At 71.7% G+C, this 108,514-nt stretch carries 113 protein-coding genes, 1 tRNA gene and 1 rRNA gene (1 of these 115 cut by a window edge); 59 read left to right on the top strand and 56 right to left on the bottom strand.

Features of this window, described 5'->3' with window-relative positions:
* A 16S ribosomal RNA gene (locus HNQ07_RS23800) occupies nt 1–89 on the top strand; the annotation flags it as partial.
* A 144-nt stretch (nt 90–233) separates the two neighbouring features.
* Here HNQ07_RS23800 and HNQ07_RS00005 read toward each other — a convergent pair.
* The 7 genes from HNQ07_RS00005 to HNQ07_RS00035 form a co-directional block, all read right to left on the bottom strand.
* On the bottom strand, nt 234–737 hold the full coding sequence (locus tag HNQ07_RS00005; protein ID WP_184108616.1) for a CarD family transcriptional regulator: 504 nt from the start codon (nt 735–737) through the stop codon (nt 234–236).
* Between the two features lie 207 nt (nt 738–944).
* Nucleotides 945–1,676, bottom strand: a complete 732-nt coding sequence (locus tag HNQ07_RS00010) for an ABC transporter permease (protein ID WP_184108618.1) — start codon at nt 1,674–1,676, stop codon at nt 945–947.
* A complete protein-coding gene (locus tag HNQ07_RS00015) occupies nt 1,673–2,614 on the bottom strand; it encodes an ABC transporter ATP-binding protein (RefSeq protein WP_184108620.1) in 942 nt (313 codons plus the stop codon). Before HNQ07_RS00015 ends, HNQ07_RS00010 begins: the two co-directional genes overlap by 4 nt.
* Before the next feature lie 16 nt (nt 2,615–2,630).
* A complete protein-coding gene (locus tag HNQ07_RS00020) occupies nt 2,631–3,821 on the bottom strand; it encodes an ABC transporter permease (RefSeq protein ID WP_308430866.1) in 1,191 nt (396 codons plus the stop codon).
* A 31-nt stretch (nt 3,822–3,852) separates the two neighbouring features.
* Nucleotides 3,853–4,755: a glycine betaine ABC transporter substrate-binding protein gene (locus HNQ07_RS00025; RefSeq protein ID WP_184108623.1), complete on the bottom strand. Its 903-nt coding sequence runs from the start codon at nt 4,753–4,755 to the stop codon at nt 3,853–3,855.
* Nucleotides 4,756–4,912: 157 nt separating this feature from the next.
* A complete protein-coding gene (locus HNQ07_RS00030) occupies nt 4,913–5,263 on the bottom strand; it encodes an HU family DNA-binding protein (protein WP_184108625.1) in 351 nt (116 codons plus the stop codon).
* A 205-nt stretch (nt 5,264–5,468) separates the two neighbouring features.
* A complete protein-coding gene (locus HNQ07_RS00035; RefSeq protein ID WP_184108628.1) occupies nt 5,469–6,230 on the bottom strand; it encodes a HesA/MoeB/ThiF family protein in 762 nt (253 codons plus the stop codon).
* Between the two features lie 39 nt (nt 6,231–6,269).
* On the opposite strand from HNQ07_RS00035, the gene HNQ07_RS00040 reads away from it, so the two are divergent.
* The 8 genes from HNQ07_RS00040 to HNQ07_RS00075 all read left to right on the top strand — a co-directional run bounded on the left by HNQ07_RS00040 (nt 6,270) and on the right by HNQ07_RS00075 (nt 14,702).
* A complete protein-coding gene (locus tag HNQ07_RS00040) occupies nt 6,270–6,860 on the top strand; it encodes a glycerol-3-phosphate acyltransferase (protein WP_184108630.1) in 591 nt (196 codons plus the stop codon).
* A complete protein-coding gene (locus HNQ07_RS00045) occupies nt 6,857–8,956 on the top strand; it encodes a hypothetical protein (RefSeq protein ID WP_184108632.1) in 2,100 nt (699 codons plus the stop codon). The genes HNQ07_RS00040 and HNQ07_RS00045 overlap by 4 nt, the downstream gene beginning before the upstream one ends.
* A gap of 34 nt (nt 8,957–8,990) precedes the next feature.
* Complete coding sequence (locus HNQ07_RS00050; protein WP_184108634.1) at nt 8,991–9,560, top strand: UbiX family flavin prenyltransferase; 570 nt, start codon at nt 8,991–8,993, stop codon at nt 9,558–9,560.
* Nucleotides 9,557–10,240 (top strand): 2-C-methyl-D-erythritol 4-phosphate cytidylyltransferase, encoded by a 684-nt coding sequence (gene ispD, locus HNQ07_RS00055; RefSeq protein ID WP_184108636.1) that lies wholly within the window; start codon nt 9,557–9,559, stop codon nt 10,238–10,240. Before HNQ07_RS00050 ends, ispD begins: the two co-directional genes overlap by 4 nt.
* Nucleotides 10,233–11,081: a 4-(cytidine 5'-diphospho)-2-C-methyl-D-erythritol kinase gene (locus tag HNQ07_RS00060; protein ID WP_184108638.1), complete on the top strand. Its 849-nt coding sequence runs from the start codon at nt 10,233–10,235 to the stop codon at nt 11,079–11,081. Before ispD ends, HNQ07_RS00060 begins: the two co-directional genes overlap by 8 nt.
* Before the next feature lie 182 nt (nt 11,082–11,263).
* Nucleotides 11,264–11,641 (top strand): hypothetical protein, encoded by a 378-nt coding sequence (locus HNQ07_RS00065; RefSeq protein ID WP_229831823.1) that lies wholly within the window; start codon nt 11,264–11,266, stop codon nt 11,639–11,641.
* Nucleotides 11,642–11,695: 54 nt separating this feature from the next.
* The gene (locus tag HNQ07_RS00070) at nt 11,696–14,086 is read left to right on the top strand and encodes a penicillin acylase family protein (protein ID WP_184108641.1); all 2,391 of its coding nucleotides are present in this window, start codon (nt 11,696–11,698) and stop codon (nt 14,084–14,086) included.
* Nucleotides 14,087–14,102: 16 nt separating this feature from the next.
* The gene (locus HNQ07_RS00075) at nt 14,103–14,702 is read left to right on the top strand and encodes a single-stranded DNA-binding protein (protein ID WP_184108643.1); all 600 of its coding nucleotides are present in this window, start codon (nt 14,103–14,105) and stop codon (nt 14,700–14,702) included.
* Between the two features lie 52 nt (nt 14,703–14,754).
* Here HNQ07_RS00075 and HNQ07_RS00080 read toward each other — a convergent pair whose 3' ends face one another.
* The 3 genes from HNQ07_RS00080 to HNQ07_RS00090 are packed head-to-tail and all read right to left on the bottom strand — an operon-like array spanning nt 14,755 to nt 16,567.
* The gene (locus HNQ07_RS00080) at nt 14,755–15,426 is read right to left on the bottom strand and encodes a ferric reductase-like transmembrane domain-containing protein (protein WP_184108650.1); all 672 of its coding nucleotides are present in this window, start codon (nt 15,424–15,426) and stop codon (nt 14,755–14,757) included.
* Nucleotides 15,423–16,271 carry an FAD:protein FMN transferase gene (locus HNQ07_RS00085; RefSeq protein WP_184108652.1) on the bottom strand — a complete coding sequence of 283 codons (849 nt, stop codon included), beginning with the start codon at nt 16,269–16,271 and terminating at the stop codon, nt 15,423–15,425. The genes HNQ07_RS00080 and HNQ07_RS00085 overlap by 4 nt, the downstream gene beginning before the upstream one ends.
* Before the next feature lie 11 nt (nt 16,272–16,282).
* Complete coding sequence (locus HNQ07_RS00090) at nt 16,283–16,567, bottom strand: hypothetical protein (RefSeq protein ID WP_184108654.1); 285 nt, start codon at nt 16,565–16,567, stop codon at nt 16,283–16,285.
* A 52-nt stretch (nt 16,568–16,619) separates the two neighbouring features.
* Here HNQ07_RS00090 and HNQ07_RS00095 point away from each other — a divergent pair, with 52 nt between their 5' ends.
* The 4 genes from HNQ07_RS00095 to folE all read left to right on the top strand — a co-directional run bounded on the left by HNQ07_RS00095 (nt 16,620) and on the right by folE (nt 19,499).
* Nucleotides 16,620–17,045 carry a secondary thiamine-phosphate synthase enzyme YjbQ gene (locus HNQ07_RS00095; protein WP_184108656.1) on the top strand — a complete coding sequence of 142 codons (426 nt, stop codon included), beginning with the start codon at nt 16,620–16,622 and terminating at the stop codon, nt 17,043–17,045.
* Complete coding sequence (locus tag HNQ07_RS24560; protein WP_446333881.1) at nt 17,045–17,326, top strand: DUF7710 domain-containing protein; 282 nt, start codon at nt 17,045–17,047, stop codon at nt 17,324–17,326. The genes HNQ07_RS00095 and HNQ07_RS24560 overlap by 1 nt, the downstream gene beginning before the upstream one ends.
* Nucleotides 17,327–17,442: 116 nt before the next feature.
* Nucleotides 17,443–18,660, top strand: coding sequence for an adenylosuccinate synthase (locus HNQ07_RS00100; protein WP_184108658.1), 1,218 nt, complete (start codon nt 17,443–17,445; stop codon nt 18,658–18,660).
* 242 nt (nt 18,661–18,902) lie between these two features.
* Nucleotides 18,903–19,499: a GTP cyclohydrolase I FolE gene (gene folE / locus HNQ07_RS00105; RefSeq protein WP_184109782.1), complete on the top strand. Its 597-nt coding sequence runs from the start codon at nt 18,903–18,905 to the stop codon at nt 19,497–19,499.
* Nucleotides 19,500–19,575: 76 nt separating this feature from the next.
* Here folE and glmU read toward each other — a convergent pair whose 3' ends face one another.
* From glmU to HNQ07_RS00125, 4 genes are all read right to left on the bottom strand, one after another.
* Entirely contained in the window at nt 19,576–21,027 is a 1,452-nt protein-coding gene (gene glmU, locus HNQ07_RS00110) for a bifunctional UDP-N-acetylglucosamine diphosphorylase/glucosamine-1-phosphate N-acetyltransferase GlmU (protein WP_184108660.1), read from the bottom strand.
* Nucleotides 21,028–21,064: 37 nt separating this feature from the next.
* Nucleotides 21,065–22,021, bottom strand: a complete 957-nt coding sequence (locus tag HNQ07_RS00115) for a prolipoprotein diacylglyceryl transferase (RefSeq protein WP_184108662.1) — start codon at nt 22,019–22,021, stop codon at nt 21,065–21,067.
* A gap of 150 nt (nt 22,022–22,171) precedes the next feature.
* Entirely contained in the window at nt 22,172–22,951 is a 780-nt protein-coding gene (gene tatC / locus HNQ07_RS00120; RefSeq protein ID WP_184108664.1) for a twin-arginine translocase subunit TatC, read from the bottom strand.
* A gap of 10 nt (nt 22,952–22,961) precedes the next feature.
* Nucleotides 22,962–23,192 (bottom strand): Sec-independent protein translocase subunit TatA/TatB, encoded by a 231-nt coding sequence (locus HNQ07_RS00125; protein ID WP_184108665.1) that lies wholly within the window; start codon nt 23,190–23,192, stop codon nt 22,962–22,964.
* A 403-nt stretch (nt 23,193–23,595) separates the two neighbouring features.
* Here HNQ07_RS00125 and HNQ07_RS00130 point away from each other — a divergent pair, with 403 nt between their 5' ends.
* From HNQ07_RS00130 to HNQ07_RS00145, 4 genes are all read left to right on the top strand, one after another.
* On the top strand, nt 23,596–23,838 hold the full coding sequence (locus HNQ07_RS00130) for a twin-arginine translocase TatA/TatE family subunit (RefSeq protein WP_184108667.1): 243 nt from the start codon (nt 23,596–23,598) through the stop codon (nt 23,836–23,838).
* 96 nt (nt 23,839–23,934) lie between these two features.
* Nucleotides 23,935–24,492 carry an RNA polymerase sigma factor gene (locus tag HNQ07_RS00135; RefSeq protein WP_229831822.1) on the top strand — a complete coding sequence of 186 codons (558 nt, stop codon included), beginning with the start codon at nt 23,935–23,937 and terminating at the stop codon, nt 24,490–24,492.
* Entirely contained in the window at nt 24,482–25,195 is a 714-nt protein-coding gene (locus HNQ07_RS00140) for an anti-sigma factor (protein WP_184108669.1), read from the top strand. The genes HNQ07_RS00135 and HNQ07_RS00140 overlap by 11 nt, the downstream gene beginning before the upstream one ends.
* 263 nt (nt 25,196–25,458) lie before the next feature.
* Complete coding sequence (locus tag HNQ07_RS00145; protein WP_184108671.1) at nt 25,459–26,409, top strand: ferritin-like domain-containing protein; 951 nt, start codon at nt 25,459–25,461, stop codon at nt 26,407–26,409.
* 63 nt (nt 26,410–26,472) lie between these two features.
* On the opposite strand, the gene HNQ07_RS00150 is transcribed toward HNQ07_RS00145, so the two are convergent.
* Genes HNQ07_RS00150 through HNQ07_RS00160 form a run of 3 tightly spaced genes read right to left on the bottom strand, consistent with a single transcriptional unit; the run spans nt 26,473 to nt 28,142 of the window.
* Nucleotides 26,473–27,201, bottom strand: coding sequence for an SDR family oxidoreductase (locus HNQ07_RS00150; protein WP_184108673.1), 729 nt, complete (start codon nt 27,199–27,201; stop codon nt 26,473–26,475).
* Nucleotides 27,202–27,246: 45 nt separating this feature from the next.
* Nucleotides 27,247–27,558, bottom strand: a complete 312-nt coding sequence (locus HNQ07_RS00155) for a hypothetical protein (RefSeq protein ID WP_184108675.1) — start codon at nt 27,556–27,558, stop codon at nt 27,247–27,249.
* Complete coding sequence (locus HNQ07_RS00160; RefSeq protein ID WP_184108677.1) at nt 27,555–28,142, bottom strand: TetR/AcrR family transcriptional regulator; 588 nt, start codon at nt 28,140–28,142, stop codon at nt 27,555–27,557. The genes HNQ07_RS00155 and HNQ07_RS00160 overlap by 4 nt, the downstream gene beginning before the upstream one ends.
* A gap of 117 nt (nt 28,143–28,259) precedes the next feature.
* On the opposite strand from HNQ07_RS00160, the gene HNQ07_RS00165 reads away from it, so the two are divergent.
* Nucleotides 28,260–29,354: a pyridoxal phosphate-dependent aminotransferase gene (locus tag HNQ07_RS00165; protein WP_184108679.1), complete on the top strand. Its 1,095-nt coding sequence runs from the start codon at nt 28,260–28,262 to the stop codon at nt 29,352–29,354.
* 30 nt (nt 29,355–29,384) lie between these two features.
* Entirely contained in the window at nt 29,385–29,657 is a 273-nt protein-coding gene (locus HNQ07_RS00170; protein ID WP_184109784.1) for a YkgJ family cysteine cluster protein, read from the top strand.
* Here the strand turns inward: HNQ07_RS00170 and chrA are convergent.
* Complete coding sequence (gene chrA / locus HNQ07_RS00175; RefSeq protein WP_184108681.1) at nt 29,634–30,794, bottom strand: chromate efflux transporter; 1,161 nt, start codon at nt 30,792–30,794, stop codon at nt 29,634–29,636. The two genes, HNQ07_RS00170 and chrA, sit on opposite strands and share 24 nt — an antisense overlap.
* 480 nt (nt 30,795–31,274) lie before the next feature.
* Nucleotides 31,275–32,390, bottom strand: coding sequence for an acyl-ACP desaturase (locus HNQ07_RS00180; RefSeq protein ID WP_184108683.1), 1,116 nt, complete (start codon nt 32,388–32,390; stop codon nt 31,275–31,277).
* Nucleotides 32,391–32,584: 194 nt separating this feature from the next.
* Between HNQ07_RS00180 and HNQ07_RS00185 the strand changes: the two genes are divergently transcribed.
* Both HNQ07_RS00185 and HNQ07_RS00190 read left to right on the top strand, forming a co-directional pair.
* Nucleotides 32,585–33,040 carry a redoxin domain-containing protein gene (locus HNQ07_RS00185; RefSeq protein ID WP_184108685.1) on the top strand — a complete coding sequence of 152 codons (456 nt, stop codon included), beginning with the start codon at nt 32,585–32,587 and terminating at the stop codon, nt 33,038–33,040.
* The gene (locus HNQ07_RS00190; RefSeq protein ID WP_229831821.1) at nt 33,037–33,981 is read left to right on the top strand and encodes a ParA family protein; all 945 of its coding nucleotides are present in this window, start codon (nt 33,037–33,039) and stop codon (nt 33,979–33,981) included. The genes HNQ07_RS00185 and HNQ07_RS00190 overlap by 4 nt, the downstream gene beginning before the upstream one ends.
* A gap of 3 nt (nt 33,982–33,984) precedes the next feature.
* On the opposite strand, the gene bshB1 is transcribed toward HNQ07_RS00190, so the two are convergent.
* Complete coding sequence (gene bshB1, locus HNQ07_RS00195) at nt 33,985–34,704, bottom strand: bacillithiol biosynthesis deacetylase BshB1 (protein WP_184108687.1); 720 nt, start codon at nt 34,702–34,704, stop codon at nt 33,985–33,987.
* Nucleotides 34,705–34,792: 88 nt separating this feature from the next.
* Between bshB1 and HNQ07_RS00200 the strand changes: the two genes are divergently transcribed.
* Nucleotides 34,793–34,867 (top strand) — tRNA-Thr (locus HNQ07_RS00200).
* A 33-nt stretch (nt 34,868–34,900) separates the two neighbouring features.
* Here HNQ07_RS00200 and HNQ07_RS00205 read toward each other — a convergent pair.
* A complete protein-coding gene (locus tag HNQ07_RS00205; RefSeq protein ID WP_373297943.1) occupies nt 34,901–35,551 on the bottom strand; it encodes a cyclase family protein in 651 nt (216 codons plus the stop codon).
* A 103-nt stretch (nt 35,552–35,654) separates the two neighbouring features.
* On the opposite strand from HNQ07_RS00205, the gene HNQ07_RS00210 reads away from it, so the two are divergent.
* Together HNQ07_RS00210 and HNQ07_RS00215 are read left to right on the top strand one after the other, a co-directional pair.
* Nucleotides 35,655–38,048, top strand: a complete 2,394-nt coding sequence (locus tag HNQ07_RS00210; protein WP_184108691.1) for an AfsR/SARP family transcriptional regulator — start codon at nt 35,655–35,657, stop codon at nt 38,046–38,048.
* Between the two features lie 69 nt (nt 38,049–38,117).
* Nucleotides 38,118–39,848, top strand: coding sequence for a S8 family serine peptidase (locus tag HNQ07_RS00215; RefSeq protein WP_184108693.1), 1,731 nt, complete (start codon nt 38,118–38,120; stop codon nt 39,846–39,848).
* Between the two features lie 175 nt (nt 39,849–40,023).
* On the opposite strand, the gene HNQ07_RS00220 is transcribed toward HNQ07_RS00215, so the two are convergent.
* Nucleotides 40,024–42,054, bottom strand: coding sequence for a DNA gyrase subunit B (locus HNQ07_RS00220; protein ID WP_184108695.1), 2,031 nt, complete (start codon nt 42,052–42,054; stop codon nt 40,024–40,026).
* A 266-nt stretch (nt 42,055–42,320) separates the two neighbouring features.
* Here HNQ07_RS00220 and HNQ07_RS00225 point away from each other — a divergent pair, with 266 nt between their 5' ends.
* The 3 genes from HNQ07_RS00225 to HNQ07_RS00235 all read left to right on the top strand — a co-directional run bounded on the left by HNQ07_RS00225 (nt 42,321) and on the right by HNQ07_RS00235 (nt 46,352).
* Nucleotides 42,321–44,333 (top strand): vWA domain-containing protein, encoded by a 2,013-nt coding sequence (locus tag HNQ07_RS00225; RefSeq protein ID WP_184108697.1) that lies wholly within the window; start codon nt 42,321–42,323, stop codon nt 44,331–44,333.
* A gap of 67 nt (nt 44,334–44,400) precedes the next feature.
* Nucleotides 44,401–44,883, top strand: a complete 483-nt coding sequence (locus HNQ07_RS00230; protein WP_184108699.1) for a hypothetical protein — start codon at nt 44,401–44,403, stop codon at nt 44,881–44,883.
* A 125-nt stretch (nt 44,884–45,008) separates the two neighbouring features.
* On the top strand, nt 45,009–46,352 hold the full coding sequence (locus HNQ07_RS00235; protein WP_184108701.1) for a LysM peptidoglycan-binding domain-containing protein: 1,344 nt from the start codon (nt 45,009–45,011) through the stop codon (nt 46,350–46,352).
* A 30-nt stretch (nt 46,353–46,382) separates the two neighbouring features.
* On the opposite strand, the gene HNQ07_RS00240 is transcribed toward HNQ07_RS00235, so the two are convergent.
* Nucleotides 46,383–46,763: a hypothetical protein gene (locus HNQ07_RS00240; protein WP_184108703.1), complete on the bottom strand. Its 381-nt coding sequence runs from the start codon at nt 46,761–46,763 to the stop codon at nt 46,383–46,385.
* Nucleotides 46,764–46,916: 153 nt separating this feature from the next.
* Here HNQ07_RS00240 and rbfA point away from each other — a divergent pair, with 153 nt between their 5' ends.
* The 10 genes from rbfA to HNQ07_RS00290 all read left to right on the top strand — a co-directional run bounded on the left by rbfA (nt 46,917) and on the right by HNQ07_RS00290 (nt 55,254).
* Complete coding sequence (gene rbfA / locus HNQ07_RS00245; protein ID WP_184108705.1) at nt 46,917–47,204, top strand: 30S ribosome-binding factor RbfA; 288 nt, start codon at nt 46,917–46,919, stop codon at nt 47,202–47,204.
* 56 nt (nt 47,205–47,260) lie between these two features.
* Nucleotides 47,261–47,614, top strand: a complete 354-nt coding sequence (locus HNQ07_RS00250) for an acyl-CoA thioesterase (RefSeq protein WP_373297952.1) — start codon at nt 47,261–47,263, stop codon at nt 47,612–47,614.
* A gap of 22 nt (nt 47,615–47,636) precedes the next feature.
* Complete coding sequence (locus HNQ07_RS00255; RefSeq protein ID WP_184108707.1) at nt 47,637–48,113, top strand: NUDIX domain-containing protein; 477 nt, start codon at nt 47,637–47,639, stop codon at nt 48,111–48,113.
* 1 nt (nt 48,114) lies between these two features.
* A complete protein-coding gene (locus tag HNQ07_RS00260) occupies nt 48,115–49,593 on the top strand; it encodes a M1 family metallopeptidase (RefSeq protein WP_229831820.1) in 1,479 nt (492 codons plus the stop codon).
* A 128-nt stretch (nt 49,594–49,721) separates the two neighbouring features.
* Nucleotides 49,722–50,525, top strand: a complete 804-nt coding sequence (locus HNQ07_RS00265) for a BON domain-containing protein (RefSeq protein ID WP_184108709.1) — start codon at nt 49,722–49,724, stop codon at nt 50,523–50,525.
* A 76-nt stretch (nt 50,526–50,601) separates the two neighbouring features.
* Nucleotides 50,602–52,344, top strand: coding sequence for a sensor histidine kinase (locus HNQ07_RS00270; protein ID WP_229831819.1), 1,743 nt, complete (start codon nt 50,602–50,604; stop codon nt 52,342–52,344).
* Nucleotides 52,341–53,462: a DUF4097 family beta strand repeat-containing protein gene (locus HNQ07_RS00275; RefSeq protein ID WP_229831818.1), complete on the top strand. Its 1,122-nt coding sequence runs from the start codon at nt 52,341–52,343 to the stop codon at nt 53,460–53,462. The genes HNQ07_RS00270 and HNQ07_RS00275 overlap by 4 nt, the downstream gene beginning before the upstream one ends.
* Entirely contained in the window at nt 53,459–54,124 is a 666-nt protein-coding gene (locus HNQ07_RS00280; RefSeq protein WP_184108711.1) for a response regulator, read from the top strand. Before HNQ07_RS00275 ends, HNQ07_RS00280 begins: the two co-directional genes overlap by 4 nt.
* 42 nt (nt 54,125–54,166) lie before the next feature.
* Entirely contained in the window at nt 54,167–54,724 is a 558-nt protein-coding gene (locus HNQ07_RS00285) for a helix-turn-helix domain-containing protein (protein ID WP_221274688.1), read from the top strand.
* A gap of 2 nt (nt 54,725–54,726) precedes the next feature.
* A complete protein-coding gene (locus HNQ07_RS00290; RefSeq protein WP_184108715.1) occupies nt 54,727–55,254 on the top strand; it encodes a GNAT family N-acetyltransferase in 528 nt (175 codons plus the stop codon).
* Nucleotides 55,255–55,301: 47 nt separating this feature from the next.
* Here HNQ07_RS00290 and HNQ07_RS00295 read toward each other — a convergent pair whose 3' ends face one another.
* Nucleotides 55,302–56,048 (bottom strand): chlorite dismutase family protein, encoded by a 747-nt coding sequence (locus HNQ07_RS00295; protein ID WP_184108717.1) that lies wholly within the window; start codon nt 56,046–56,048, stop codon nt 55,302–55,304.
* A 77-nt stretch (nt 56,049–56,125) separates the two neighbouring features.
* Complete coding sequence (locus tag HNQ07_RS00300) at nt 56,126–57,169, bottom strand: aldo/keto reductase (protein ID WP_184108719.1); 1,044 nt, start codon at nt 57,167–57,169, stop codon at nt 56,126–56,128.
* A gap of 189 nt (nt 57,170–57,358) precedes the next feature.
* On the opposite strand from HNQ07_RS00300, the gene HNQ07_RS00305 reads away from it, so the two are divergent.
* Entirely contained in the window at nt 57,359–59,668 is a 2,310-nt protein-coding gene (locus HNQ07_RS00305; protein WP_184108721.1) for an NPCBM/NEW2 domain-containing protein, read from the top strand.
* A gap of 74 nt (nt 59,669–59,742) precedes the next feature.
* Complete coding sequence (locus HNQ07_RS00310) at nt 59,743–60,105, top strand: VOC family protein (protein WP_184108723.1); 363 nt, start codon at nt 59,743–59,745, stop codon at nt 60,103–60,105.
* 4 nt (nt 60,106–60,109) lie between these two features.
* On the opposite strand, the gene HNQ07_RS00315 is transcribed toward HNQ07_RS00310, so the two are convergent.
* The 4 genes from HNQ07_RS00315 to HNQ07_RS00330 form a co-directional block, all read right to left on the bottom strand.
* Complete coding sequence (locus HNQ07_RS00315) at nt 60,110–61,258, bottom strand: AI-2E family transporter (RefSeq protein ID WP_229831817.1); 1,149 nt, start codon at nt 61,256–61,258, stop codon at nt 60,110–60,112.
* A 103-nt stretch (nt 61,259–61,361) separates the two neighbouring features.
* Entirely contained in the window at nt 61,362–62,387 is a 1,026-nt protein-coding gene (locus HNQ07_RS00320; RefSeq protein ID WP_184108725.1) for a RodZ domain-containing protein, read from the bottom strand.
* 54 nt (nt 62,388–62,441) lie between these two features.
* Nucleotides 62,442–63,356, bottom strand: coding sequence for an ABC transporter permease (locus HNQ07_RS00325; protein ID WP_184108727.1), 915 nt, complete (start codon nt 63,354–63,356; stop codon nt 62,442–62,444).
* On the bottom strand, nt 63,356–65,326 hold the full coding sequence (locus tag HNQ07_RS00330) for an ABC transporter permease (protein WP_229831816.1): 1,971 nt from the start codon (nt 65,324–65,326) through the stop codon (nt 63,356–63,358). The genes HNQ07_RS00325 and HNQ07_RS00330 overlap by 1 nt, the downstream gene beginning before the upstream one ends.
* Nucleotides 65,327–65,408: 82 nt before the next feature.
* Between HNQ07_RS00330 and ndk the strand changes: the two genes are divergently transcribed.
* Nucleotides 65,409–65,825, top strand: coding sequence for a nucleoside-diphosphate kinase (gene ndk / locus HNQ07_RS00335; protein WP_184108729.1), 417 nt, complete (start codon nt 65,409–65,411; stop codon nt 65,823–65,825).
* A 104-nt stretch (nt 65,826–65,929) separates the two neighbouring features.
* Nucleotides 65,930–66,970 carry a GGDEF domain-containing protein gene (locus HNQ07_RS00340; RefSeq protein ID WP_184108731.1) on the top strand — a complete coding sequence of 347 codons (1,041 nt, stop codon included), beginning with the start codon at nt 65,930–65,932 and terminating at the stop codon, nt 66,968–66,970.
* Between the two features lies 1 nt (nt 66,971).
* Here the strand turns inward: HNQ07_RS00340 and HNQ07_RS00345 are convergent, their stop codons facing one another.
* The gene (locus HNQ07_RS00345; protein WP_229831815.1) at nt 66,972–67,430 is read right to left on the bottom strand and encodes a hypothetical protein; all 459 of its coding nucleotides are present in this window, start codon (nt 67,428–67,430) and stop codon (nt 66,972–66,974) included.
* A gap of 34 nt (nt 67,431–67,464) precedes the next feature.
* Between HNQ07_RS00345 and HNQ07_RS00350 the strand changes: the two genes are divergently transcribed.
* The 5 genes from HNQ07_RS00350 to HNQ07_RS00370 all read left to right on the top strand — a co-directional run bounded on the left by HNQ07_RS00350 (nt 67,465) and on the right by HNQ07_RS00370 (nt 71,873).
* Nucleotides 67,465–67,800: a hypothetical protein gene (locus HNQ07_RS00350; protein ID WP_229831814.1), complete on the top strand. Its 336-nt coding sequence runs from the start codon at nt 67,465–67,467 to the stop codon at nt 67,798–67,800.
* A gap of 23 nt (nt 67,801–67,823) precedes the next feature.
* Entirely contained in the window at nt 67,824–68,615 is a 792-nt protein-coding gene (locus tag HNQ07_RS00355; protein WP_184108733.1) for a nitroreductase family protein, read from the top strand.
* Nucleotides 68,612–69,637, top strand: a complete 1,026-nt coding sequence (locus HNQ07_RS00360) for a Gfo/Idh/MocA family protein (RefSeq protein ID WP_184108735.1) — start codon at nt 68,612–68,614, stop codon at nt 69,635–69,637. The genes HNQ07_RS00355 and HNQ07_RS00360 overlap by 4 nt, the downstream gene beginning before the upstream one ends.
* A gap of 94 nt (nt 69,638–69,731) precedes the next feature.
* Nucleotides 69,732–70,634 carry an aldo/keto reductase gene (locus tag HNQ07_RS00365; protein WP_184108737.1) on the top strand — a complete coding sequence of 301 codons (903 nt, stop codon included), beginning with the start codon at nt 69,732–69,734 and terminating at the stop codon, nt 70,632–70,634.
* Between the two features lie 171 nt (nt 70,635–70,805).
* A complete protein-coding gene (locus HNQ07_RS00370) occupies nt 70,806–71,873 on the top strand; it encodes a type III polyketide synthase (protein ID WP_184108738.1) in 1,068 nt (355 codons plus the stop codon).
* A gap of 46 nt (nt 71,874–71,919) precedes the next feature.
* Here HNQ07_RS00370 and HNQ07_RS00375 read toward each other — a convergent pair whose 3' ends face one another.
* The 5 genes from HNQ07_RS00375 to HNQ07_RS00395 all read right to left on the bottom strand — a co-directional run bounded on the left by HNQ07_RS00375 (nt 71,920) and on the right by HNQ07_RS00395 (nt 76,093).
* Nucleotides 71,920–72,249 (bottom strand): hypothetical protein, encoded by a 330-nt coding sequence (locus HNQ07_RS00375; protein WP_184108740.1) that lies wholly within the window; start codon nt 72,247–72,249, stop codon nt 71,920–71,922.
* Nucleotides 72,250–72,385: 136 nt separating this feature from the next.
* The gene (locus HNQ07_RS00380; protein ID WP_184108742.1) at nt 72,386–72,577 is read right to left on the bottom strand and encodes a hypothetical protein; all 192 of its coding nucleotides are present in this window, start codon (nt 72,575–72,577) and stop codon (nt 72,386–72,388) included.
* A 94-nt stretch (nt 72,578–72,671) separates the two neighbouring features.
* On the bottom strand, nt 72,672–73,133 hold the full coding sequence (locus HNQ07_RS00385; protein ID WP_229831813.1) for a heme-binding domain-containing protein: 462 nt from the start codon (nt 73,131–73,133) through the stop codon (nt 72,672–72,674).
* Between the two features lie 43 nt (nt 73,134–73,176).
* A complete protein-coding gene (locus HNQ07_RS00390) occupies nt 73,177–75,105 on the bottom strand; it encodes a heavy metal translocating P-type ATPase (protein ID WP_184108744.1) in 1,929 nt (642 codons plus the stop codon).
* 205 nt (nt 75,106–75,310) lie between these two features.
* Nucleotides 75,311–76,093, bottom strand: coding sequence for a mycothiol transferase (locus HNQ07_RS00395; RefSeq protein WP_184108746.1), 783 nt, complete (start codon nt 76,091–76,093; stop codon nt 75,311–75,313).
* A 170-nt stretch (nt 76,094–76,263) separates the two neighbouring features.
* On the opposite strand from HNQ07_RS00395, the gene HNQ07_RS00400 reads away from it, so the two are divergent.
* Nucleotides 76,264–77,478, top strand: coding sequence for an erythromycin esterase family protein (locus HNQ07_RS00400; RefSeq protein ID WP_184108748.1), 1,215 nt, complete (start codon nt 76,264–76,266; stop codon nt 77,476–77,478).
* On the opposite strand, the gene HNQ07_RS00405 is transcribed toward HNQ07_RS00400, so the two are convergent.
* The gene (locus HNQ07_RS00405; protein WP_184108750.1) at nt 77,468–78,304 is read right to left on the bottom strand and encodes a hypothetical protein; all 837 of its coding nucleotides are present in this window, start codon (nt 78,302–78,304) and stop codon (nt 77,468–77,470) included. The genes HNQ07_RS00400 and HNQ07_RS00405 overlap by 11 nt on opposite strands.
* A 188-nt stretch (nt 78,305–78,492) precedes the next feature.
* On the opposite strand from HNQ07_RS00405, the gene acnA reads away from it, so the two are divergent.
* Both acnA and HNQ07_RS00415 read left to right on the top strand, forming a co-directional pair.
* Complete coding sequence (acnA, locus tag HNQ07_RS00410; protein ID WP_184108752.1) at nt 78,493–81,204, top strand: aconitate hydratase AcnA; 2,712 nt, start codon at nt 78,493–78,495, stop codon at nt 81,202–81,204.
* A 180-nt stretch (nt 81,205–81,384) separates the two neighbouring features.
* Complete coding sequence (locus HNQ07_RS00415; protein WP_184108754.1) at nt 81,385–81,711, top strand: HNH endonuclease; 327 nt, start codon at nt 81,385–81,387, stop codon at nt 81,709–81,711.
* Nucleotides 81,712–81,765: 54 nt separating this feature from the next.
* Here HNQ07_RS00415 and HNQ07_RS00420 read toward each other — a convergent pair whose 3' ends face one another.
* The 9 genes from HNQ07_RS00420 to HNQ07_RS00460 form a co-directional block, all read right to left on the bottom strand.
* Nucleotides 81,766–83,277, bottom strand: a complete 1,512-nt coding sequence (locus HNQ07_RS00420; protein ID WP_184108756.1) for a HAMP domain-containing protein — start codon at nt 83,275–83,277, stop codon at nt 81,766–81,768.
* Between the two features lie 64 nt (nt 83,278–83,341).
* Nucleotides 83,342–83,746, bottom strand: coding sequence for a DUF8082 domain-containing protein (locus tag HNQ07_RS00425; protein WP_229831812.1), 405 nt, complete (start codon nt 83,744–83,746; stop codon nt 83,342–83,344).
* Nucleotides 83,743–84,585, bottom strand: a complete 843-nt coding sequence (locus tag HNQ07_RS00430) for a hypothetical protein (protein ID WP_184108761.1) — start codon at nt 84,583–84,585, stop codon at nt 83,743–83,745. Before HNQ07_RS00430 ends, HNQ07_RS00425 begins: the two co-directional genes overlap by 4 nt.
* Nucleotides 84,586–84,757: 172 nt before the next feature.
* Complete coding sequence (gene abxC / locus HNQ07_RS00435; protein ID WP_184108763.1) at nt 84,758–85,420, bottom strand: monothiol bacilliredoxin AbxC; 663 nt, start codon at nt 85,418–85,420, stop codon at nt 84,758–84,760.
* Nucleotides 85,421–85,488: 68 nt separating this feature from the next.
* On the bottom strand, nt 85,489–86,439 hold the full coding sequence (locus HNQ07_RS00440) for a class I SAM-dependent methyltransferase (RefSeq protein ID WP_184108765.1): 951 nt from the start codon (nt 86,437–86,439) through the stop codon (nt 85,489–85,491).
* A 140-nt stretch (nt 86,440–86,579) separates the two neighbouring features.
* Nucleotides 86,580–87,500, bottom strand: coding sequence for a phospho-N-acetylmuramoyl-pentapeptide-transferase (locus HNQ07_RS00445; RefSeq protein WP_184108767.1), 921 nt, complete (start codon nt 87,498–87,500; stop codon nt 86,580–86,582).
* 169 nt (nt 87,501–87,669) lie between these two features.
* The gene (locus tag HNQ07_RS00450; RefSeq protein ID WP_184108768.1) at nt 87,670–88,131 is read right to left on the bottom strand and encodes a hypothetical protein; all 462 of its coding nucleotides are present in this window, start codon (nt 88,129–88,131) and stop codon (nt 87,670–87,672) included.
* A 154-nt stretch (nt 88,132–88,285) separates the two neighbouring features.
* Nucleotides 88,286–88,894, bottom strand: a complete 609-nt coding sequence (locus HNQ07_RS00455; protein WP_184108770.1) for a GNAT family N-acetyltransferase — start codon at nt 88,892–88,894, stop codon at nt 88,286–88,288.
* 36 nt (nt 88,895–88,930) lie between these two features.
* On the bottom strand, nt 88,931–89,371 hold the full coding sequence (locus tag HNQ07_RS00460) for a 23S rRNA (pseudouridine(1915)-N(3))-methyltransferase RlmH (RefSeq protein WP_184108772.1): 441 nt from the start codon (nt 89,369–89,371) through the stop codon (nt 88,931–88,933).
* 82 nt (nt 89,372–89,453) lie between these two features.
* On the opposite strand from HNQ07_RS00460, the gene HNQ07_RS00465 reads away from it, so the two are divergent.
* From HNQ07_RS00465 to HNQ07_RS00480, 4 genes are all read left to right on the top strand, one after another.
* On the top strand, nt 89,454–89,882 hold the full coding sequence (locus HNQ07_RS00465) for a hypothetical protein (protein ID WP_184108774.1): 429 nt from the start codon (nt 89,454–89,456) through the stop codon (nt 89,880–89,882).
* Nucleotides 89,879–90,091: a hypothetical protein gene (locus tag HNQ07_RS00470; protein WP_184108776.1), complete on the top strand. Its 213-nt coding sequence runs from the start codon at nt 89,879–89,881 to the stop codon at nt 90,089–90,091. Before HNQ07_RS00465 ends, HNQ07_RS00470 begins: the two co-directional genes overlap by 4 nt.
* On the top strand, nt 90,084–90,959 hold the full coding sequence (gene rsmI, locus HNQ07_RS00475) for a 16S rRNA (cytidine(1402)-2'-O)-methyltransferase (RefSeq protein WP_184108778.1): 876 nt from the start codon (nt 90,084–90,086) through the stop codon (nt 90,957–90,959). The genes HNQ07_RS00470 and rsmI overlap by 8 nt, the downstream gene beginning before the upstream one ends.
* A 63-nt stretch (nt 90,960–91,022) precedes the next feature.
* Nucleotides 91,023–92,030, top strand: a complete 1,008-nt coding sequence (locus HNQ07_RS00480) for an ATP-dependent 6-phosphofructokinase (RefSeq protein ID WP_184108780.1) — start codon at nt 91,023–91,025, stop codon at nt 92,028–92,030.
* Between the two features lie 61 nt (nt 92,031–92,091).
* On the opposite strand, the gene ftsZ is transcribed toward HNQ07_RS00480, so the two are convergent.
* The 7 genes from ftsZ to HNQ07_RS00515 form a co-directional block, all read right to left on the bottom strand.
* On the bottom strand, nt 92,092–93,165 hold the full coding sequence (gene ftsZ, locus HNQ07_RS00485) for a cell division protein FtsZ (RefSeq protein WP_184108782.1): 1,074 nt from the start codon (nt 93,163–93,165) through the stop codon (nt 92,092–92,094).
* A 180-nt stretch (nt 93,166–93,345) separates the two neighbouring features.
* Entirely contained in the window at nt 93,346–94,662 is a 1,317-nt protein-coding gene (gene ftsA / locus HNQ07_RS00490; protein ID WP_184108784.1) for a cell division protein FtsA, read from the bottom strand.
* On the bottom strand, nt 94,659–95,321 hold the full coding sequence (locus HNQ07_RS00495; protein ID WP_229831810.1) for a cell division protein FtsQ/DivIB: 663 nt from the start codon (nt 95,319–95,321) through the stop codon (nt 94,659–94,661). Before HNQ07_RS00495 ends, ftsA begins: the two co-directional genes overlap by 4 nt.
* Nucleotides 95,297–96,184: a UDP-N-acetylmuramate dehydrogenase gene (locus HNQ07_RS00500; protein ID WP_184108786.1), complete on the bottom strand. Its 888-nt coding sequence runs from the start codon at nt 96,182–96,184 to the stop codon at nt 95,297–95,299. The genes HNQ07_RS00495 and HNQ07_RS00500 overlap by 25 nt, the downstream gene beginning before the upstream one ends.
* Nucleotides 96,181–97,530, bottom strand: coding sequence for a UDP-N-acetylmuramate--L-alanine ligase (gene murC, locus HNQ07_RS00505; RefSeq protein ID WP_184109795.1), 1,350 nt, complete (start codon nt 97,528–97,530; stop codon nt 96,181–96,183). The genes HNQ07_RS00500 and murC overlap by 4 nt, the downstream gene beginning before the upstream one ends.
* Nucleotides 97,531–97,622: 92 nt before the next feature.
* Nucleotides 97,623–98,801: an undecaprenyldiphospho-muramoylpentapeptide beta-N-acetylglucosaminyltransferase gene (murG, locus tag HNQ07_RS00510; protein WP_184108788.1), complete on the bottom strand. Its 1,179-nt coding sequence runs from the start codon at nt 98,799–98,801 to the stop codon at nt 97,623–97,625.
* A 130-nt stretch (nt 98,802–98,931) separates the two neighbouring features.
* The gene (locus tag HNQ07_RS00515; protein ID WP_184108790.1) at nt 98,932–99,702 is read right to left on the bottom strand and encodes an AIM24 family protein; all 771 of its coding nucleotides are present in this window, start codon (nt 99,700–99,702) and stop codon (nt 98,932–98,934) included.
* A gap of 126 nt (nt 99,703–99,828) precedes the next feature.
* Between HNQ07_RS00515 and HNQ07_RS00520 the strand changes: the two genes are divergently transcribed.
* From HNQ07_RS00520 to HNQ07_RS00545, 6 genes are read left to right on the top strand one after another with little or no spacing between them, the layout of a single operon-like run.
* A complete protein-coding gene (locus HNQ07_RS00520) occupies nt 99,829–100,776 on the top strand; it encodes an iron-siderophore ABC transporter substrate-binding protein (RefSeq protein WP_184108792.1) in 948 nt (315 codons plus the stop codon).
* A gap of 9 nt (nt 100,777–100,785) precedes the next feature.
* Nucleotides 100,786–101,706, top strand: a complete 921-nt coding sequence (locus HNQ07_RS00525; RefSeq protein WP_184108794.1) for a sucrase ferredoxin — start codon at nt 100,786–100,788, stop codon at nt 101,704–101,706.
* Nucleotides 101,707–101,736: 30 nt separating this feature from the next.
* Nucleotides 101,737–102,735 carry a FecCD family ABC transporter permease gene (locus HNQ07_RS00530; RefSeq protein ID WP_184108796.1) on the top strand — a complete coding sequence of 333 codons (999 nt, stop codon included), beginning with the start codon at nt 101,737–101,739 and terminating at the stop codon, nt 102,733–102,735.
* Nucleotides 102,736–102,784: 49 nt separating this feature from the next.
* Nucleotides 102,785–103,711: an ABC transporter substrate-binding protein gene (locus tag HNQ07_RS00535; protein WP_184108798.1), complete on the top strand. Its 927-nt coding sequence runs from the start codon at nt 102,785–102,787 to the stop codon at nt 103,709–103,711.
* A 20-nt stretch (nt 103,712–103,731) separates the two neighbouring features.
* Nucleotides 103,732–104,757: a FecCD family ABC transporter permease gene (locus HNQ07_RS00540; RefSeq protein ID WP_184108800.1), complete on the top strand. Its 1,026-nt coding sequence runs from the start codon at nt 103,732–103,734 to the stop codon at nt 104,755–104,757.
* 22 nt (nt 104,758–104,779) lie between these two features.
* Nucleotides 104,780–105,589, top strand: a complete 810-nt coding sequence (locus HNQ07_RS00545) for an ABC transporter ATP-binding protein (RefSeq protein WP_184108802.1) — start codon at nt 104,780–104,782, stop codon at nt 105,587–105,589.
* A gap of 41 nt (nt 105,590–105,630) precedes the next feature.
* On the opposite strand, the gene HNQ07_RS00550 is transcribed toward HNQ07_RS00545, so the two are convergent.
* The 4 genes from HNQ07_RS00550 to HNQ07_RS00565 form a co-directional block, all read right to left on the bottom strand.
* Entirely contained in the window at nt 105,631–106,797 is a 1,167-nt protein-coding gene (locus HNQ07_RS00550; RefSeq protein WP_184108804.1) for a pyridoxal phosphate-dependent aminotransferase, read from the bottom strand.
* Nucleotides 106,798–106,842: 45 nt separating this feature from the next.
* The gene (locus HNQ07_RS00555; protein WP_184108806.1) at nt 106,843–107,322 is read right to left on the bottom strand and encodes a hypothetical protein; all 480 of its coding nucleotides are present in this window, start codon (nt 107,320–107,322) and stop codon (nt 106,843–106,845) included.
* 94 nt (nt 107,323–107,416) lie between these two features.
* Nucleotides 107,417–108,001 (bottom strand): response regulator transcription factor, encoded by a 585-nt coding sequence (locus HNQ07_RS00560; RefSeq protein ID WP_184108808.1) that lies wholly within the window; start codon nt 107,999–108,001, stop codon nt 107,417–107,419.
* Nucleotides 107,998–108,514, bottom strand: the 3' portion of a protein-coding gene (locus tag HNQ07_RS00565) for a sensor histidine kinase (RefSeq protein WP_184108810.1). It continues 566 nt past the right edge of the window; 517 of the gene's 1,083 nt are visible here — the last part of the coding sequence; its start codon lies off the right edge, out of view; the stop codon is at nt 107,998–108,000. The genes HNQ07_RS00560 and HNQ07_RS00565 overlap by 4 nt, the downstream gene beginning before the upstream one ends.

Consider the following 108,514-nt stretch of genomic DNA (forward strand, 5'->3'; position numbering starts at 1 on the left):
CGCGGCAGGCGTCTAGGCTGTGGCGCATGACTGGGGTGAAGTCGTAACAAGGTAACTGTACCGGAAGGTGCGGTTGGATCACCTCCTTTCTACAGCGCTCCGCACCCCGCTTCACCACCACTGCCATCATCCATTGACGCGCCCGGATCCTGTGAAGGATCCGGGCGCTCTTCTTGTGCTTGCCAAAGAGAGAGCGGCCAGGAGTTTGCCTCCTGGCCGCTCTCTGAATATGCCTATTCCTGCGGCGATTCGTTCCAGGCCGTGACCAGAAGCTGCTGCACGCGCTCGGCCTCGCCGTCCAGCAAGCCGCTGACTTCCTGCTCCAGCAGCCGGATCGCCCGCCGCAGCGCCTGACGGTCGAGGTCCGGCAGGCCGCGCTGCACGTTCCAGCGCCGCAGTTCGCACGTCAGGATAGCCAGTTCGAAGGGGTCGCCACTCGCCAGGATCTCGGCCACGCGGCGGTGGCGGGCTGCCCACTGGCGCGGCAGGTTCAGGGTGCTGGACTTCAGGGTATCCAGCAGGGCGGGCATGTCCCGCACCGTCAGCGCGGCGCGCAGACCCGCGCCAGTGGGCGCGGCGACTGGAACGTACGCGCGGCTGCTGGTGTTGGCGAAGTCCACCTGGTAGTACGCCTGTTCCTGGCCGCCCACCGGGCGCTGGCACGTGCCCTGCACCACCCCGATGCCATAGGGGGGAAGCACGACGCGGTCTCCGGGCTGAAACGCAGGCTGGGTCATGGGGCTCCTCTGGAGCGGAGGGAGAACACTGTCGGCACGGCGATGGATGCCGCTCAAAGAACCGGCCCAGCGGGAAGCGGGGCCGGTTCAGCGGAAGGGAAGGACAGGGGCGATCACGTCGACCGGAGCCTGCCTTGATGACTGCATGACCATGATGGTAGGCGAGAATGGTGAGAGAAGTCGCAGGCGGTCTACACCATTGTTGAGTCAGACGGGGGTACCGGTGCGGGCAGGCGGCGCGATCAGGCCCAGCAGGGCGTCCAGGCTGAGGGCCAGCAACCCGGCGAGCAGCGCGCCGACCAGCACCAGCGCGGTGTTCTGCTGCGACAGACCGTCGATGATCGGCCCACCCAGGCCGCCGGCGCCGAGCGCGGCGCCCACCGTGGCCGTACCGACGTTATAGACGGTGCTGGTGCGTACGCCCGCCAGGATGACCGGCAGCGCCAGGGGAAGCTCGACGCGGGACAGGCGCTGCGCCCCGGTCATGCCCATGCCGCGCGCCGCGTCCAGCGTGCCCGGATCGACCGCCTGCAATCCGGCCACCGCATTGCTCACGACCGGTACCAGGCCGTACACGATCAGGCCGAGCAGGGTGGGCTTCCAGCCGAAGCCCAGGGCGGGCACGGCCAGCGCCAGGATCGCAAACGTCGGGACCGTCTGGCCCAGGCCCACCAGCGTCTCGGCCAGGCCGCGCAGCGCCTCGCGGTGAGGGCGGGTCACCGCCACCGCAATCGGCAGACCCAGCGCGACCACGATCACCGTGGAGAGCAGCACCAGTCCCAGGTGCGTCAGGGTGAGCTGCCACAGCGGCGGCGAGAACGCGGCGGGCACGTCGCCCAGGTGCAGGGGCCGCAGCAGCGCGCCCAGCACCCCCGGCACCAGCGCCACGACCAGCAGGGCCGGCCACACCAGCGTGCCCCAGCGGCGCCCGGTCCTCACGCGCTGCCTGGGCCAGCGGTCCGCAGCGCCGACCACGCCACCGTGCCGACCGGCTCCCCGCCCCGGGTGACGCCCAGGGTGTCGGTGCCGTCGCGCAGCATCACGCTCAGGGCGCTGCGGGCGTTCAGGGTGGCGTCGATACAGGGCATGCCGGCTGGCACCGGGCCCGGCGTCATGAAGGCCGCGACCGGCTGGCCCGCGAGCTGCCGCAGCGTGGCGTCCTCACCCAGGAACTGCCGCACGAAGGCGCTGGCCGGCCGGTGGATCAGGTCGTCCGCGGTGCCCACCTGCTCGAGCCGCCCGGCGTTCATCAGCGCGATCCGGTCACTCAGGCGCAGCGCCTCGTCAATGTCGTGTGTGACCATCACGACCGTCTTCTTCAGCCGCCGCTGGATATCCCGGAAGGCGTCCTGAAGGGCGTCGCGGGCCAGGGGATCGAGGGCGCCGAAGGGTTCGTCCATCAGCAGCACCGGGGGATCGGCCGCCAGCGCCCGCGCCACGCCCACCCGCTGCGCCTGCCCACCCGACAGCTCCGCAGGCTTCTTGTGGCGGTAGACCGCCGGGTCGAGCCCGACCAGCGCCAGCAGGTCGTCCACCCGGCGGGCCGTGTCGCGCCGGTCGCGGCCGAGCAGGTCCGGCACGGTGGCGACGTTCTGCGCGACATTCAGGTGTGGGAACAGCCCGATCTGCTGGATCACGTAGCCGATGCCGCGGCGCAGCGCCTCGGGGTTCAGGTCGCGGGTGTCCCGGCCGTCCAGCAGCACGCGGCCTGCGGTCGGCTCGATCAGGCGGTTGATCATGCGCAGCGTGGTCGTCTTGCCGCAGCCCGACGGGCCGAGCAGCGCGGTGAGTTCTCCGTCCGGGAATACCAGGTTCAGGTCGCGGACGGCGTAGGACGCCTCCCCGTAGCGTTTTTCCAGGCCCTGTACCTCGATCATGTGTCCTCCATCGGTGTCACGCGGCGCTCCCCAGGCGGCGGCCGAGCAGCCACTCGACAGCGCGCAGCAGGGAGTCCACCGCGATGGCCAGCACGGCGGCCGGCACAGCGCCCAGCAGGATCAGGTCGGCGGCGGCGCTCTGCAGCCCCTTGAAGATGTACGTGCCCAGGCCGCCCGCGCCGATCAGGGCGGCCACGGCGGCCACACCGACCAGCAGCACCGCCGCCTGCCGCACCCCGGCCAGCCACACCGGCAGCGCCAGGGGCAACTGCACCCGCCAGAAGCGCTGCGCGGCTGTCATGCCCATGCCGCGCGCCGCGTCGACCGCGCCGGGCGGCACGCCGCGCAGCGCCACCACACCGTTGCGCACCACCGGCAGCAGCGCGTACAGCGTCATGGCGGTCAGGGCGGGCGCCACGCCGATCCCGCTGACGCCCCACTGCCGCAGCACCGGGAGGGCATGCGAGAGGGCTGACAGCGGCGCGATCAGCAGGCCCAGCAGCGCCAGACTGGGAATGGTCTGTACGGCGTTCGCCGTGCCCAGCACTGCGCCCGCCACGCGCTCGCGGCCGGCGGCCCACACGGCCAGCGGCGCGCCGATCAGTACGGCCAGGCCCAGCGCGCTGCCCACCAGCCGCAGGTGCTGCGCGAGTTCCTGCACCCAGCGCGGCCCCTCGTTCCTGCCCTCGACCAGCACGGACCAGCTCGACAGGTGGCCCAGCAGCGCCAGCGCGGCGACCGGCAGCACCCACGCCCATGCCAGCCACCCGCCCAGGCGGGTGTCGGCCGCGCGGCGCGCTCCATACACCGCGATGGCCGCGCCCAGCACGTACAGCCACACGCCGCTGGCGGCGCTGGCCCGCGCGAACGGCACCTGCCCCACCAGGGCCGCGTGCGTGCGGTCACCCAGCAGCCACACGCCCAGGACCAGCGCCGCGCCGGCCGGCAGCCACACGCTGCGGCGGAACCAGCGGGCACTCAGGGCGGGCAGCACGGCCAGGAGCACGGCCACAGCCAGCCACGCGGCGGGCAGCCGCGCGTACTCGCCGGGCGCGAGGCGGTTGGGGCGCAGCAGCACCCACGGCAGCACGCTCCCGGCCAGCATGGCGGCGGCGCCCAGCCACAGCACCGCCTGCACGTCCGCGCGGGCAGCAGCGGGGGCGGAAGCCGCGACGACTCCCGCCCCCGACCCGCGGGGTGCCCTCATGTTCAGGGCTGATCCCACAGCGGGAAGGCGCTCACTTGATCAGGCCCTTGCTCTTGAGGTACTCGGTGGCGACGTCCTGGGCGGTGCGGCCCTCCAGCGCGACCTTGGCGTTGAGCCCCTGCATGACGGGCGCCGTCAGTCCCGCGAAGGTCTTGTTCAGCAGCGCCGCGACCTGTGGGTTGGCCTTCAGGGTGTCCGTGCGGATGATCGGCGCCGGCTGGTACACCGCCTGCGCGCCCTTGGGGTCCGTCAGGGCCACCAGCTTGAGCGCGCTCAGCGTGCCGTCCGTGCCGTAGGCCATCGCTGCGTTCACACCGTTCGTGCCGTTCGCCGCCGCCTGCTGTGTCTGGGGGGGCGTCGCCCCGGCCAGCACCAGTTTCTGCGCGGCCGTGAGCTTGAAGCCGTACGCCGCCTCGAAGGCGGGCATGGTGTCGGGGCGGTTGAAGAACTCGGGGCTGCCCGCGATCTTGAAGGTGCCGCCGCCCTTGAGGTAGGTGGCGAGGTCGGCGACGCTGGTGAGCTTGGCGCTGGTGGCGAGCGTCTGGGGCACGGAGATGACCCAGGTGTTGTTGATGTTGGCGGGCCGCAGCCACGTGATGCCGTTCTTGGCGTCGAGCTGGCGGGCCAGGGCGGCGATGGTGGTGGGGTTGCCGGCCTGCTTGGGGGTGATCTTGGCGTCGGGGAAGAGGTACACGGCGTTGCCGGTGTACTCGGGATAGACGTCGATCTCGCCGGCGAGGATGGCCTTGCGGTTGACCCCGGTGTCGCCGAGGTTGGTCTTGTCGGTGACCTCCAGGCCGGCGTTTTTGAGGGTGAGGAGGATCATCTGGCCGAGGAGCTGCGCTTCGGGGTCCAGTTTGCTGCCCACCACGATGGGCTTGGCGGCCGCACTGCCCACCAGGACCGCCAGGGTCACGCTCAAGAGAGTCTTCATGAAGTCAACGTAGTCGCCCCGGGGGGGGCGGCCGGGTAGGGGAGGTCACAAAACCCGGCCGTGACGCCTGAGATGAAGGTTGAGTGAACGCGGTGGACCCCCATATGGCAACGGGCCCACCGTGAAAGGCAGGCCCGTGACGTGACGCGCGCTCGGGTTACAGGGTGCCCTTGAGGGTGCTGGCGACCTTGAAGCGCACCTTTTTGCCGGCCGGAATGGTGATCTTCTGGCTGGTGCCGGGGCGCACGCCGGTGCGCGCGGCGGTCTGCGCCACGCTCAGGGTGCCCAGACCCGGCAGGCCCACGCTCTGCCCGCTCTTCAGGGCGCCCACGATGGCGTCCAGCATCGTGGCGACCGCGTCTCCGGCCTGTTTCTTGTTCAGGCTGGTCTTGTCGGCCACCGTGTCGATGATCTGGGTCTTGGCGATCTTGGTGCTGGCGCTGCTGGCGCGCTGCGGAGCGGGCTTGGCGGCGGGCTTCTTGGGGGCGGGCTTGCTGGCTTTGGCCATGCATGTACCTCCAGGCGTGGATTTGAGCCGGCGCGCGGCCCAAATGAACGGTAACATACAATTGATCGTCGTCAAGCCGTTTTGCCCGCGCCAGGCGGGCACTTTTGCAGCAATTCTGCTGTCACCGTAAGGACAAAAACGCTGTGAAATCGGCGCAGCCCGCACCACAACGGCAAAAATATATGTGCGTAAGATGTGAAATTGGTTAAACCGGCGTGCTGGTCGCGGCCCGCAGGTTCAGCGTCCGCACCCGCCCGGTCAGGGCGTCCAGCGTCCACACGCGGCCCCGCAGCGCCTCGCCCACGCCGCCCAGCACCTTCAGGGTCTCCAGCGCCATCATGCTGCCCACCACGTTCGGCAGCGGCCCCAGCACGCCCGCCTCGGCGCACGACTCCGCGTCCTCCGGCACCGGGAACACGTCCCGCAGCCCCAGGCCCGGGCCGAACACGCTGAGCATGCCGCTGGTGCCCGCCGCCGCGCCCCACACCCACTCCCGGCCCGCCCGCGTGCACGCGTCCGCGACGGCGTAGCGGGCCTCGAAGTTGTCGGTCGCGTCCACCACCAAGTCCGCCGCCCGCACCAGCGCGTCGGCATTCCCGGCGTCCAGCGGCGGCGCCACCTTCACCCGGACGTGGGAGTTGATCGCCTGGGCGCGCGCGGCGGCCACGTCCGCCTTCAGACGGCCCACGTCGGCGGCCGCGTACAGCGTCTGGCGGTGCAGGTTGCTGAGTTCCACCCGGTCGCCCTCGCTGATCACCAGCGCGCCCACGCCCGCGCCGGCGAGCTGCGCGATCACCGGCGTGCCCAGGCCGCCCGCGCCCACCACCAGCACGGTGGCAGCCCGCACGCGCTCCTGCGCGCCGGCGTCCAGCCATTCCGGGACCAGCAGCGGCCGCGAGTAGCGCCGCAGCTCGGCTCTCGACAGTTCCGGCCTCGGCAGCTCGGCTTCGTGACCGCGTCCCGACATGCGGCCCAGTGTAGAGCGCGCCCGTAGAATGCGGCGCGTATGCCCGCCCTGCTGCTCGTTGCCGCCGCGTCCTACCTGCTCGGATCGCTCGTGGCGGGCGTCCTGTACTCCCGCCTGCGCGGCGAGGACATCCGGGGCCGGGACCTGCCCGGCGGCAGCGGCACGTACCGCCAGTACGGTGTTGGCGCCGCAGTGCTGGTGACAGCCCTGGACATCCTCAAGGGTGCGGCGGCCGCCGCGCTCGCGCTGCACGTCACGCCGCAGGCCACGTGGATCGCCATGCTGGGCGTGGTGCTGGGGCACTGCTATCCCGTGTACTTCCGCTTCCAGGGGGGTGGGGGCATCGCGCCGCTGCTGGGCGCGCTGCTGGTCGTGGCGCCGCTCACGCTGGCCGGCACCGTCGCCACCGCCCTGGTGGTGATTCCGCTGTACAAGGCCACCCTGCAATCGCGCGTGACCCTGAACGCCGTGCCGGTGGCGACCGTCATCGCGGTGCCGGTCGGGCTGCTGCTCGCCACCCGCTACGGCGGCCTGGCAGACCTGCTCGCCGGCGGGGCCGCGATGGCCGTGCGCGCCGCGCACCTGCTCATCCGACCCCCCGTGCCCGCGCCGGGCGCCGGCCGGTCATGAGCGCCCGGCGGGTCCTCGGATTCGTCATCGCCGCGGTGGGGGCGCTGGTGCCGCTGGCCTCGGCCGCGCCCGTGCTGGAGGGCCGCACCCTGCGCTACGAGGACGGCCCACGCCTGGTGTGGCAGCGCACCTACCCCGCCGCCATGGGCGACCTGAGCGGCCCCGTGCAGGTCGGCACCGTCACGTACCTGGGGGCCGGGCCCAGCGTGTACGCCATGAGCGCGTCCGGGCGCGTGCTGGGCCGCGCGGACCTGCCGGGTCTGGTCACGTCCATCGACGCGTCGGGCGGCGCGGTGCTCGCCACCACCCAGGAGGGCGGTGTCAGCGAGCGCTACACCCTCGACGCCAGCGGCGGTCTGGCCGTCCGCGAGCGCGTGGTATTGCCGCCGGACCGGCGCGTGACCGGGTGGCTGGCCGCCGTGGCGGACGCGACGCCCCCCGCCCTGCTCGCGCAGGCGCTGCAGGCCGACCCCACCAATCCCTTCCTGGCGCTGCGCGAGGTCCGCGCCACCCCGGACGATCCGTACCGCGCGCTGAGCAGCGTGCGGCGCGCCCTGAGCGGCCCGCTGCCCTTCCCGGCGTGGGTGCAGCTGGCCGCCCGGCTGGACGCCGGCGGGTACCCGTCCGCTGCGGACGTCGCGCTGGGCCGCGCCCTGCGGGACGCCGCCGCGCGCGGCATCGACCCGGAACTCCCGGTCAGCCGGGCCACGCTGTCCGCGTACGGCAACCCCAGCGGCTACGTGGGCAGCCTGCTCGCGCAAAACCGCCTGGCCCGCGCGGACGTGTGGATGCGCTACCTGCGCGACCTCCACCCGCGCTTCGAGGGCGGCCCGGCGCTGTACGAGCGCTACGCCCGCATCCTGGACGCCCAGGGCCGCAGTGGCGAGGCCGAGGGCTGGCGGCAGTTCACGCGCTCCCTGAACGCCGGCACGCTGTACAACCTCGGCCCCCAGGGCCTGCGCAGCGTGCGCGACGCCGCCCGGCTGGCCACCCTGAGCCTGGTCGTGGCGCTGGCGGCTGCCCTGTGGGCGCTGCAGGCCCGCGCGTGGACCACGCAGGGCGCCGAGACCGCGCCGCTGGGCGGCCGCTGGAGGTCGTGGCTGCGCCACCCGCTGGCGCGTGCCCGGCGGGTCACGGTCGCGTACACCTCGCTGGGCGAGCGGCTGCTGCTGGCGCTGCTGGCCGCCGCGCTGCTGGTGTCGCTGGGCGGGTGGCAGTGGGCGAACCAGGCGAGCGCCGCCCTTCGCGCGCCTGCCCTGAACCTGGGCACCTTCGGCGGCGCGCAGGGAGCACAGCTCGCGGACCTGAACCTGCGGCCCGGCGCGGACACCGCCCTGCTGGGCGGACTGGCCGCGCAGCTTGACGGAGACGACGGCGCTGCCCGCGACGCGTACACCCGCGCGCTGCCCGATGCGTGCGCGCAGAACAACCTGGGCGTGATCGCGCAGACCCGCGGCGACGAGGCTCAGGCCCGCGAGAACTACCGCGCGGCGCTGTCCGCCCGGCCGGACCTGGCGGCGCCCGCCTTCAACCTCGGCCTGACTCCGGCCGTGCCCGCCGCCGCCTTCCAGCGCACATACCGGCCCGGCGAGCCGCGGCTGTGCTACCCCGACCAGCGCAGCCTGACGCGCGCCACCACCGGCGACCTGAGCACGACGCTGCGCACCCTGCTGCGCTCCCCGCAGGACGTGGTCACGGCCGCACCGGGCCGCAGTCCGCGCCTGGGCGCGCTGCTGGCGGCCGTGGCGCTGCTGGTCGCGCTGCTGGTCCTGTCGCTGCTGCTGCCCCGCGCGGCCCTGGCGCTGCGCCGTGCCCGCCCGCTCGGGTACCGCGCGCTGGGCCTGCTGCTGCCCGGCACGACCCTGCTGGACAGCGCGTGGGGCGGCGTGCTGCTGCTCGCGTGGAGCGCGGCTGTGGCGGCCCTGGCGCCCCGCGCGGGCGTGATCGCCTTCCCGGACCTGCCGACCGTGGCGAGTCCCGCCGGGCAGGGCGCGGTGCTGGCGCTGCTGATCGCCACCTACGCCCTGAACACCGTGGTCTTCGTGGCGGCCGAGGTCCGGCACGCGCAGCGCGTCCGGCGGGACGCCGCGGCGTGAGCGCCTGCTAGCCTGCGGTCATGGAGCATGCACGATGAAGCTGGTGGTCGGCGTGACTGGCGGCAGCGGCATTCCCTACGCGCTGGACGTCCTGCGCGCCCTGAACGCGGCCGACGTGGAGACGCATCTGGTCGTGTCCAGCGGTGCCAAGCGGGTGATGAGTGCCGAGGGCGGCCCCGGCCTGGCCGACCTGACGGCGCTGGCGACCCACACGCACGACGACCGTGACCTGGCGGCCGGCATCGCCAGCGGGTCGTTCCGGACGCAGGGCATGCTGATCGTGCCGTGCTCGGCCGGCACCCTGGCGAAGGTCGCGCACGGCTTCGCGGACACGCTGCTGACCCGCGCGGCGCACGTGACCCTCAAGGAACGCCGACGGCTGGTGCTGGTCGTGCGCGAGGACCCGCTGCCGCGCCCGGCGCTGCTGAACCTGCTCGCCGCGCACGACGCGGGCGCCACCATCATGACCGCCAGCCCCGGCTTCTACCACGCGCCGCGCGACGTGGCGGCGCTGCTGAACTTCGTGACGGCGCGCGTGCTCGACCAGTTCGGGCTGGACACGCCCGGCTTCCGCCGCTGGCGCGACACGCCCGAGGACACGTGAGCGCCGCGTGTTTCCTGGCCGGCACGGTCGCCGCGCTGATTCCCGCCGCCGGGGCCGGCACGCGCCTGGGGCAGGGGCCCAAGGCCTACGTGGAGGTGGGCGGACAGAGCCTGCTGGCCCGCAGCGTCGCGGCGCTGCGCCCGCATGTGGACGAGGTGGTGGTGGCCCTGCCGGAGGGCGGCGCGCCGGACCTGCCGCCGGACGTGCGCGTGATCGCGGGCGGCGCGACCCGCCAGGACACCGTGCACGCCCTGCTGTGCGCCACGGCGGCCGACTACGTCCTGATCCACGACGCCGCGCGGCCCTTCCTGGGCGAGGCGACCATCCTGGCGCTGCTGGAGGGCATGGTGGAGACGGGCGCGGCGACCGCCGCCCTGCCAGTGGCCGACACCCTGGTGCGCGCCGCGCCGGGCGGCGAGTGGGGCGAGTTGACGTCCCGCGAGGGCCTGTGGGCGGTGCAGACGCCGCAGGCCTTCCGGCGGGCGCTGCTGCTGGACGCGCACCGGCGGGCCCGCGCGGACGGCCATGCCGCCACCGACGACGCCGGACTGGTCGCGCGGCAGGGCGGGCGGGTGCGGCTGGTGCCGGGTGACGCCCGCCTGTTCAAGGTCACCACACCCGCGGACCTGCCGCTGGCCCAGGCCGTGGCCCGCGTGTGGGATGCTGGAGATCATGCCTGACGCGCCGATGAGCGGCACCACCTACTTCGCGCCGGCCAAGGTCAACCTGGGCCTGAGCGTCCGCGCCGTGCGCGCCGACGGCTACCACGACCTCCATACCCTGATGGTGCCGCTGCAGGTGGGCGACGACCTGACCGTCGCGCCCGCCCCGGCCCTGACGCTGGAGGTGTACGGTGCGGACCTCCCGACCGGCGACGGCAACCTGGTGTACCGCGCCGCCCGCGCGTACCTGGACGCGGCCGGTACGGACCGCGGCGCGCACCTGGTCCTGCACAAGCGCCTGCCGCTCGCGTCGGGCCTGGGCGGCGGCAGCAGCGACGCGGCCACCACCCTGATGGCCCTGGCCCGCGTGTACCCCGCCGGCGTGGACCTGCACGCCATTGCCCGGACGCTGGGCGCGGACGTGCCGTTCTTCCTGCTGGGCCGCGCGGCCGTGGCCGAGGGCACCGGCGACCTGCTCACGCCGCTGCCGGTGCCGCGCACGCCACTGGTGCTGGTCAATCCCGGCGTCGAGGTCAGTGCGCGCGACGCCTACCGCTGGCTGGACGCCGAGGAGACCACCACTCCGCCCCTGGACATTGACGAGGTGCTCGCCACCCTCGCCGACGGCCGGCCGGTGCCGTACACGAACGCCCTGCAGGGCCCGGTGGCCGCCCGCCACGCCCCCGTGCGCGACGCGCTGGCCGCCCTGGGCAGCGCCGGCCTGCGCTCGCCGCTGATGAGCGGCTCGGGCAGCACGTGCTTCGCGCTGGCCGCCAGCGAGGACGCCGCGCACGCCGCCGCGCAGGCCATCGCCGTGCAGCACCCGGCGTGGTGGGTGCACGCCACCTGTACCCTCTGAGCCGCACCCGGTTCGGTGACCGGCGCGGCTCATGAGTGCTCCTGTCGCCTTCATGGGAGGGGTGGTCAGAGGCGGGTAAGGGTGCCGCGCTTACGGTGGGTCCACAGCCAGCACCGTGCTGGCGGGTGCCCGGAACGCGCTTCAGGTCCTGTTCCGTCCGGGTGGCCGGGAGTGCACCGCTGATGACGCTGACCGATCCGCCGCAATTCAACCCCACGCCGTACGCGTTCGCGCAGGCGGTGTCGTTTCCGCAGGTGCTGGCCCTGCCGCACCGGGACGCGTTGCCCGACGGGGACGTGCTGACCTTCCGCTTTCCGAACGGGTACGGGGCGGTGATCACGCGGGCGGCGGGCGTGCCGCCGGAAGCGGCGTTCGAGTTCGGGGTGCTGGACTGCACCTTCGACCAGCCGCGCCTGACGGTGCAGCCGTCGGTGTGCGGGGCGGTGGTGCAGGGCGCCGCGTACGACGTGGTGGCGCAGCTGCTGCAGGCGGCAGAGCGGCTGCCGTGCCACCCCGCGTGGGAGCGGGCGCTGGTGGCGCTGGAGGACGAGGAGTTCTAGCCGCGCGCGGCGGGATCGCTATATTGAACCCAGTCCAACGGAGTGGAGGTTCATATGGCGACAGGCAGGGTGACGCGGTCGGGCGCGCGGCGCGGCGTGTGGGCGCGGCGGCTCGGGTGGGGCGTGGCGTGGGCGGTGCTGGTCCTGCTGGCGCTGCTGCTCGCGGCGGTGCTGTGGCTGCGCGCGACCTCGGTGCCGCGCGTGAGCGGGACGCTGCGCGTGCCGGGCGTGCAGGGGCCGGTGACGGTCACGCGCGACACCTGGGGCGTGCCGCACATCCGCGCGGCGTCGGACGAGGACGCTATGTACGCGCTGGGCTTCGTGCACTGGCAGGACCGGGCGTGGCAGATGGAATTCCAGCGCCGCGTGGCGCAGGGCCGCCTCTCGGAGGTGCTGGGCGCGGCCGCGCTGCCGCAGGACAGGTTTCTGCGGACGTGGGGCTTCCAGCGGGCCGCAGTGTCGGCCCTGCCAGCTCTGGAGCCGCGCACCCGGCGGCTGGTGAGCGCGTACACGGCCGGCGTGAACGCAGCCATGCGCCAGGGCAAGGTGGCCGTGGAATTCCGCGTGCTGGGCTTCACGCCGGGGGCGTGGACCGACGTGGACAGCCTGTCGTGGAGCAAGCTGATGGCCTACGACCTGGGCGGCAACATGGACGACGAGGTGCTGGGCAGCCGGGTCGTCAAGCGTCTGGGCACCTCGGGGCTGGCGCAGGTGACCGCGCCGTATCCGGCGGGTGCGCCGACCATCCTGAGCGCGGACGAGGTGGGGCAGGAACGGCCCACGCCCGCCGGCCCCTCGGGCAGCGTCCTGCTGCCGGACGCCGCGCTGACCGCGCTGCGGACACACCTCGCGGCCGCGGCCGCGCTGGGAATGCAGCCGGTGCCGGGCAAGGGCAGCAACGACTGGGTGGTCGCGGGCCGCCGCACGGCGAGCGGCAAACCCATCCTGGCGGACGACCCGCACCTGGCCCTGACCAGCCCCATGCTGTGGTATCTGGCCGATGTGCAGGGGAGCACCCTGCACGCGATTGGGGCCAGCATCCCGGGCCTGCCGGGCATCGTGATCGGGCGCAACGACCGCGTGGCGTGGGGCGTGACGAACGTGAACCCGGACGTGCAGGACCTGTACGTGGAGCCGGCCAGCGTGACGCTCACGTCCCGCACCGAGGTGATCAAGGTGAAGGGTGCGCCGGACGTGTCGCTGGTGGTGCAGGAAAGCGCGCACGGCCCCATCGTGAGCGGTGCGGGCGCGGCCGGCGTGGGCGAGCGCGTGGCGCTGAAGTGGACCGCGCTGCAACCCGGCGACACGACCATGGACGCCTTCTTGAACCTTAACTACGCCCGGAACTGGACGGACTTCACGGCGGCCCTGTCGCGTTACGTGGCGCCCAGCCAGAACTTCGTGTACGCCGACGTGGACGGCAACACCGGCTACTACGCGCCGGGCCGCGTGCCGATCCGGCGCGGCTGGGACGGCTCGCTCCCGGTGGCCGGCGACGGCGCGCACGAGTGGGCGGGCTACGTGCCCTTTGCGCAGCTGCCACACACCCTGAACCCGGCCGACGGCCTGGTCGTCACGGCGAACAACAAGGTCATGCCCGACTCGGCCATGCTGGGCACCGCGCGCAACTGGGCCGAGCCGTACCGCGCCGAGCGCATCACGCAGCTCCTGCAGGCCAAGCCCACCGGTCTGAGTGTGGCGGACGTGCAGCGCGTGCAGCTCGACACGACCAGCTCGGTGTGGCGCGACTTCCGGGCGGCGCTGCTGAAGACCGTGCCGGACGGTGAGGCCTCCGCCCGCGCGCTGGACCTGCTGCGGACCTGGGACGGCGCGGAGACGGTGGACAGCGTGCCCGCCACCATCTTCGAGGCGTGGATGATGCAGCTCCAGACGATGGCGCAGGACGAACTGGCCGACTCGACCGTCATGAACAGCCTGAGCGTCCTGAACCAGCTGCGCAGCGACGGCGAACTGTGCCGCGACGAGGCGGCGGGCGTGGCCGACTGCGCCGGGGAACTGCGCGTGACCCTGAAGGCTGCCGTGGCCGACATAACGGCCCGGCTGGGCAGCGATCCCGCAAAGTGGACGTATGGGCGGCTGCACGCCGTCGCCAGCACCCACCGCGCGTTCGGCGGCGTGCCCGCGCTGGCGTGGCTGTTCAACCACTCGGCGCCCACGCCCGGCGGCACGAACACTGTGAACGTGGCCCGGCCCGAAGCCGGCACCTTCCGCCAGACGCACGGCCCCAGCTACCGCCAGATCATCGACCTCGCCAACCCGGACGCCAGCGTGTACACCGGCAGCCTGGGCCAGAGCGGCAACCCGCTGGGGAACCACGTGAGTGACCAGCAGCCGCGCTGGATCGCCGGGCAGTACCTGCCCATGAGCACCCGCCCCGCCGACTGGGGCCGCACGGCGACCCTCACGTTGCAGCCCGCCCCCTAAGGGCTAGACTGCCGGCATGGCCGAACTTGACCGTGTGCGCGAGGCCCTGCGCGCCAGCATGACCGCCTGGGCCACCCTGGAAGTCCGGGGAGACCAGGCCCGCGTGATTCCCGCCCCGGACCCGGACGCCCTGGCCGCCCACCTGGAACGCGTCGATCCGCAGTGGGGCCTCGCGTGGGCCTGCGACAGCGTGCAGCCGCCGGTGGTGCGCGCCCGCCTGACCCTGCACGGCACGGCCCGCGAGGGTCTCGCCACGGCGCACACGCTGAACGACGCGAAACTCGCCGCGCTGGCCGACGCGGCGCGCACGTGGGGCGTGGCCCCCGCCGGCGACAGCGCGTGGGTCGAGTACGACCAGGAGGACGGCGCCAACACCACCGACCTCGATGCCGACGCGCCCATCGCCGCGGCGGCCGCGCCCCGGCCCGCGCCGCCCGAACCGCCCCGTGATCCGCAGATGGAAAAGGCCCGGCGGCACATCGAGGACCTGCTCGAACAGCTGAAGGTGGCGGGGCGCGGCGGGGACGCTGCCCGCATCCTGATGCGCGGCTACGGCGAGACGCTCGACGAGAGCCGCGCCATCTACAAGGAGTTGCAGGCGCTGCTCAAGGGCTGAACTTGACCAGAGCGCAGGCGAGCCCGAAGACTTGGGCTCGCCTGCTCGCCTTTCAGCGAGGTCGGGGGCGGGCCCGCGCCGTCCGCCGGACGTCCAGCAGGCGCAGGCCGAAGCCGTACGCCACCAGCGCGACCGACACGCCGTACAGCACGCCCAGGTGGTCGCTGCCCGACGTGATGCCGTGGGCGGTCAGCAGCACGAAGGCGGGGTACGCGGTGAGGTGCAGGGCCTTCCACACCCGCGTGGACACGTGCCGGCGAAGGTGGGTGCTGACCACGACCAGTGCCAGCACGTACAGGCCCAGCGTGCCCAGCGCGACCGGGAGGGGCAGCACGGTGCTGCGGCCGGGAATCAGGATCGCCGCGAAGGTCTGTGGCGACTGCCGGTCCACCGTGAGCAGCACGCCGTGCAGCGCGCCCAGCGCCAGCGCGAAACCCGACGCGACGCCGTGCCACCCGGCCTGATACGCGCGGTTCAGCCACGTGGGCGCGGAGCGGCTGCCCAGCAGCGCGCCGGTCGCGGTGGTCACCGCCAGCAGCATGTACGCGACCGTGCCCGTCGCGCGGTTCAGCGTCCATGCCAGCGTCTGTGGGCCCAGGTGCAGCCAGCACGCGGCGTACGCCAGCCCGAACACGACCAGCAGCGACGCCGTCAGCAGGGTGTTGCGCTCGTCGTCCAGCACGCCGTTCACGCGCGTGGGCCGGGGAGGCGTGCCGGAGGTCATGCCGCCCACCGGCCCCAGCGGCCGTCCTGCCACGTGTGGACATGACCTGCCCGGTCAAAAGCCAGCAGGCGGGTGCCGGGGGGCGCCACGTCGCGCAGCACGTCGTCTGCGCCCAGCAGCGCCACTTTCGCCAGGGTCTCGGCCACAGTCACGCGCCCGGCCAGCGCCGTCACCTGCACGAACGCCGTGTCGGCACTGCGCCCGGTGCGCGGGTCGATCACGTGGTGCCCGCCGGCCCACGCGCGCTTCAGGACGCTGCTGGTCGCCACGCCCGCCACCCCCGCGCCCACGTTCACGTACAGAGGCGACCCGTCCGGCGTCTCGATACCCACCGTGCCCCCCTGCGGGAACTGCACGTGCAGGTCGCCGCCCGCGTCCAGCACCGCGTCCCCGCCCAGGAAGCGCGCGGCCTGCTCCGCGATCCAGCTCTTCGCGGTGCCGCCCAGGTCGAGCCGCACCCCGGCCGGAATGCGGATCACCTCATACGTGGCCACCACGCCGTCCAACGCGGGCACCGGCACCGCGTCCCGCACGGGCGAGTCGCCGGGCGCGGCCTCGTATCCGGCCGCCTCCAGCGCGCCCAGCACCGTCGGGGTGATCAGACCGCGGGTGCGCCGCGCCACGTCCAGCGCGTGCCGCACGGCCAGCACCACGTCAGCGGGCGGGTCCAGCAGCTCGCCGTGCGCGTTCAGCCGCGTCAGGGGCGAGGGCCGGAAGCGGGTCAGGAGGCCCTCCAGGCGGCGCACCTCGTTCAGCGCCGCGAAGGCCCCCTGCCCGCTGGCGCGCACGTGTGTGCCCAGCGCCTCCAGCGTCAGCTCCGGCACTGGGAGCAGCGCGGGCGTCACGCTCCGCTCCATCACGATCCCCTCGTGGTGCCGCGCGACCAGCCCTGCGGCTGCGCCGAGTACGTGGCGTCGGGCGCCGCCTGAGTCCAGCCGCCCTGCGTGGTGGCTGCCCAGCCGGCATCGTCGGTGTCTTCAGGGAGCACAGCAGAGGTCTGCGCGTTCGCCCCCACGCCGCTGCCCAGCCACGACACGGTCAGGCCCAGCGCCAGGCTGCCGCTCAGGAGCAGCAGGGACCCCGTTGCCCGCCGCGGGTCGAAGGAAGGTCGGGTCGTCCGGGCGGGGGGCGTGGTCGTCATGGCGCAGTGTGTGCCGGCGCGGTTAGAGGGCGGGGAACGCTACCCTACCCGCATGTGGGCCCAGCGCGACCTGACCCTGCCGCCCGCGCGGCGCGGCTTTCACCTCATCACCCGCGAGGTCGTGGCGGCCATGCCGGAACTCGCCGGCGTGCGCGTGGGCCTGCTGCACGTGTTCATCCAGCACACCTCCGCCAGCGTGACCGTCAGCGAGAACGCCAGCCCGGACGTACGCCGCGACTTCGAGACGTACTTCAACCACGCCGTTCCCGACGGCTGGGCAGCGTTCGAGCACACCCTGGAAGGCCCGGACGACATGGCGGCCCACATCAAGGCCAGTGTGCTCGGCTCCAGTGTCACGCTGCCCGTGCGGCGCGGCCGGCTCGCCCTGGGCACGTGGCAGGGCGTGTACCTGTGCGAACACCGCGACCACGGCGGCCCGCGAACGCTGGTGCTCACGCTGACGGGGGAGGGGGAATGATGATCGAGGTCTGGGTCTTTCATGGCAACAGCGGACGGCACACGTCTGGCGTGTTCTCAACCCGGACACTCGCAGAGGACTGGATCCTTCACCATCGCCTCAGCGGCGTGCTCACGGCCTATCCGCCCGACCGGGGGGTGTACGACTGGGCGGTGAGACGTGGAACCTTCAGAGCAAGGCGAGACGGGCACCACAGTCCAGCGTTCATCGGCCCGTTCAGCAGCGCCGTTCAGGATCACGCGCACCACGAAGATGGTGTGCGCGTTGCGGGATGCGAGTAAACAACCCTCACCTCACGCCGATCCATTCGGGTACAGTGAGGCACGGTGCTGCGCGCCGTGTTTTTTTTTGCTCCGGCAGGGAAAAGCAAGTCTGCGCGCGCGGCCGGAGGGCTGAAATGCCTGGAATTGCAATCGTTGGGGCCCAGTGGGGCGACGAGGGGAAAGGGAAGATCACGGACTTCCTGGCCCCGGAAGCCGAGTTCGTGGTGCGCTATCAGGGCGGCGCGAACGCCGGGCACACCGTCACCGCCCGGGGGCAGACCTTCAAGCTGAACCTGCTGCCCAGCGGCGTGCTGCACGACGGCACCGTGTCGATCCTCGGCGACGGCATGGTGATCGACCCGGCGAAGTTCCTGGAGGAACGGCAGAACCTGCTGGATGCCGGCCTGAGCCCCGAGCTGCGGATCAGCGACCGCGCGCACCTGGTGCTGCCGCACCACAAGTACGTGGACGGCCGCAAGGACTTCGTGGGCACCACCGGGCGCGGCATCGGCCCGGCGTACGCGGACCGCGCGCGGCGGGTGGGCATCCGCTTCGGAGACCTGGCGGACGACGCGGTGCTCGCCGAGCGCCTGGAACGGTTGCTGGAGGCCAAGCCGAACTCGACGCGCGAGGCCGGCTGGCACAGCGTGCAGGACGGTCTGGACGGCCTGGCGCCGGTGCGGGAGCAGCTGCTGCCCTTCGTGCAGGACACCGGCGAGCAGCTGCGCGCCGCGATCCGGGACGGCCGCAACGTGCTGTTCGAGGGCGCGCAGGCGACCCTGCTCGACCTGAACTACGGCACGTACCCCTTCGTGACCAGCTCCCACCCCACGGTGGGCGGCATTCTGGTCGGGGCGGGCGTGAACCACAAGGCGATCCACAAGGTCTACGGCGTGGCAAAGGCCTTCAACACGCGCGTCGGCCACGGTCCCTTCGTCACGGAGGTGCTCGACGACGCCGGGGTGCTGAGATTGCGCGGCGACGGCAGCAAGCCCTGGGACGAGTACGGCACCACCACGGGCCGCGCCCGCCGGGTGGGCTGGTTGGACCTCGCGCTGCTGAAGTACGCGGTGGACGTGAACGGCCTGGACGGGCTGGTCATCAACAAGATGGACGTCCTGGCGGGCCTGGACACGGTGCCGGTGTGTGTCGGCTACGACGCGGACGGGCAGCCCGTGATGCGCGACATGAAGGGCTGGGCGACCACCGAGGGCGCCACCAGCCGCGCGACCCTGGCGCCCGAGGCCCAGGCGTACCTCGACCTCATCGAGGAGGCGGTGAACTGCCCCGTGGTGATCTTCTCGGCGGGGCCGGCGCGGGAACAGACCTACGGCGAGGTCAGCTGGCGCTGACAGGAGGAAGGCCGGATGGTCCGTGTCCTGACCGTTCCTTGAACCGCGGTAGGCCGGAACCGGCGCCGCAGCGGACCGCCGGCGGAGTGGGGAAGCGCCCGACCCGGCCCGGAGCGCCGGAACGCTCATGAAGCAAATTTGACAATTGCCGCGGGTGGGGGTGACCTACACTCGCGGCATTCATGTTCGTGCCGGCCACCGTGGTCGGCGCGGTAAGGAGTTGCACCGTGACCATTGAACCCATGATCAGCGCCGCCGACGAGAAACAGGAAGTGCCGGGCCTGCGCCACCTGACCGAGCGCTGGCTGTCGGCCATCGGCGAGGAGCCCGACCGCGAGGGCCTGCTGAAGACCCCGCACCGCGTGGCCAAGGCCTGGGGCTTCCTGACCGCCGGCTACCACAAGACCCTGCACGACGCCGTGGGCGACGCCGTGTTCGCCGCGGACGGCAGCGAGATGGTGATCGTCAAGGACATCGAGTTCTACTCCATGTGCGAGCACCACATGCTGCCCTTCTACGGCCGGGCGCATATCGCGTATATCCCGGACGGACAGATCCTGGGCCTGAGCAAGTTCGCACGCATCGTGGACCTGTACTCACGCCGGCTGCAGGTGCAGGAGCGCATCACCACCCAGATCGCGGACGCGGTGCAGGAACTCCTCGCGCCCAAGGGCGTGGCCGTGCAGATGGAGGGCGTGCACCTGTGCATGGCGATGCGCGGCGTACAGAAGCAGAATTCCAGCACGACCACCTCGGCCATGCGGGGGATGTTCAAGGACGATCCCCGGACCCGCGCCGAGTTCATGAGCGCCGTGCAGGTGACGCTCCGCAGCCGCTAGCAGGGCAGCCCCGCCGGCAGCATATGAACCCGGGCCTCCGCACACGCTGGAGGCCCGGGTTCATCATGTGGACAGATCAGCTGTCCCGACGCTCCAGCCACCCGGCCAGCCACGGCAGCTTGCGGCCCACCTGCTCGCGCATGCCGCCCCAGTAGCGGCGCGACCACCCCTCGATGGTGCGCTGCTTGCCGCGCGCGACCGCCATGGCGCCCTCGGGCACGTCGTCGTGGACGGCGCTGCCGGCGGCGATGAAGGCGGCATTCCCCACGGTGCGCGGCGCGATCAGGGTGGAATTGCTGCCGATGAACACGCCCGCGCCCACGGTGGTGCGGTGCTTGTTCACGCCGTCGTAGTTGGCGACGATGGTGCCGGCCCCGACGTTCGTCTCCTCGCCGACCGTCACGTCGCCCAGGTACGCGAGGTGCCCGGCCTTGACGCCCGGCGCGAGCTGCGCGTTCTTCGTCTCCACGAAGTTCCCGATGTGCACGCCCTGACCCAGGACCGTGCCCGGCCGCAGCCGCGCGAACGGTCCCACGTCGCTGCCCGCGCCCACGCGCGCGCCCTCCAGCACGCTGTGCGGCTTTACCACCGCGCCCGCTTCCAGCGTGCTGTCGGTGACCACCGCGTACGCGCCGACCGTCACGCCGTCCTCGACGCGCGTGTCGCCGCGCAGGATCACGCCGGGCTCCAGCGTCACGTCGCGGCCCAGGACCACGGTGTCCTCGATGTACACGGTGGCCGGCATGTGGATGGTCACGCCGGCGCGCATGTGCCCCTGCGTGATGCGCTGGCGGATGATGTCCTCGGCCTCGGCCAGCCCGGTGCGGTCGTTCGCGCCGATCACCTCGCCGGGATCGTCGATGCGGAAGGCGTGGGCCTCGGCGCCCTCGGCACGGTACAGACCCAGCAGGTCCGTCAGGTAGTACTCGCCGCTCGCGTTGGTGTTGGTGATGCGGTGGGTCAGGTCCGTGGCGCGCGAGTCCATCAGGTAGACGCCGCTGTTGAATTCCCGCACGGTGCGTTCCAGCGGCGAGGCGTCCTTCTGCTCCACGATCCGTGTCACGTTGCCGGCCTCGTCCCGGATGATCCGGCCGTACCCGGTCGCGTCCGGCAATTCCCCGGTCAGGATCGTCATGGCGCTGCCGCGCGCGCGGTGGTCGGCCAGCAGGGCGCGCAGCGTCTCCACCCGCAGCAGCGGCGTGTCGCCGTACAGCACCAGCACGTCCGCTCCCGCGTGGTCTGTCAGGGCGTCCAGGCCGCACGCGAAGGCGTGACCGGTGCCGAGCTGCCGGTCCTGCCGGGCGAACACCACGCCCTGGCCCACCAGCGCCGCCTCGACCTGCTCCGCGCCGTGTCCGGTCACCACCACCACCTGCCGGGCGCCCACCTCCTGCGCGGCCTTCACGGCCCACGCGACCATCGGCCGCCCCGCGACCGGGTGCAGCACCTTCGGCAGCGCGGATTTCATGCGGGTGCCCTGGCCGGCCGCCAGGATCACCACGTCCAGCGGACGTTCGTTTGCGTTCATGCGGTCACCTGTGGGTGCAGTCTATGCGGGAGCGTCCTCACGCGCCGGCCGGCACCTTCGCGCTCGCGCCGTCGGGCGTCAGGAACTCCCCGGTGGCGGCCGAGCGGTCGTCGGGCCGGGTCCGCAGGCGCCACAGCATGTAGATGCTCACGATAATCAGCGGAATGGAGATCAGGTGCGTTTCCGTGAACAGCCCGATGCCCGGCGCGTTCAGGCCCTGGTTCAGGTAGGCCTTGGGAAACAGCGGGTTGAGGCGGAAGGTCTCCTCCCAGCCGGCACGCAGGACCGAGTACCACAGCCAGAACTGCCAGAACGCCCACCCGGACTTGCGCGACCGCAGCCAGTAGAACGCCGCGACCGACAGGATGATCCCGATGATCACGCCGTACATCTGCGTGAAGTGCACCGGCGCGGTCATCACGACCTGCCCGCCGATGGTCTGGCAGTACTGCGACAGGTCCAGGTCCGGGTTGGGGTTCGGCACGCACATGCCCTCGTGGAACGCCCGGGCCGACGCCGGCCAGTGGAACCCGATGGGCCACCCGGTCACGCGGCCCACGGTATCGGTGCCGTTCATGATGTTTCCGATCCGCCCGCCGATCACGCCGAAGGCCACGCCCGGCACCGCGAGGTCCGCGTAGCGGAAGAAGTCGAAGCGGTACCGGCGCGCAAAGTAGATGATCGTCAGGATCCCGCCGATCAGACCGCCGTGGATGCTGATGCCCCCAGCGCGCAGGTTCACGATGTCCAGCAGCACGCGAGGAAAAGGCGTGCCGGCGAACTGGTGCCACGACGTCGCCACGAACACCAGCCGCGCGCCCACCAGACCCCACACGATCATCCACAGGATCATGTCGTTGAAGAGGTCCACGTTCAGGCCGCGTGCCCGCGCCATGCGGGTGCCGACCCACACGCCGGCCACGATGCCCAGCGTGATCAGCACCCCGTACCAGGCGATGGTGAACCCACCGATATTCAGAAAGACAGGATTCATAAGTCGCCGCCCAGTGTACGGCAGGCGGCGGAAGGCGGATGGCTGAACGCTCGGGGCACGCGGCCGGGGGCCAATGGCGAAGGCAGAGGGCCCTGTTCTCGAGCCTTCTGCCTTCGTTCTTGAACCGTCTGCGCTGTTGAGGTGCTCAGGTCAGGTGCCCAGGATGCTCTGCTCGATCTCCTCGGCGGGCGGCGGCACGCGGAACACCCGCGAGAGCAGCACGCCCAGCTCGTACAGCGCGTACAGCGGCACGGCGACCAGCATCATGTTGCCGGGGTCCGGGGTGGGCGTGATCACGGCGGCAGCCACCATCACGGCGACCAGCGCAAAGCGCCAGCCCTTGCGGAGCATCACGTGGTTCACGATGCCGATCTTGGTGAGGATCACGGCCAGGATCGGCAGTTCGAAGGCCAGTCCGAACGCCACCAGGAAGGTCGTGACCTGCCCGATGTAGTTGCCCAGACCGAGAATGGGCGTCACGGCGCCGCCCAGGAAGTCCAGCAGGAACTTCACCATGGCGGGCAGCACGAGTTCGTACCCGAAGAGCGCCCCGGTCAGGAACGCCACACCTGCTCCGATGATGAACGGCAGCGCCCAGCGCCGCTCGCCGGGGTACAGGCCGGGGGCCACGAACGCCCACACCTGCCACAGGATCAGCGGCAGCGCAATGGCCAGGCCAGCCCAGAAGGACAGGGTGAGGCTGATCATGAACTGGTCCGTGAGGTTCAGGGTCACGACCTGCACCTTGCCCTCCTGGAACATCACGGAGTTGTGCAGGGGCATCTTGATCAGCTCGATCAGCTGCACGCGGTACTGGAACGTGATTGCCATGGCGATCGCCAGAAACACCACGGAGATGATCAGACGCTTGCGCAGCTCGTCCAGGTGGTCGAAGAGCGGCGCGCTCTTGAGTTCGGCGCCTTTCGTCATGCCACGCTCCTCAGCTGCGGTGTTCGCTGACCGGGGTGTTCACGTCCGTGATGGGCGCGCCCGTGACGGGGTCGAGCTGCCGGCTGGGCACGTCGGTCGCGGCCTTGGCGTCGGTGGTTTCGCGCTTGAACTCGCGGATGCCCTGCCCCAGGCCCTTGCCCAGTTCGGGCAGCTTGCGGGCTCCGAAGATCAGGGCGATGACGACGAGCAGCAGGATGATTTCCAGGGGACCTAAGGACATGGGATGCCTCCAGTGCCGGGCCGGAGCCGGGCGGAACGAGCGGGGAGCGTGAGGGGCGGCCGGGCAGTGTGCTTATGATCGGCCCGTTCATCCAGCCATATGCCCGCCACCGGCGAGCGGATCATTAGCCAACCTTAAGCTAGCCCGGGCGTATTGAGCCGGAGTTAACGCACGTTCCGCCGCGCTTCGGCCCGCAGCCGCGGCAGAAGCCGCTGGGCACGCGCTGCGGCGCACAGTGGCGTGTGCCGGCGCACGCGGTCGCCAGCAGGTCACCCGGCGGGGGCATGATCCAACTCCGGGGAGGGCGCATATCCCTGGTCGAGTGGAGGGACCGCCGGACGGCCGGCGCACACCCACAGCCACTTTCGCCCCGTGCCGCCCCGCGGCGCACAAGGAGTCCAGCATGCCCAACATCGGCGCTCCAGAACTGATCCTGATCGTCCTCGTGGCCCTGGTTGTTTTCGGGCCGCGCAAACTCCCGGAACTCGGCAAGTCGCTGGGCGCTGGCCTGCGGGAATTCCGCAAGGTCACCAGCGGCGTCACCGATGAGTTCAAGGCGGGCATCGAAGCTCCGAACCCGCAGCCGGTCGCGGTGACGACCGTGACGCCCGCCCCGGCCCCGGAGCGCGCTCAGCACGGGTCCTGATCCTGGCCCACGGTGCCCGGCGCGCCGGTGCTGAAGGTGACGTAAGGACGCATGCCGTCTGGGGCTGACCGGGTTTGTTAACCTGGGCAGGCACCCATGACCGACCTTCGCCATTTGCAGGACACTCCGGACGAGACGCTGCTGCTCATGATGGCCGGCCGGCACGAGGAGGCCCTGCGCGAACTGCATCGCCGGTACGCCCGGCTGCTGTACGGCCTGGGCGGACGCATGCTCAGACAGGCCGATGACGTGGATTCCTGCGTGCAGGACGCATTCATGAACGCGTGGAAGCACGCCGCCCGCTTCGACCCGGCCCGCGCCAAGGCCAAGACCTGGCTGGTCAGCATCGCCCACCACCGCTTCTTGCAACAGTTGCGCGACCGGCCCGACGTGGCCCTGGAGCTGGAGGAGTGGGACGAACCCACCGCCGACCCCGACCCCACCGACGCCGTGCTGGCCCAGCGGGCCATGACCGCCCTGGACGCGTCGCAGCGGCATCTGGTGGAGCTGATGTACTACCGGGGCTACACCCACTCGGAACTCGCCACGATCACCGGTCTGCCGCTGGGCACCGTAAAATCCCGGCTGCGGATCGCGCTCGAGCACATGCGGACGTCACTCGGTATGAAGGAGGGGAAAGACAATGCATCCTGACGAACGCCTTCTGGCCAGCGCGCTGCACCAACTGTCCCCCCCCGAGGAGGAGCGCCTGCAGGCCGAACTGGACGCGGACCCCGCCCTGCGCGCCGAGTGGCAGGCCCTGCACGACTCGCTGGCCACGCTGCTCGACGACCTCGACCTGGAGGCCGTGACCGTTCCCGCCGACGCCGAGGAGCGCCTGATCGCGCGCCTCCACGCCGAGGAACCCGCCCGCAACGATGCGGGCTCCGAGGGGGTGCCGGCCTCCGGCGAGCTGCTCGCCCTACCCCAACCCATGGCCGAGAACCGCGCCGCGCCCGCCCGGCGGCCCGCGTGGTGGGTCGTGTTCCCCCTGGGTCTGGCGGCGGCGGTCGCGCTGCTGTTCGCCACACAGCCGCCGGCCGACCCGCTGGAGCAGTACGCCCGCTCGCCCGGCGCCCGCAGCGCGCCCGTCGTCGCGGGCGGCCAGACACTGGGCACCCTGGTGCGCCTGGCGGACGGCCGGGTGTACGTGCACCTGGACCGCCCGCCCGCCGAGGGCCGCACGTACCAGCTGTGGCAGATCCAGGCGAAGACCCCGGTGTCGCTCGGCGTGTTCGATGACGCCGGCCTGCTCACCGCTGCCCTGCCGCCGGGCACCACCGTCGCGGTCAGCGTGGAGCCGCCCGGCGGCAGCCCGCAGCCCACCACCACGCCGCTGTTCGCCCAGGCCATCTGAAGGCCCCGCCCGCCGCGCCCCGCACCGAGCCGTGTGGGGCGCGGTTCGTCGTGCTGGATCACCCCCGCCCCGGCCGGATCGCCGCGCGTGATCTTTAGGCCACCTTCACGTTTGCTGGTCCCGTGATCCAACCGCCGCGCCCCGGCTTACTAGCTCAGTGAAGGCGCATCCTGATCCACCCCTGACCGGTACCCCCGGGCGGGGCACTCAGGGCCTGCCCCTCGGTCCGCTCCCCCCACGCCCCATTCTTCGGAGGTTCCACCATGACGCAGACCACCTCGACCCGCCGCAAGTTCCTCGGTATGACCGGCCTCATGGGCGCAGGCGCCGTACTGTCCGGCTGCACCAACATCATGGCCGCCACGCCGAACAAGAAGAACCTCGACGCCACGATCTTCAACTTCGCGCTGAACCTTGAGTACCTGGAAGCCGCGTTCTACCTGGCCGCCACGGGCCGTCTGGGCGAACTCGATGCCGTGGGCGGCGACAGCAGCAAGGTCATCCTGCCCGACAACTTCAAGACGGCCGCGAAGGACGGCACGGGCGTTCCCGGTCTGTCGGCTGCGGTCAAGGCCTACGCCAACGAGACGGCCACCGACGAGAAGAACCACGTCGCCGTGATCCGTGCGGTCCTCAAGACGGCCGCCGTGTCGCAGCCCGTGATCGACCTCGGGCCGGCCTTCCAGGCCGCCGGCAACGCGGCTTCGGGCGGCGCCATCACGGGCTTCGACCCCTTCGCCAACGAACTGTTCTTCCTGCACGGCGCGTTCATCTTCGAAGACGTGGGCGTCTCCGCGTACAAGGGCGCGGCGCGCCTGCTGGTTGATGATTCGGCCAACGGCAACCTCGAGAACGCGGCGGGCATCCTGGCCGTCGAGGCCTACCACGCCGGCATGATCCGCACCCTCCTGTACCAGCAGAAGGACGTGGCGGTCACCTCCAGCCTGAAGGTCTCGGACGTCGTGCAGGCCATCAGCAACCTGCGTGACGCCGTCGACGGCAGCTCCGACGACGACCAGGGCATCGTGGACGGAACCAAGTCCAACATCGTCCTGGCGGACACCAACAGCATCGCCTACAGCCGCACCCCGCGCAACGTGGCGAACATCGTCTTCCTCGACACGACCGGCAAGGCTGGCAAGGGCGGCTTCTTCCCCAACGGCATCAGCGGCAACGCCGTCACGGGCGACTACAGCAGCATCCTCTCGCTGTAACCCCCGCTCCGTCCGCATAGGGCCTGGATACCGTGGTGACCGGTATCCAGGCCCTCGTTCTGTTCAGATACTCCAGCCGCCGTCCACCAGGATCTCCTGCCCGGTGATGTACGCGGCCTCGTTCGTGGCCAGGAAGCTGATGGCCGCCGCCACTTCCTCCGGGTGGCCGAAACGCCGGGCGGGAATGCGGACGCTGAGCTTCTCGGCGTCAGCGGGATCGGCATACAGGGCCTTCAGGCGGTCCGTGGAGGTGTAGCCGGGCGCGACGGTGTTGCACGTCACGCCGTCCTGCGCGACTTCCAGGGACAGGGTGCGCAGGTGGTTGGTCACGGCGGCCCGCATGGCGTTGCTGACCGGCAGGTTCAGTGAGGGGCGGCCCACCGTGAGGCTCGTGATCGCGATGATCCGGCCCCAGCGGCGTTCTCTCATGCCGGGCAGCACGCCGTCCACCAGGCGCACAGTGCTGAGGAAGGTCGTGTCGAAGCCGCGCTGCCACGCGTCGCCACTGACCCGGCTGGGCAGGCTGGGGGGTGGTCCGCCCGCGTTGCTGACCAGGATGTCCACGGTCCCGGCGGCGTCCAGCGCGGCCTGCACACCGTCCGGGGTGCTGACGTCGGCCACCGCCCACGCAGCCCCCAGGCCAGCGGCGGCGGCGCGCAGGGTCGGTTCGTCGCGCGCGGCCAGGATCACGTCGGCGCCCAGGTCGCGCAGTTGCGTGGCCGCTGCCAGGCCGATGCCGCGGCTGCCGCCGGTGACCAGGGCGCGCTTGCCGTCCAGTCGGAAGAGGGTCATGCCGCTAGCGTAGAGCATGGGGCCGGCAGCGCTGTGCGCGCTCCGTCAGTCCGGTGCGGCGCCGGCGGGTTCGTCGATCGGGCCGGGTTCGATCACGGTCAGGGAGCGCAGCGTCTCGCCCTGGTGCCAGCCGTACTCGGGGTGCTTCAGGCCCAGCGCGGCGGCAATCGCCTCGGCCGCCGAGCGTTCCGGTTCGCCGTCCAGGCAGAACAGCAGGAACTTACGCCCCCCCGGCGCGATGCGGATGAACAGGTCCGGGCCGATCTCCAGCTGCTGGGTGCGGTTCAGACGAACCGCGCGGCCCTGTGCGTAGGTGAGCGCCTCGCGGATCTTGACGGTGACGGTCGGGTGGCTCACGCGCTCACCTCCAGGCCGCGCAGCAGCATGTCCGCGAAGGTGTCCGCCACGTCGCCGGGTCCCAGCAGGCCGCCCGGCCGGTACCACGTGTACGCCCAGTTCACGGCGGACAGCACCAGGTACGCCGTCATCTTGGGGTCCAGATCCCGGCGGAACGCGCCGGCGTCGATACCCTGCGTGATCAGCTCGCGGTAGAAGGCGTCGATGGAATCGCGCCACCCGGTCACGCGGGCGTATGCGCTGGGCGACAGGTGCTTCCACTCGTGGAAGAACACCGTGGCGCTCTCCATGTTGTCCGCCACGACCTGAACGTGCCGGCGCATGGCCTCGCGCAGCTTCTCTCCGGGCGGCAGCGGCACGTCCCGCAGGGAAAACAGGGCGGTGTCGAACTGCCGCGACGCGCGGTTCACGATCTCGATCAGCAGCTCTTCCTTGCCGCTGATGTGCGCGTACAGGCTGCCGCCCTGCATGCCCAGTTCCCCCGCCAGGTCGCGCATGGACGTGGCGTGGTAGCCGCGCTCGGAGAACAGCGTGCTGGCCGTATCGAGGATCTGTTCGCGGCGGGATTTGACGGAATCGGTCATGGGGACTGGGCGCGCCGGAGCGGCGCTGGCCAGAGGGTAGCACGCGCCCAAACGCCCGTTTGGGATGGGCGGACATCCCCCCGGGAACGGGCCGGGACAGGTGGTAGAACAGACCCCATGACCACCCCGCCCTCCACCCCGGCCGGCGCTGCCCTGGGCGAACCCGCCAGCATCCGGCCGTCTGTGCGCGCGGTGCCCGCGTACCCGTTCACGCCCACCGACGCGCCCATCAAGCTCGACCAGAACGAGAATCCCTACGATTTCCCGGAGCGGCTCAAGGCCATGGCCGTGGAGCGGCTGCTGGAGCGGTCGTGGAACCGCTACCCCGACCTGCACGCCGACGAGCTGCGCCGCCGCATCGCCGCCCTGGAGGACTGGGACGAGCACGGGGTGGTCGTCACGCCCGGCAGCAACGTGCTGATCAAGCTCCTGACCGAGCTCGCCGGGATCGGGCAGACGGTGCTGACCGTGAGCCCCACCTTCAGCGTGTACACGCTCGAGGCGCAGCTGCTCGGCGCGAACCTCGTGCAGGTCAGCCTGAATGACGACTTCTCGCTGCCGGTGGAGGGCCTGCTCGCGGAACTGCGCGCGCGGCCGGCGGGCGTGCTGTACATCACGCAGCCGCACGCGCCCACCGGGCACCTCGACGAGGTCCAGGCCGTCCGGACGTTGCTGGAGGCCGCGCACGACTGGGTGGTCGTGCTCGACGAGGCGTACCACCAGTACAGCCGCAGCGACCTGCGGCCACTGGTGCAGGAGTACCCGAACGCGCTGAGCCTGCGCACCTTTTCCAAGGCATGGAGCCTGGCGGGCGCACGCGCCGGGTACGCGCTGGCCGCTCCGGCACTGGCCGCGAACATCCAGAAGCTGGTATCCGCCTTCACCATGAACGCCCTGACGCAGGCGGTGCTGGAGGTCGCGCTGGAGCACCCCGGCTATGTCCACGAGCGCGTCCAGGAGGCGGTCGCCGAGCGCGGGCGGATGCTGGACGCGCTGCGGGGCCACCCCACGGTCGCGGCCATTCCCAGCCGCGCGAACTTCTTCCTGCTGCGCACCCCGGACGCCGACGCCGCGTACCGGCACTTCCTGGAACGCGGCATCGTGGTGCGCCGGCAGGACCGCCTGCACCTGCTGTCGGGCTGCCTGCGCGTCGCGGTCGGCACGCCCGCCGAGAACGACGCCTTCCTGCGCGCCGCCGCCGAGCTGCGCTGAGTGACGGGTCCCTTCCAGCCCCCGCCGGGCATGGCGCCGCGCTCGGTGCTGGTGCGGAACTGCACGGCGTGCGGCGCGTGCTGCGCGGCGCCGGACATCGCCGCGCTGGGCAAGCCGCTGGGCGTGCCCTGCGTGCACCTGGGGGCCGGGTGCCTGTGCGTCATCTACGACGCCCGCCCGGCGGTGTGCCGGAACTACGCGCCGGACTGGGTGTGCGGCGAGGTGGCGCCCCTGCCGACGCTGGACGCCCGCGTCCGCCGGTTTCTGGAGATCTACGGCCTACAGGACGAGCTGACCGAGTAACGCGCAGCCCAGCACCACACCCCACGCGGGCATCCGCCCGGCCGTGAGCGCCGCGTACGCGGTCAGGGCGAGCGCCAGGTCACGCGGGCCGCGAATCCCGCCCGTGAAGACCGGCGAGTACAGCGCCGCAAGCAGCAGCCCTACCACGCCCGCGTTCACACCCGCCAGCGCCGAGCGCGCGGCCGGAAGGGCAGACAGCGCTGACCAGAACGGCAGGACACCCGCCATCAGCAGCAGGCCCGGCAGGAACACGCCGACTGTGCCCAGCAGCGCCCCTGCAACAGGGGAGACAGCGTTCTGCGCCGCGCCCAGGTACGTGGCGAAGGTAAACAGCGGCCCCGGCACCGCGTTCGCCGCGCCGTACCCGGCGATGAACGTCTCGTGCGTCAGGAAGTGCGGCACAAAGCCGGCCTCCAGCAGCGGCAGTACCACGTGCCCGCCTCCGAACACCAGCGCCCCCGCCCGCGACGTCGCGTCCAGCAGCGCCCAGCCCGGCGCCACGGGTGCCAGCAGTGGCAGAGCAAGGAGCAGCGCCCCGCACGCGCTCAGCAGCCCCAGCCCGGCGGTGCGGGACACCGGCACCGCCGGCAGGTGACCCCCGCGCCCGCTTCCCGCCGGAAGGACACGCCACCCCACCAGCGCGCACGCCACGAGCGCCCCGACCTGCCACCCCGCGCCCGGCGCCACGACCAGCAGCGCGGCCACGCCCAGCGCCAGCGCCGCGCGCACCCGGTCCGTGACCAGCGTGCTCCACATACCCGCCACCGCCTGCGCGACCACGGCGACCGCCGCGACCTTCAGACCAGTCAGCCACCCGGCCGCGCCCACGTCCCCCACCCGCGCGACCCCCAGCGCGAACGCGGTCATCAGCACGGCGCTCGGCAGCGTGAAGCCCACCCACGCCGCCAGCGCGCCCGGCCACCCGGCCCGCAGCAGGCCCACCGCGAAGCCCGTCTGGGAACTCGCCGGGCCGGGCAGGAACTGCGCCAGGGCGAGCAGGTCGGCGTACGCTTCCTCGGTCAGCCACGCGCGGCGCGCCACGAACTCCGCCCGGAAATACCCCAGGTGCGCGACCGGCCCGCCGAAACTCGTCAGGCCCAGCCGCAGGAACACCACGAAGACCTCCAGCGCACGCATCCTGCCCAGGGTAAACGCTGCCGGGTCAGGCCCCCGTCAACGCGAACAGCCCCGCCGCTAGGGCCAGGGCTGACGTGTACCGGTACAGTGGTGGTTTCTCGGCGGGGCAGAGCGATAAAAGGAAAGTGTCGGCGCCTGGAACGAGCAGTTCGCTCACCCGATGCTGTACTGCAAGGCCTGACGGCACCTGTGCACCGCGAGGGAGAGGAGTGAAAACCGAGGCGTCCCACCGTGCGTCTAACCGAAAGCCATAGTGCGCAAAGCCCCCGGGCGGTGACAGCAACAACGCAGGTAGCAGGTACAAGGCCCCGCACCAACAGGACCTAGTATCAGGTCAATCCCAATGAGATGGCGACCACCTGCCGAGCGCAGCGCCGCTCCCCCTGCCCCTCTGCTGCGCAGCTCTTCGAGTCTGGGGGAGGGGGTTGAGGGGCGGGGAAGCCCGCCGCAGGCGCCTACCTTCCACCCCCCAACAGCAGATCAGTCGTCCGCCGCCTGCCCCGCTCCCCCCGGCTGCGGACGCCCCCGCCCCGGCACCTCCGGATTCTCGACGAACACCGTGGGGTCGTACGCGTCGAAGCCGATCTCGTGTTCGTACGCGCCGATCTTGTCGTGCAGCCGCCGGACGTCACCCTCGACCATGCCGTAGTCGAAGGTGTCCCAGATGGCGGTGGTGCGCGGATTCTCGCCCTCGAAGTCCGGCACCTCGCGCGTCTTGCGGATGCCCTCCTCGAGCGCCTTGCGGCTCTCGACGCCGAGGTTCCGGAACGCGACCTGCATGACGTCGCGCTGGAAATCGCGCGGGCCGTAGATGCCGGCGCGGTACACCGTCTCCTGGAACTGCTGCCAGTCCGGGATCAGCGTGGCGGCGGGCATGGCGAACTGGCCGATGATGCTGCGGATGGCCTCCAGGGTCTGCTGCGGGTAGTAGTACAGGTACATCCGCACGCCTTCCAGGAAGAAGTTGTAGTGCGCGGCCTCGTCCACGGCGATGGTCTGCGCGACCTTCGCCAGCACCGGGTCATGCACCCCCGTCAGGTGCGGCTTCTCGCTCTTGCCCTGCGCGATCTTCATCATGTTCAGGTAGTTCAGCTGTGTGGCGCGCTCCTGGAACACGGTGTACACGAGGTTGTGAATGGCGTCGGGGAAGGGGAGTTCCCACGTCTGGGACTTCAGGCGGCGCTTGTACTCCTCGATGTACGCCGGGTCGCGCTGTCCGGTGAACAGCAGGGCGTTTTCCCAAGCGTCGGCGTGTTTTTCCTCTTCGCTTCCCCAGCGCATCTGGAAGTGCGACCGGCCGTGACTGCGCCGCACGAGGTGGATCAGGCTGCTGGTGAAGTCCGGCGCGTACTGTTCCACGGCGAAAAAGCCCTGGATGACGGTGATCAGCTCGGGCGGCAGATCCTTGCGGATGGCCCGCCAGTCGAAGCTGCGGTCGGCGTTCCAGTTGCGGGTCTCCTGGCTGCGGGCGGTGTACCAGCGGTACAGGCCCAGGAAGCCGCGCTCGATCAGGCGGTCTTTTTCACGGTTGCTGAGCAGCGCCGCCGGCGTGGGCGGGCGGCTGTCCAGGGTATCGGGCGGCAGGATGTCGGCCACGGTGGATGCCTCCTCAGGAACCGCCCGGCCGCTGGGCCTGCGGGTGAACAGCGGGGGGACGGTATACCGCTTACCCTACTCGCCCGCGCGGCGCGGGGCCGTGTCCGGGAACGCGGTTCAAAACGCGGGGCCTTCGGGGTTTACAGGCCGCATCCTCACCATCTGGTCAGGCGCGGCGCGGCTACACTTGCCGCATGGATCTCGTCGGCCAGCTCGCTCCGGATTTCACCCTTCCCGCCTCCACCGGGCAGGCGGTCACCCTCAGTTCGTACCGGGGGCACCACCACGTGGTGCTGGTGTTCTACCCGCTGGACTTCAGCCCGGTGTGTTCCATGCAGCTCCCGGAGTACTCCGGCCGCCAGGACGACTTCGCGGACGCGGGCGCGGTCGTGCTGGGCGTGAACCGTGACTCCGTGCACGCGCACAAGGCCTGGGCGGCCGAGTACGGCATCGAGGTGCCGCTGCTGGCCGACATGAAACTGGACGTGGCGCGGATGTACGGCGTCGCTATCGACGACCGCGCCATCAGCGGCCGGGCGGTGTTCGTGATCGACCGCTCGGGCGTGGTGCGCTTCCAGCATGTCGAGGAAAAGACGGGCGACTACACCGTGCGCCCCGAGGCCGTGCTCGCCAAGCTCCGCGCCCTGTGAGCGACGTGCAGGTCCTGAGTTTCATCAACCTCAAGGGCGGCGTGGCCAAGACCACCACCGCCGTGCAGCTTGCCGACACGCTGGCGTTCATGAAGCAGAAGCGGGTGCTGGTGCTCGACCTGGACCCGCAGACGAACGCCACCCTGGCCCTGATCGGCGAGGAGCGCTGGGCGCAGGCGGACGCCGACCGGCAGACGCTCGCGCACCTGTTCCTGGACCAGGTGAACGGCACGGGGGACTTTGACGTATCGCGCGCGATCATCAAGGGGGCCAGCAACCTGAACCGGGTGCCGGAGCGCGTCATCGAGCAGCTGCCCGAGGGCACCCGTTACGGCCGGGTGGACGTCCTGCCCAGCTCGATCCGGTTGATCGACGTGCAGGACCGCATGCAGGACATCGCCGCGCGGTCGTTCTACGCCGTGAATCCCATGGATGTCGTGCGGAAGTTCGTCGCGCCCAGCTTCGCCGCATACGACTACGTGCTGATCGACTGTCCGCCCAACCTGGGCTTCATCACCCAGAACGGCCTGGAGGTCAGCGACCACTACGTGATCCCGACCATTCCGGACCGCCTGAGCACCTACGGCATTCCGCAGATCGCCGGCCGCATCGGCGAGATCCGCCGCGCCCGGCACCTGAAGCTGCGCTGCCTGGGCGTGGTCGTCACCAAGTACCAGTCGAGCAGCACCCAGCACCGCCAGGGCCTGGAACGCCTGCCCGCCGAGCTGGAGCGCGCCTTCGCCGGCACCGGTGACGCCACCCCGCCGATCTTCGGCACCGTTCTGCCGCAGACCAACGCCAGCGCCGAGGCCATGACCTTCGACCGTCAGGCCGGCACGTACCGCGACAAGTACGGCGGCACGCAGGTCGGCGGTCAGGCCGCGTACCGCTATGGCCTGGACCTCGCGGACGAACTCGAAGACCGCCTGGTGCCCGCTTGAACCCTACAGCGCTTCCGGATCGACCAGCAGGGCCGTCTCGGCCTCGAAGGCCTCGGCGTAGCGCACCCGGCCCAGCGTGCCCCAGTACCCCTGGCGGGCCCGGCGCCGCTCCACGATCTCCGGCGTGACCGTCTCGGAGATGGCCGCGCCCGCGAACTGGCTCTCGTGCGCCAGGATCGCCGCGGCCCAGACCTCCTGCACGCCCTCGACATCCACCAGCAGCGTGGGCGTGATGTCCGCGTTGCCCTGGTACAGCAGCACGCGCGACACGCGGTGCGGCTCGCCGCCCACGTACGCCTTCTGGAGCTGCGCGAGATGCACCGCCCGCTTGCTCAGGTGGTACGCCCCGAAATGGTCCGGGTGACGGTCCTTGAAGTGCGGCACGACCAGCACCGTCGGCCGCACCGCGCGCAGGGTCGCCGCCAGCCGGTGCGCGGCCTTGGCGGTGTCCATGATCTCGCCGTCCACCAGCCCCAGCTGCCCGCGCCAGCTCAGGCCCATGATCTGCGCCGCCCGCGCGCACTCCTGCACGCGCACCTCCGGCGTGCCCTGCGTGCCCTTCTCGCCGCGCGACAGTTCCAGGATGCCGACCTTCTTCCCGGCCTGCGCCAGCCGGATCAGGGTGCCGCCCGCGCCGATCTCCGCGTCGTCCGGATGGGGGGCCAGACACAACCAGTCCAGCGGCTGAACGTCACCGTATACCGTCTCGAAGGCCGAATTCATGCGCCCCAGGATAGGGCCTTGGCCCTCGGGTGGCCGCTTGACACCCCCCGCCGGCATTCCTATACTCTCTGAGCTTCGGACGAAGTGGGCCAGTGTAGCTCAGTGGTAGAGCAGCTGATTCGTAATCAGCAGGTCGTCGGTTCAAGTCCGACCCCTGGCTCCAGGAAAAACCCCGCCCAGTGCGGGGTTTATTCGTTCAGTCCACGCGGCCGGGCGGAAGCAGGATCGCCCGCGCCGGCGCTCCGTCCGCTCCGTGCAGCGGCAGCGGCAGACACACCAGGGTGTAGTGGCCCTCCGGGACCGCGCTGAGGTTCAGGCCCTCCAGGATGAACGTGCCGGTGTCGCGGCACGCGGCGTGCGCGTCCAGCGTCTTGCTCTCCAGTGGATCGACGCTGGGCGCGTCGGTGCCAATCAGGCGCACGCCGCGCCGGGCGGCCTCGCGGACCAGGGCGGGTGACAGGGCCACGAAGTCGCGCGGGAAGGCCGTCCAGTGCGCGGGCTGCCCGGTGTGCAGCAGCAGCCGGGGCGGCAGGGACGTGGGCAGGGCGTCCAGAACGGCGGCAGGGAGCAGGCCGCCCACCGCGCGCCCGCGCACGTCCAGCACCGCGCATCCGCCCACCCACGCGTCCAGGGGCACGTCCTCCAGGCGGGCGCCCGCGTCGTCGTAGTGCCACGGGGCGTCCACGTGCGTGCCGGTGTGCGTGCTGGTGCTCAGGACGCCGGTATTCACGCTGTCGCCGCCGGCGATCCGCAGGCCGGGCGTGACGGTGAAGTCGGCGTCACCCGGCCAGTTCGGGTGGTTCGGGGTCAGGGCGCGGCTGATGTCGAGGAGGACGGGCGGGGTCATGACGGACATCATCGCGCCCGGCGGAGGGGCCGCGGGCGCTGCACCGGGTTCATACGTGATCCAGCATATTGCGCACCCCCGAACCGTCACCCACAATACCTTCATGAGGTTGCGGACGCTGGGTGGGCTGTCCGTGGAGGGGGTGACCTTCAGGCGGGAGAAGGTGCTCCTTCTGCTCGCCTATCTGTGCATCGAGGGCCCGCAGGCCCGCCGCCGCCTGGCCGAACTGTTCTGGCCGGACGCCGCGAATCCCATGAACTCCCTGGCGCAGCACCTCGTGCACCTGCGCAGCCTGCCCGGCGCCCTGATCGAGGACGGCAACCGCGTGGCGTCGGGCGTGCCGTGCGACGCGGGCGTGATGCGCGCGGCGATCCGCGAGGGCCGCCACGCCGACGCCGTCAGCGAGTACCGCGGCGCGTACCTGGACGCCCTGACCATTCCCCTCGGGCCGGACCTCGAGGAGTGGGTCTACGAAACGCGCGAGGCCCTGGCCCGCGAGGCGCGTGGCGCCCTGATCACCCTGGCCGGGCACGCCGCCGCGCACGGGCACGCGGCGCAGGCGTCGGACCTCGCGGCGCGAGCCCTGCTGCTGGACGGCGCGCCGCCCGCCGACGAGCTGGAACTCCCGAGGCTGTGGCATCTGCTGTCGCTGACCGCTCATCCGCTGGCCGCGCAGGTGGAACGCGAGGCGCGCGACCTGGGCCTGACCCTGCACGCCGCGCCGACGCCGCCCACGACGCTCTTCGTGGGCCGTCACGCGCAGCTGGACGTGCTGTCGCACCTGCCGCCCGGTCAGGTCGCGTGGATCAGCGGGCACGCCGGCATGGGCAAGACTGCCCTGCTGGACGCCCTGACCCGCACGGGTGGCTGGACGGCGCTGCACGGCCGCGGCGGCGCGCCCTACAGCACCCTGGACCCCCTGTTCCGCAGTCCGCCGTCCTCGCCGGCCGCCGCGCTGCACGGGCTGCGCGACGCCCACCTGCGCCTCGGCGTGGACGACTGGGACAGCGTGGACGCCGCGTCGCAGGCCGTGATCGAGGCCGCCGCGCGCCACCGAACCGGCGCGGCCATCGTGATTGCGGCGCGGCTGCACCCGCCCTTCGAGGTGGACGTGCACCTCCAGCTGGACGTGCTCGGCCCGGACGACCTGCGCGACCACCCCGGCCTGTACGACCTGACCGAGGGCCACCCCACGCTGGTCGCCGCCGCGCTGCGCGGCCAGCCGCTCGACGTGCGGCAGGGCGCCCGCGTGCGCGCCCTGCCCGCCCAGGTGCGCGACACCTACCTGATGCTGGCGCTGCAGGACCCTCCGGACCTACGCGCCACCCGCAAGGCCAGCGGCCTGAGCGCCGACACCTTCGCCCTGACGCTCTCCCATCTCACGCAGGAGGGCCTGACCGCCGAGGGTGGGCACGTGTACGCCGCCGCCGCCGCCCGCGAACTGCTGGAGCAGGTGCCGGTGCACGCCAAGCTGCTGCACCTGAAACTCGCCCGGGCGCTGGGCGGCATGAGGGCGTGGCCGCACTACGTGGCCGCCCGCGACCTGTGGGAAGACGTGGACGAGGACGCCGCCGCGCGCGCCGCCGGTCTGCGCGCCGCGGAGGACCTGCGCCGCGGCTTTCCCGGCCGGGCCCTGGAGGTGCTGGCGGCCTTCGGTGACCGCGCCGACCTGGCGGTGCCGCACGTGTGGGCGCTGGTGGGCGTGGGCCGCTACGCCGAGGCGCTGCACCGCCTCGACGCGCTGGACGACCGCGCGGCGGCCGCGCCGGCGGTGCAGGCGGCGCGCGCGACCGTCCTGGTCCGCCTGGGCCGCGACGCCGAGGCGCTGGACCTCGCCCAGCTCATCTCCGGCAGCGGTCCGGAGGCGGCGCAGGCCGCCAGCGTGCTGGCACACGCCGCCCGCAGCCGCGAGGACTGGCCGGGCGCCCGCCACCACAGCCAGATCGCGGCGGACCTGTGGCGGCTGCAGGGCGAGGAGCAGCAGTACGTGGCGGAACTGGGCCTGGTCGCGTGGGCGCGCTCGTACCTGGACGTCACGCCGGACGAGGCCTTCCAGGACGTGCTGCCAATGGCCGAGCGCTTCGAGAACGTCCGCGGGGCCATCGTGCTGAACTATGCCAAGCGGCTGGTCGAGGTGGGCGAACTGGGCCGCTCCGTGACCCTGATGGAACAGGCGGGCCGCGACCTGGAGCGCGCGGGCAACACGCTGGCGCACGCCCAGACGGTCATCAACCGGGGCGTGCTGCTGCACCTGCAGGGCCACCTGCCCGAAGCCGCCGCGCTGTACCGCGAGGCGATCGAGCTGCTGCGCGGCACCGGCAGCGTGCGCACCATGGGTATGGCGCTGAGTAACCTCAGCGAGATCGAGGGCGACCTGAGCGCCTTCGAGGACGTGCTGGGGCTGCTGCTGCGCGCCGAGCAGACGGACCTCGTGATGCAGATCCGTCGCAGCGCCCGCCTCGTGCAGCGTGCCCAGGCGCCAGCGTCTCCGTCCTGACCGCCGCTTCCGGCCCGATCATGTCGTGATCATGGTCTGCCGGGCACGCTGCTCGCCGGAGGATCAACGATGAGGACACTGCACGCCCTGTACCGGTTCGTCCTGCCCTGGCCGCTGCGCGTGACGCTGCTGGCCGCCGTCCTGCTGGGACTGCACGCGGGCACGGCCGCCGCCCAGCCCGCCCGCACGGCGACGGCCCCTGCTTCCTTCGCGGTGTTCCCGCCGGTCGCCTCGCCGGGCGAACGCATGTGGCTGATCGGCCGCGCCCTGGATGGTACGCGCGCCGTGTGGATCGGCGGGCACGCCGCCAAGCTCAGCCCGGACCGCCCCGCGGGCTGGTACGCCTTCGACGTGCCCCGGGACGTGCCGGGCGGCCCCCAGGGCGTGAGCGTGCAGGGCCCCGCCCAGCCCGCCGGCCCCGGCGTCGGTACGCCCACCGTGACCATCGTGCCCACGCCACGTGGAGCGGACGGGGCGGCCAACGTCGTCACCGCGTACCTGCGCGCCCAGGCCCGGCCCACCTTCGCCGAGACGTACCGGGCGCGGGTGCAGCAGCTGGCCGAGGTCTGCGCCCGCGCGTGCCCCGACGACCTCACTCAGACCGTGCGGGCGCTCGCCGGCCTGAACTTCAGCGCGCTGGAACCCCTGGCTGCCCCGGCCCCCCAGGGCACGCGCGGCCCCGCCACCGCCCGGCCCGCGCTGCGCTCCGGCCTGAGCGCGTTCGCCCTCGACCCCCAGGTGCTGACGGCCGCCCGCCTCGACCGCGTGCTGCGTGCACCGGCGGCGGGCGCGCCGACCCTCGCGGCCGGCGGGCTGTGCGCGCAGCTGGGGGGCGACATCGACCTCGGGACGCTGCCGCCGGGCCGGGTGATCGCCCTGCTCACCCTGCTGCTGCCCGGTGACCTGGGCGTCGACCCGATCCTGGGCGGCTACCCCACCGCCACCGGCGCAGTTCCCTTCCAGGGCACGCCCCCGGCCACCATGCTCCACGACGCCGGCGTGCTCGGCCCGTTCCACGGCGGCGGCCGCGGCGTGACCATCCACGTGCTGGACACCGCCAGCGCCGGCGCCGACCCCTACAGCATGGCGGATGTCAACTACTACAACGAGATCTACGCCCTGCGCCCCGGCCACGGCGCGGCGGTCGGCGCGGTCGCGCAGGCGGTCGCCCCGGACGCCACGGTGGTGCTGCGCCAGGTCTGTGGTGCGGGCGCCTCCGGCTGCCGGACGCTCAACGTCGTCCGCGCGCTGTGCGAGGTGGTGCGCGACGCGCAGCGCGGCGGGAAGCACGTCGTGAACCTCAGCATGGGCGGCCCGTACCCGTCCGTGGGCCTGCGCCTCGCCCTGGACGATCTACGTGCCGCCGGCGTGCCCACCGCCGCCTCGTTCGGCAACCGCGACGACTGCCACGGCCTCGCCGTGGGCGACCGCTGCAGCCACTACCCGGCCGACTGGACGGTAGACTTCGCGCTGGCTGCCACCCCCGGCGCGCCCACCACGCTCCTCAGCGTGGCCGGGTGGGACATCGAGCACAAGGAATACGCCACGTACAACCGCACCGCCGTGGTGCCCTGGGCGCTGACCGCCCTGCCCAGCGTGCAGGTGCCGGGCGAGTTCTGGGTGCAGCTCCCCGGCATGACTGCAGCGATGCCGTACTTCGGGACGTCCTTCGCCGCGCCGGTCGTGGCGGGCATCCTGGCGAACTGGATGGAGTGCCAGCCCGGCCTGCCGGCCTTGCCCCTGCTCACCACGCCCGGCCAGAGCCCGGTCCCGGGGGCCGTGCTGAACGCGTGCCCGTGACCGCCAGCCGGCCACCGTCTCTGCCCAGATGGATAGGCGTGCTGTGAGGAGCGGGATGACGGCGGCTGAATTGGCCGTGAGATAAACGCAGCACTGTTCCTGTGCGCCAGAGGGCCTGTTCACGTTCAACGTGAACAGGCCCTCGTGGACTGACTGCTAGCCGTGGCTCGGCGCCTTAAACGCTGATCTCCGCAAACCGCGCGTTCTCCTGAATGAACGTCTTGCGCGGCCCCACCTCGACGCCCATCAGGTTCTCGAAGACTTCGTTGGCGACGATGAGGTCTTCGATGCCCACGCGCTTGAGCGCCCGCGTCTCGGGGTTCATGGTGGTGTCCCACAGCTGGTCGGCGTTCATCTCGCCCAGGCCCTTGAAGCGCTGGATCTCGTACTTCTTGCCGTCCTTGTTGGCCCGGTCGACGTGCGCCTTGAGTTCCTCGTTGGTGTACAGGTACGTGCCCTTCTTCTCGCGGCCGACCATGATGCGGTACAGCGGCGGCTGGGCGATGTACAGGTACCCGGCCTCGACGACGGGGCGCATGTAGCGGTAGAAGAAGGTGAGCAGCAGCGTGGCGATGTGCCCGCCGTCCATGTCGGCGTCGGTCATGATGATGATCTTGTGGTAGCGCAGGTTCGAGAGGTCGAAGTGCATGCGGTCGCCCGTGCCCTCGACACCTGCGCCGATGGCCGCGATCAAGGCGCGGATCTCGGCGTTCTTCAGGATCTTGTTCAGCTCGGCCTTCTCGACGTTCAGGATCTTGCCACGCAGCGGCAGGATCGCCTGGAAGCGGCGTTCGCGGCCACCCTTGGCACTGCCGCCGGCGCTGATCCCTTCCACGATGAACATCTCGGACTCGGCGGGGTCCTGGCTGGAGCAGTCGGCCAGCTTACCCGGCAGGTCGTCGTTTTCCAGCGGGTTGCTGCGGCGCACGATGTCGCGGGCCTTGCGGGCGGCCTCGCGGGCGCGGGCGGCCTCGGCGGCCTTCTCGACGATGGTCTTGCCGACCTTGGGGTTCTCCTCGAGGAACTCGGCGAACTTCTCGCCCACGACCGCGTTCACGGCGGTCTGCGCCTCGCTGTTCAGGAGCTTGACCTTGGCCTGCGATTCGAACTGAGGATCGCCCAGCTTGACGCTCACGACGCAGTAGATGCCTTCCAGCAGGTCGTCGCCGCTGGGGACGGGGTTGCCGCTCTTGACCAGGTTCTTGTCGCGGGCGTACTTGTTCAGGATCCGGGTGTACGCGGTCTTGAAGCCGGTGAGCGGCGTGCCGCCGTCGCGCGTGCGGATCATATTGGCGTAGGTCAGGATGTTGTCGCTGGCGTAGGTGTTCGCGTGGATGAACGCGACCTCGACTTCCACATCGGCGGCCTTGCCACGCATCACGATGGGCTGGTCGTAGAGCAGCTTGGTGTCGTCGGTGACCAGCGCGCGGGCGAAGTTGGCGACGCCGCCCTTCTCGAAGAAAGTCTCCTCGCGCACCTCGCCGCCGTGGAGCTGCGTGCGCTCGTCGCGGATGACGATCTTCAGGCCCGTCAGGTACGCCAGTTCGCGCAGGCGGTTGCGGATGCGGTCGTAGTTGAACTGGTTGTCGAACTCCTTGAAGATCGCGGGGTCCGGCCGGAAGCTGACCTTGGTGGCCCACTTCACGTCGCCGGGCGTGTCGCCGAGCACCTGCAGGGGCTGCACCAGCACGCCCTGCTCGAAGCGGACGTGGTGAAGCTTGCCGTGCTTGTTCACGGTGACGTCCAGGAAGGTGGACAGCGCGTTCACGACCGTGGAGCCGACGCCGTGCAGACCGCCGGAGACCTTGTACGCGCCCTGGCCGAACTTGCCGCCGGCGTGCAGCTCGCTGTAGATGACCTCGATGGCGGGGCGGCCCTTGCTCTTCATGATGTCGACGGGCACGCCGCGGCCGTCGTCGGTCACGGTGGTGCTGCCGTCGGCGTGCAGGATCACGTGGATCTCGGAGGCAAAGCCCGCGAGGCCCTCGTCGATGCCGTTGTCGATGATCTCGGTCAGCAGCTGGTGGAAGCCGTCCACGCCCGTGCCGCCTTGCACGTACATGCCGGGGCGTTTGCGCACGGCGTCCATGCCTTCCAGAACGCTGATGTCAGCGGCGGTGTAGTCGGCGCTGGGGCGGTTACCGGTGGTGATGTCCTCGACGGTGGTGTCCGGCGTGTCGGTGGTCTGTTCGTCCAGTCGGGTCATGGGACTCCTGCGGCGCGGCCCGCCAGGCGGGCGCGGTGGAAATGGGAAGGAGGGGAGTGGTGAAGCGCTCAGGCGCGTTCCAACGTTTGTCCAGTATACTACCCCGGTCGAAACTGGTCAAATAAATTACGCCCAGAACAGAATATGGTGGCGCGGCTTCGGAGCGCATAAATCCCCGCTGGGACGCACTCTTCCCGAATCCTGTGTGTCCACCCGGAGCGCTCCGCCCGGTCTGCGGCGCCGTCACCCCTCAGAATGGAGGGCGCATGCCCAGGTTCGTCGTTCTGCTCACCGCCCTCCTCGGCCTGACCGCGCCGGTCGCGCCCGCCCAGGCGGCCGACTGCGCCCTCCCCGCCGGCCCCCTGCCCACCCGCACCCGCGCGGTGTTCGTGCTCGACACCAGCGGCAGCATGCGCGGCGTGGGCGACGGTCACGCCGACATCTTCCGGCGGGTCACGGCGGCCCTGAACACCTATGTGCGCGCCACCCGGCCGGACCGCGTGGACCTCCTCACCTTCGACGCCGGGTTGCGCAGCCGCCGCACCTTCGACGCGCCCGCCGGCACCGCCCGCTGGAACGGCGCGCTCGCGGCCCTACGCGCCGATGGCCGGAACACCCACCTGTACCGCAGCGTGCGCGACGCGCTCTCCCCGCTGAGCGGCGCGGCCACATACCTGACCACGGTGTTCGTGCTCACGGACGGCATCGACAACGACCCGACGCAGGACATCACGCCCGCGCAGGCGCTCGCGGCGTTCCGGGGCCGCGGACCGCTCGACCAGTTGCACTACGTGGCGCTGGGGGCCGACATTCCCGCGGCCGCCCGGCAGGCCCTGAGCGCCAGCACCTACGCGGACGGGCGCACCCTGCCGGCGGGCACCGTGCCGGATCTGGTGCGGGTCGGCCACGGCGGCGGCCTGCTGACGGTGAAGGACGCCGCGCAGCTCCGCGTGCCCTTCGCGGCGAACGGGCCCGTCACGCTGGGCACCGGCGCGGCCGGGAGCGCGCTGCGTCTGGCGACGGCCGGACAGGACGGGACGCTGGGCCTCACGGGCACCGGGCGGGTGCCGGCCGGCACGCCCGTGCTGCTGTGCGCGGCGCCGGTGCCCAGTTCGGGTGCGGTCGCCCCACGGCCCGTGCGCGTGCTGCTGCGCCTGACGCTGCCCGGGGCGCCGGGTCTGCGCCTCCTGAATCCCGGCGCCGACCGCACCCTGGCCGCCGGAGAGGACGTCGTGCTGCGCTACCACGCCGCTGCGGGCCTGTCCCTCACCGGCGCGCGGCTTCAGGCCCTGCCCGCCGGGCTGCGCGGCGAGGTGTGGCATGAGCCCGGCTCGCGGGACGTGGCGGTGCGACTCACGAACGCGGGTCTGCCGGCGGGCCGCAGCGTCACTCCCGGCCTGCTCCTGCCGGGTGGGGGCGTCCTGCCCCTGGCGGCCGTGCAGGGGAGCGGAGGCCGCGGGCCGGCGCTGGCCCCGACCGGCACGACGGGTACGGCCCGCCGCGTGCCGGGGCGCACGGGTCCGGGACTCCACGCACTGCTGTGGGGGCTGGCGGCTGTGCTGGTGCTGGGCGCCGCGGTCGTGGCACTGCGGCGGCCCCGGCCGGGCGCGGGCGCACGGCGCCGAGCGGCGCCGCCCGTTCCGGCCGCGTTCCCGGACGTGCCCGCCGTCGAGGGCATCGAGTACAGCGAGGACCGCCTGCTGTCGCTGGTCGGCGCGGCGGGCGAGGTCACGGGCGTGTCCACGCCGCTCGACGGACCCTTTGACCTGGGGCACCTGGCGCGCGTGCCGCACCTGAGCGGTCTGCGCTTCGAGCAGCATCGCCACGGCCTGCGCTGCGTGCAGATCCCCGACGACCTGGAGGTCAGTCAGGGCACGCGGCTGCTGCGCAGCGGCGACATCGTGCAGCCGGGCACACTGCTGGGCGTGGCGGTTGCCCGGCCGGCCCGCGCGCCGGACGTGCCGCTGGGCTCGCTGTCGGGCCTGGGGCTGCCCCTCACGCTGCGCACGCAGGGCACGACCGTACACGCCGGCGGACCGTACGGCGAGCACGCCGTCACCCTGCACGCCGGCATCACGGACCTCGGGGACGCGCTGGACGCCCCGGCGCTGCGGGGGCTGCGCGTGGCCGTGACCGGCAGCAGCGTGCTGCTCGCCGAGCTGCCCGGCGCGCTGGGCCTGCGCCGCCCCGGCGAGGGGCACCCGATCACGCCCGGCACCGCGCTGACCGGCACGCTGACCCTCGACCTGCCCGGCGAGCCCGGCGCCGCGCCGCGCTGATCCGCTCCGGGCGGGCGACCCGGACAACGGGCGAACGGTCCCGGCGGCAATGCTTTAGGCTGCCGGCATGGAGTGGCTGCGGACCGTTCACGACTTCCAGATCGTCGGGTTTCCGATCCCGCTGTTTCCCACGCCGGTCGCGCTGGCGACGCTCATCCTGTTCCTGTGGAGCGTCGCGCCGGCCGTCAAGGGCCGGGTCAGCATGGGCTTCTTAGTCTGGCTGCGCGTGACGTGGGCGGCCTTCCTGGTGCCGGCGGTGATTGGCGTGATCCTCGCGCTGGGCGGCCTGAAGGTGCCCAGCGCCACGAACGCGGGCGGCGGCCTCAGCAAGTACGGCTACCCGGTCGACCCGAGCCGCGACCTGGAACACTGGATGTACGCGGCCTTCACGCTGCTGACGCTGTACGTGATCGAGGTGCTGGTCAAGGGCCGCATGATCGAGCACCGCATGGGCCTGAAGTACCTGCCGCTCGCCACGCTGTTCCTGTACGGCTGCGCGTACATGATCGGCCGGGTCGCGGTGTTTCCGGGCAGCACGCCCGGCACGTGAGCGCGCAGGCGTCCTGGCGGGCCTTCATGCAGCGGGGGCGCCCCCGTACTGTGTAGACCTGCGCTGGAAGTCCGCTCGGCCGGGCCTCATGCTCTGGTCACAGGCGAGTGATTCCCTGTTCATCCATGCTGCGACGCCTCTTCCTGCTTTCTCTGACCCTGGCGGCCATCATCGGGCCGGGCGTGTCGCTCGCCGCGACGCCTGCCCTGCGCACCGTCACCGTGAAGGCCGGCGATACCCTGCCGCGCATCGCGGCGCGCACCGGCGTCAGTGTGACCCGGCTGCGCGCCCTGAACGGCCTGCGCGGCGACGGCCTGATCCGCGGGCAGGTGCTGCACCTGGGGCCGGTGTCAGGTACGAAACCCGCCGCGCCACAGGGCGTGTACACCGTCAGGAAGGGCGACTGGCTCAGCAAGGTCGCCGCCCGCTACGGCGTGACTGTCGCCGCGCTGCGGACCGCGAACCGCCTGAAGACCACGGTCATCACGCCGGGGCAGAAGCTGATCGTGCCCGCCCGCACCCGGCCGAGCGTCACGCAGGCGCACCGCCCGGCCGCGCGCCCCACCACCGAGGTCCGGACCCTGTACACCTACGTCCGCATGGGCGTGCGCGACACGCCGGCCGCGCTGGCCGCCCGCTACCACCTCAGCGTGGACGGCCTGCGCCGCCTGAACGGCCTGGCGTCGTACAAGCACATGGTGCCCGGCAGCAAGCTGCTGGTGCCCACGCGCGTGCCGGTGCCCATTCCGCCCCGGCCGCTGCACCAGCCCGTGACCTTCAAGACCCTGCGGCCGCTGGGCGTGCCCGTGCAGATCATCACGGTGGACCTGCGTTACCGTTCCACCCTGATCGCGCCGGTGTTGCCGTCGAATCGCCTGAACTTCGGGAGCGGCGCCCGCGTGGGGCAGCTCGCGCGTAACAGCGGCGCGCAGGCGCTGATCAACGGCTCGTACTTTCACCCCCTGAGCTTCGCGCCGGCCGGCGACATCGTCATGCAGGGCCGCATGCTCACGTGGGGCCGCATTCCCATGGCGCTGGCCATCACCCCGGACAACCGCGCCACCATCCGCGCCAGCACCACCCCGCTGCTGCGTCGCCCGCTGGACACCAGCTGGGCCGGCATGGAGACCGTGATCGCCACCGGCCCGCGCCTCCTGGCGGGCGGCCGGCTCACGGTCGGGTACAGCGCCGCGTTCCGCGACCCGGCGCTGTTCGGCCGGGCCGCGCGCAGCGCCGTGGGCCTGGTCAGCAACCGCGACCTGGTGCTGGTGAGCACCCACACCCGCCTGACCACCACCGAGATGGGCAAACTGATGGCGCGCCTGGGCATCCGGGATGCGCTGCTGCTCGACGGCGGCAGCTCGGCCGGGATCGCGTGGAACGGCGCGCCGGTGCTCGAGAGCGTGCGCCGCGTCAGCTACGGCATCGGCGTGTTCACCGGCTACACCGGCCGCCGCTACGTGCGCTGACGGCGGCTGGCAGCGCCGGCGCGGGGACAGCTACTCGCCCCACAGCCACGTCGAGCCGCTCGGGGAAAGCGAGCTGACCCGGACGACCGTGTGCTCGCCGTCCAGGACGCTCAGGTACTGCCCGCGAGCGGCGTCATGGTAGACGTGCATGGTCTGGCCACGGACCGTCCATCCGAGCCCCTGCAACGTCAGACCGGCCTTCGCCAGCCGGGCGCAGACCTCGTCCACGCTGCCGGGCAGGGTGTAGCGCGCGCCCGGCTGCGCGCCGGCCAGCAGGGCGCTCACGGCCGAGTCGGGCGCCGGCGTCTGGGCGTGCCCCGGCCCCGGCAGGAGCGCGCTGCCGGCCAGCAGCGCGGCGGCGAGCCGCAGGGAGACGCGGGTCCAGGGGCGGGCAGCGGTGGTCTTCATCATGGTGGGCCTCCTGCCGCGCATGGGTGCGCCGGCACGGTCAGGGTGCCCTGGGCCCCGTGACCGGGCGTTGACCGCAGCGTGACCGGCGTCCGGGGTGCCGGGGTAGCATGCGCGGATGATGTCCGAGATCCTCCCGCCGGCCCGGGGTGCCGCGTGAAGCCCGAGCAGGTGCAGGCCCAGATCACGCGCGTGCTGACCAGCGCCATCGCGGAGTTGCGCGATCCGCGTGTGCCGATGATCGTGACCGTGGAGCGCGTGACCGTGACCGCCGACTACGGCCTGGCCCGCGTGTACGTGAGCGCCATGACCGGCGACCTGCCGGAGCTGCTCGACGCCCTGAACCATGCGCGCGGGCACCTGCAGCGCCAGGTGGCCGAGCACGTCCGCATGCGCCGCACGCCCACCCTGGAATTCCACGCGGCCAGCGAGGCCCGCTGGTGACGGTGCCCACCAAAGAGGCCCGCAGCGTCCTGGCCGTGCGCTACGCCGAGACGGACATGATGGGTGTGGTGCACCACGCCACCTACCCGGTGTGGTTCGAGGTGGGCCGCACGGACCTAATGCTCGCGCTGGGGCTGCCGTACGCCGAGATCGAGGCGCGCGGGTACTACCTGATGCTCTCGGGCCTGAACGTCGAGTACCGCCGCGCCGCGAAGTACGGCGACACCGTGACGGTCGTGACCCGCGTGGCGCAGCTGCGCAGCCGCACCCTGGCCTTCACGTATACGGTGGAGCGCGGCGGGGAGCTGCTCGCCACCGGCGAGACCCGGCACATCGCCACCGACCGCGCGTACCGTCCCGCGCGGCTGCCGGACGATGTGCTCACCGCACTGGGCGCCGGAGCGCCGTGACGCACGCTAGACTGCCCGGCACATGAGCCACCTGTCGCGCACCCTGCCGATCAAGCGCGCCGCGCACGTCTACCTCGTCCGCGAGGGTCAGCTGCTGCTGGTCGAGGAACGCATGGACGACGGCAGCATCTTCTATGGCCTGCCCGGCGGCAAGGCCAACGCCGGCGAGACGCTAGGCGACGCCGCCGTGAGACAGGTGCTGCACGAGACCGGCCTGAACGTCACCGACCTGGCCTTCGTGAGCCTGCTGGAGGGCGAGTTGCTGACCGGCACCCGCAACGAGTGCTACGCGACCTTCGCGCGCTTCACGGCGGACTTCAGCGGCGAACTGTCCCCCACGGACCCGGAGGTCGTGGGCCTGAAGTGGGTGCCCTTCGAGCAGGTCGAGGCGCTGGTGCGCTACGGCCCGCCGCCCGAGGTCGAGGAGCGCAATCCGCTGATCTGGGTGCCCACCCGCGACTTCCTGCGCGGCCAGCCGCGCGCGTACTACCCGATCTGACGTGACCCGGCGCCGGTGGGGGCAGCGGTCCGGTCTGGTCGCCGGGGTGCTGCTCTGGGCCGGCGCGGCCAGCGGTCAGGTGGTGCCGGCGCTGCCACCGGGCCAGCCGCCCCGCGCCGTGACCGTGCCGCCCGCCGAACCCATCGGCGACAGCATCTATCCGCACCTAGGGCAGAAGGGCCTGGACGTCCTGCACTACGACGTCACGCTGTATATCGATCAGCCGGGCACGCGGGGCCTGCGCGGCGTGGCGGTGCTCACGCTGACCGGCACGCGCCCGCTGAACGTGGTGAGCGTGGACCTGCTGGGGCCGACGGTGCAGGACGTGCGCTGGAACGGGCAGCCGGCGGTGTGGCAGCAGGACGTGGCCGCCGCCAAGCTGCGCGTGACGCTCCCGGCGCCGCTGCCGGCCGGGCAGCGCGCGCAGCTCACGGTCACGTACGCGGGGCCGGCGGGCACGCTGGTCGATCCGGAACTGGGCCTGGATCTCGGCTGGGTGCCGGTGCAGGACGCTGCCGGGCGGCCCGTGTCGAGCTACACCCTCAGCGAGCCGGACGGCACGCGCACCTTCCTGCCGGTGAACGACCACCCGTCGGACCCCGCCACCTTCACCGTGCACGTGACCGTGCCGCCGGGTGTGGTGGTTGCGGCCAGCGGCGTGGGCGGCGCGGCGCGGGAGGTGGCCGGAGGCCGTGAGTTCACCTTCGAGCAGCGGCAGCCGATTCCCACCTACGCGCTGGCCGTGCAGGTCGGGCCGCTGGAACGGGTGGACGGCCCGGCCGTGCCCGCCACCGGTCCCGAGGGCGGGCCGGTGCAGCGCCGCGATTACTTCCCGCCGGACACCAGCGACGCCGTGCGCGCGCCCTACGCGCAGGTGGGGGAGATGCTGCGCGTGCTGTCGGGCTGGTTCGGGCCGTTTCCCTTCCCGGTGTACGGCGCGGCCGTGATCACGCCGCGGGTGCCGGCGCTGGAGACCGCCACGCTCCTGACCATGCCGGTGTCGTCGAGCAGCGAGCGGGTGATCGTGCACGAGGGCGCGCACCAGTGGTTCGGGGACACGGTCGTGCTGGGCGACTGGGCCGACGTGTGGCTGAACGAGGGTTTCGCCACCTACGCGGAGCTGCTGTGGCTGGAATCGCGCGGCGACGACCCGGGGCGGATCGCGGCCACGTGGTACGACCGCCTGCGCGCTCAGCCCACCCGGCCGCTGGTCGCCACCACCGAGCCGCAGCTGTTCGACGCGAGCGCGTACCTGCGCGGCGCGCTCGCCCTGCACGCCCTGCGCGCCGCTGTGGGCGACGCCGCGTTCCGGACCTTTCTGCGGGGCTATGTGCAGGACCACAGCCGCCGGCCCGTGCGAACGGCCGACCTGCTCGCCTCCGCACAGCGCACGCTGGGGCCGGTCGCCCGGACAGTGCTGGGCGTGTGGGTGGAGTCGCCCACGCTGCCGCCCCTGCCAGCGTGGCACCGGCTTCCCTGAGGGCGTCCACACTCCGGGGCAGGCAATGAACAGACCGCACGGAACGCCACGGGGTCAAGCTCGACCGCAAACGCTCCATAAAGGTGACTAGGGTTACAGCTCACGGAGGCCGGTGGTACGCTCGGCGCATGTGGCCATTCGGAAAGAGCACGGCAGACCGCGTCAAGGACGCACTGAACGAGCAGCCCCGCCTGAAGGACCTGGGCCTTCAGGTCAGCGAGCACGGTGGTGACGTGAGCATCACCGGGATGGTGCCCAACGAGCGCTACATCACCCTGGTCCGGGTGGTGGCCGAGGGCATCAACGGCGTGAAGACCGTGGACACCAGCGGCGTGAGCTTCGAGCAGGAGGCGGCCGCCCCCGCCGCGCCCGCTCCCGCCACCCCCGCGCCGGACGTGGAGGCGCCCGCCACCGAGATCGCGCCGACCATGCCCGCCACCGTCAGCACCGGCAACATGAACGCCCGCCCCAGCGCCGCTCCGGCCAGTCCCCAGATCAGCGACAGCGAGATCAAGGAACTCGAGGACTCCAGCAAGGTCGCCAAGGCAGTCCTGCACGCGATCCGCGGCAACGGCGAGCTGTCGGACGACCCCATCGACGTGCTCCAGAGCGGCAAATCGGTGATCCTGCGCGGCGTGGTGGACAACGACCATGAACTGCGGCTGCTGGAGCAGACCGCCCGGGGCGTCAGCGGCGTGGCCGGTGTGGACCTCAGCGGCGTGAAGGTCGCCCAGGGCGCCAAGGAACTCGCCAAGGAGAAGGACACGACCAGCGGCGACACGGTGTACACCGTCAAGCCCGGCGACAGCCTGAGCGCCATTGCCCAGAAGTACTACGGCGACGCGATGGAATACAAGAAGATTGCCCACTACAACAACATCAGCAACCCCGACCTGATCCACCCCGGCGACAAGCTGCGTATTCCCGGCTGACCCGGCACGCCGTGGTGAAGCGCGCTGCGTCTTTGGGCGGACGCAGCGCGTTGCTCACGTCCTTATCCTGCGGCGCATGATGGTGCGGATGGACGGCGGCGCGGCGAGCACCGACCCGGACCGGCGGAACTCTCTGCTGGCCGAGTGGCGCTCGCCCCGCACGTGGCGCACCGCCCTGTACCTGCTGGTGGCGCTGCCGGCCGGTCTGCTCGTCTCCACGCTGCTGGTCGGCAGCGTGATCGGCGGGCTGCTCACGCTGCCGCTGCTGGTGGGGGCGGGCGTGCTGCTGGGCGCGCTGTGGCTGGTGGGCCTGCTGGGCGACCTGCACCGCGTGCTGGCCGGACTGCTGGACATCCACTTCGCACGGCCGCTGGCGCCGGTGTCCGGCGGGCTGCTGTCGTGGCTGCGCGCCACCCTGGCCGACCCGGTCACGTACCGCACGCTGCTGTTCCAGCTGATCCAGCCGCCGCTGATCGTGCTGTGCTGGGTGGTGCTGGGCCTGCTGCTGACGGTCGCGGCGCTGGGGGCGGCGTCGCCGCTGTGGCTGCTGGACCCGGCGGCGTGGCCGGTGGTGTGGGGCGACCGGACGGTCACGCCCAGTGTGAGTGCGGTCGTGGGCCTGGAGTTCCTCGCGCTGGGCAGCGTGATCGTCCTGGGGGGCGTGATCGACCTGTTCGGCCGGATGTGGACGCGTCTGGCCGTGGCCCTGCTGGCCCGCGATCCCGGCGCCGAGGCCGCCCGGCGCGAGGTGGTCGCGCTGCGCCGCGCCGCCGGCCGGGTGGCGCTGGGCGACGACCTGCACGCCACGCTGCTCGACCTGACCGCCCAGGCCAGGGACGCCAGCACCGCCGACGCGGTGATCCTGCTGGGGCGCGACGGCACGCTGCTGGCCGGCAGCGGCGCGTGGCCGGACGCGCTGCTGGGCCTGCCGGACCGCCTGCCCGGTCCCGGCGCGGCCGACGTGCGCCGCGCGCCGGACGGCACGCTGCTCGCCACCCTGCCGGTCACGTTGCCGGCCGCGGCCGGTGGCCCGGAGGGCGGGGTGCTGCGCGCCCGCTACGCGCAGGGTGTGCGGCCCGGCGGTGACGAACTGGCTTTCCTGCTGTCCATCGCGGACCACGCGGGCACGGCGCTGCACGCCGCGCACCTGATCGCGCGGGCGGGCGCGCGGGCCGGCGAGCAGGAACGCGCCCGGCTGGCCCGCGAACTGCACGACAGCGTCGCGCAGGCGCTGTACGGCATCACGCTCGGTGCCAAGACGGCGCGCGCGACCCTGGAGACCGACGCGGCCCGCACCCGCCAGAGCTTGGAGTACACCATCCGGCTCGCGGAGGGCGGCGTGTCCGAGATGAAGGCGCTGCTGTTCAGCCTGCGCCCGGACGCGCTGGAGGAGGGCGGGCTGGTCGCCGCGCTGCGCCAGCACGCGCACGCGCTGGAGACCCGGCACGGCCTGACCGTGCACGCGGACCTGCGCGCCGAGCCGCCCCTGACTCCTGAGGCCCAGGCCGCCGCGTACCGCGTGGCGCAGGAGGCGATGCACAACGTCGTGAAGCACGCCCGCGCGGCCCAGGTGTGGCTGGACGTGCAGGTTGTGCCGGCGCCGGCGGGCGCGGCGCAGGTGGTGCTGAGCGTGCGCGACGACGGGCGCGGCTTCGATCCGCAGCTGCTTTCGCCGGGCACGCTGGGGCAGCGCAGCATGCGCGAACGGGCGGCCGGAGTGGGCGGCACGCTGGAGGTCCGCAGCACGCCCGGCCAGGGCACCACTGTGGTCCTGCGGCTGCCGGCCACCGTGCGCGCTGTGCCGGAGGTGAGCGCGTGACCGCGTCGCCGCCCGCCCGACCCCTGCCGCCGGTGCTGGGCCGCATGGCGGTGGGCCTGCTGGTCGCCGGGGCGGGCGCGCTGGTCGCGTGGCAGGGCGTGGGCTTCAGTCCCACGCCGGGCATGGCCGCCCTGAGCACCCCGCTGAGCGTGCCGCTCGACGACCCCCGCCCGGCCGCGTCCGCCAGCGTGCACCTGCGCGGCGACCGCGTGGACGTGAGCGTGAATGCGCTGGACGCCGGCAGTCCGTGGCTGCTGCGCGGCTCGGCGCTGCACCGGGGCCGCAACCCGGTCACGCTCGAGACGCAGCGCGACGGCGACCGGCTCAACGCCTCCGTGGCCCTGCGCGTGCAGAACATCGACCGCGGCGGCGTGATCGTGAGCGGCCCGGAACCGCTGCAGCACCACATCGCGCTGGCCCTGTCGCGCGACCTGCCGCTGTCGCTGGCGGCGCAGACCAGCAGCGGTGACCAGAGTCTCGACCTGACGACGCTGCGCATCCGCGCCCTGAGCGTGCGCACCGGCAGCGGCGGCCAGCAGCTCACCCTGCCCGCACGGGCCGCCGGGCCGCTCTCGCTGGTCAGCGCCAGCGGCGACGTCACGGTGCGGGCGCCCACCGGCGCGAGTCCGGAAGCGCTGCGGGTGAACACCCAGAGCGGCGAGCTGAGCCTGGACCTCGCGGGCGCCCGCACCCTGGCGCTGGGGGCCGGCGCGCTCAGCGGGGACGTGCGCCTGACGCTGCCGGTGTCGTTCGCGCGCGGCACCGTCACCACGTCCAGCGGCGACGTGACCATCACGGCGCCCGCCACCCTGCGCTCCGGGAACCTCGACGTCCGGACCCAGAGCGGCAACGTGACCCTGCGCGTGCCGTCCGCGCTGCGCGTGCGGGTGCGCTTCACGGACCGCGATACCGTGATCCTGCCCCCTGGCACGCCCCCCGCCACCGCGCCGCAACTCGACGTGTTCGTGGACTCGGGCGGCGAGGTGCGGGTGCAGCGCCCGGACGGCACAGACGTGCCCCTGCCCGGCGCCGCGCCGACGCTGCCGCCCCCCGCGCCCCCGACCACCCCCGTGCCGCCGCTCAGCGCCGAGCCGACCACTTCCGAGGAGACGCCATGACCACTTCCCCCCCTTCCCCCGCGGTGCGCGTGCTGCTCGTCGACGACCACGCGGTCGTCCGTCAGGGCCTGCGCCTGTTCCTGGGCCTCGACCCGCAGATCGAGGTGGTCGGTGAGGCCGCCAACGGCGAGGAGGCGCTCGCGGAGGCCGACGCCCTGATCCCGGACGTGATCGTGATGGACCTGATGATGCCTGTGATGGACGGCATCACCGCCACCCGTGCGCTGCGAAAGCGCCTGCCCGACACCGAGATCATCGCCCTGACCTCCACCCTGGAGGAGCACAAGGTGAACGGGGCGATCGAGGCGGGCGCGATCAGCTACATGCTCAAGGACGCGAGTTCCGACACCCTCGCGGACGCCATCCACGCGGCGGCGCGCGGCGAGGTGCGGCTGCACCCGGAAGCCGCCAAGCGCCTGGTGCGCGACTTCCGCGGCGGCGAGATGCGCGAGACCCTGACGCCCAAGGAGACCATCGTGCTGCAACTCATCGCGCACGGGTACTCCAACCGCGACATCGCCGCGGACCAGGGCGTGTCCGAGGCGACCGTGAAGACCCACGTGAGCCGCCTGCTGGGCAAGCTGGGGCTGGACAGCCGCACCCAGGCGGCGCTGTACGCCCTCAAGCAGGGCATCGCCAGCCTGGACGGCGTGGAGCTGTAGCACTGCAGGCGGGCTGTCCGCTATAGTGGACGGGTGACCACTATGTTGGACGAGGCGGGGACCCAGCTCGCGCAGCGCCTGCGGCTGGAGAGGGAAGCGCGCGGGTGGTCGCTGGCCGACCTCGCCGCGCGCTCCGGCGTGGCGAAGGCCAGCATCAGCAAGATCGAGCGCGGCGAGATGAGCCCCACCGCCGCGCTGCTGGTGCGGCTGGCCGCGGCCTTCGACCTGACCCTGGCGGGCCTGCTGCTGCGCGCCGAGGCGGGCGGCGACCGCGTGGTCCGCGCCGCCGACCAGCCGGTGTGGCGTGACCCCGAGACCGGCTACACCCGCACCCAGGTGTACATGCGCCCCGACCACCCGGTCGAGGTCGTGCGGGTCGTCATGCCGCCCGGCCAGCGGGCGCACCTGCCGGCGTCCAGCTACGCCCGCATCCGGCAGGTGCTGTGGGTGCAGTCGGGCACCCTGACCGTCACCGAGGGCCACGAGCGCCACGAGCTGGACGCCGGCGACGCCCTGGGCTTCGGCCCGCCCGCCGACGTCGTGATCGCCAACGAATCGGCCTCGCCGTGCACCTACGCCATCGCCCTCGCCCGGAGCTGACCATGAGTGATGCCCGAATTGCCCCGCTGACCGCCGATACCCACACCCTGGACCAGCTCACGGCTCTGCTCGTGGAGACCGTCGCGCACGGCGGGTCCGTCAGTTTCATGCACCCGCTGCCACCCGAACAGGCCCGCGCGTTCTGGCAGGGCTCGCTGGACGCGGCGCGGGCGGGCGGGCGCGTCCTGTACGGCGCGTGGGACGGTGACACGCTGGCGAGCACCGTCACGCTGCTGCTCGACGTGCCGCCCAACCAGCCGCACCGCGCCGAGATCGCCAAGATGATGACCCGCTCCGCGTACCGCGGCCGGGGGCTCGCCACCGCCCTGCTGCGAGCCGCCGAGGCCGAGGCGACCCGCCGGGGCCGCACCCTGCTCGTGCTCGACACGTCCGTGGACGGCGGCGCGTCAAAGCTCTACGAGGGCGCCGGCTACATCCTGGTCGGCGAGATCCCGGACTACGCCCTCACGCCGGACGGTCGGCTCAACGGCACGCTGATCTACTACAAGCGGCTGCCCGCCCAGACCTGAAGGGGCCGCGGACATGCTTCGTCCGCGGCCCCCAGGAGGTCGTGCCCTCAGCCCAGGTCGTCCAGGGTGGCGGCCAAGTCTTTCTTCACGCAGGTGAACATCGGCGTGTCGCGCAGGGTGTACATGCTCGCCTCGGTGTAGCGCAGCCGGTGCACCAGATCGACGAACTCCTGCGGGTGGTCGCTGTCGAAACTCACCACGAACTCCTGATCGTCGATGCCGTAGGAGTAGCTCGTGTTGATCCGCACGCCCTTGAAGGGTGCGCTGGCGTAGATGTGCTCGTCCATCATGCCCTGGCGCGAGTGCGGCGTCAGGTCGTACCACGGCCGGGTCTTGATGAACGGGTAGATGAACAGGAACTGCCCCTGCCCCGGCAGCACCTCCAGCCCGTGCCCGCTGCCCTCCACGCGGTTGACGTACTGGCTGCGCTTGTTCATCGACACGAAGTTGAAGGGCTGCGTCAGGTAGCCCATCAGGCGCGTGCGGTTCAGGCGGGCCTGCGCGTCCTGGAACTCGCGCACGTCGAAGGCGATGCGCCACAGCATGAAATCCACGTCGCTGCGCACGCCCACCAGCGAGTACGGCCGCAGGATCAGGCCCTTCTCGGCCGGGGCCGCGTCCACCCAGCCCTGGGCGGCGGCCAGGAACTCGGCCTTCAGCTCGTCGCGCTCCGCCGGCGGCAGGCGCCGGAACGCCGGATCGAGCTTGAAGAACGCGTAGTTCAGGAACTGCCGCTGCGCGCGGTCCGCTTCCCGCTGCGTGACCTGCCCGCTGGGATCGAGGTCCACCATCATCTTCGGACGGCCACCCGCGGGACGCCCCCCGGCCGCAGGTGCCCCGGACTCGGGCGCCGTGCCTTCTGGACGGCCGCTCACTGGGCCACCACTTCGCCGCGCAGGTCCCGCTCCATGCCGAAGTTCGCGCGGTATAGCGCCTGAATGGCGTCGTACTCGGCGCCCATCAGCGGCGCGGCGTCGAAGGCCTGCACGTACTCGTCCAGCCCCACCGCGGAGTAGATGTTCGGCAGCACGCTCGCCATGGCTGGCGAACGCAGTGCGAACTGGATCGCGAGCTGCCCGATGGTGCGCCCGCGTCCCGCCACGAACTGCTCGTTGATCTGCTCGACCTTCTTCAGTCCGTCCTCCATCCACGCCTTGCGCCGGGCGTTGGTGGTCAGGCGCCAGTTGCGGTGGTCACCCGGCTCGAACTCGGTGTCCAGCGTCATGTACCCCTCCAGCAGCCCCGAGGCGTGCGGCACGCGGGCCACCACGCCCACGCCGACGTCCTCGGCCACCGGCAGGATGCGCTCGCCCAGCATCTGCTCCAGCAGGTTGTAGATGATCTGCGTGGGCGCGCGGCGGTCGCGGACGCTGCTGACCCCCTCCTCGATCTGGCGCTCGTTCAGGGCCGGGCCCAGCGCCGTGCCGTACGCGCGGATCAGCCCCTCGGCCTTCGCCCTGTCCAGTTCCGCCCACAGGTCGTCCGCCAGGGCCGAGCCGGGCTGGAGCGCGTCCATGCGCGGGTTGTGCAGCTGGTAGTAGTCGATGTAGTCCGTTCCCAGGCGCCTGAGGCTCCCCTCCAGCGCCCGGCGAAGGTGCGCCGGCGACCAGTCGTGCGGCCGTTCCTGCTGCCCGGCGCGTTCCGGGTTGTTGTAGATGTCATAGCCGAACTTCGTGCCGATCACGATACGGTCGCGCACGTCACCCAGGGCCTCGCGCTGCAGCTCCTCGGCGCGGCCCGAGGCGTAGGTGTCGGCGTTGTCGAAGAAGGTCACGCCGAGGTCGAAGGCGCGGCGCAGCAGCTGCTTGCCCATGCCCTCGTCCTTGACGCCCCACCACGTCGTGCCCACGGTCCACACGCCGAATCCGACCGCGCTGACGGTCAGGTCGGTGCCCTGCAACTTGCGGTATTCCATGCCCGCACTATTCCACCGTCCGCCGGGGATGGATGGCCCGCACCTGACCACACGATGTGAACTGTCCTGTGAAGGAATGAACACCGCTGCCCCTGAATGGGCTGCCTGCCAACGAGGGAAATGTCATAGTGGACTCACGTCTTCCACATCCGCGCCGAGCGCTTTCCTCACTTCTGTTCAGGAGCCTGCATGCCGCGAATTCCCGTCCGTCTCGCCTCGACCCTCTTGCTCACCGGCGTTCTGGCTGCATGTAGTCAGACGCCCGCGCCGACCACCGAAGACACGTTGCCGCCCGGCAGTCCCTACGCGGGCGGCGCTTCCTATCCCTGGAGCGACCGCCTCGAAGCACCTGTCGCCGACCCCTACGCCGCCGGCCGCGACTACCCGTGGTCATCCCCCCAGGCCGCCAGCACCCTGGCCACGCAGGGGTTGAGCGCAGGGGTGAATCAGCTCAGCGACCTGCCGTGGACGTCCGCCAGCAACTTCTGGGGTCCCATCTCGCGGGACAAGAGCAACGGCGAGCAGGGTGAATTCGACGGCCACACGCTCACCATCGGCGGACAGACCTTCGCCAAGGGGCTGGGCGTCCACGCCGACAGCACGGTCAAGTACGCACTGAACGCGCAGTGCAGCGCCTTCACGGCCAGTGTCGGGATCGACGACGAGGTCGGCACTCTGGGCCGGGCGACGTTCCAGGTGCTGGGGGATGGCAAGGTGCTGTACACCAGCCCGGAACTGACGGGTGCGGACACGGCGAAGGCGGTGTCCGTGAACGTCTCGGGCGTCAGGGAACTGACCCTGAACGTGCTCAAGGGCGCGAACACGTACTACGACCACTCGGACTGGGCGGACGCGAAGGTCACGTGTCAGGCGCTGAAGCCGAGTGGCACGGTGTATGTGAGCGACCTGGCGTACACCAGCGCCACCAACGGGTGGGGGCCAGTCGAGATCGACCGCAGCAATGGCGAGCAGGGGCAGTTCGACGGCAAGCCCATCACGGTCGAGGACCAGGTCTACGCCAAGGGTCTGGGTGTGCACGCGAACTCGGCGATCACGTACGACCTCGGTGGGCAGTGCACGGCGTTCGAGTCTGTCGTTGGCGTGGACGACGAAGTCGAAGCGCGGGGATCGGTGGTGTTCCAGGTGTTCGGTGACGGCCGCAAGCTCTACGAGAGCAGTGTGCTTCAGGGGGGAGTACGCAACTATTACCCCGTGGCGCGGGCCAACGTGACCGGCGTGCGTGAACTGAAACTGGTCGTCACGGACTTCGGCGACGGCAAAAACTTCGATCACGCCGACTGGGCTGACGCCAAGCTCGCGTGCTCCACGCCCGGCGCCTCCGGCACGTTCGACCCCACCTTCGGCGTTGCGGGGCACGCCAACGTCGGTGGTGTCGACAGCGTCGTGGAACCGGACACTTCCGTGGTGCTGCTCGGGGCCGACTTCACGGTCAAGCGCGTGTCGTCTGCGGGCATTGTGAGTGCGGCGGGTGCCGCCGTTGTTCCCGGCGGGACGGCCATGGCGCTGGCCCGCCAGGCGAACGGCAACCTCGTGGCGGTCGGTCAGGCGAATAGCGCCGTGGTGGTCGTGCGGTACCTGCCGAGCCTTCAGCCCGATCCGAGCTTCGGCACGGGCGGCGTGGTCGTGGTGCAGTACGGCCAGGCGGTGCCCGACGCCCTGTTTGGACCGACCGCGGCCGTGTCATCCGGCCGCGACGTGGCCGTTCAGGCAGATGGAGGGGTGGTGATCGTCGGGACGGCCAGCCGGGCATTCACGTCATCCCCTGGTGTGCGCATCTTGACTCCGCAGTTCCTCGTCGCGCGTCTCAGCGTCACCGGGACGGTAGACACCACCTTCGGAAACGGCGGCTCGGTCGTGTCCGGGGGAGAAGATTATCTGAGCCCCCAGTACCGCAATGATGGCGCTGTAAACGACATGCTCTCCGCCGTCGCTCTCCAGCCGGACGGGCGCATCGTCGCCGTGGGCAGTTCGGAGTACATCAGTCAGTACACCCCCTTCGTGTTCCGCTTCCAGACGAATGGGCAGCTCGACCCGAGCTTCTGCGGCGACGGTATCTGTGGCGTGTTCACCCAGGCTGGGTACGGTGATCTGCTGCGGGCTCTGCTGATCGAGCCGGACGGCAGCATCGTCGTCGGCGGGGCCACCGAGCGCTTCCAGACCCTGGCCGTCATTGCGCGCCTCACCTCCTCCGGCGCGCAGGCCGGCGGCGCGATTTTCCAGATCGCCGATTACTTCTACGAGCAGGGCTCCATCTACAGTCTGGCGCGCCAGGGCGACGGCAAGATCGTGTTCGGGGCTGTGACCCGCAACGACCGTGGACTCGGGCGCCTGAACGCGGACTTCACTCTTGACACGACCTTTGGTGATCTGGGTACCGGCTATGTCCGGGTGCAGACCGGGATCACCTCCGTGAACATCGACCCCCTGAACCGCATCGTGGCCAGCGGAGCGACCGACACGGTGCGCGTCCTGCCCTGACCTCCCCCTGTTCAGCAAGGCCGCCCTGCACGTCCGGGCGGCCTTGGCGTGTGCCGGCGCGCTACCCTCGGCGCATGCTCAAGCACGTGTCCTTCCTGTCCCGTGATCTGCCCGCGACCCTGGCCTTCTACGAGGGGCTGGGCGGCGTGGTCGAGAAGGACGTCGTGACCGCCGAGGGGTACCGGCGCGGCGTGGTGCGCGTGGGCGAAGGCCGCCTCCAGTTCTTCCAGATTACGGGTGAGGTGCCGGCCCCGCACGGGCACTGGGCAGAGCACATCGCCGTGTCTGTCCGCGATCTGCGCTCTGTGCTGGCCGCGCTGCGGACGGCGGGCGCGACGGTCACGCGCGACCTCCAGCCCAGCCCGGGTGGGCGGGACATGGCGTTCGTGCTCGATCCGGACGGGCGGCAGGTGGAACTGCTGGAAGCAGACGCCTGAAGCGTTAGGGGCCCTCGGTGTAGACGCGGCTGGGGTAGTAGTACTTCTGCAGCAGCAGCTTGCCCAGCGCGACCGTGGGCACGGCCAGCAGCGCGCCCGCGAAGCCCAGCAGAGCCACGCCGACCAGGATGGCGAGCAGCACGGTGATGGGGTGGAGGTCCGTGGTGCGGCTCAGGATGTACGGGCTCAGGAAGTTGCCCTCAATCTGGTTTGCGGCGACAAACACCACGATCACCAGCACGGCCTTGATCAGGCCGCCGGGCATGGTGAGGGCCAGCAGCAGGGCGGGGGTGGCGCCGATGATCGGACCGAGGTACGGCACGATATTGAACGCGCCGGCCAGGAAGCCGATGGCGGCGGCGCTGGGAATGCCGACGATGGTCAGGCCCAGCCACACGAACACGCCGATGAACACGGCGATCAGCAGTTGCCCGCGCACGTACCCGCCGACGGATGTACCGACCAGGTCCGACAGTTCCAGCACGCGCGGCTGCCACGGGCGCGGGAAGATGCCGAGCAGCGTGGCGTTCACGCGCGAGTAGTCGAGCATCAGGTACACGCTCAGCAGCAGGATCAGCAGCACCTGCCCGACCACGCCGCCGATCGAGACCAGACCGCTGAACAGCGTGCCGGTCGAGGACAGGGCGTTTTGCAGGATGGGCACGATGTTCTTGCCGAGGTTCTCGACGTAGGCCTGGGCGGCCAGCACGATCTTCTCGCGCGCGCCGGTCAGGCCGGTCACGCCGCGCGCCGTGAGCCACTGCGTGAGGTTGTCGAAGGTGTCGCCGGCGGAGCCGATCAGGTCCGGGAGTTTCTGGAGCAGCTGCACGAGCTGCGAGCTGACGGTGACGAGCAGCGCGCCCGCCATGGTGAGCACGCCCAGGAAGATCAGCACCACGAAGAACACGCCCAGACCACGCCCCACCCGGCCGCGTTCCAGCCATGTCAGCAGGGGGTTGGCCAGGTACGCGATCAGGAAGGCCACGGCGAAGTCCACCAGCACCGAGCGGATTTCCCCGGCCAGCCGCCACGCGACGAAGATCGCCAGGAGGAACACGGCCAGGCGCACCCAGGGAAAGCTCCACGCGTGCTGAAAGGCGGTGGGGCCGCGCTCGGCGCGCAGAGATCTGGAGTTCGGGGTGGGGGCACTCACGTCGCTTTCACTCTACGGTACGTCCGCCGGGGCGTTGACCTGCATTGCCTGGAGGTAAAGGCGCGCGGGGAGGGGCGGCCCTCCCCGCGCGGGCGGGCCGGGCTCAGTACGAGCGGGTGACGACCTGCCCGTTCTGGCCCATCGGCTGGGCCGCGCCGCCGTTCACGCTGACCCGCACGCCGCCGGCGTTCCCGGCGCGGATGGTCACGCCCTTCGGGAAGCCCTTCACGCTGCCGGCCGGTGGGGTGCCCTGGTACAGGATGACGCCGCCGGGGCCGGTCACCCGGGTCCAGGAGGGCGCGGCGAAGGTCACGCTGACCGCAGAGCGCGGCGCGGTGGTGGCGCTCGCCGCGGGGGTGGCCGGGGCGGCGGCGGCGGGCGTCACGGTGGGGGCGCTGCCGGGGCGGTTGAGGTCCGTCAGGCTGCTGCGGCCGGTGCCGGTGGCGGGCAGGGTGGCGCGCAGGTAACGGCCGGCCGTCAGCGAGATGGACTGCTTGAGCGGCTGCCGGCCACCCAGTTCCACGCGCAGCTCCGCCTGGTCGCGCTGGTCGACCGGGAAGGCGTTCAGGGGCGTGGTGCCCAGGTCGCGGTTGTCGAGGTACACGCGCGCGCCGCTGGGCACGCTGCGGACCGTCAGGCGCACGGTGGTCGGAGCGGGCGTGGGCGCAGGGGCGGGCACCGGGGCCGGCGCGGGCGTGGCCGGAGCGGCGACGGCCGCCGGCGTGGGCGGCGCCACCACGACGGGCGGGGGGCGCAGGTACGTGCTGTACGCGTAGTACCCGCCGGCGCCCAGCACGATCACGGCGGTCAGCGCCCCGGCGATCACCGCCGGGCTCACGCCGCTGGCCGAGCGGTTTGGGGTGGGCACGCCGCGCAGGCTCTGCGCGACTTCCGGGGTGGGGGGCACGCTGCGGTCGAAGTCTGCGATCAGCGGCGTGGGATCGAGGTTGAGTTCACGCGCGTAGCGTTGCAGGTACGAGCGGGCGAAGGTGCGCTCGGGGAGCAGGGCGGTGTTGCCCTCCTCCAGGGCGCGCAGGTAATCGCCGCGGATCTTGGTGCGGACCGAGAGTTCCTGGGTGCTCAGGCCCAGGGCCTCGCGGGCTTGTTTCAGCGTGCTGCCGAAGCTCATGCTGCCCACCTTAACCTTTTTGTGAACGGGTGGTCTGTGCGGTCCAGCCGTCCACTAGCCGTCATACGGACGGCCCAGTGCGCGGGGCGCCCGGCTGCGGCCGGTCAGGATCAGGGCCAGGATGGTGATCACGTACGGCAGGGCGCTGACCAGCGTGGGCGGCAGCAGGTCGGTGCCGCCCAGCGCGATCGACAGCGCCTGCAGGAAGCCGAACAGCAGGGTGGCGCCCAGCACGCCCAGCGGTTTCCACTGCCCGAAGATCAGGGCGGCCAGGGCGATGAACCCCGAGCCCGCGCTGATGTTGCGCACATACGAGTCGAGGTTCCCGATGCTCAGGAACACCCCGGCGGTGCCGGCCAGCATGCCCGAGAGGATCACGGCCGAGTAGCGCATGCGCCGCACATTGATGCCCATGCTGGCCGCGGCGCCCGGCTGCTCCCCGGTGGCGCGCAGCCGCAGGCCGTACGGCGTGCGGTACACGACGTACCACGTCACGGCCACGATGATGAACGCGAAGTACACCGGCGGCGAGAAGCGCAGCTCACCCACGCCCCACAGCGGCAGCCCCTGGTTGAGCTTGGGGCTCTCGGTGGAGGTCTGGTACAGCGCGGTCAGGATCACGGCGGGCACGCCGGTGGCGAGCAGGTTGATGGCCGTGCCGCTGATCACCTGGTCTGCGCGGTACTTGATGCTCAGGAGCGCGTGAATCCACGCGATCAGGCCGCCGACCAGCATGCCGGCCAGCCAGCCGAACCACGGGGCCGCCGCGCCCAGACTGGGTTCCAGCGCCTTGGCACTGACCGCCCCGGCCAGCGCGCCGAAGATGATCAGGCCGTCCAGGGCGATGTTCACCACGCCGCTGCGCTCGCTGAACAGGCCGCCCAGCGCCGTGAGCAGCAGCGGCACCACCGAACGGATGAAGGTCGCCAGGAAGGCGGTCGTGAGGAGCTGCGCGAACAGACCGTCCATCACTTGCCTCCTTCACGGGTGATCTGCTCGCTGCTCTGGCCGACGTTGGGGTTCGGAGTGGCGCGTTCCAGCGCGGCCTGGTCCGGGCTCAGGTGGGTACCGGGCGGCGGTCCGCCCGCCCCGGCCGCCACGAGCTGCGGCGGCGGCGGATCGGTCAGGCGCCGGCTCAGGAAGCCCCCGGCGGCGATGAACAGCACGATCAGCGCCTTGAGCACCGTCACGATGTCCCGGTTCACGTTCTCGAGCTGCCGCGAGACCTCCAGGCCGCCGGTGTCGACCGTGCCGAACAGCAGGCTGGACACGACCACGCCCGCCGGGGTGTTCTGGCCCATCAGCGCCACCGCGATGCCGTCGAAGCCGACGTTCACAGGCATGTTGCCCTTCAGGCGGTACTCGTCCAGCGCGCCCCCGTTCACGTAGTGCAGCCCCGCCAGGCCGGCGAACATCCCGGCGATGGTCATGGCAAGCACCGTGCCGCGCGCCACGCTGATCCCGCCGTACTCGGCCGCCTTGGGCGACAGGCCCACCGCGCGCAGCGCGTACCCGGTCGAGGTGCGCCACATCAGCGTGCCGAAGAACGCCACGCACAGCAGCGCGATCAGGAACGACGCGTTGAGCTGCGAGCCGGCGATATTCACGGGAATCCCGATGCGCCACGTGACGGCCCCGGCGATCACCGCGATCAGCAGCGCCATTCCCGTGCGGCGGGCCTTCAGCACGGCCCGCGCCACGAAGAACGCCACCAGCGCGACCAGCAGGCCGATGCTGATGGCCGTCTGCCCGCCCGAGCCGACGTTCAGCAGCCCCAGCATGGTCGGCAACTGCGCGCCGGGTTGCAGCACCTCGCTGCGCGCCTCGAAGCCCTCGGCCTTCAGGCCCAGGTGGTAGGTGCGGCCCAGGAAGGGGAAGGTGTCGGTGCCGATCAGAAAGATGAACACCGCCGAGGCGATGTAGTTGAGCATGATGGTGTTGATGACCTCGCTGGACCCGAAGCGGGCCTTGAGCACGCCGGGAATGGCGCCCCACAGCGCGCCGAAGGCGCCGGCCGCGATGATCGACAGCGGCAGCAGGCCCCAGCCCAGCCACGCCGGGCCGTACACGCCGGCCAGCATCGCGCCGACCGCGCCCATGGTCAGCTGGCCGGGCCCGCCGATGTTGAACAGGCCGGTGCGGAACGCGAACGCGACCGACAGGCCCGTGAAGATCAGCGGCGTGGCGAGCTTCAGGGAATCGAGCAGCGGGTTGAGGCTGGTGACGGGCGCGAACAGCGACGAATACACGAAGTACACCAGGTCGCTCTTGGCCAGCCAGCCCCCCACGAGGCCCAGCGGTTTGCCGCTGAGGTTCACGGCCGGCTGCACGATCAGGACCACCACCGCCCCCACCGCGATGGCCAGGGAAATCGCGCTGACCGGCACCAGCAGGCCGCGCAGGCGGTTGTACCGCTCGTGCCACCACGCCCGTCCGCTCAGGCCCGCCCCGGTGGCGATCAGGCCGCCCAGCACCGGCAGGAACAGGCCCAGGTTCATGCCGCCGCCCGCATAGAAGTTCCGCAGCTGCCGCTTGGCGCCGGGCCGCAGGGCGGTGTCGGCCATCACGCGGCCCACCTGCTCACTCAGGGTCGCGTCGAGCCGCAGCACGGCCGCGGCCGCCAGCACGAAGGCCAGCAGCGCCGTGATCCACAGCCACGTCGCGCGCCGCAGCGCGCCGATCACCGTCGCGACCAGCAGGGCCAGCGTGGCCCAGCCCAGGCCCAGGATCAGTCCGGTGGGCGGCAGGGGCGCGTCCTGGTACGAGGAGAGGTTCAGCAGGCGGCCCGAGAGGTGCAGCAGCACGGCGTCCGCGTCCGTGCCGCCGCGGCCCAGGGTGGCCAGCGGGAACAGCAGCATGCCGGCGGCGGCCACGGCCGCAGCGATCAGCGCGATGCGCGCGCCGTCCCCGGTCGGGCGGGTGTCAAGAGCGGTCGTCACGCCGCCATTGTACGGGGCGCCCCTGCTCCCGGCGAGAACTGCGGCGGGCCGCGCGGCCGGGGCTGCTATGCTCGCGGGCGGTATGGAACGCACTTTTGCCATGATCAAGCCCGACGGCGTCCGCCGTGGCCTCACGCCCGAGATTCTCGCCCGCATCCAGCGCAAGGGGTACCGCGTCATCGGCCTCAAGCAGATGGTCATTGCCCGCGAGACGGCCGAGGCCCACTACGCCGAACACAAGGAGCGCCCCTTCTTCGGGGAACTCGTGACCTTCATCACCGGCGGTCCCGTGGTCGCCATCGCCCTGGAGGGCGAGAACGCCATCAGCGGGTGGCGGGCCATGATGGGCGCCACGAACCCGGCGAACGCCGCGCCCGGCACCATCCGCGCGGACTTCGCCACCACCACCGGCGAGAACGTCACCCACGGCAGCGACAGCCCGGAGAGCGCCGCGCGCGAACTCGGCCTGTTCTTCCAGGACAGCGAACTGCTGGCCTGAGCGGCCGCCGGGGTGCCGCCGAGCTGCCGTCCGCCTGGACGCCCAGCTGGACGGGAAATGCAAGGTTCCTGTCATGACCGCCTGCATACGATCGCGCTGAGGGTATGTCGAGGCGGACCACTCCACTCCAGGACCTGCTGCTGCGCAGCCAGCTGGCCGCCGTGCTGGCGGCCAGCGCGGCGTACGTGGCCTACGCGCTGCTGACGGCGCTGATCGATCCGCCCGGCGCGTTTCCGCTGGCGTACCAGACGCCGAAATACTGGGCGGCCGTGGTCGCCGCGGCGACCATCGTCGCCCTGACCGCCGTGCCGCACCGACTGAAGACCGTGTACCTGGCCGCAGCGGCCGGGTACGCGGTCGCCACGCTGTTCGAGCTGCCCCGCGCGGCCACCGGCGGGATGTCCGTTCACCTGATGCTGTGGCTCACCCTGAACGTGCTGGTGTCCTTCGTGGTGTTCGGCGCGCGGCCGGCCGCGGCCCTGAACGCCCTGGGCACGCTGCTGCTGCTGGGCGCCGTGGTGGTTCGCGGGCCGCTGCCCGCCGCGCAGCGCGCCGACTGGATCACGGCCGTGATCGTGATGGGCGTGGCCGGCATGATCGCGTACACGCTGATGACCTTTATCGAGAACAACCTGCTCCAGCACGCCCAGGACAGCGAGAAGCTGCTCGCCGCGCGCCAGGACGCCGTGACCGACGTGTACGGCCGCGGCGCCATCGAGGAGGAGCTGCACCACGCCATGGAGCACGCCAACCGCACGAATACGCCCATGAGCATCGTCGTGACGGACATCGACCACTTCAAGCAGGTGAACGACCAGCACGGCCACGCCTTCGGGGACGACGTGCTGCGCGCAGTCGGCAAGCGGCTGCGGCGCAACGTGGGCGGCATCGGCGGCATGGTGGGCCGCTGGGGCGGCGAGGAGTTCATCGTGCTGCTGCCGGGTCTGTCCAAGCCGGACGCGCTGGCGCTCGCCGAACGCCTGCGGCGCGAGATCGGCGACACGCCGCTGGCTGGCCTGCCCGTCACCGCGAGTTTCGGTGTGGCGTCCTACCGCGGCACGGGCGACACGCCGGACCAGCTGTTCGGCCGGGCCGACATGGCGATGTACGAGGCCAAGCGCTCGGGCCGCAACGCCGTGCGCTGATTCAGCGGAACGCGCTCAGCAGGTCCGGGTCGCGCTGCGCGGCGTATCCGCGCGTCACCAGCCGCAGGGCCTCGCCCGCGCGCAGCACGAGCACGTCCTTCAGGCCGGACGTCGCGGCGGGACGCAGCGCGGGGCCCTGGGCGGTCTGGACGGTCGCCGCGCCTGCGCCGGCCGCGTCCTGCGCGCTGAACGTCGGCTTCTCGACGATCAGGTTCCACGCCTGTGCGCGGGAATCGCCGTCGTAGGTGATGGTCATCGCGGCGGCCTGGAGCGGCGGGTGGGTCGTCCACACCACCGAGCGCAGCCCTCCGGGCAGGCGGTCGCGGTGGTCGGCCTGCGCGTCGAAGGTGCCGTTGGCGGTGAAGATCAGCTGCTGCTCCAGCGTGTTCGCCGCAGGGCTGCGGTGGCACGCCGTGAGCAGCAGCGCGGCCAGCAGCAGCCCCGGGCGGCGGACGGTCATACCCGCACCATACGTCCCCGCGCCCGGCGGGAGCATGTGCAAACATCCCGGCATGGACGCCCACCGCTCGGCCCTGGTGGTGACCGGGGCGCTGCTGCTCGCGCTGCTGGCGCTGGGGCTGTCGCTGCAGCTGGGCTACCGGCGGGGGGCGGCGCGCTGGCCGCACCACGCCCTGTACTTCGCCGTGGTGGCCGGGACCGGCGTGGCCGCCGCGCTGACGTGGCGCGCGGGCGCGGCGGCCTGGGCGCTGCTGCCTGCGCTGGCCCTGCTGCTGACCATGCCGCGCACCCGCCCCGGCACGGCCGGGCACTGGCAGCGGGCGCTGGTGTGCGCGCTGGCGTACGCGCTGGGGGCATGGGGGGCGTGGTAGGGGAGGACTGCTAGCCTGGGCGCATGGAACTCATCGAGGGGATGCTGGCCCGGCGGACCACCAACGGCCCCTTCCGCCCGGACCGGGTCAGCCGCGAGCACCAGCACACGCTGATGCGCGCCGCGCAGGCCGCGCCCAGCCACTTCAACTCGCAGCCGTGGCGCTTCGTGCTGGTCGAGCATCCGGACACCATCGCCCGCGTGGCGCAGCTCAGCGGCGACAGCATGACCGAACTCATCGAGGCCGGCGTGTTCTTCGAGCGCTACCGCCGCTACTTCCGCTTCAGCGCCCAGGAGATGGACGCCCGGCGCGACGGCATTCACATCGACCACCTGCCTGGCCCGCTGCGGCCCTTCACGCGCCAGATCTTCTCCGACGCGGGCCTGAAGGTCATGCGGCAGCTCGGCGTGCCCAGAAAGCTGGGCGAGGACAACCGCAAGCTGGTCGCCGGCAGTCCGCTGCTGCTGGCCGCGCTGCTCGACAAGACCGAGTACCGCCCAGGCGAGCTGTCGGGCTTCTACTCGGTGTTCGGGCTGGGCGCGGCCATCGAGAACATCTGGAACGCGGTGGGGGAACTCGGCATGGGCATCCAGTTCATCAGCACGCCCATGGAGATTCCCCGGCAGTGGCAGGCCATGCAGGAACTGCTGCGCGTGCCGCCGGAGCTGGAACTCATGGCGGTGTACCGTCTGGGCTACCTGCCGGAGCATGAGGCGCGGCCCAGCATCGACTGGAGCAGCCGCCAGCGCAAACGCCTGGAGCAGTTCGTGTACCGGGAAACGTGCGACACGCCCGAAGCGGAGGTGGTCCGGTGACGCCCCTGAAGGTGCTGCACGTCGGTCTGGGCGGGTGGGGCCGCAGCTGGATGACGGTCACCGCCGCCGAGGAGCGCGTGGAGGTCGTCGGCTACGTGGACGCGTCCGCCGAGGCGCTGGCCCTGGCACAGGCGCAGGGGGCGCCGCCGGAGCGCTGCTTCACGTCGCTGGCGGACGCGCTGCAGGGTGCGGGCGCCGAGGGTGTGCTCGTGACCACCAACGCGGTCGGGCACGCGCCGGTGGCCCTGGCGGCGCTGGAGGCGGGCCTGCCGGTGCTGATCGAGAAGCCCTTCGCGATCAGCGTGGCCGAGGCCCGCACGGTCGTGGACGCCGCGGCCGCGAAGGGTCTGGCCGTGATGGTCAGCCAGAACTACCGCTTCCATCCGGCCGCGCAGGCTGCCGCCGCGTGGGTGCGCTCTGCGCCCTACGGCGAGGTCGGCGTGGTCGAGGTCGAGTTCCGCCGCGACAGCGCCCGCACCGCCGCGAGCGCCCACCACCTGCTGCCCCACCCGCTGCTGCTCGACATGGCGATCCACCACTTCGACCTGATGCGCTTCGTGCTGGGGCGCGAGGCGGTGTCCATCGACTGCCACGCCTTCAACCCGCCGTGGAGTCCCTTCCGCGACCCGGCCTCGGCGGTCGCCACGGCCCAGTTCCAGGGCGGCGTGACTGTCAGTTACCGCGGCACATGGGCGAGTTCCGGCGTCAAGACCCCGTGGTCCGGCGAGTGGCGACTGGACGCGCGGGACGCCGAGCTGTGGTGGACCGGCCGTGACGACCCGCCCGCCGACCGCGCCACCGTGCGCCCGGTCGGCAAGCGGGCCCGCGCCCTGCCGCTGCCGCCGGTCACGCACCTCGACCGGGCCGGCGCGCTCGCCGAGTTCGTGCACGCTGTGCGTGGGGGGCGTGAGCCGCAGAGCAGCGGGCGCGACAACCTCGGCAGCCTCGCGCTGGCCCTGGCCGCCATCCGCTCCGCGCAGGAGCGCCGCACCGTGCCGCTGGCCGAGCTGCTGGACACCTGAACGCCCGGGCGCGGGCGACCGTGAAGGGACGGTCAGTTCGGGCCGGGAGCAGCGCCCCGCCCACGGGTGCAGAATGCCGCGGGAGGCACCACCCATGACCAACAGCACCACGCTCAACGCCGCGCAGAGCGGCACCTTCCAGATCGGCGGCGACCTGAGCGTCAACCGCCTGGGCTTCGGCGCCATGCGCGTCACCGGCGACGGGATCTGGGGCGAGCCGGCCGACCGCAGCGGCGCCCTGGCGACCCTGCGCCGACTGCCGGACCTCGGCGTGAACTTCATCGACACCGCCGACAGTTACGGCCCGGCCGTCAGCGAGGAACTCATCCGCGAGGCGCTGCACCCCTACGACGCGGTCGTGATCGCCACCAAGGGCGGCCTGACCCGCACCGGCCCGAACGTGTGGATTCCCGTGGGCCGCCCCGAGTACCTCAAGCAGCAGGCATACATCTCGCGCCGCCGCCTGGGCGTGGACGTCATCGACCTGTGGCAGCTCCACCGCATCGACCCCAAGGTGCCGCGCGACGAGCAGTTCGGCGCCATCCGCGAGCTGATGGACGAGGGCGTCATTCGCCACGCCGGGCTCTCGGAGGTCGGCGTCGAGGAGATCGAGGCCGCGCGCAAGGTCTTCCCGGTGGCGACCGTGCAGAACCTCTACAACCTCGTGAACCGCAAGTCCGAGGACGTCGTGGAGTACTGCGCCCGCGAGACCATCGGCTTCATTCCGTGGTTCCCGCTGGCCGCCGGCAGCCTCGCGCGGGAGGGCAGCGTCCTGAGCGACGTCGCTGGGCGCGTGAACGCCAGCCCGTCGCAGGTGGCGCTCGCGTGGGTGCTCCGGCGCAGCCCCGTCATGCTGCCCATTCCCGGCACGGGCAAGGTCGCGCACCTCGAGGAAAATGTTGCCGCCGCCGCACTCGAACTCTCCGACGAGGACTTCCGGACGCTCGACGAGGTCGGTCAGGCCGAGTGGGCCAAGGAAAGCCAGCAGCAGGCCTGAGCCCACGCCGCCATCAGCCCCGAAACAGGCCCCGGAGCATGCGTCTCCGGGGCCTGTTGCTGTGGGCCGACGTCCCGGGCACCGCCAGATGTCGTGCGCCGGCGGTCAGGCTAAGGTCTCCTGAATCCGGCGGCACGGTTCCCGTCAGCTCCCGCACGGCAGAATGCCGGGATGACGTTTCCCCCCGTGCCGGTCGTGCGCGCGCTGGTGACCGGCACCCCGCCGCACCTGACGCCGCAGACCGAGATCCGCGCCGCGGCCAGCACCCTGTTTCCGCGCATGGCCGCGCGCCCCCACATGCTCGACGTGTTCGACAACGCGCAGATCGACACCCGCGCCCTGGCCCGCCCGCTGGCGTGGTACCTCAGCCCGCGCGGCTTCGGCGAGAAGAACGACCTGTTCTTAGAGGAGGCCCGGACGCTGCTGCGGCGGCTGGCGGCCGAGGCGCTGGAGCGCGCACAGGTGGCGCCCGCCGACGTGGACGCGGTGATCGTCGTGAACACCAGCGGCCTGAGCACACCCAGCCTGGACGCGGACCTGATCGGCGCCCTGGGTCTCAACCGGCACGCGGCGCGGCTGCCGGTGTGGGGTCTGGGCTGTGCGGGCGGCGCGGCCGGGCTGGCCCGCGCGGCCGACCTGGTGCGCGCGGGCTTCCGGCGCGTGCTGTACGTGGCCGTGGAACTGTGCTCGCTGACGCTGGTCAAGGGCGACGAATCCAAGAGCAACTTCGTGGGCACCGCGCTGTTCTCGGACGGCGCAGCGGCGCTGGTCGTGACCGCTCCGGACGTGCCCGGCCCGCCGCCGCTGGCGGAACTGCACGGGGCGTACTCCACCCTGATCGAGCACAGCGAGGACATCATGGGCTGGGACGTCGTGGACGACGGCCTGAAGGTGCGCTTCTCGCGCGATATTCCCACCCTGGTGCGCAGCATGATGCGGGACAACGTGCAGGGCGCCCTCGCCGGGCACGGCTGGTGCCGGGAGGGCGTCCAGACGTACGTGGTGCATCCGGGCGGCGTGAAGGTGCTCGCCGCGTACGAGGAGGCCCTGGAGTTGCCGCCGGGTGCGCTGGACGCGAGCCGCCGCGTGCTGCGCGACTACGGCAACATGAGCAGCGTGACCGTGCTGTTCGTGCTGGAGGAGACCCTCAAGGCCGCGCCGACCGGACGCGCCGTCCTGAGCGCCATGGGGCCCGGCTTCAGCGCCGAGCACGTCCTGCTGACCTTTCCTGGAGCGTAGGGCCGGGGCGAGCCGCGCTGGACTCGCCCCGGGCTGGAAACTCGAATTACGCGCCCTGGTCGCCGTCCACGGTCTTGTCGGGGTTCGTGGCCGCGCCGCTGGCGGGCAGGCCGTCCTTCATGCCGCCGTAGGTGCTGGGGTTGGCGTCCGGGCCGCCGGGCTGGGCCGCGCGGGGATCGGTGGTGGCGCTCGTCTGCTGGGCGGTGCTGGTCGTGGCGCCCGCGTCGGCGTTCTCGTCGCTGACGTCGGGATAGATGCCCTGGGTAGCCGGATCGCCGGGGTTCTTCGGCGTGCCGGTATTCCACTGCGCCTGGTCGTTGATGGTGTCCTGCGAGACGTTGGTGTGCGCCTCGGTGCCCGGCTTGCCTTCTCCCATGCTCCAGCCTCCCCGCCCCGCAGACGGGGCGCCGCGTTGTGAATGCCCGCTCAGCGTATCCTGCGTTCCGTTGGCTTTCGGTGGGTGGGCATTTACGAGACGTTGGGCGTGGCGTGCCGGGCGGCTGGGCCAGCCGTCACGGCCGACGGTTGATGGGCTGCGAGCCGTCCAGCTCGCCGGTCACCCGCTGCGGGGTCTGCTCGACCTGGCGCGCCTTGTCCTCCATGCCGGGCGCGGGCACCTTCTTCACGTCGCTCAGGTCGTTCGTGTCCTTGGAGCCGCCCTCCGGGTGGGTCGGGTGGGCGGACGTGAAAGCCTTGTCGGTCATGGTGCACCTCCTGGGTCCGTCCAGCGTAGGCAGCGCCGCCCTCTCTCGGGTGGGTGGCCGGTGATGTCGGCTTCATTCGTACGCCACCCGGGATTCAGTCGCCCGAGGACTTCCCGGTGCCGAAGGTCAGCTCCAGGCCGTCGGCGAGCTGAGCGCGCTCGGCGGCGCTCAGGCGCGCCTCCGGATGCAGGGGTACGTACGTCCGGTCCGGCATGCGGCCGGTGCGGACTTCCTCGGCGGCCTCGTCGGCCTTGCGGCCGTAGCCCGGCACGTTGATGTCGAACTTGCCGCGGCCCTCGTCCACGTGGCGCTGCACCAGCCACGACACCGGCGCGACGTGGCTGTACCACGGCCACACGGTCGCGTGGCTGTGGCAGTTTGCACACGCGCGCGTGAACAGCGCCTTGGTGTCCGGGTCGCTCCACGGCGGCGTGGCCGTGACCGGCGGGTTGGTGTGCGCCCGGCCGTACGGCACGAGCTGGATCAGCACGAACGCGGCGAGCAGGCCCAGCAGCACCCGGGGCAGCAGCGGACGGCGGGACGGGGTCAGGCGCACGGAGCGCCTTGCCGCCGCGGGCGGGCGGGATGCGGGAAGCGGCTCACGTGAGCCGCCAGCGCAGCAGGCGCAGGCCCATGAACACCACGAACACCGTGCCGCCCTCGTGCGCGACCACGCCCAGCGGCAGCGGCACCTGGCCGGCCACCGCCAGCGGCGCGACGATCACGATCACGCCGAACGCGAAACTCAGGTTCGTGATCACGGTGCGCCGGGCCGCGCGGGCCAGCCGCACCGCGCCCGCGAGCTTGCCGAGATCGTTCTGCATCAGCACCACGTCCGCGCTCTCGATGGCGACGTCCGTGCCCGACGCGACGGCCACGCCCAGATCGGCGCGGGCCAGGGCGGGCGCGTCGTTCACGCCGTCCCCGACCATCGCCACCGGGCCGGGCAGCTCCCCGATGATCCGCAGCTTGTCCTCCGGCAGCAGTTCCGCGCGGAACTCGGTCAGGCCCAGGTCGGCCGCGACGGTCTGCGCGACTTCCCGCCGGTCGCCGGTCAGCATCACCGGGTGGGCGATCCCGCTGCTCCGCAGGTCGCGCAGGGCGTCCGCGATGCCGGGCCGCAGCGCGTCCGCCACGCCCATCAGCCCCACGACCTGCCGGCCGCGCCCGACGATCACGCTGGAACTGCCCTGCGCGTTCAGGGCCGCGAGCGCCGCCTCCTGCTGCGCGCTGAGGCTGGCGCCCTCGTGTCCGGCCAGTCGCACGTTGCCCGCCCACACCCGCTGGCCGTGGCTGTCCAGGGCCGTGATGCCCTGACCGGGTACGGCCTGCGCGTCCTGCACGTGCTCGGGCGCCGCGCCGCGCTCCCGGGCCGCGGTCACCACCGCCTGCGCGATGGGGTGCTCCGAATGGCCCTCCAGCCCGGCGGCGAGCGACAGGGCCGCGCCCTCGTCGGCCGCGACGACCCGGGTCACGGTCATCTTCGCCTGGGTCAGCGTGCCGGTCTTGTCGAAGGCGACCGTCTGCACGCCCGCAAGGGCGTCCAGCGCCGCCGAACTCTTGAACAGCACCCCGGCGCGGGCGGCGGCGGCCATCGCGGAGAGCATCACCGCTGGGGTGGAGATCACGACCGCGCACGGCGACGCGACCACCATGAAGGTCATCGCGCGGTACCACGCCTGATCGACCGGCAGCGTGAAGCCGTAGCGCAGCAGCGCGTACACCAGCGGCACGCTGAGCAGCACGACCAGCGCATAGGGGCTCTCCCAGCGTTCGGTGACGCTCTCGGTGCGGCTTTTCTGCGTCTGGGCCTGCTCCATCAGGGCGACCAGCCGCGCCAGGGTGCTCTCGCCGGCGGGGCGCGTGACCTCGGCCTCCACGCTGCCGTTCAGGTTCACGGTGCCCGACGCGAGGGCCGCGCCCGGCGCCTTGTCCACCGGCACGCTCTCGCCGGTGATGGAGCTCTCGTCCACGCTGGTACTGCCCCGCACGACGCGGGCGTCGGCCGCGACGCGCTCGCCGGGCCGCACCACCAGCAGGTCGCCGATCCGGATCTCACCGAGCTGGCACCAGCGCTCCACGCCGTCCCGGCGCACCGTGGCGCCCTCGGGGTTCAGGTTCATCAGAGCCTGGATGGCGCTGGACGTGCGGCCCATGGCCCAGTCCTGGAGGGTGTTGCTCAGCGAGAACAGGAACAGCAGGATCGCGCCGTCCGCCGCCTGCCCGATGCTCGCCGCGCCCAGGGCGGCCAGCACCATCAGCAGGTCGACGTCCAGCTTGCGCTCCTTGAGCAGCGAGTGCAGAGCCTCGCGCCCGGCGGGAATGCCGCCCGCCAGGAACGCCAGCACATACCCGGCCCACATGAGGGCCGGGACGTGGATCAGGTATTCGCCGATCAGGCCGATCAGCAGGCCCAGCAGGGTCAGGCCGGTCAGCACGACGGCGCGCCGGAGTTCGGGGGACATCACGAAGCGTCGGGACACGGGGGCCTCGGCGCGGGCAAGTCGGGCGGGGGTGGAGGTGGTCACGGGAACTCCTGATGGGGGAGGGAGGTGGCTTTAATAGGAATCATTCTCAGTAAGCTGATTCTACTCCGCCCGGCGCCCCGACTCAACGCATCAACCGGAGTGGAGTAGTCGGATTTCTCCGCCCCCAGCGCGGCGCTGCCATCACGGCCGAGGGGGCGCCGACCATGTGGCGCCCCCTCCATGCCCCGCGAACGGAGTGGTGTCCTCAGCCGGGTCGCGTCACTCGCGTCACGTTCAGTGCGTGCTCGCCGTCGTCCCGCCGCACCCGGAACGCGCTCGTCACGCCCGCGGCCTGGGTCAGCGCCACCTCGTCGAACAGCACGCCGGTCACGTCCTGCCCGTCGTAGGTCAGCACCACGTCGCCCTCGCGCAGCCCGGCCAGGGCGGCGGGGCTGCCCGGCTGCACGAAGATGCAGCGCAGGCCCCGGCCGTCCGAGGCGGCACCGAAGCCCGCGCCCAGCATCCCCCGGTCGCGTAGCCTCGGCAGAAACTTGTGGATCAGGCGGAGCTGGCCCCGGTGGTTCAGCTCGTCCTCGAACACGTGGAACCACATGAAATGCCGGTTGCCGGTGCTGCCCCAGAACGGCAGCGGCTCGTCCAGCCACACGTCGTCGTGCGCCGCGAACAGCCGCAGCGTCTGCGCCCGCACCTCGGCCAGCTGCGTCAGGTAGTGCCGCAGCGGACGGCCCCGGATGTCCGCGCGGCCCCGTTCGCCCAGGTCGAGGCCCGGCCACCACTTCGCCTCCAGTGCTTCATCCGGGTTGGGGTGACCCTCGCTGATGAGCTGGTAGATGCGCTCCACTGCCGCGAAATGCTCCAGCAGCATGCCCGCGCTGTTGCCGAACTCCGGCGGAATCAGGTCCAGCTCCTCCACGCTCATGCCCTGCACGGCCTGGAGGGTCGTCTCGCGCCCGTACTCCATCATGCCCACCAGCCGGGCGATCATGGGGGTGAAGCCGGGCCGGTCGGAGATCAGGAAGTCGGACATATCGTCAAGCGTACTGTGCGGGAATCAGCGCTCTCTGGGGTCGGGCGGACCACCACGCCGGCTGAAGTCGATGAAGGCGGAGTGAACGCTTTCCCGTCAGTGTCCTCACATGCGTCACAGGAAGACTGGAGGGGCCAGAGAGGGCGCGCCCTGTGGCCAAGGAGCCGACCATGCCGAACCACACGCCACCGGGCTGGCCGCTGGATGACCCAAGCGCTGCCCTGCACACCTTTCTGACGACGCTGCCCGGTCCGCCCAGGCTGCTGGGCCTGGGCGAACCGTCCCACGCCATCGACGCTGTTCCTGCGTGGGCGCTGCGGCTGCTGCGGCCGCTCGTCGAGGAGCACGGCTTCCGTTCGGTCGCCGTCGAGAGTGACGCTGTCGCCGGCCTCCGCGTGAACGCCCACGTCACGGCGGGCGAGGGAGGCGTGAATGATGTGCTGCTCACGGGCTTCAGCCACGGCTTCGGCGCGCGCCCGGCATATCGGGATCTGGTCACGTGGCTGCGGAACTTCAACGCGCCGCGGCAGGCCGCCGATCACGTCCGGTTCTACGGTGTCGATGCGTCCACCGAGACCATGTGGGCGTCCAGTCCCCGCACGTCTCTGCTGGCGCTGCACGCCTTCCTGGGCGCGCACCTGTCGGAGCTACCGGCTGATGCCGCCACCATAGAAGAGCTGTGCGGCGAGGACACCCGCTGGACGAACCGGGCCGCCGCGATGGACGCCGCGCAGTCCGTGGGGGCCGACGACCGTGCCCGGACCCTGCGCTGGCTGGCCGACGAGCTGCTGACCCTGCTGGAGGCCGAACGGGCGCGGCTGTCCGCGCATCCCGACGCCCTGTGGCACGCCCACCTGCACGCCCGCACCGCCCAGGGCCTGCTGCGCTACCACGCCGTGATGGCCGACCCCACGCCCCGGCGCGTGGCCCGCATGCTCACCCTGCGGGACGCGGTCATGGCCGACCATCTGGTCGCCGTGGCCGAGCGGGAACGTCCGCGCGGCCCCACCCTGATCCTCGCGCACAACCAGCACCTGCACCGCCACCTCAACCACTGGCGCTTTGGGCCGGAGGTGCTGGAGTGGTCTCCCGCGGGTCTGCGCCTGACCGAGCGGCTGGGCGACCAGTACGCGGTCATCGCCACGGCCGTCGGTGAGGGCGAGGGGCTGCCGCCGCCCCTGCCTGGCACGGTGGAGGGGTGGCTGGCCGCGCAGTCCGGGGCGCCGCGACTGTACGCCACACGCGACCTGCTCCGCACCATGCCAGATGGCCTGACCAGACGGGCGGATACGGCCGGGAACCACGCGTACTCTCCGCTAAGACCCGAGCACCTGGGGGCGACGGACGGCCTCCTCGTCCTGCCCCGCGCCGGATTCAGCCCTTGACCTCCGCCGCGAGGTTCAGCACCGCTTTCTTCAGGAACGGCGCACCCTGGCCCTCGGCCAGCACCTCGCCGGTCGCGCCGTCCACGATGCGGGCCTGGGCACGGGCGGTGCCGCTGCCGTCGCGCTCCACCACGATCTCGATGCGCTGTCCGGCGGCCAGGGCCTGCGCGGCGTAGTTCATGCACCAGTCCGTCCAGTTGACGTTCTCGGCCGGGGCCTTGTTCGCTTTCGCCTCCTGCTTCTCGTGGTACGCCTGCGTCTTCTGGTCCACGTGCGTGCGCGCGACCTCGAAGCGCTCTGGGGTGCTCAGCGAGTCGAAGGGCACCTCCTCGCCGCTCTGCGGGTGGTGCACCGTGGTGTCCGGCGTGAGTTTCTGCACCACGTTCGCCATGATCCGCAGCTCGGCCGGGTGCGCGGGGGCGTCCCACGGCACGTCGTCGCCAGTGCTCGCGGTTTCCATGAGGCGGGCGACCATGCGCTGCTGTTCGGGTTCCAGGCCGGTCAGGATGGTCGCGGCGCCCTTCAGCGCGCGGGCCTGGCGCTCGCTCTGCGGGTCGATGCCGAGGGGCTCCAGCACGCGGGCCACGTCGGCCGCGTCGATCAGGCGGCCGGCCTGGGCACGTGTGAAGCCCCAACGCTGCTCCAGGTACGTCTCGAAGTCCGGATGGGTGGTGCGGTACAGGGCGTTGTCGCGGATCTGGGTCAGCGCCTCGCCGGTGCGGCGAAAGTCGCGCAGGCCGTCGCGCACGGTGCGTTCCAGGGCGTCCATGCGGGCGCGTTCGTGGGGTTCCAGGGCGGGAGTGGGGGGAGCAGGGAACACGGTCATGGCGGGAACCTCGGCGCAGTGGGATGTCCGGCGCAGGGTACCAGAGTCAGACTGTTGTCTCTATAGGGGTTACAGGTAGTGGCGGGGCGTGCCTGGGCGGGTAACGCCCGTCAGCACAGGGGGGAGGCTTATGATGGGTGGGCAAAAAGCCCACGAATGACATCCGGCGGGCGAGGAGGAGCTTCACCATGGCGATGAATCTGTTCGGAGCGCGCGACACGCTCACCACCAAGTCCGGTCAGACGCTCTATTTCTATAACCTGCACAAACTGGCCGACCAGGGCCATGACATCAGCAAGCTGCCCGTGAGCATCAAGGTGCTGCTCGAGAGCGTGCTGCGCGAGGCCAACGACTACGACGTGCGCCGCGAGGACGTCACCACCGTCGCCGGCTGGAGCCCGAAGAACGAGGAAGTCGAGATTCCCTTCAAACCCGCCCGCGTGATTCTGCAGGACTTCACCGGCGTGCCCGCCGTGGTCGACCTGGCCGCCATGCGCAGCGCGATGGTCGCCCTGGGCGGCGATCCCAGCAAGATCAACCCGCTGATCCCGGTCGATCTGGTCATCGACCACTCGGTGCAGGTGGACGAGTTCGGCACGGACTTCGCGCTGGCGAACAATATGGCCCTGGAATTCGAGCGCAACCGTGAGCGCTACGAGTTCCTGCGCTGGGGCCAGCAGGCCTTCGACAACTTCGGCGTGGTGCCGCCCGCGTCGGGCATCGTGCACCAGGTCAACCTGGAGTACCTGGCCAAGGGCGTCCAGAGCCGCCCCGAGGACGACGGCGTGGTCGTGTATCCCGACAGCCTGGTCGGCACCGACTCGCACACGACCATGATCAACGGTCTGGGCATCGTCGGTTGGGGCGTCGGCGGCATCGAGGCCGAGGCCGTCATGCTGGGCCAGCCCATCTACATGCTGATGCCCGAGGTGATCGGCTTCAAGATCACCGGTGCCATGCCCGAGGGCGCCACCGCGACCGACCTCGCGCTGCGCGTGACCGAGATGCTGCGCGTCAAGGGCGTGGTGGGCAAGTTCGTCGAGTTCTACGGCGCCGGCCTGAGCAACATGACCCTGCCGGACCGCGCCACGATCGCCAACATGGCCCCCGAGTACGGCGCCACCATGGGCTTTTTCCCGGTGGACGACGAGGCGCTGCGCTACCTGCGCCGCACCGGCCGCCTAGAAGACGAGATCGAACTGGTCGAGTCGTACTACAAGGCCCAGGGCATGTTCCGCACCGACGCCACGCCGGACCCGGTCTTCACCGACACCATCGAACTGGATCTGGGCACCATCGTCCCCAGCCTCGCCGGCCCCAAGCGCCCGCAGGACCGCGTGAACCTGTCAGACATGCACAGCGTGTTCGAGGACGCCCTGACCGCGCCCATCAAGGCGCGCGGCTTCGAACTGGGCGCCGAGAAGCTTGACGCGCAGGGCACCATCGGGGGCACCGACCTCAAGATCGGGCACGGCGCCGTCACGCTGGCCTCGATCACGTCCTGCACGAACACCAGCAACCCCAGCGTGCTGATCGCCGCCGGCCTGGTCGCCAAGAAGGCCGTCGAGAAGGGCCTGAAGAGCCAGGCGTGGGTCAAGACCTCGCTGGCCCCCGGCAGCCGTGTGGTCACCGAGTACCTGGAAGCCGCCGGTCTCCAGACCTACCTCGACCAGATCGGCTTCAACACCGTCGGGTACGGCTGCATGACCTGCATCGGCAACTCCGGCCCGCTGCCCGAACCCGTCGTGCAGGCGATCCAGGAAGGCGACCTCGTGGTGGCCAGCGTCCTGTCGGGCAACCGCAACTTCGAGGGCCGCGTGAACCCCCACATCCGCGCGAACTACCTCGCGTCGCCGCCCCTGGTCGTCGCGTACGCCCTGGCGGGCACCGTCGTGAACGACATCGTGAACGACCCCATCGGCACCGGCAACGACGGCCAGCCCGTGTACCTGCGCGACATCTGGCCCACTGCCGGCGAGATCCAGACGGTGATGGACGGCGCCATCAACGCCGAGATGTTCCGCAAGGTCTACGACGGCATCGAGAAGAGCAACGCCGACTGGAACGCCATCCCCGTGGCCGAGGGCGCGCTGTTCAACTGGGACGCCGACAGCACGTACATCCAGAACCCGCCGTTCTTCGAGAACCTCGCCGGCGGCCCCAGCGACATCGTGTCCATCGAGGGCGCCCGCGCGCTGGTCAAGGTCGGGGACTCCGTCACCACCGACCACATCTCGCCCGCCGGGTCCTTCAAGGCCGATACGCCCGCCGGGAAGTTCCTGACCGAACGCGGCATTGCGCCCAAGGACTTCAACTCCTACGGCAGCCGGCGCGGCAACGACCGCATCATGACGCGCGGGACGTTCGCCAACATCCGCCTGAAGAACCAGCTCGCCCCCGGCACCGAAGGCGGCTTCACCACCGACTACACCACCGGGCAGGTCAGCTCTATCTACGACGCCAGCGTGAACTACAAGAACAGCAACATCCCGCTGGTCGTGTTCGCCGGCAAGGACTACGGCATGGGCTCCAGCCGCGACTGGGCCGCCAAGGGCACCTTCCTGCTGGGCGTGAAGGCCGTCATTGCCGAGAGCTTCGAGCGCATCCACCGCTCCAACCTGGTCGGCATGGGCGTGCTGCCCCTGCAGTACAAGAACGGCGAGACCGCCGACTCGCTGGGGATCACCGGCGACGAGACCTTCGACGTGATCCTGCCCGCCGACCTCAAGCCCCGTCAGGACGTGGTCGTGAAGGTGACGCCGCAGAACGGCCCCACCCGCGAGATCACGGTGCAGTGCCGCATCGACACCCCTGTGGAGATCGACTACTACAAGAACGGCGGCATTCTCCAGACCGTGCTGCGCGGCATTCTGGCGAAGGGGAGTGAAGTCAAGGCGTAAGTTTGAGCCGCACAAGCTGACATGAACGAGCCCCGCCCGGGAACCTGGGCGGGGCGGCTCCATTCCAGAGCCTGTGGTGGAGTGTGGTGACGGCCGGGCTCCACCTCTGACACAGACGCGGAGGGTGGTGGCCTGCCGGGCCACCATCACCAAGCGCCAGTCTGACCGTATCCTCCCGCTATGGCCCGCAAACGCGACGAATCGAGTTGGTACGTGGAACCCAAACCCCCGGAAGTGTGCGTGCTGTGCGGCCGGGAAGCGCCGAACCTGACGGACCACCATCTGGTGCCCAAGTCGCAGGGCCGCCGCCAGGGCGTACGGCTGGGCGACATCCCCACCGTGAAGATGTGCCCAGCGTGCCAGGGCTTCCTGAGCAAGACCTTCAGCAACGCGGAACTGGCGAACGAGCTGAACACGGTGGAGGCGATCCTGGCGCGCGAGGAGGTGCAGAAGTTCGTGAAGTGGGTGCAGAAGCAGCCCATGACCCGGAGTGTGCGCGTGCACTGAGCGTCACAAGAGGCGGCCGGGGACCTATCTCCGGCCGCCTCCTTCTGTGCGGACCTACTCGCGCTTGCGGCGGCGCAGGCGTTCCAGGGCGGATTCCAGGCTCAGGCGCATGCGTTCCAGGGCCTGGGCGAGGTCACCGATCTCGTCGTTGCGTTCCAGCGACACCGAGCGCGACAGGTCGCCCATGCTGATCGCGTCGGCCGAGCGCACGAGCTGCTCGATGGGCTGCACGATGGCGCGGGCGGCGCGGTTGGCGAGGATGGACGCGATGGCGAGGCTGAACAGCAGCGTGAGGACGATCAGCAGCACGGTGTTGCGGAGGTTGGCACTGAACACGTCGTTGCGCAGGCCCACGGTGACGCGGTGCATCAGGTCGCCCTTCTCGGCGCTGACGGGCACGGCGGTGGGCTGCCCGATGGCGTTGCCGACCACGGACAGGCGCGTGACGACATAGGACGCCCCGCCGAGTTTCATGGTGCCGCCGTCGGGGTGGGCGGCCGTCCACGCGCCCACGCTCTTGTTCCAGCTGTCGTTCACCTTGGCGTCCTTGGAGCGCAGGTACGTCACGCCGCCGGCTTTCTCGATCCGGACGAAGGCGACGTTCGGGTCTTTCAGGACGGTGTCGAGCTGCATGTACGCCAGGCTCTCGCTGCCGGTGGTGAGGGTGGTGCCGAGCGTGGCGGCCAGGGTGCGTGCCTGGTCGCGGACGACCTGGCTTTGCAGGCGCGGCAGCAGGGCGCTCAGGAGCAGCAGGGTCACGGCGGCGGCCAGGCCCAGCGGCAGCAGCGTGGCGAGCAGCAGGCGGCGCGACAGGGGCACGCGGACGCCGCGCGCGGCGCTGCCCTCGTCCGGCGTGACCGGCAGCATCACCGGCACGACCTCCTCGGGTTTGGCGTCGGGCGTGCTGGCGGGCTCGTGCATGGTCAGGGCGCCGGTGAAGTCCGACCACACGTCCACCTCGGGCGCGGCGACGCTGCCCAGCGCGGCGGGGGCGGGGGCAGTCAGGCGGCCGAAGGTGCCGGGGTCCACGGTCAGCACCTCGGCGGTGGCGGCCAGTCCGGCCCCGCTGCCGACGGGTCCAGCGCGCCGCGCGGACGGGTGCGTATCCGCGAAGGACACGAAGTCCAGGTCGCCCGGCGCGTCGCTGGGGTCGGTGGGGAGGACGGCCGCGGCGTGCGGGTCCAGGGCGGCCAGAGGGGCGCTGGGCCACTCGGGCAGCGCGGCGCCGAACGGATCGGGGCGGGCGGCGCGGGCGGGGGCCAGGAGCGCGTCGTCCGGCTGGGGCGCCGCGGTCCGCAGCGGCGCGCTGGCCGCGAAGGGTTCGCTGATCACGGTGGTCTCGTCCCGCACGCTCTCCAGGGCCACGCCGGCGCCGACCCCCTCGAACAGGCCGAGCAGCAGTTCCGCGCGGGCGCGGCTGGTGGGTTTCATCAGGCGGCCGGTGCGCCGCGAGGCCAGTCGGCTCGCCTGCTCGGCGTTCAGGCCGAAGCGCTGCGTGAGCTGCACCTCGAGACCCTCACGCTCGGCCTCGCTGACTGCCCGGTTGATCACCACTGTGTACTTCATGCCGCTCCCCCTGCGTCCGTGCCGAGTGTGTGCCGCGCCGCCCGCGCCGCGTGTCGTGCCGTGGTCATGCCATCCCCCGTTCCCTGAGCTGCCGCGCGAAGAGCTGCGCGCGGTCGGGCGTGAGCTGCGCGGCCAGGCTGGCGAGCAGCGCGCTCAGGGTCGCGTGCTGGCCCAGGTCGTCGAGCACCTCGTCCACCATGACCGACGCCAGAGGCCCAACGGCCGCCGCGAGGCACTGCGTGACGACGCGGGCGGTCGCGTCGCCCACCTGCTGTTCGCGCCGCACCGCCTGGCCCACCCAGCGCTGCGCCTCGTCCACGCAGGCCTGGACGTCCGCCAGGGTGGTGTGTGCCAGCCGGGCCACCTCGCCGGCCGGGCGGGTGCCGTCCACGTGGTGCATCACGCGCCACACGCGGTACGGCATCGGCGTGGTGTCGCTCAGGCCGCCCGGCCACGTCAGCGGCGTCACAGCTGCTCCAGGCCGGCCGCGGCCCACTCGGGCCGGGCGCGCAACTCGCCGAGCGGCAGGTCCGAGACGCGCACGCCCAGGCGGGCCAGGGTGGCGCGCAGCGCGGCCAGCAGCGCCGGGCGGAACTCCTGCACGTCCAGCGCCGGGTCCAGGGTGAGCTGTCCGCCCCGCAGCACGACCTCCTGCGCGAAGGGGTCCAGGCACACGTACGTGCCGCACAGCCGTGTACAGATCTCACGCCACGCGCTGTCGAGCGGCACGGCGCGGTTCACGGCGGCCAGCAGGGCCTGCCAGAACGCGGCGAGCTGCTCAGCGCTCACGTCGTCGTAGGGCGAGCACGTGACGCAGGGCGCGCCGGGCACGGGGAGGGCGCCGGCGATCACCTGGCCGCCCTCCCAGTAGCTGGCCCGCCCCCCGCCGACCACGATGCCGGTGAACATGGCGCGGATCAGGGCCGCCTGCGGCGCCGGCCACGCGCCGTTCAGGGGCGGGGTGGGCCGGGCGCGGCTGGACCATACCAGCTGCGCCACGCGGGGGTCCTGCGCGGTCAGCGTGACGCGCGCGCGGGGCAGGCCCAGGGTGGTGGTCGCCCACGCAACTTCCTGGCCGCCCCACGTGAAGCCGCCGAGCAGTTCGCCGCGCCGCCACACGAAGCGGGCCCAGCGGCCGCCCTGCTCGGCGTCCAGCACGCCGCTCAGGCCCTGGACCTGACGGGTGGCGAGGTCGATGGTGATGTCAGTCCAGGGGTAGTGGTCGGTACTCAGGCCCTGGTACACGGCCTGCTCCGTCGGGACGGGCAGGGGAGCGGTGGTGGGCGGATGTGGTGTGGGTCGGGTCATGAACGCGTCCAGTCGCTCGGGCAGGGCAGCGGAAATCGGGAGGGGCAGGTGGCATCACCCTGTGGGAACGCCCCCATCTCACCGCGCTTCCTCTTACCAGCGGCTTACATGTGTGCAAATCATCACGCCCCGCACGGTGGTGTGCGGGGCGCGCGGAAGGGCCGGACGGGAATCAGTTCAGTTCGCTGAGCAGCTCGGCCACGCGCGGGCGCAGGTCGCCGCGTTCCTGCGGGGCGCCGAGCTGGTGCAGGCCGCCGTGGTAGGCGTCCGGATCGCCGAACAGGCGCGACAGCAGCTCGAATTCACGCTGGCTGCGCAGGCTGGCGTCGTCGCGGAACATGGTCACGTACTGGTCCTGGAAGGCCCAGTCGGACAGCTGGCCGTCCAGATACGCGCGCATCAGGCGGCGGTAGGGCTCGATGCCGCCGCCCTGCGCGGCGCTGGCCACGCCATCGCGCACCGGCACGTGCGCCGTGAACACCGGGGCCAGCGCCTCGGGCGTGATGTCCCAGTTGTTCACCTCGAACTGCGGCTGGCCGTCCTGGAACAGGATCAGCTGGGGGCTCTGGTGGGTGATGCCGGTCCGCTCGGCCACGTGGTTGCTCGCGGGCCGCCAGTCCACCACGCGGATGAAGCCCACCGGCAGGTCATGCTTCTGGAGGAAGGTCTCCAGCACCCCGAAGCCCTGCATGGTCTTGTGGCACGTGCCGGCCTTGAACACCGCCGCCAGCGGGTACTCCTTCAGGAAGGTGTCCACGTCCTCGGGGGTGGTCAGCGGCACGAGCACCTGGGCCGGCGTGGAAGCGTCGTTCTGGGCGTCGTGGGTCTGCGTCATGCTCCCAGCATACCCGCCGCTTTAGAAAACGAAGTGAGGCGGGGCACAAGTCGGAAGAACGGGTGGCGTCAGTCCAGCGACCACACGTGGACCTTGAGGTGCGTGGCCCGCGGGTAGTCCTCGCCCGGCGCCAGCTGCTCCGTGAGCCGGCCCGCTCGCCCGGCCTGCGCCAGCCCGGTGCGGCACGCGCGCTCGAAGGCGGCCGCGTCCACGCCCGCGTGGTTCAGCAGGGCCAGCACCCGGCCGCCCCGCGCGGTCACGGCCGCCGCCGAGGCCATCAGGCCGCCGTAGTCGCGCTCGGCCCGCCACACCCCGCGCTCGCCCCGCGCGAAGCCCGGCGGGTCGAGGATCACCAGATCGAACGCGTCCCCGCGCCGCTGCAGGCGGGTCAGCCACCCGAACACGTCGCCGTACAGGAAGTCCGTGTCCGGGGCGCCCACGCCGCTCAGGGCGTAGTTCTGCTGCCCCCACGCGAGCACCTTGCGCGACAGGTCCACGTTCTTCACGGTCCCCGCCCCGCCCAGCGCCGCGCTGAGGCCGAAGGCGCAGGTGTACGCGAAGGTGTTCAGCACCCGTGCCGGGGCGTGTGCCCGCACCCACGCGCGGGCGGGCCGGGCATCGGTGAACAGGCCCATGCTCAGGTCGGCGCCGGGGCGGATCAGGAAGGGGACTCCGGCCTCCAGCGCCGTGACCTCCGGCCGCGCGTCGCCCCAGATGGGGTCCGGTGGCGACAGCTCGGCGCGGGCCACGTTCGCCAGGTGCCGCGCCTCGGGCGGGCGGCGCTTGACGTACACGCCCGCCAGCCCGGCCGCGTGGGCACAGGCTCCGGCCAGCGCGTGTTCAGCCGCGCGGTCCAGCGGAGCGTACAGATTCAGGATGCCCGCGTCGCCGGCCACGTCCAGCGCGTACACGCCGCCGGTCTCGGTGGTGTGTATGGCGCGGTAGACGGTGGTGCCCGCCGCAGGCAGGGGCGCGCGGCGGGCCGCCAGCGGCGCGGGATCAGGAAGGGCCGTGTCCACTTAAAGGGGTAACCAGAACAGGTGAAGGTGTTGCCCTTCAACCATTCTGGGGCGATCGGAGCGAGTCACCACGGGAGACAGCGGTTGGAGTGGAGTGGCGGGGCGTGCCGGTGGCCCGTGGGCGGAACGGAACACCGCTGTCAGGGCCGGCCGCCCAGCAGCCACCACACGCCCGCGGTGGCGAGCGCCGTGACCATCCAGAAGCGCATGGTGACGTGCGTTTCCGGCCAGCCGATGTCCGGGTGCTCGAAGTGGTGCTGGATGGGCGACATCTTGAACACCCGCTTGCCACGCGTGCGGAACGAGATCACCTGGATGACCACGCTCAGCACCGCGACGACCGGCATGATCGCCGCGATGGGCAGCAGCCACACGTCCGCGTACAGGATGTACGCCCCGGCCGCGATCGCCCCGATGGCGTGGCTGCCCATGTCGCCCATGAACACCCGCGCGGGGTGCGCGTTGAACCACAGGAAGCCCAGCAGCACGGCCGTGAGCAGCGCTGCCGACGGCGACACGGCGAACAGCGGCAGCAGCACGATGATCGCGATGCCTCCCAGCAGGCTGTCCAGGCCGTCGGCGAAGTTGAAGGCGTTCACGGAACCGACCATCACGAAGGTGAGCAGGGCCACGTCGCCCCACAGGCCGAAGCCCGGCAGCAGCTCGTGCGCGGCGAGCGGCGCGGCGAAATACGCGAAGACGAGCGCCACCACGATCTGGAGTGGGAACTTCTCGCGGGCCAGCAGCTCCTTCTTGCCGCCCACCATGCGCGAGCGCACCTTCAGGACGTCGTCGATGCCGCCGATCACGCCCATGGCGAGCGCCCCCAGCATGATGATCAGCTCGCGCACGCCGCCCGCGTGCCCCGTGACGTACAGCGGAAAGAACACGGCCGCCAGCGCCAGCACGAACGCTACGCCGCCCGCCGTGGGCGTGCCCTCCTTGATCAGGTGCGTCTGGGGCCCGTCCTTGCGGACCGGCTGGCCCCACCCGCGCGCCTTGCTGACCCGGATGAACAGGCCCACCAGGAACCACGACAGCAGCGCGGCGACGACCGTCATGAACGGAACCTCGGGGCGGGGACAGCGGCAGTCATCTCAAGCGGCGAGGTTACCACGGGGGAGGGCGGCCAAACCGTCCGACGGTCGAAGGGCCCGCTGGAAAGACATGGCCGAACTGCCGTCCCCCGTGAACCTTGTTGACCGTCGGACGGTTCGGTGATGAGGCCGTCTAATTCGCCAGGTAGCGGATGAAGTCCCGCATGGTGTTCACGCACGCGTCCGCGCCAGTCACGGCCGAACTGCCGGTGATGGTGCGCAGGATGCCGCGGTCGCTGAGGTACAGCTGCGACACGCGGTACCGCGCGCCGCCCTGCACGTAGTCGTAGGCGGCCAGCACGCCCCACGTGCCCGCCCGGTCGATGGGCTGGGTCACCACGGCGTCCACGCGCTTGTCCAGCGTCACCTGAAGTTTCAGGGCGAAGGCGCGGGCGTCGTCCGGGCTGCTGAAGGCCGGGAAGGCCTGCCCGGAGCGTTCCTCGCGCATCAGGCACGCGCCGGTCGCGTCCGTCCACACGTTCGCGTCGCCGTTCACCGGCACCCAGCCGGTCATGGGCACGATCAGCCCGTGGGCCGCGCCGCCCAGCAGCAGGCCCGCCCACACGGCGCGGAGGGCGGAGGCAATGGGCAGCATGCGGGCCATACGCGCCCCACGCTAGCAAAGGCTTTCTGACAATCTTCTGGAGCTTCTCATGGACGCCGCGCGCCACTGGTGGCGGTGTTCCGTTCCGCTGCCGGGTGAACAACATCCGATGAACTCCACTCCGCCCGCGGTCGGTCGCGCCGGGTCAGCGTCCGGCCGCCACGCGCGCTGCCAGCCCGGCCTTCACGTCCGGCCACTCGCCGCGCAGCACGCTGAACATCACCGAGTCGCGCGCGTAACCGTCCGGGCGCACCTGGTACTGCCGCAGCGTGCCCTCCTGCACCGCGCCCAGCTTCAGCATCGCCCGCAGCGAGCGGGCATTGCGGGCGTCTACCTTGAACTGTACGCGGTTGGCGCCCAGCACCTCGAAGGCCCGCGTCATCAGCAGCAGTTTCGCGTCCGGATTCACGCCCACCCCCTGCGCGGCCGGCAGCAGCATGGTGCCGATCTCCACCCAGCGGTCCGACGGACTCACCTCGCTGAACGAGATGCGGCCCACCGCCACGCCAGTGTCCGCGCGGCGCACCGCCCAGTTCACGCGCCGGGGCAGGGCATTCAGGCGGCCGATGTACGCGGCCCACGCCGGCGGGGTGTTGGCGTCCGGGCCGCCGCGTGACAGGAACCGCACGGTCTCGTCGTCCGCTCCGGCGGCCAGGTCGGCGGCGTGTGCCCCGGTCAGGGCCTCCAGAATCACCGCGTGCCCGCGCAGCGTGGGAGCGTCTAGCCAGTCGGCGGCGGGAACAGCGTCCGTCATGCCGCCAGTATGCGGGCCACGCCCACAGCGCCCGCGTTACCCGCGGTGGTACGGCTCCCCGGCCGTGATGGTGGACGCGCGGTACAGCGCCTCGACCAGCACCACCATTGCCAGGTCGTGCGGCAATGTCAGCTGCCCCAGGCTCCACAGCGCCGACGCGCCGGCCCGCAGCTCATCCGTGTGTCCGTCCGGTCCGCCCACCGCGAAGGCCAGCTCTCCGTCCCCGCCGAGCGCCCGGGCCTCCAGAAAGGCGGCGAGGCCCTCGGACGTGAACTGTGGGCCGCGCGGATCGAGCAGGATCAGCGGGGCGCGGCCCGCCGCCCGGCGCACGGCCTCGCTTTCCAGTGCCTGCGTCTTGCCGCTCACCCGCGACACCTGAAGCTTGTGGTAGCGCCGCAGGCGTTTCTCGTACTCGTCCCAGCCCGCGCGCGCATACGCGAGTTTCGGTTCCCCGACGGTGATCAGGTGCAGTCGCACGCCGCGCAGCCTACCCCGCTACACTGTGCGGCATGAAGGACAGTCCACCGGCGGCGGGCGAAGGTGCCGTGAGGAGGGCGCCGTGAACTACGCGGCGACCCTGGCGGTGCTGGTGGTGCTGGCCTTCTGCTTCCCGCTGTCGGTGCGGCTGGGCGCACAGGTGGGCGTGCCGGAGGCGATCAGCGTGTCCGTGCTGGGCGCGCTGCTGACCTTCGCGGCGGCGACCTTTCTGGTGCGCTGGCAGGTGGGCCGGTACCGCCGCACCCTGGACCGGCTGGAGGCGGCGCGCGAGCAGGTTCGGGCCGAGCCCCAGAACCCGCGCGCGTATTTTGTGGGGGGCGAACACCTGGGCATCTTGCTGCTCCGGGTGGACCGCCGGCGGGAAGCATCCGAGGTGATCGACCGTTACGCGCGGCTGGGCGGCGCGAGGGAATCCGAGATCGTGGCATTGCGCGAGGCGCTGGCCAGGGCACAGCGGCGCCAGCGCCGCGCGCAGGGGAGGGAAGCATGAGGGCCTACAAGGGCGTCGTGGAAAACGGGGTGGTGGTCGTGGTGGGCGCCCGGCTGCCGGAAGGCACCATCGTGACCGTCACGGTCGGTGAGGGCGAGCTGCTGCGCGCCCGCATCGCCGGGGTGCTCAAGGGCCCGCGCAAGGTCCGGATCCGCCTGAAGCCCACGCCCGGCATGGCCCTGCAGGCCCACGGGCCGGGGAATGACTGAGCTGCCCGGCGCGCCGCCCCCTGAACCCGGGCGGCGCGTGTGGCTGGTGCCCACGCCGGTCGGCAACCTGGGCGACATCACCCTGAGGGCGGTCGACGTCCTGCGGAGCGCTGACGCGGTGGCGTGCGAGGATACCCGCCGCAGCGGCGCGCTGCTGTCGCACCTGGGGATTCGCCGGCCGCTGGTGCGGCTGGACGCGCACACCATGGACCGCGCGGCGGCCGTGCTGGAGCAGTACCCCCGGCTGGCCTACGTGTCGGATGCCGGTACGCCCGGGATCAGCGATCCGGGCGCGGAACTCGTCGCGGCGGCGCTGGAGGCGGACATTCCGGTCGAGGTGCTGCCCGGCGCGACGGCCTTCGTGCCCGCGCTCGTGCTCTCGGGGCTGCCGGGGGGGCGCTTTACCTTCGAGGGCTTCGTGCCCAGAACCGGCCGGGAACGCCGGGAGCGGCTGGAGGCGGTCGCGGCGCGCGCCGAGACGAGCGTGCTGTACGAGAGTCCGCACCGGCTGGGCGCCACGCTGCGCGACCTCGCCGCGGCGTGCGGCCCGGAGCGGCCGGCGAGTGTCACGCGGGAACTGAGCAAGAAGTTCGAGGAGACGGCGCGCGGCTCCCTGGAGGAGCTGGCGACCCACTTCGGCGGGGACGTGAAGGGCGAGATCGTGATCGTGGTGGCGGGCCGGCCCGCGGCAGCCGAACCGGTCGGCCCGGAGGCCCACCGCGCCGAGGCCTTCGCGCTGGCGGCCGCGGGGCACGCGGCGCGAGATATACGTGACCTTCTCATGGCGCGGGGTTTGCGTAAGAATGACGCATATGCCCTGGCCCTGCAGGCCACCGGCGCCGCTCCTCCCGGGCACGGATCGTCCTGACGGGTGGCGCCGGGGGATCGGCACGGCCAGGCCCCGCCGCACACACACCCCAAGGGAGACGCCATGACCGAACCCACGCCCATCCACCACCCGAACCCAGCCGGCATCAAGCGCGTGGCCGTCCTGACCAGCGGCGGCGACGCCCCCGGCATGAACGCCGCGATCCGCGCGGTCGTCCGCACCGCGACCTTCGAGGGCATCGAGGTCGTCGGCGTCCGCCGCGGGTTCTCCGGCCTGCACCGCGGCGAGTTGCAGCTCCTTGGCCCGCGCGACGTCGCCAACACCATCCAGCGCGGCGGCACGGTGCTGCTCACCGCGCGCAGCTCCACGTGGCGCACCCCCGAGGGCCGCGCGCGCGGCGCCGCGCACCTGCGCGAGTGGAACGTGGACGGCCTGATCGTGATCGGCGGCGACGGCTCGTTCCACGGCGGCCATTACCTGCAGCAGGAGCACGGCGTTCCGGTGGTCGGGGTGCCCGGCACCATCGACAACGACCTGTACGGCACGGACCACACCATCGGGTACTTCACGGCCGTCGAGACCGCGCTGGACGCCGTGGACAAACTGCGCGACACCGGGGCCAGCCATGAGCGCATCTTCGTGATCGAGGTGATGGGCCGCCACGCCGGGCACATCGCCCTGGACGTCGCGGTGGCGGGCGGCGCCGAGGAGGTCTTCATCCCGGAGGACGGCAAGCCCGTCGCGGATGCCATCGCCGTGGTGCAGGACTCGGTTGCCAAGGGCAAGCTCGGCTCGATCATCATCGTGGCCGAGGGCTACCCGGGCGGCGCGCAGGGCGTGGCGGACGCCATCCAGGCCGAGACGGGCCTCGAGACCCGCGTGAGCATCCTGGGCCACATCCAGCGCGGCGGCAGCCCCGTCAGCTCCGACCGCATCCTCGCCAGCCGCCTGGGCGAGGCGTCCGTGTACGCGCTGATGGAGGGCCGCAGCAACGTCATGGTCGGGCGCGGCAGCGGCGGGATCACCTACACCCCGCTGCACGAGACGTGGGAGAAGCGCAAGGACGTCAGCCGTGACCTCTACCGCTGCGCCAAGACCCTGAGCGTGTAAGCGGCAACGGGCAGAGGGCAGGGAGCCGATCGGCCCTCTGCCCTCTGCGCTGTGTGGAGGTTCAGTCGCGTTCGACGTTGCGCAGGAACGCGGGGATGTCGTAGTCCTTGGGATCGTAGCCGCCGCCGTGGCCGCCGCCCCGCACGGGCTTGACGAAGGTCTCGACGCTGGGGCCGCGCAGGCCCGACGCGATGCCGATGGTCGTGTCGTTAAAGCCGGTGGCGATCACGGTCACGCGCACCTCGTCGCCGGCGGCCTCGTCGGGCGTGATACCGAACAGGATGTCCGGGTCATCGAAGCCGGTCGCCTCGCGGATCTTCTCGACGATCTCGTTCGCGTCGGTCATCGACAGGTCGTAGCCGCCGGTGACGTTCACCAGGATGCGCCGCGCGCCGTCGATGCCACGTTCGAGCAGCGGCGAGTGGATGGCACTCATCGCGGCCTCCTCGGCCACCTTCTCGCCGCGCCCGGCGCCGATGCCCATCAGAACGGTGCCGGAGTTGGCGAGCAGGTTGCGGACGTCCGCGAAGTCCAGGTTGATCATGCCGTCGACGTTGATGACGTCGCTGATGCCCTTGACGCCGTAGTACAGCACCCGGTCGGCAATGAGAAAGGCCTCTCGGAAGGAGACCTTCTTGTCCACGGCGGTCAGCAGCTTCTCGTTGTTCACGACGATCATGCCGTCCACACGGTCCGCGAGCTTGCTGATGCCTTCCTCGGCCACGCGCTGGCGCTTGGGACCCTCGAAGCGGAAGGGCCGCGTCACGATGGCGACGGTCAGGACGCCCATCTCGCGGGCGATCTCGGCGACCACGGGGGCGCTGCCGGTGCCGGTGCCGCCGCCCATGCCGGCGGTGATGAACAGCATGTCGGTGCCGTCCAGGTACTCCTTGATGCGCTCGCGGTCTTCCAGGGCGGCCTTCTCGCCCACCTCGGGATCGGCCCCGGCCCCCAGGCCGCGGGTCAGGCGGTCGCCGAGCTGGATGCGGATCTCGGCGTGGCTCTTGGCCAGCACCTGCGCGTCCGTGTTCCCGGCGATGAACTCGACGCCCTCGAGTCCGCTTTCAATCATGCGGTTGACGGCATTGTTGCCCGCCCCGCCCAAGCCAATCACGCGAATTCTGGCCGCTTGCATCGTGTCTCCTTCCATGAACTGCCGCCCCCGGGACGGGGGGGCCGTTTCAACTCGGGGTAGTGTAGCGCACCTGTGCAGCACTCGGGCGCGGCCTGCGCCCCCGGTCTCGGAGGTGATGGGCCGCGCCCTCGCCGCTGCGTCCACGCGTCCGCGCCCATACAAAACGGGCGCCCGCGGACCTCAGAGCCAGTCTTTGAAGAGGTTGCGGACGCGGTCCATGAAGCCCTCGCCCGTGGACGGCTTGGCCGGCTTCGGCTCCACCACCGGCGGAGCGACCACCACGGGCGGCACGTCCAGGCCCTCGATACGGTCCTTGTTCGGGTCATCCTTGAAGACCGTGTGCGGCACCTTGCCGTCCTGGCCGATGCCGTACAGCACCAGGCCCACGCTGGCGGCGTGGCCGGGGTCGTTCACGATGTCGTTCAGGCCGCCGATGCCGCGCGGCCGGCCCACCCGCACCGGCAGCCGGAAGCGGTCCCGGGCGAGATCCGCCACGCCGCGCAGGCCGGCCGCGCCGCCCGTGAGCACCACGCCCTGCGCGACGAGTTCCACCGGGCCCAGGGTGTGATCGATCTCGTCGCGGATCAGCGAGAAGATCTCGGCCAGGCGGGGCTTGATGATGCGCGACAGTTCGAAGGCGCTGATGGCGTGCGTGCTGCCCGACGCGGTGGTGATCTCCAGCGTGAGGTCCTGATCCGCGAGTTCCGGCAGGGCCGCGCCGTAGCGCCGCTTGACGTTCTCGGCCTCCTCCATGGGGATCTTGAGGATCTGCGCGAGGTCTGCCGTGACGTGCTCGCCGCCGATGGGAATGCACGCCGAGTGCGCGAGGTTGCCGCGCTTGAACACGCCGACGTCGGTGGTGCCGCCGCCCATGTCCACCACGATCACGGTCTGCATCTGCTCGACGGCTTCCAGCGTGGCCATGCCGGACGCCAGGGCGTGCAGCACAAAGCCGCCCACCTGGAGGCCGGCTTCCTGCACGCAGCGGCGCAGGTTCAGCAGCGGTCCGGCGGTGCCGGCGACGATGTGCACGTCCACTTCCAGGCGCACGCCGTGCATGCCGACCGGGCTCTTGATGCCCTCCTGGCCGTCCACCACGTATTCCTGCGGCAGGGTGTGGATGATCTCGAGGTTGGGGTCGAGCGGCACCGCGCGGGCGTTCTCGATGGCGCGGTCCACGTCGGGCTGCGCGATTTCCTGGTTGCGGCGGATGGCGGCCAGGCCGTGCGACGTGATGGCCTTGGCGTGGTTGCCGGCGACCGACACGAACACCCGGTCGACCTTCACGCCGCTGACGCGTTCGGCGGCCTGCACGGACTGGCGGATGGCGTGGGTGGCGCGTTCCAGGTTCACGACGGAGCCGCGCTTCATGCCCTCGCTGGGCACGCTGCCCTCGCCGATGATGTCGACGTTGCCGCCCTCGGCGACCTCGCCGATGACGGTGGTGATTTTGGTGGTGCCGATGTCCAGGCCCACGATGATCGGGTTGTCCTTCATTCCTGGACGCTCACCCCCCAGGGGTAAATTGCAAGGTCTTTATCGGGGTACATGCTGATGCTCCCAGCATACTTCAGGAGGGATTCGAGGTCGCCACTCCAGATCGAGCCCGTGGGCAACGACACCCGCAGGCCCGCCGGTGAGTAGTCCACCGACCTGACATTGTACCCGGACAGTGCCGAGATCACCCTCAGGGCGTCCGTGTGCCGGTCCGGCCCCCAGCCCCGGATCAGCGGCAGGGCGCCCAGGCCGCTGCTGCCCGGCATCACCGCGCCGTCGGCCGAGACCGCCTTCGTGACGCCTCCCGACTGCCAGCGCGCCACCGCCCGCCGCTCCGTCACCGCGATGGCCACGCGGTCGGGAAAGCGCCGCGTGACGACCGCCGACGCGATCCACGGGCTGTCCAGCAGGCCGCGCGCGCGCCACGGGCCGTAGTACAGCCACCCGAAGCCCGCCTGCGCGCCCGCGAGCTGCTTGACGCGGGCGGCCGGCACCTGCACGTTTCCCGTCACGCCGATCTGCCGCACCGGCAGCGCGAACCACGACGCCGCCAGCGCCGCTCCCAGCAGCGCCGCTCCCACGATCCACGGCCAGCGCGGGCGTGACGGGTGCTCGGCTGCTGCGCCGGCCGTCGTCACGCCGGTCCCCGGTCGGGCCACAGCTCGTACTCCAGCTCCATGGGCACCGTCACGCGCGCGCGGATCACGTCCAGCAGCGCGTGTACGTCGGCGGCCGTCGCGCCGCCCAGGTTCACGATGAAGTTCGCATGCTCCGGCGCGATCAGCGCGTTCCCGACGCGCGTGCCCTTGAGCCCCGCCTCGTCGATGAGTTTCCCGGCGCTCACGCCGCCCGGATTCTTGAACGCGCAGCCCGGCGTCTTCATCTTCGGCTGGCCCCTGCGCGCGTGATCTGCGAAGTCCATGCGCGCCAGCACCTCGTCCGGCGCGGCGCGGCGCAGCTTCAGGCGCACCCGCGTCACCACGTGGCCCCTGGGAATGCCGCTGTCGCGGTAGCCCCAGTGCAGGTCGGCCGGGGTGACCTGCCGCACCCCCTGCGGCGTGGCGATCTCGATGGTGTGCAGGCCGTCGAACATCTCGCCGTAGCGGGTGCCCGCGTTCATCCACACCGCGCCGCCCACCTGCGCCGGAATGCCCACGGTGCCCTCCAGGCCCGACAGGCCCAGCCGCTGGAGCTGCCGGATCAGGCCCGGAAGGGGCACCCCGCCGCCCACCCAGCCGGTCACGACCTCGTCCGGTGTGCTCAGGGCGGCATCCGGCTCCAGGTCGCGTTCGGCCAGCGGGCCGGCCAGGCGGATCACGCGCTCCGGCACGCCCTCGTCCGCGATCACCAGGTTGCTGCCGCCGCCCAGCACGCGGTAGGGCTGCTCCATCGCCTCGGCGAGCTGCGCGTGGTTCTCGACGAACCACACCTCGGCCTCGCCGCCCACGCCCAGCGTGGTGTAGCGCGCCAGGGGCAGTCGCTCGACGCGCGCGCCGCTGCGGCTGCCGGTCAGTACGGTCAAGACGACACTCCCGCCAGCTCCCGCGAGAGCTTCCACACGTCCCCGGCGCCCATGGTCACGATGATATCCCCCGGCCCGGCCGTGTCGCGCAGCCAGCGCACGACCTCGTGGCGATCCGGCATGTAGCGGATGCCCGCGTGGCCGCCCTCGGCCATGCGTCCGGAGATCAGCGTGGCGTGGATGCCCTCGATGGGCGGTTCCGAGGCGGCCGCGATGTCCAGCAGCAGCACCTCGTCGGCGTCCATTAGCGCGTCCGCGAGACGGGGCCACGACTGCTGCGTGCGCAGGTAGCGGTGCGGCTGGAACACCACCCGCACGCGCCGCCCGGTCTGCCGCGCCGCCTGCACCGCCGCCGCGACCTTGGTGGCGTTGTGCGCGTAGTCGTCGACCACCAGCGCGCCGTTCAGTTCCCCGATGCGCTGCCAGCGCCGCCCCGGGCCCCGGAAGGCCGCCAGCGCCGCCGCCGCGCGCGTGACGTCCCCGCCGTGCAGGTGCGTGACGGCCAGCGCCGCCAGCGCGTTCAGGACGTTGTGCGTGCCGGGGAGCCCCACCCGCGCGTCACCCAGCGGCGTGCCGCGGTACTCGACCGTGAAATCGGTGCCGTCGGCGTCCGGGCGCAGGTTTACCGCGCGGTAGTCGGCCCCGGCGGCCTGCCCATAGCTGAGGCGCTGCGGGTTCCCGGCGCACAGCGCGTCCAGGCCGGGCCAGTCGGCGCACAGCAGCACCCGGCCGGAATGCGCCACGAAGCGCGCGAAGCCCGCATGCTGCTCCTCGACCGTTTCCCAGTAGGTGGCCTGAGTGCCGCCCACGTGGTCGTCCTCGGCGTTCGTGAACACCGCTGTGCCGCAGCGCAGCGCCGCGAAGCCCCGGTCAGACTCGTCCACCTCGGCCACGAACGGCCCGCTGCCCAGACGGGCGTTGCTGCCAAACTCCGGCACGATGCCGCCCACAAAGGCCGCCGGGTCGAGGCCCGCGCCCGCCAGCGCCACCGCGATCATGGACGTGGTGGTCGTCTTTCCATGCGTGCCGATCACACCGATGCTGTTCGGCACGTCCAGCAGCTCGTCCAGCAGCGCCATGCGCGGCCGCACCTCGATGCCGGCCGCGCGGGCCGCCACGAGTTCCGGGTGGGTCTTGGGCACGGCCTCGGACGCGACCAGCACATCCACCGGGCCGAAGGGGGCCTCGGACACGTGAGCGGCGCTGTGGCCCTGCTCGACCGGAATGCCCTCCGCGACCAGCTGCGCCGTGAGTTCCGTGGCCAGCGCGTCGCAGCCGCTGACGCGCTGGCCACGGGCCGCGAGCAGCCGCGCGAACGCGCTCATGCCGATCCCGCCGATGCCCATCAGGTGGTAGTGCAGCGCGGTGGAGGCAGCGGTGGAGCCGGCCGCGGGGCCGGGGGTGGACTCGGAAGTGGGTTCTGTCATGGTGCCGTGGGTCATGGTGCGGCGCTTCCCCCGCGCAGGTGACGCTCGACCAGATCCGCGAACCGCTCGGCCGCGCCGGGCTGCGAGCGTTTCAGGGCCGCCGCGCGCATCGCGATCCGGGTGCCTGCCGCCGCACACTCTAACACCGCGCTGCCCAGCGCCTCCCCGACGCTGGCCTGCTCCACCACGCGCCCCGCGCCGGCGCGCTGCACCGTCATGGCGTTGTGCCACTGGTGGTTCTCGGCGGATTCCGGCAGCGGCACCATCACCAGCGGCACGCCGTGGTAGGCCGCTTCCGCCAGGGTGCCGGTGCCGCCGCGCGTGATCGCCAGGTCGGCGGCGCTCCACGCGGCCACGGCGTCCACGTAGCCGCTCACGTGGTACCAGTCCACTTCGCGCACGCGCGGCGCCACGTCGTTCAGCCAACGCCGGCCGGTCGCGTGCAGCACCTGCACGCCCGCGCCCAGGTCCGGCGTCCGTTCGCCCGGCGTGTGCCCGAAATCCAGGTCGATGCGCGGCGTCATCACGCCCAGCGCGTGGTCCACCAGGCCCTCGCCGCCGAAGATGTTGCGCAGCGTGTCCGGCACGGCGTTGTTCAGGAACAGCGAGCCCTGCGACCCGCCCATCACCAGAATGGTGAGCGGGCCGTCCTGCAGGCCCAGCCGCGACAGCGCCTCGGTGCGGCCCAGGCGTTCTTCTCGCACCGGCATGCCCACCAGCGTGGCCTTGCGCGGGTCCAGGCCCACCACCTCCGGATACGCGGTGCCCACCGCCCGCGCGCCGCGCACCGCCAGCCGCTGGGTCAGGCCCAGGCGCGCGTTCTGCTCGTGCAGCACGGTCGGGATGCCCAGGGCCTGCGCGGCCAGCACGCCCGGCAGGCTGGCGAAGCCGCCGAAGCCCACCACCCCGCCGGGCCGCAGCCGCGCCAGCAGCGCGCGGGCCTGGAACACACCCGCGCCCGCGCGCAGCAACTCGCGCGGGTCGGCGCGGCCCTGCCCGCTGCGCGCGAGCTTGCCGGCCTCCACGCCCTGGAAGGCCAGCCCCTGTTCGGCCGCCACGCGCTCCTCCATGCCGCCGCGCTGTCCCAGCAGCAGCGTGTCGTGTCCCCGCGCCATCAGCGCCCGCGCGGTCGCCACCGCCGGGTAGATGTGCCCGCCCGTTCCCCCCGTTGCCAACACGACCAGAGTCATCGCCGGGAAGTGTAGAGCCTCCGGGGTGGGCGGCGTCGCCGCGTGCGCTGCCCCCGGTTCGGGGAGGGAGGCCCAAACGTGAGGGGAAGCCCCGGAGCGCGGCTCCAGAGCTTCCCCGACGCGGCGACGCTCAGTCGAACAGATCGCCCAGCGCGCGGCCCACGCCGCCCCCGTGGCTGCTGCTCTCGCCGCCCAGGCCCTGCTCGAACTCCTCGTAGGGCTGCACGACCACGAAGCCGTCGCCCTGGAAGACCATCTGGTACGTCTCGCCGCCGCCGCGGCCGAAGATCGAGCGCAGGCTCTGGTCCATGCGCAGCTGTGGCTGGAGGTTGCCGCTCCACGCGATGGTCGCGTTGGGGTCCGTGAAGATCGGCTCGTTGTGCGTGACCCGCAGCGTCAGCGGCTTGCCGTGCGACAGGATGGCGACCAGGCCGTTGCCGGACACGCGGACGCTGAACAGGCCCCCGGCGGCGTAGCCCGCGATGCGGCGCATCATGGTGATGTCGTACTGCACGCTGTCCTCGAAGGCCAGCAGGTCGTTGCCGTTCACGTTGATGGTGTCGCCGGCCAGACGCAGGATCTGGATTTCCTTGCCCTGGTCCGCGAGGTACACCACGCCCCGGCCCTCGATCTTGGCCAGCGGGCTCATCTCCTGGCTGACCGCGCGTTTGAGGGCCTTCATCAGGCCGCCTTCCAGGGCGCCCTCGCGCTTGAAGTTGAGGTTGCCCTTGTAGGCGATCATGGCGCCCAGCTTGCTCCACACGCGGCCGTTGACCTTGACCTCCAGCATCTTGCTGGATTCCAGCTCGAAGACGTCGCCCGGCTGGTCGCGCTCAGCGGTCTGGGCCACGAAGTCGCGAAGGGAGTACGTGCCGTCACTTCCAGGGTGCATGTTCGTCATACGGGCCACAGTACGACGGCCGGGGTGGGAAAGTTCCGGCGGTCTGCGGCCCGCCGCGCAGGGGCGTAGACAACGGGACATCCTTATCTTGACTAAACCACTCGGATTACTGAAAAATGCGCGACCATGAAGACCCTCCTTCTGCTGTCCGCCGCGCTCGCTGCCAGTTCGGTCTCCGCCCAGACCCTGACCATCACGCACGACGAGGGCAGGGCGACCGTGCCGACCAACCCCAAGCGCATCGTCGTGATGGACGAGGAATCGCTCGGCTGGATCGCCGCGCTGGGCCTGAGTGACCGCGTCGTGGGGCTGGGCAGCGCGTACCTGACGCCCAGCGACGTGGAGGGCACGGCCATCAAGCCGAATGTGCTGAGAGACGGCTTCTTCGGCCGCGCCAAGCTGGGCAACCCCGCGTACGTCGGAGACTGGCAGAAGCCCAACCTGGAGGTCATCACGTCGCTGAGGCCCGACCTCATCGTGCGGCTGACGTGGGACGGCAACCAGAACTACGACAACCTGAGCAAGATCGCGCCCACGGTGGGCTACAAGGAGGGCGGCGCCGGCTTCTGGCAAAAGGGCCTGCGCGACCTGGCCCGCGTGTTCGGCAAGCAGGTGCAGGCCGAACAGGTCATCAAGGCCGTCGCGGACACCAACCGCGCCAACGGCCGCAAGCTGCTGGACGCCGGCATCTTCCGCAAGTACCCCAAGGTGATCGTGGTCGCGCCCTTCGCGGGCGGGCAGAACTGGGTCTACACCGCCACCCGCCTGATCCCGGACCTGAGGGCCCTGGGCTTCAAGGACGGCTACAGCGCCAGCAAGACCACCCTGGGCGTGGGCGCGCAGATCAGCGACGAGGCGCTGCTGGGCCTGGACAAGCAGACGCTGGTGGTGCTGTTCCCCCCCGGCGGCAAGTACAACGGCGTGGACGCCTTCCTGAAGACGCCCATCGGCCAGCGCCTGAGCGCCCAGAGCGTCGTGTACGTTCCCGAGGACTTCAGCGCGTACACCGGCCCGCTGGTCAGCGTCCGCAACAGCACCGACCTGACGCGGATCATCCTCGAGAAGATGAAGTGAGCACCCGCCTTGACCGCCGCTGACCGCCCGGCCCGCCTGCCGCTGTGCGCCGACGTCTCGCGCGCGCTGGGCGAGGACCCCATCGGCACCGCGCCGCACTGGCAGGAGGTGACGGTGCTGGAGCTGGACGTGCCGGTATGGGCGCACGTGCGCGACGTGGCGAACTGGACACCGGAGCACCACCAGCTGTTCGAGCGCCTGCGCGGCAAGGTCGAGGCCAGCGGCGCCGGCTTCGGCCTGCTGATGAGCGCTCCCGGCGGGCGCGGGCAGCCCCTGCGCGTCCGGCACTACACGCTGGGCGCGGGCGGCTACACGCGGCGCGACTACGCCAGCGCCCTGCCGCAGAGCGAGTGGGCGCGCGGCCTGACCGACACGCTGCTCGAACCACAGCATCTGAGCGCGTGGGAGCAGCAGCCGGTGCCGCCCGGCCCGGACGTGCACGTGTGTACGCACGGCACGGTGGACGCCGCGTGTGGACGCTACGGCGTGCCGGTGTGCCAGCATCTGGACTCGGTGGGGGAGCGCGCGTGGCGCACCGGCCATTTCGGCGGGCACCGCTTCGCCGCGACCGCTGTGGAACTGCCCAGCGGCCTGCTGTGGGCGCATCTGACGCCGGAGTTGGCCGTGCAGGTCGTCCGCCGAGAGGTGCCGCCCGCCGCCGTCGCCCGGCACCTGCGCGGCTTCAGCGGTCTGGCCCCGCTGGCGCAGGTCGTGGACCGCGAACTGCTGATCCGGCACGGCTGGGCGTGGCTGGACGCCCACCGCTGGGCCGAGGTGGACGGTCAGGACGTCACGCTGCACCACGAGTGGCGCGGCGAACGCAGCGTGGTGCGCGCCACCGTCACGCACGACCTGCTCAGCGTGCCCGGCTCCAGCCACAAGGCCGAGTGGTCGGACGTCCGGCAGTACCGCGTACAGTGGACGGCCTGACATGACGCGCCGTACCGGATTTCACCCTTCATGGCGCTGAGCCGCCCCTCCACCCTGACCCGCGCCGTGTGGCTGCCCATCTGCGCGGCGCTGCTGCTGCTCGCGGCCCTGGCATCCCTGGCGCTGGGCGCGAGCGACCTGCCGCTGGACCGGCTGCCACGCCTGCTGCTGCACCCCGACGACAGCACCGAGAGTCTGGTGATCCACACGCTGCGGCTGCCGCGCACGCTGGTCGCCGCGCTGGCCGGGGCGGGGCTGGGCGTGTCGGGGCTGCTCCTGCAGGCGGTCACGCGCAACCCGCTGGCCGACCCCGGCATCCTGGGGGTGGAGGCGGGCGGCGGCCTGGGCATTCTGGTGATGGTCGTGTTCCTGCCGGCCGCGCCCGCGTGGCTGTTCGTGCCGGCCGCCTTCCTGGGCGGCACGCTGGCGGCGCTGGTCGCGTACGGCGTCGCGCGCTCGGTCGGCGTCACGCCGCTGCGGCTGGCGCTGGCGGGCGTGGCGGTCGCGTCGCTTGCCGGAGCGGCCAGCCGCGCCATCCAGATCCTGTGGGAAACGCGCGCGCAGGGGGCGCTGTCGTCCCTCGCGGGCAGCGTCGCCGGACGCACCTGGGCGGACGCGGGTCAGGTCGCGCCGTGGGTGCTGGGCGGCCTGCTGCTCGCGCTGCTCTTCACGCCGCGCGTGAACGTCCTGGCGCTGGGCGAGGACGTGGCGCGCGGCCTGGGCGCCCGCACCGAGCGCGACTCCGCGATCATCACGGGTCTGGGTGTGCTGCTCGCCGCCGCGTCGGTCAGCGTGGTCGGCCCCATCGGCTTTGTCGGGCTGATCGTGCCGCACGCCGCGCGCACCCTGGTCGGGCCGGACCACCGCCTCGGCCTGCCGGTGGCCGCCCTGCTGGGCGCGGCCTTCCTGGTGACCGCCGACGTCGCCGCCCGCCTTGTCGACCGACCTGCCGAGACGCCCGTCGGGATTCTCGTCGCCGCCGTCGGCGCCCCCTTCTTCGTGCTGATCGCCCGCCGCCGGGCGAAGTGAGCCCGCCCGCATTCCCACCCGCACTCTGTGTTCCGTCAAGGATGTCCCCATGAATACAATCCTCAGCCTGTCCGCCCTCGCCGCCGTCTCGGTGGCCGCCGCCGCTGCCGTCAGCGTGAAGCACGACCTCGGCACCCTGACGCTGCCCGCGCCTGCCAAGCGCGTGGTGGCGCTGGAATACTCGTTTCTGGACACACTGGTCGCGCTGGGTGTCACGCCGGTCGGCGGCGCGCTCGGTACCCAGGGCGGCGACCGGGGCGCGCCGCCGTACCTCGCGCCGCGCGTCAAGGGCGTCCCGGCCACGGGCAGCCGTGCCCAGCCCAGCCTGGAGGCCATCGCCGCCGCCCGGCCCGACGTGATCCTGGCGGACACCCTCGTGCACAAGGACCTGCTGCCGCAGTTCGCGAAACTCGCCCCGACGGCCGTGTTCCCCAGCCGCCGGAGCACCGTCGATGAGCTGAATGCCCAGACCCTCGCCATCGGGCAGCTCGTGGGCCGTGAAGCCGCCGCCCGCCGGCTGCTGGCGGACCAGGCGTCGCTGAACGCCAAGGCGCGGGCCTTCACCAAGCGCGGCGCGCCGGCCTTCGTCGCGGCGGTCGTCACGCCCCGCACCCTGACCGTCCACACCGACGGGAGCTTTGTCGGCAGCTACCTGGAGACGCTGGGCCGCAAGAACGCCCTGACGGTGAAGGACACGCAGACGCAGTACGAGATCTCGCTGGAGGGCCTGGTCGCCCTGCAACCGCAGACACTGGTGCTGTTCACGGCCCCCGACGAGAAGCCGATCACCGACACGTGGCGCACCAACCCCCTGTGGCAGAAGCTGCCGGCCGTGGCACGTGGGCGCGTGTACGTCTTTGACCGTGACGACTGGACGCGCGGGCGCGGGCCCATCGCCCTGAAGCTGATGGTGAAGGAAGCCATCGACAGCCGCCTGCTCCAGGACGGCGCGCCGCCCGCGCCGTACCGCTACTGAACCGGAGGGTCCGCCGTCCCATGATCCCGCCCGGCCCCCCGCCCCGCTTCACCACCGCCCGCGCCGTCACCCTCGGTGGAGTGCTGGCCGCCGCGACGCTGGCCCTCGCCGTGCTGGCCCTGGGCCTGGGCGCGGTCAAGACCCCGGCGGGCGAGGTCGTGCAGGTCATCCTCGGCCACGGGGACGCCCTGACGCGGCAGCTCGTGCTCGACCTGCGGGCGCCGCGCATCGTGGTGGCCGTGCTGGCCGGCGCGATGTTCGCCGCGTCCGGCGCGATGATGCAGGGCGTCATCCGCAATCCGCTGGCGTCGCCGGACCTCATTGGGGTCGGGGCGGGCGCGGGGCTGGCCGCCACCCTCTACCTGCTCGCGTGGCCCGGCTCGCCGCCCGGCGGCCTGCCGTGGGCGGCGCTGGTCGGCGCGTGGGCGGGCTTCGGGCTGGTGCTGGTGCTGGCGCGCGAGTGGAGCGGGCAGCGCGTGAACACCCTGCACCCGGTGCGGCTCGCGCTGGTCGGCGTGGCGGTGGCCGCCGCGCTGGGGGCCGTGCAGCAACTGGTGCTGGTGCGCGCGCCTGACGGCCTGGGCGCCGCCCTGACCTTCCTGGCGGGCAGCGTGTACGGCGCCGACGCTGCTCGCGCCGCCCGACTGCTGCCGTGGGCGCTGGTGCTGCTGCCCGCCGCGCTGCTCCTGGCGCGCACGCTGGACGTCCTGAACCTCGGGGAAGACCTCGCCACGAGTCTCGGCACCCGCGTGAACGCCGCGCGGCTGCTGTCCCTGACGGTCGCCGTCGCGCTCGCGGGCGCGGCCGTGACGGGCGCGGGCATCCTGGGTTTCGTGGGCCTGCTCGCGCCGCATGTCGCGCGGCTGCTGGTGGGTGGGCGGCACGCGCGGCTGCTGCCCGTCAGCATGCTGCTGGGCGCGCTGCTGGTCCTTGCCGCCGACACGCTGGGCCGCGCGCTGCTGCCCCCGCTGGAAGTGCCGGCGGGCCTGTTCACCACCCTGGTCGGCGCGCCATACTTCCTCTCGCTGCTGCGGCGCAGCGCCTGACCGCGCCGTGATGAAGGGCTCCATGACCGATCCCCACCCGACCAGCCCTGCTCCGCTCGCCACCACCGGCCTCAAGCTGGGGTACGGCCAGAGCGTCGTCATTCCGGACCTCGACCTGCGCGTGAGCGGGGGCAAGGTCACCAGCATCATCGGCCCCAACGGCTGCGGCAAGAGCACGCTGCTGCGCGCCCTGGCCCGCCTGCTGCCCACCAGCGGCGGCCACATCGAGCTGTACGGCCAGGCCCTGCATGCCCTGCCCAGCCGCGAGGTGGCCCGCCGCCTGGCCATCCTGCCGCAGGGCCCGACCGCGCCCGAGGGCCTGAGCGTCGAGGACCTCGTGTGGTTCGGCCGCCACCCGCACCAGGGCCGCTTCCCGGTGCGCCGCGAGGAGGACCGCGAGGCGGTGCACTGGGCGCTCGACCAGACGGGCATGCGCGTCTTTGCCGGCCGCCCGCTGGAGGCCCTCAGCGGCGGGCAGCGCCAGCGCGCGTGGATCGCCATGAGCCTCGCCCAGCAGACTGACATCCTGCTGCTGGACGAGCCCACCACGTACCTCGACCTGTCGCACCAGCTCGAGGTGCTCCAGCTCGCCCAGCGCCTCAATCAGGAGCAGGGCAAGACCGTCGTGATGGTGCTGCACGACCTCAACCAGGCCGTGCGCTACTCCGACGAGATCATCGCCATGCAAGGCGGCCAGGTGTACGCCCAGGGGCCGGCCGAGGGCATCCTCACGCACGACCTGCTGCGCGACGTGTTCCACCTGCGGGGCCACATCCTGCCGGACCCCGATACCGGCAAACCGCACGTGATTCCCTACGCGTTGACGAGGTAGGCGGGACTGGACCCGGGTGGAGTCCCGCCCTCGGCGCTGCGTCAGCCCTCGACCAGCTGTCCCAGGCGCGCGAGCACTTCGTGGATGTTCTCCAGGCTGGTCGCGTAGCTCAGGCGCACCTGGCCGGGCGCGGCGAAGTCGGTGCCGGGCACCACGGCCACGCGGGCCTCGTCGAGAATCCGGCGGGCGGCTTCCAGCTCGTCCGGGTGGACGCGATCCGTGTTCGCCATCACGTAGAACGCGCCGTGCGGGGTGGGCGTGGGCAGGCCCAGGGCGTTCAGACCCGCCACGATCACGTCCCGCCGCTCGTGGTACGCGCTCCTTGCCATCTCGATGAAGCGGGCCGTCTCCTCGTGCTGCTCCAGCGCGGCCAGGGCGGCGTACTGGCTGACGCTGCTGGCGTTGCTGGTGCTCTGCGACTGGATGGCGTTCATGGCCGCGATCACGGCCTTCGGGCCGCCCGCGTAGCCGATGCGCCACCCGGTCATGGCGTAGGCCTTGCTCGCCCCGTTTACCGTCAGCGTGTGCTCCGGCGCGAAGGTGCCGATGCTGACCTGCTCGGCGCCGTACACGAGGTGCTCGTACATCTCGTCCGTCACGATCATCAGGCCACGTCGCTGGGCGATGGCGGCCACGGCTGCCAGCACGTCCTGCGGGAACACCGCGCCCGTGGGGTTGCCGGGGCTGTTCAGCACGATCATGCGGGTGCGCGGCGTGACCAGCGCCTCCAGCACGTCCGGATCGAGCTGGAAGCCAGACTCCGGTGTGGTCGGCACGGCCACCGGCACGGCGCCCGTCAGCGCCACCATCTCCGGGTAGCTCACCCAGTACGGGGCCGGAATCAGCACCTCGTCGCCGGGGTTCAGCAGCGCGAAGAATGCGTTGAACAGCGCCTGCTTGCCACCGCTGGTGACCGTCACGGCGTCCGGGGCGTGGTGCAGGCCGTTCTCGCGGGCGAACTTCGCGCTGATTGCCTCGCGCAGCTCCGGAATGCCGCTCACTGCCGTGTACTTGGTCCTGCCGTGCTCGATGGCCGCGATGCCGGCGGCCTTCACGTGCGGCGGCGTGTCGAAATCCGGTTCGCCCACGCTCATCGAGATCACGTCAATGCCCTGGCGCTGGAGTTCCAGCGCGCGGCTGGACACCGCGACCGTCGAGGAGGGCTTGAGGCTCAGGGATTTCTGGGACAGGCGAAAGGGGCCGCTCATACCCAGGAGGGTACAGGCGGCCCGGCGGGAGGAGGGCGGGGAGGGTTAGAAGCGGTAGGTGACGCCGAGGCTCGCGCTGGGCACAACCAGCCCGCCGTTATTGGTCGTCGAGAAGGCGTAGCGAAGTCTGCCTTCCGTGAACCAGCCCCAGTTCCCGTTCCCGAACGATCCACGAACACCGCCCACACCGCCGACCAGGATCAGCGCGCCGGCGATCGTTCCCACGCTCGGGCCGCCGTACAGATTCAGGCCACCGTTGCTCCCTGACACCAGTACGTCGGCTTCCAGCAGCGGGAAAGGGCCGCCATCGACCGGAATGACGCCCAGCCCGGCCGAACCACGCACGCCGAACTGAACACCCTGAAGCCGTCCCACGTCTGTACTCAACCCCAGCGTCACGGTAGGCGACAGGATGAATTCGCCACCCAACTGTGTGCCCACCCCGCCCCACACGGTCACGCCCTGGGCCAGGGCGGGAGAGAGGGTGGCGGCGATGGTGAAGGCCAGCGTTCGGAGCAGGGTCATCGGCTCCAGCGTACCAGGGCTCCACAGCGTCCGGAGCGCACATGCAGCGCCGGGAGCCGCTCACGGGCGGCTCCCGGCCAAGGCAGGGCGGCGGTCAGGTCAGCAGACCGATGCTGCGGGCGCGGCTGACGGCCTCGGTGCGGTCGCCGGCGTCGAGCTTGGCGTACAGGCGGGCGAGGTGGTCCTTGACGGTGTCGGGCGACACGCCCAGGTTCTTGGCGATCTCCTTGTTGGAGTAGCCCTGCGCCAGCAGGGGCAGCACCTCGGACTCGCGGGGCGTCAGGCGCGGCACGTTCACGTGCGGCAGGCGGTCGATCTCGGGGTTGGCGACGATGTCGCGCAGCTGTCTCGCCAGGCTCTCGGGGTCGGTTTCCTTGCTGACGTAGCCGCGCGCTCCGGCGGCGCGGGCCGCCTGCACGATGGCGGGTTCGGCGAAGGTGGTGATCAGCACCGACACGACGTGCGGGTTGCTCAGGCGCAGGCGTTCGCACACCTCGATGCCGGTCATGCCGGGCATCTTGACGTCCAGCAGGGCCGCGTCGGGCTGCAGGGTGCGGCAGGCGTCCAGCGCGGCCAGGCCGTCGGCGGCTTCGGCCACCACGTCGAAGCCCTGGTTGATCAGGGCGTACTTCAGGCCCATACGGAACAGCGGGTGATCGTCGGCGATTACGAGTCTCATGGGGTGACCTCCGGGAGGAGCAGGGTGAAGTGCGTGTGGACGGGCAGGGGGGCGTCGGCGGGTGGTCGGTCGGGATCGGGCGGCGTGTCCGGTGGAGCGCGGTCGTAGTGCAGGCCGCCGCCGTGGGCCTCGGCGATGCGGCGGGCGATGAACAGGCCCAGTCCGGCGGTGCCGGCGGTGTACTGCTGGCCGGCGATGGTGGTGGGCTGCGTGTTGAAGGGCTGCGCGAGTTCCGAGACCGGGACGCTCAGGCCGGGGCCGTCGTCGGACACGACCACGCCGCGCGGCGTGACGCTCAGGACGACCTCGCGGGTGGCGTAGCGCAGGGCGTTCTCGGTGAGGTTGATGACGGCCCGTTCGAGCACCCGGGCGTCCACGTCGGCTTCGCCGTGACCGGTCACGAGCAGACTCAGGCCGCGCTCCGTGACCTGCGGCTGCACGCGGCGGGCGACGTTGTCGAGCAGGGCGCGCAGGTCCGTGGGGTCCGGGTGGATCTGCACGTCCTCGCGCTCG

This window comes from Deinococcus metalli, assembly GCF_014201805.1.
Lineage (GTDB): Bacteria > Deinococcota > Deinococci > Deinococcales > Deinococcaceae > Deinococcus > Deinococcus metalli.

What these genes read in the sequence shown, in the direction of transcription:
- HNQ07_RS00005 (WP_184108616.1), bottom strand. Translation starts at nt 737, where the DNA reads ATGACCCAGCCTGCGTTTCAGCCCGGAGACCGCGTCGTGCTTCCCCCC.
- HNQ07_RS00015 (WP_184108620.1), bottom strand. Translation starts at nt 2,614, where the DNA reads ATGATCGAGGTACAGGGCCTGGAAAAACGCTACGGGGAGGCGTCCTAC.
- HNQ07_RS00020 (WP_308430866.1), bottom strand. Translation starts at nt 3,821, where the DNA reads ATGAGGGCACCCCGCGGGTCGGGGGCGGGAGTCGTCGCGGCTTCCGCC.
- HNQ07_RS00025 (WP_184108623.1), bottom strand. Translation starts at nt 4,755, where the DNA reads ATGAAGACTCTCTTGAGCGTGACCCTGGCGGTCCTGGTGGGCAGTGCG.
- HNQ07_RS00030 (WP_184108625.1), bottom strand. Translation starts at nt 5,263, where the DNA reads ATGGCCAAAGCCAGCAAGCCCGCCCCCAAGAAGCCCGCCGCCAAGCCC.
- HNQ07_RS00035 (WP_184108628.1), bottom strand. Translation starts at nt 6,230, where the DNA reads ATGTCGGGACGCGGTCACGAAGCCGAGCTGCCGAGGCCGGAACTGTCG.
- HNQ07_RS00040 (WP_184108630.1), top strand. Translation starts at nt 6,270, where the DNA reads ATGCCCGCCCTGCTGCTCGTTGCCGCCGCGTCCTACCTGCTCGGATCG.
- HNQ07_RS00045 (WP_184108632.1), top strand. Translation starts at nt 6,857, where the DNA reads ATGAGCGCCCGGCGGGTCCTCGGATTCGTCATCGCCGCGGTGGGGGCG.
- HNQ07_RS00050 (WP_184108634.1), top strand. Translation starts at nt 8,991, where the DNA reads ATGAAGCTGGTGGTCGGCGTGACTGGCGGCAGCGGCATTCCCTACGCG.
- HNQ07_RS00060 (WP_184108638.1), top strand. Translation starts at nt 10,233, where the DNA reads ATGCCTGACGCGCCGATGAGCGGCACCACCTACTTCGCGCCGGCCAAG.
- HNQ07_RS00065 (WP_229831823.1), top strand. Translation starts at nt 11,264, where the DNA reads ATGACGCTGACCGATCCGCCGCAATTCAACCCCACGCCGTACGCGTTC.
- HNQ07_RS00070 (WP_184108641.1), top strand. Translation starts at nt 11,696, where the DNA reads ATGGCGACAGGCAGGGTGACGCGGTCGGGCGCGCGGCGCGGCGTGTGG.
- HNQ07_RS00075 (WP_184108643.1), top strand. Translation starts at nt 14,103, where the DNA reads ATGGCCGAACTTGACCGTGTGCGCGAGGCCCTGCGCGCCAGCATGACC.
- HNQ07_RS00080 (WP_184108650.1), bottom strand. Translation starts at nt 15,426, where the DNA reads ATGACCTCCGGCACGCCTCCCCGGCCCACGCGCGTGAACGGCGTGCTG.
- HNQ07_RS00090 (WP_184108654.1), bottom strand. Translation starts at nt 16,567, where the DNA reads ATGACGACCACGCCCCCCGCCCGGACGACCCGACCTTCCTTCGACCCG.
- HNQ07_RS00095 (WP_184108656.1), top strand. Translation starts at nt 16,620, where the DNA reads ATGTGGGCCCAGCGCGACCTGACCCTGCCGCCCGCGCGGCGCGGCTTT.
- HNQ07_RS24560 (WP_446333881.1), top strand. Translation starts at nt 17,045, where the DNA reads ATGATCGAGGTCTGGGTCTTTCATGGCAACAGCGGACGGCACACGTCT.
- HNQ07_RS00100 (WP_184108658.1), top strand. Translation starts at nt 17,443, where the DNA reads ATGCCTGGAATTGCAATCGTTGGGGCCCAGTGGGGCGACGAGGGGAAA.
- folE (WP_184109782.1), top strand. Translation starts at nt 18,903, where the DNA reads ATGATCAGCGCCGCCGACGAGAAACAGGAAGTGCCGGGCCTGCGCCAC.
- glmU (WP_184108660.1), bottom strand. Translation starts at nt 21,027, where the DNA reads ATGAACGCAAACGAACGTCCGCTGGACGTGGTGATCCTGGCGGCCGGC.
- HNQ07_RS00115 (WP_184108662.1), bottom strand. Translation starts at nt 22,021, where the DNA reads ATGAATCCTGTCTTTCTGAATATCGGTGGGTTCACCATCGCCTGGTAC.
- tatC (WP_184108664.1), bottom strand. Translation starts at nt 22,951, where the DNA reads ATGACGAAAGGCGCCGAACTCAAGAGCGCGCCGCTCTTCGACCACCTG.
- HNQ07_RS00125 (WP_184108665.1), bottom strand. Translation starts at nt 23,192, where the DNA reads ATGTCCTTAGGTCCCCTGGAAATCATCCTGCTGCTCGTCGTCATCGCC.
- HNQ07_RS00130 (WP_184108667.1), top strand. Translation starts at nt 23,596, where the DNA reads ATGCCCAACATCGGCGCTCCAGAACTGATCCTGATCGTCCTCGTGGCC.
- HNQ07_RS00135 (WP_229831822.1), top strand. Translation starts at nt 23,935, where the DNA reads ATGACCGACCTTCGCCATTTGCAGGACACTCCGGACGAGACGCTGCTG.
- HNQ07_RS00140 (WP_184108669.1), top strand. Translation starts at nt 24,482, where the DNA reads ATGCATCCTGACGAACGCCTTCTGGCCAGCGCGCTGCACCAACTGTCC.
- HNQ07_RS00145 (WP_184108671.1), top strand. Translation starts at nt 25,459, where the DNA reads ATGACGCAGACCACCTCGACCCGCCGCAAGTTCCTCGGTATGACCGGC.
- HNQ07_RS00150 (WP_184108673.1), bottom strand. Translation starts at nt 27,201, where the DNA reads ATGACCCTCTTCCGACTGGACGGCAAGCGCGCCCTGGTCACCGGCGGC.
- HNQ07_RS00160 (WP_184108677.1), bottom strand. Translation starts at nt 28,142, where the DNA reads ATGACCGATTCCGTCAAATCCCGCCGCGAACAGATCCTCGATACGGCC.
- HNQ07_RS00165 (WP_184108679.1), top strand. Translation starts at nt 28,260, where the DNA reads ATGACCACCCCGCCCTCCACCCCGGCCGGCGCTGCCCTGGGCGAACCC.
- HNQ07_RS00170 (WP_184109784.1), top strand. Translation starts at nt 29,385, where the DNA reads ATGGCGCCGCGCTCGGTGCTGGTGCGGAACTGCACGGCGTGCGGCGCG.
- chrA (WP_184108681.1), bottom strand. Translation starts at nt 30,794, where the DNA reads ATGCGTGCGCTGGAGGTCTTCGTGGTGTTCCTGCGGCTGGGCCTGACG.
- HNQ07_RS00185 (WP_184108685.1), top strand. Translation starts at nt 32,585, where the DNA reads ATGGATCTCGTCGGCCAGCTCGCTCCGGATTTCACCCTTCCCGCCTCC.
- bshB1 (WP_184108687.1), bottom strand. Translation starts at nt 34,704, where the DNA reads ATGAATTCGGCCTTCGAGACGGTATACGGTGACGTTCAGCCGCTGGAC.
- HNQ07_RS00205 (WP_373297943.1), bottom strand. Translation starts at nt 35,551, where the DNA reads ATGACCCCGCCCGTCCTCCTCGACATCAGCCGCGCCCTGACCCCGAAC.
- HNQ07_RS00210 (WP_184108691.1), top strand. Translation starts at nt 35,655, where the DNA reads ATGAGGTTGCGGACGCTGGGTGGGCTGTCCGTGGAGGGGGTGACCTTC.
- HNQ07_RS00215 (WP_184108693.1), top strand. Translation starts at nt 38,118, where the DNA reads ATGAGGACACTGCACGCCCTGTACCGGTTCGTCCTGCCCTGGCCGCTG.
- HNQ07_RS00220 (WP_184108695.1), bottom strand. Translation starts at nt 42,054, where the DNA reads ATGACCCGACTGGACGAACAGACCACCGACACGCCGGACACCACCGTC.
- HNQ07_RS00225 (WP_184108697.1), top strand. Translation starts at nt 42,321, where the DNA reads ATGCCCAGGTTCGTCGTTCTGCTCACCGCCCTCCTCGGCCTGACCGCG.
- HNQ07_RS00230 (WP_184108699.1), top strand. Translation starts at nt 44,401, where the DNA reads ATGGAGTGGCTGCGGACCGTTCACGACTTCCAGATCGTCGGGTTTCCG.
- HNQ07_RS00235 (WP_184108701.1), top strand. Translation starts at nt 45,009, where the DNA reads ATGCTGCGACGCCTCTTCCTGCTTTCTCTGACCCTGGCGGCCATCATC.
- HNQ07_RS00240 (WP_184108703.1), bottom strand. Translation starts at nt 46,763, where the DNA reads ATGATGAAGACCACCGCTGCCCGCCCCTGGACCCGCGTCTCCCTGCGG.
- HNQ07_RS00250 (WP_373297952.1), top strand. Translation starts at nt 47,261, where the DNA reads ATGATGGGTGTGGTGCACCACGCCACCTACCCGGTGTGGTTCGAGGTG.
- HNQ07_RS00255 (WP_184108707.1), top strand. Translation starts at nt 47,637, where the DNA reads ATGAGCCACCTGTCGCGCACCCTGCCGATCAAGCGCGCCGCGCACGTC.
- HNQ07_RS00265 (WP_184108709.1), top strand. Translation starts at nt 49,722, where the DNA reads ATGTGGCCATTCGGAAAGAGCACGGCAGACCGCGTCAAGGACGCACTG.
- HNQ07_RS00270 (WP_229831819.1), top strand. Translation starts at nt 50,602, where the DNA reads ATGATGGTGCGGATGGACGGCGGCGCGGCGAGCACCGACCCGGACCGG.
- HNQ07_RS00280 (WP_184108711.1), top strand. Translation starts at nt 53,459, where the DNA reads ATGACCACTTCCCCCCCTTCCCCCGCGGTGCGCGTGCTGCTCGTCGAC.
- HNQ07_RS00285 (WP_221274688.1), top strand. Translation starts at nt 54,167, where the DNA reads ATGTTGGACGAGGCGGGGACCCAGCTCGCGCAGCGCCTGCGGCTGGAG.
- HNQ07_RS00290 (WP_184108715.1), top strand. Translation starts at nt 54,727, where the DNA reads ATGAGTGATGCCCGAATTGCCCCGCTGACCGCCGATACCCACACCCTG.
- HNQ07_RS00295 (WP_184108717.1), bottom strand. Translation starts at nt 56,048, where the DNA reads ATGATGGTGGACCTCGATCCCAGCGGGCAGGTCACGCAGCGGGAAGCG.
- HNQ07_RS00300 (WP_184108719.1), bottom strand. Translation starts at nt 57,169, where the DNA reads ATGGAATACCGCAAGTTGCAGGGCACCGACCTGACCGTCAGCGCGGTC.
- HNQ07_RS00305 (WP_184108721.1), top strand. Translation starts at nt 57,359, where the DNA reads ATGCCGCGAATTCCCGTCCGTCTCGCCTCGACCCTCTTGCTCACCGGC.
- HNQ07_RS00310 (WP_184108723.1), top strand. Translation starts at nt 59,743, where the DNA reads ATGCTCAAGCACGTGTCCTTCCTGTCCCGTGATCTGCCCGCGACCCTG.
- HNQ07_RS00320 (WP_184108725.1), bottom strand. Translation starts at nt 62,387, where the DNA reads ATGAGCTTCGGCAGCACGCTGAAACAAGCCCGCGAGGCCCTGGGCCTG.
- HNQ07_RS00325 (WP_184108727.1), bottom strand. Translation starts at nt 63,356, where the DNA reads ATGGACGGTCTGTTCGCGCAGCTCCTCACGACCGCCTTCCTGGCGACC.
- ndk (WP_184108729.1), top strand. Translation starts at nt 65,409, where the DNA reads ATGGAACGCACTTTTGCCATGATCAAGCCCGACGGCGTCCGCCGTGGC.
- HNQ07_RS00340 (WP_184108731.1), top strand. Translation starts at nt 65,930, where the DNA reads ATGTCGAGGCGGACCACTCCACTCCAGGACCTGCTGCTGCGCAGCCAG.
- HNQ07_RS00345 (WP_229831815.1), bottom strand. Translation starts at nt 67,430, where the DNA reads ATGACCGTCCGCCGCCCGGGGCTGCTGCTGGCCGCGCTGCTGCTCACG.
- HNQ07_RS00350 (WP_229831814.1), top strand. Translation starts at nt 67,465, where the DNA reads ATGTGCAAACATCCCGGCATGGACGCCCACCGCTCGGCCCTGGTGGTG.
- HNQ07_RS00355 (WP_184108733.1), top strand. Translation starts at nt 67,824, where the DNA reads ATGGAACTCATCGAGGGGATGCTGGCCCGGCGGACCACCAACGGCCCC.
- HNQ07_RS00365 (WP_184108737.1), top strand. Translation starts at nt 69,732, where the DNA reads ATGACCAACAGCACCACGCTCAACGCCGCGCAGAGCGGCACCTTCCAG.
- HNQ07_RS00370 (WP_184108738.1), top strand. Translation starts at nt 70,806, where the DNA reads ATGACGTTTCCCCCCGTGCCGGTCGTGCGCGCGCTGGTGACCGGCACC.
- HNQ07_RS00375 (WP_184108740.1), bottom strand. Translation starts at nt 72,249, where the DNA reads ATGGGAGAAGGCAAGCCGGGCACCGAGGCGCACACCAACGTCTCGCAG.
- HNQ07_RS00380 (WP_184108742.1), bottom strand. Translation starts at nt 72,577, where the DNA reads ATGACCGACAAGGCTTTCACGTCCGCCCACCCGACCCACCCGGAGGGC.
- HNQ07_RS00395 (WP_184108746.1), bottom strand. Translation starts at nt 76,093, where the DNA reads ATGTCCGACTTCCTGATCTCCGACCGGCCCGGCTTCACCCCCATGATC.
- HNQ07_RS00400 (WP_184108748.1), top strand. Translation starts at nt 76,264, where the DNA reads ATGCCGAACCACACGCCACCGGGCTGGCCGCTGGATGACCCAAGCGCT.
- HNQ07_RS00405 (WP_184108750.1), bottom strand. Translation starts at nt 78,304, where the DNA reads ATGACCGTGTTCCCTGCTCCCCCCACTCCCGCCCTGGAACCCCACGAA.
- acnA (WP_184108752.1), top strand. Translation starts at nt 78,493, where the DNA reads ATGGCGATGAATCTGTTCGGAGCGCGCGACACGCTCACCACCAAGTCC.
- HNQ07_RS00415 (WP_184108754.1), top strand. Translation starts at nt 81,385, where the DNA reads ATGGCCCGCAAACGCGACGAATCGAGTTGGTACGTGGAACCCAAACCC.
- HNQ07_RS00420 (WP_184108756.1), bottom strand. Translation starts at nt 83,277, where the DNA reads ATGAAGTACACAGTGGTGATCAACCGGGCAGTCAGCGAGGCCGAGCGT.
- HNQ07_RS00430 (WP_184108761.1), bottom strand. Translation starts at nt 84,585, where the DNA reads ATGACCCGACCCACACCACATCCGCCCACCACCGCTCCCCTGCCCGTC.
- abxC (WP_184108763.1), bottom strand. Translation starts at nt 85,420, where the DNA reads ATGACGCAGACCCACGACGCCCAGAACGACGCTTCCACGCCGGCCCAG.
- HNQ07_RS00445 (WP_184108767.1), bottom strand. Translation starts at nt 87,500, where the DNA reads ATGACGGTCGTCGCCGCGCTGCTGTCGTGGTTCCTGGTGGGCCTGTTC.
- HNQ07_RS00450 (WP_184108768.1), bottom strand. Translation starts at nt 88,131, where the DNA reads ATGCTGCCCATTGCCTCCGCCCTCCGCGCCGTGTGGGCGGGCCTGCTG.
- HNQ07_RS00455 (WP_184108770.1), bottom strand. Translation starts at nt 88,894, where the DNA reads ATGACGGACGCTGTTCCCGCCGCCGACTGGCTAGACGCTCCCACGCTG.
- HNQ07_RS00470 (WP_184108776.1), top strand. Translation starts at nt 89,879, where the DNA reads ATGAGGGCCTACAAGGGCGTCGTGGAAAACGGGGTGGTGGTCGTGGTG.
- rsmI (WP_184108778.1), top strand. Translation starts at nt 90,084, where the DNA reads ATGACTGAGCTGCCCGGCGCGCCGCCCCCTGAACCCGGGCGGCGCGTG.
- HNQ07_RS00480 (WP_184108780.1), top strand. Translation starts at nt 91,023, where the DNA reads ATGACCGAACCCACGCCCATCCACCACCCGAACCCAGCCGGCATCAAG.
- ftsZ (WP_184108782.1), bottom strand. Translation starts at nt 93,165, where the DNA reads ATGCAAGCGGCCAGAATTCGCGTGATTGGCTTGGGCGGGGCGGGCAAC.
- ftsA (WP_184108784.1), bottom strand. Translation starts at nt 94,662, where the DNA reads ATGAAGGACAACCCGATCATCGTGGGCCTGGACATCGGCACCACCAAA.
- murC (WP_184109795.1), bottom strand. Translation starts at nt 97,530, where the DNA reads ATGGGCATCGGCGGGATCGGCATGAGCGCGTTCGCGCGGCTGCTCGCG.
- murG (WP_184108788.1), bottom strand. Translation starts at nt 98,801, where the DNA reads ATGACTCTGGTCGTGTTGGCAACGGGGGGAACGGGCGGGCACATCTAC.
- HNQ07_RS00515 (WP_184108790.1), bottom strand. Translation starts at nt 99,702, where the DNA reads ATGACGAACATGCACCCTGGAAGTGACGGCACGTACTCCCTTCGCGAC.
- HNQ07_RS00520 (WP_184108792.1), top strand. Translation starts at nt 99,829, where the DNA reads ATGAAGACCCTCCTTCTGCTGTCCGCCGCGCTCGCTGCCAGTTCGGTC.
- HNQ07_RS00530 (WP_184108796.1), top strand. Translation starts at nt 101,737, where the DNA reads ATGGCGCTGAGCCGCCCCTCCACCCTGACCCGCGCCGTGTGGCTGCCC.
- HNQ07_RS00535 (WP_184108798.1), top strand. Translation starts at nt 102,785, where the DNA reads ATGAATACAATCCTCAGCCTGTCCGCCCTCGCCGCCGTCTCGGTGGCC.
- HNQ07_RS00540 (WP_184108800.1), top strand. Translation starts at nt 103,732, where the DNA reads ATGATCCCGCCCGGCCCCCCGCCCCGCTTCACCACCGCCCGCGCCGTC.
- HNQ07_RS00545 (WP_184108802.1), top strand. Translation starts at nt 104,780, where the DNA reads ATGACCGATCCCCACCCGACCAGCCCTGCTCCGCTCGCCACCACCGGC.
- HNQ07_RS00550 (WP_184108804.1), bottom strand. Translation starts at nt 106,797, where the DNA reads ATGAGCGGCCCCTTTCGCCTGTCCCAGAAATCCCTGAGCCTCAAGCCC.
- HNQ07_RS00555 (WP_184108806.1), bottom strand. Translation starts at nt 107,322, where the DNA reads ATGACCCTGCTCCGAACGCTGGCCTTCACCATCGCCGCCACCCTCTCT.
- HNQ07_RS00560 (WP_184108808.1), bottom strand. Translation starts at nt 108,001, where the DNA reads ATGAGACTCGTAATCGCCGACGATCACCCGCTGTTCCGTATGGGCCTG.